The following is a 115343-nucleotide window of genomic DNA, read 5'->3' on the forward strand; positions in this document are numbered from 1 at the left end:
TGCCGGAGGCGCCGGGGATGCCACCGGAGACACGGAAGAGAAGGAGAACGACAAGTGACCCCGACACATCTCCTGTGGATCTTCGCCGGTGTGGCCGGTGCGATAATCGGCGTCTCGCTGCTGGTTGTGCTGTGGCGTGCGGTGACCACCCGCAATGACGCCCGGCGCGCCGTGCTCGCCGACATCATCTACGTGACCGTCATCGCCGGCTTCCTGGTGTACACCCTGTTCCAGCGGTCCGCGATCGTCTACGACGTGGTGCTCATCGCCGGGCTCGGTGGCGCGATCAGCACGATCTCCTTCGCCCGCATCCTGACCCGCGGAAGGCGGTGACCGACATGACCGACATGACCGACATGACCGACATGGCAGACATGAACTCATCCCTGACACTCCTGGCCGCCGAGACCGGGCAGATGCGCGAGTACCACGACCTGACCTGGTGGTCAGCGGTGGTGGTGGGGCTACTGGCCCTGGCCGGTGCCCTGTTCATCCTGGTGTCTGCGGTGGCGATGTACCTCGCGCCGGACGCCCTGAGCCAGGTGAACATGCTGGGCCCGGCGATGGGCATGGGCCTGCCGCTGCTCATCATCTCGCACCTGGTCTACTCGTGGACAACTGAGGGGTTCGCCCTCGGTGAGCTCCTGGAGGCGATAGGGGCGATCGGTGCGCTGCTGGTGGTCCAGGCGGTGGGGTCGTATGTGGTGGGACGCGCCCTGCACGCGACCCACTGGGACCACACGGTGCCGCTCTCCGGCGGCGAACGGGAGCCGGAGAAGGACTGAGGCCTCCTCCACCCACGTCACTCTCCCCGTGCACGCAACTCACCCTCACCAGCAGCCGATCTTCCGGATCAGTCGCTGGTGAGGGTGAGTTGCGTATGCGGGGTGTGCGCGTCAGCTGTTCTTGAGCTCCGTGTAGATCTCCTCGACCCGGTCACGGAGGTTCCCGTCGACACGGCCCCAGTAGACCCAGCACTGGCCCTCGACCTGCTCGGAGACACCCTGCATGGCGCGGGCGATGTTGCCGGCCAGGCGCTCGCGCCCGGCATCGTCGAGGACCTCACGGACCAGCTGCCCGGGCTGCATGAAGTCATCGTCGTCGGGGTGCCGGACGTAGGCCCCGCGAGTGAGGTCGCCACCGTAGTTCTCGTCGAACAGGCCCAGGTCATCGGCCGGGCCGGTGGCGGACTCGGCGCCGCGTCCGAAACCGTACTTCGACTGCCCCGGCTCAGCACCCTGCTCGACCGCGCCGGAACCGTCGTCGACGTCATCGACGCCCTCGGGCCGGTCGTAGCGGTTCGGGGAGTAGGTCGGGGTGCCGGCCGCGGGGAACTCGTAGGCGGCCGCGCCGTCCTTGGCGGTGTAGACATTCTGCTCCGTCACGACAGGGCGGTTCACCGGCAGCTGGGTGTAGTTCACACCGAGGCGGTAGCGCTGCGTGTCGGCGTAGGCGAAGGTGCGGGCCATGAGCATCTTGTCCGGCGAGAAGCCGATACCGGGGACGATGTTCGACGGGGCGAAGGCGGCCTGCTCGATCTGGGCGAAGAAGTTCTGCGGGTTCTCGTTGAGGGTGAAGTGCCCCACCGGGATCAGCGGGTAGTCCTTCTGCGACCAGGTCTTCGTCAGGTCGAAGGGGTTCCAGCGGTACCCCTCGGCCTCGTCGAGCGGCATGATCTGCACCTTGACGTCCCAGGTGGGGTAGTCGCCGCGCTCGATGGCCTCGTAAAGGTCGGAGCGGGTGTGGTCGAAGTCGCCGGACCCGACGAGCTTCCCGGCGTCCTCGTCGGTGAAGTAGTCCCAGCCCTGGCGGGTCTTGAAGTGGTACTTCACCCAGAAGCGCTCACCGGAGGCGTTGATCCACTGGTAGGTGTGCGAGCTGAAGCCGTCCATGTGACGGGCATCGGTCGGGATACCGCGGTCACCCATGAGATAGGTGACCTGGTGGGCGGTCTCCGGGCTGCGGGTCCAGAAGTCCCACTGCATGTCCGCGCTGCGCAGGCCGTTGGTCAGACGCTTCTGCGAGCGGATGAAATCGGGGAACTTCATGCCGTCACGCAGGAAGAACACCGGGGTGTTGTTACCGACGAGGTCGTAGTTTCCCTCGCGGGTGTAGAACTTCAGCGAGAAGCCACGGACGTCGCGGACCGTGTCGGGGAAGCCCTGCTCACCGGCGACGGTCGAGAAACGGGCGAGCATCGGGGTGACACGGCCCGGCTGGAACAGGTCGGCCTTCGTATAGGCGGTGACGTCCTCGGTGATTGTCAGTTCACCGAAGGCGCCGGTGCCCTTGGCATGGACGTTGCGCTCCGGGATGCGCTCCCGGTTGAAGTGGGCGTGCTTCTCGATGAGGTGCGTGTCGGTGAGGGAGATGGGCCCCTGCTCGCCGACGGTCACCGAGTGTTCCTCGGTACGCACCGGTGCGCCGTTGACGTTCGTCGAGTGCCCGGCGTAGGGGCAGACACCGCGGGTTGCGATGTCGGCGGATGTGGGGTCTGTGTGGTCTGCAGTCTGGTCGGTCATGACGCCCTCCAGTAGTCGTGTGGATTCCTCTTCCATCTCCCGTTATACGCCGACTATCAGAGGGGTCAATGAATAAACTATTAACAATAGTGGTTCACTTATCGCAGCACGCCGGATCGCACCCCGGGTGCTAAAGTGACACCTGTGCGAGACCATTTTTCCCGACGCCGCGGTTCGGCGGCGTCCGACCGGACCAGCGCCGACGCCGCTGTCACGGACCTGGCCCTCAAGGCCGGTGCCGGTGACCGACAGGCACTTTCCGAGTTCATCGAGGCGACCCACGACGATGTGTGGCGCCTGCTCGCGCATCTCGCGGACACCGACCGTGCCGATGACCTGACCCAGGAGACCTACCTCCGCGTCCTCGGCGCACTCCCCCGGTTCGCCGCCCGCTCCTCGGCCCGCACCTGGATCCTCTCCCTCGCCCGCCGGGTGTGGGTGGACAGCGTCCGTCACGACATGGCCCGTCCCCGCAAGTCCGTCGAGGAGTGGGAGGACGCCGCGGGCCGGTCCCCGTCCCCCGACACCGCCGGAGACCAGGCATGGGCCGAGCTGGTGGACGCCCGGGCGCTGCTCGACAATCTCGCCCCCGACCGTCGGGAGGCACTGACCCTGACCCAGGTGCTCGGCTACTCCTACGCCGAGGCCGCGGACATCTGCGGTGTGCGCGTCGGCACGATCCGTTCCCGCGTCGCCCGGGCCCGTGCCGACCTGCTCGAGGCGCAGAAAGCCGCCGCGATCACCGGCGATGACCGGCAGAACCCCGGCAGCGGATCAGGCCACCTGCGGCTCGCCTGACCGGACCGGCCGGGACGGTCGGCCAGCCCCGCTACCGGTGCAGCGAGCGGTAGAAGACGATGCCGTTGCCCTCATTGTCGTAGACCACGGCGCGGCGCTCATGGGCGTCGTCGTGCGCCTCCTGGACGACCGCACCGCCGTTGGCGTCCACGAGTGCGGCGTCCCGGTCCGGATCATCGGACTTCACGCCGACGACAACCTTGCCCGGGATCGGGTGGTCGATCGGGGTGCACAGCGCAAGGGTGACCTGACCGGCGTCGAGGGCGGCGAAGTGGGAGCCGTCGCGGAACTTCAGCGGGAAACCGAGGACCTCGGTGTAGAAGGTCACCGAAGCGTCGATGTTCTCGGTGGACAGGAAGATGAACTTCAGTTCGCGGGCGGGACCGGTGGATTCGGTCGCGTTGTCGGCCATGGTGTTCTCCTGACTGGTGATGGCGTTACTGACCACTCCGACGCTACTCCGCCGATGGCCTCCACCACCGCGTCAGTGAAGCGACGACTGCCCGTCACACCAGGTCCGGTAGCCGCCCGTGAGGTTGTACACCGGACCGAACCCTTCGCCACGCAGCAGGGATTCCGCGACGTGCCCGCGCTGACCGACCTGACAGAACACCACCAGTGGCCGCTGGGTACCTGCACCGGAAGTCCCGGCACACAGGTCACGCACCTCTGCCAGCCGGTCACGCAGGTCGTCGAGCGGCACATTCACCGCTCCCGACAGTGAACCGCCGGCGAACTCCGCCGGACTGCGCACGTCGAGCAGGACCGCGTCGGGAATGTCACCGATCGAGGACCAGGTGACCAGGTCAGTCCGACCGGTGCGCAGGTTGTCGGCGACGTAGCCGAGCATGTTCACCGGATCCTTCGCGGAGCCGAACTGCGGGGCGTAGGCCAGCTCCAGGTCGAGCAGCTCCGAGGCGCGCCGGCCGGACTGCATGGCGGTGGCGATGATGTCGATGCGCTTGTCCACGCCGTGCCCGCCGACGACCTGGGCGCCGAGGATGCGGTCACGCAGGTCCTCACCGCGGAAGTCACCGGTTCCGACCAGTAGTTTCATCGACAGGGTCGCTGCTCCCGGGTAATAGCCGGCATGGTCCGCGGGGTGGGTGGCGATGGCCTGGTGGGGAACACCGGCGGCGATGAGTCGCTTCTCCGACCACCCGGTGGACGCGACCTGCAGCCCGAAGACACCCATGACGGAGGTGCCGTAGGTGGCTGGCAAGGTCATCTCGTCACCGGCGATGATGTCGGCGACCAGGCGTCCGTCCCGGTTCGCGGTCTGCGCCAGCGGCACGACGACCGGGTCACCGGTGAGGAAGTCGGGGGTGGCGGTGGCATCCCCGACGGCGAAGATGTCGGGATCAGAGGTCCGCCAGGTCCGGTCGACGACCAGGGCACCGTCGGCCAGGACCTCCAGGCCGGCGTCGGCGGCGAACCCGGTGGCCGGGCGGACGCCGGCGGCCGTGATCACCAGGTCCGCGGGCAGGTCCGTGCCGTCGGAGAGCGTCACGGAGTCCTCCCCGACGGCGGTCACGCCGGTACCGGTGAGGACGCGGACGCCGCGGTCGACGAGGCGCTGTTCGACGACTGCGGCGATCTCCGGGTCGAGCGGCCCCATGATCTGCGGACCGTATTCGACGACGGTGACCTTCAGTCCACGGTGGGCGAGGTTCTCGGCGACTTCGATGCCGATGAACCCGCCGCCGACGATGACGCCAGGGACCCCGGGGGCGAGCCCGGCGACGGCGTCGTGGATCCGGTCGGTGTCCTCCACGGTGCGCAGTGACAGGGCGCGTCCGATACCGGGGACGGACAGTTCCACGGGGGACGCCCCGGGCGAGAGCACGAGACGGTCGTAACGGATACGGCGGGTTGCACCGGTGGTCAGGTCGGTGACGTCGAGTGCGTGTGCCTCCCGGTCGATGGCGGTGACCTCGGTGTTGACGTGCACGTCGAGACGGAAACGTTCATGGAGGGACGCCGGGGTCTGCAGCAGCAGCTTCTCGCGCCCCTCGATGACACCGCCGATGTAGTACGGCAGGCCGCAGTTGGCGAAGGAGACGTGTCCGGACTTCTCGAGAACGGTGATCCGGGCGTGTTCGTCACGACGGCGCAGCCGGGTGGCGGTGGACATACCGCCGGCGACGCCGCCGACGATGACGGTGTGGAGTGATTCAGCCATATCCTGACTATACCCCCTGGGGTATACGTCTAGCGGTTCCCCTCGCGATTTCGGACCCCCGCCACCCCCGCGGGTAGGCTGACCTCCATGGCTGAACCGGCGGCACCGAATCCCCACCGCGCACTGCTCGTCCTCTCCTTCGGCGGACCCGAGAAGAACGAGGACGTCATCCCGTTCCTCGAGAACGTGACCCGCGGACGCGGCATCCCCCGTGAGCGCCTCGCCGAGGTGGGCGAGCACTACTTCGCGATGGACGGCAAGAGCCCCATCACCGACCAGAACCGGCACATCATCGCCGACCTGGAGGCACTCATCGCCGAGCGCGTCGCCCCGACGGGCATCGACCTGCCGGTCTACTTCGGCAACCGGAACTGGCACCCCTTCGTCGAGGACACGGTCGCCCAGATGGCCCGCGACGGTATCACCGAAGCCCTCGTCCTCGCGACCTCCGCCTGGGGTGGCTACTCCGGACACGTCCAGTACCTGGAGGACATCGACCGGGCCGAGGAGTCCTGCCGCGACGCGGGCCTCAATCCCCCGGCGATGACCAAGATCCGCCCCTTCCACAACCACCCGCTGTTCGTCTCCACCTTCGCCCGGCTCGTCGACGAGACCCGCGCGGCCATGCCCGCTCACCAGCAGAAGGACGCCAGGCTGCTCTTCGCGGCACACTCCATCCCGGTCAGCGCCGACGAGACCTCCTCGGCGGACACCACCCACCGCTACTCCGGTCAGGTGCTCACCGCGGCCCGCGAGATCCGGGAGCGGTCCGGCTTCGCCGTCGACGGTGCCGAGGGGGCGGACGTGGAACTCGTGTGGCAGTCCCGCTCCGGCCCGCCGCACATCCCGTGGCTCGAGCCGGACATCTGTGACTACCTGGAAGCCACAGTCGCCGGTGAAGGCATGGCGGACTTCTCCGGATCACTCACCGGCGGGACCACCCCCGGCGGCGACCGGCGTCCTGTCCTGCTGTGCCCGGTCGGGTTCATCACCGACCACATGGAGGTCATCTGGGACCTCGACACCGAAGCCCGTGACACCGCCGCCGAACTGGGCGTCCCCCTGGTGCGCGTCCCCACCCCGGGCTTCGAGCCGGAGTTCCCCCGGATGATCCTCGACCTGGTCCACGAGCACTGGCCGGACGTTCCCGGCGAGGACGCCTGACCTCCGGTAGGTCGCAGTACGTCCTGGTACGTCCTGGTACGTCCTAGTACGTCGTGTTGGCGATGTAGAGATCGCACCTCGCACCGGAAGCGACCTTGCGCGCCACACTGCCCAGCACCCGGGACACGCCCTTGATGTTCTTGTTGCCGACCACGATCACGTCGGCGTCCAGTTCCCCGGCCTTGCGCAGCAGGGCCTCGGCCGGTGCGCCCGGGACAGCCGAGACGTCGATGGTCAGGCCGGGGTGCGACTCGCGGAGGATCGCCGCCACCGACTCCGCAACCTGCTCGGAGGCTTTCGCCACGCCTTCGATGAGCTTCCTGAACTCCGCCTTGCTCGTCCGCCCGGAGCTGTGGCTCCGGATAGTACTGAGCGCGTCGGTACTGCTGGTGCTGTAGGCACTGCAGATGTGCAGCACTGCACCGGAGTTCTCGGCGAGCTCCGCAGCCTTCGCCGCCGCCCGGAACGCGGTCTGGCTCGCATCCACCCCGGTCACCACAGTTCTGGTCATAGTCCACCTTCCGGTTCGGACGGTCGGGGCACCGTACCCCGGTCACTCTGCCGTCCAACGCCGTCCAACGCCGTCCAACGCCGTCCGACGCCGTCAGACGGCCATGACCCCGCATTCCACATCCTCGTGATGTGTGATCACAAAACTACCGACGGAGGGATCGGCGCACAACCCCGGTCGTGGATCACACGTCCCGGGACGGCCGTTCGGGCAGACGGAGCCGACCGGGTCCTAGTACGAGGTGTTGGCGATGTAGAGGTCGCACTTCGCTCCGGAGGCGACCTTGCGCGCCACACTGCCCAGCACCCGGGACACGCCCTTGATGTTCTTGTTGCCCACCACGATGACGTCCGCGTTCAACTGCTCCGCCTTGTAGAGCAGCACGTCGGACGGGGTACCGGCCATCGACGAGACCTCGATCGTCAGATCCGGGTGCGACTGGCGCAGGATCTCCGCCACGGATCCTGCGACGCGTTCGGATGCCTCGGCGACCCCGTCGATGAGCTTCTGAAACTCCGCGGAGATCACCCGGTTCGAGTTCTGTGCGCTCTGCGCCTCGCTGAGGGCATCGGAGCTGGCACTGCTGTAGGCGGTGCAGATGTGGAGCACCGCTCCGGAATCGGCGGCAAGCCGGGCAGCCTTCTGCGCGGCCTTGAACGCGGTCTCGCTCGCGTCCACTCCGGTCACGATCATCCTGGTCATGGTTCGCCTTTCGGGGGTCGAGGTCATCGAAGTCACCGCAGCGGACCCCGTGGTGCGGGACCCCGGCTGCCATGATGTGCAGTTCCGAAACTACAAGGGTGCGCATACCCCCGCCAAGCGCTGACGCCGTGTCCCCGGACACAGCTGAGTCAGGCCCCCGGCGGGCCGGCAGCCCGGCGGCGGCCCGGCGGCACAAGGGATCGGATCCCCGCCAACGACCCGAGGGGTTGGTCTGGCAGTGTCAGACCAACCCCTCGGGTCGTACCTGGCCCACGGAGGGCCGGATCCAGGAACTAGACCAGCAGCTCCGCGATCTGGATCGTGTTGAGTGCGGCACCCTTGCGCAGGTTGTCACCGGCGACGACGAGCACCAGGCCCTTGTTGTCGTCCACCGACTGGTCCTGGCGGATGCGTCCGACGAGAGACTCGTCCACACCGGCGGCGGCGAGCGGGGTCGGCACGTCGACGACCTTCACACCCGGCGTCCCCTCGAGCAGTGCCTTCGCCTCGTCAGGGGTGATCGACTCGGCGAACTCGACGTGGACGGTCATGGTGTGGCCGGTGAAGACCGGGACACGCACGCAGGTACCGGCGACGCGCAGGTCCGGGATGTGCAGGATCTTGCGCGACTCATTGCGCAGCTTCTGCTCCTCGTCGGTCTCCAGGGAGCCGTCGTCGACTAGGTTGCCGGCCATCGGCAGCGCATTGAAGGCGATCGGTGCGACGTACGGACCGAAGTCCCCGGCGACCAGGGCGGAGCCGTCGGTGGCGAGCTTCTCCAGGTTGCCCACGTTGTCACGGACCTGCTCGGACAGTGCCTTCACGCCGGCCAGACCGGAACCGGAGACGGCCTGGTAGCTGGAGACGTGCAGGCGGGTCACACCGGCCTTCGCGTGCAGCGCACCGATGACCGGCATGGCGGCCATGGTGGTGCAGTTCGGGTTGGCGATGATGCCCTTGGGCACGTCCCGGGCATCGTCCGGGTTGACCTCGGAGACGATGAGCGGGACCTCGGGGTCCTTGCGCCAGGCCGAGGAGTTGTCGACGACGGTCGCACCGGCCTCGGCGAACCGCGGGGCGTGCTCACGGGAGGTGCCGCCACCGGCGGAGAACAGGGCGATGTCGATGCCCTTGAGCTCCTCGGTAGGGGTCGCGGCGACGTCCTCCACGACGATCTTCTCGCCGCGGAACCCGATCTCGGAACCGGCGGAGCGGGCCGAGGCGAAGAAGCGGACCTTGTCGGCGGGGAAGTTCCGCTCGACGAGGATGGATCGCATGACGCGGCCGACCTGTCCGGTCGCACCGACGACGGCGAGAGTGGTCATGGGTGATGTGCCTTTCTGGGTGTTACCGGCCGGTACCGGCGTAGACGACAGCCTCGGTCTCGCCGCCGAGCTGGAAGCGCTCGTGGAGGGCGGCGACGGCCTTGTCGAGGTCGGTGTCGCGGATGAGGACGGAGATGCGGATCTCGGAGGTGGAGATCAGCTCGATGTTGATGCCGACGTCACGCAGCGCCTCGCAGAAGTCCGCGGTGACGCCCGGGTGGGACTTCATGCCGGCGCCGACGAGGGAGACCTTGCCGATCTGGTCGTCGAAGAGGATCGACCCGAACTTCTGGTCGACCTCCGGCCCCTGGAGGCCCTTGAGCAGCTCGACGGCACGCGGGGCGTCCTCGCGGGGGCAGGTGAAGGTGATGTCGGTGAGGTTGTCGTTCACGGTCGAGATGTTCTGCAGGACCATGTCGATGTTGATCTCGGCGTCCGCCAGGGTGCGGAAGACCCGTGCGGCCTCACCTGGCTTGTCGGGGATGCCGAGGACAGTGACCTTGGCCTCGGAACGGTCATGGGCGACACCGGTCAGGACTGCTTCTTCCACAGGAATATCCTCCACAGAGCCGGACACGATGGTGCCGGTCTCGTTGCTGAATGACGAACGGACGTGAATCGGGACATTGAAGGCGCGGGCGTACTCCACGCACCGGAGCATGAGGATCTTGGCGCCGACGGCGGCCATCTCGAGCATCTCCTCGAAGGAGATGTGGTCGAGCTTCTGAGCGTTCGGCACGATCCGGGGGTCGGCGGTGTAGACGCCGTCGACATCGGAGTAGATCTCGCAGACATCGGCCTTGAGCGCCGCGGCGAGTGCGACGGCGGTGGTGTCCGACCCACCGCGTCCCAGGGTGGTGATGTCCTTGGTCTCCCGGTTCACACCCTGGAAGCCGGCGACGAGGCAGATCTTGCCCTCGTCGAGGGCCTCGCGGACCCGCCCCGGGGTGACGTCCACGATGCGGGCGTTGCCGTGCCGCTCCGTGGTGATGACGCCGGCCTGGGAGCCGGTGAAGGACTGTGCCTCAGCACCGAAGGAGTCGATCGCCATGGCGACCAGGGCGTTGGAGATACGCTCACCGGCGGTGAGGAGCATGTCCATCTCGCGTGCCGGCGGCACCGGGTTGACCTGGTTGGCGAGGTCGAGGAATTCGTCGGTGGTGTCACCCATCGCCGAGCAGACGACGACGACGTCGTTGCCCGCCTTCTTGGTCTCCACGATGCGCTGGGCGACCCGTCGGATGCGCTCGGCGCTCTCCAGGGATGAACCACCGTACTTCTGGACGATCAGGGCCACTGTCGATTACTCCGTCTACTGCTGCGGGTGTGAACTTTCAGACCTGCCCAGCGTACCTGACCAGGTAAGGCTGTGGAAGCACGGGGACCGCCAGACCCTGGCCCGACCCTGGCTAGACCTTCAACGTCACCACGGCGTGCGTCCCCCAGCCGACGGGCAGGTCAGCGACCCCGGTCAGCCCGGCGGTGGAAATCGCCCTGGACAGGTCCCGCCTGGTGGGCAGCGACCGGCCCTCGAGGAGCAGCCGGGTGAGGTCCTCCTCGTAGTCGTGATCCTCGTCACCGGACTCGGCGAGCAGTCGGGTGACCACGACGACCCGCGGGGCGATCCCGGCCGCGGACGCCAGCAGCCCGGCCACCTTCTCCGGAGCGACGAGGGCACAGGGGTCGACGACGAGGACCGCTCCCGCGTGCACGTCCGGGGTGGTCTCCCGGTCCCATGCCACCACAGTCACCCGGTCCCGGCGCGCCTTGTCGACCTCGGCGATGAGCCGGTCGGTACCGGCACCCGTGTCGAGGACGACGACGTACAGGTCATCGTGGTGGCGCAGCAGCTCATCGGCGTAGACCGCGGCGCCGGTGCCTTCCCCGGCGCCGGCCACGGCGACCGACTTCAGGCCGTCTCCCCCGGTCAGCCGCGCGGAGAGCTGCCCGAATCCCTGGGCCAGGGCGGGGGCGACCCACTGGGCGCGGGTGGCCTCGGCATCCGCCAGGTTCTCGACGATGCCCGGGTCCGCGGCACGCAGCTGCTCCCAGGTGGAGCCGGTGGAACCGACATGGACGGGGGCGGCGGAGCGCAGCCCCTCGGTGAGGTGCAGCCAGGACAGCGGACGCAGGGCGTCCGGGCCGGTGAGCCGGGAGACCGGTCCTTCGGGGTCGGAGAGTTCCTGGCCGAGGGAGGTCAGGCCCACGCCGGTGAGCGCGGCAGCGTCCCCGCCGGAGAGTCCGTCATCCTCCGGGGTGATGAGGGTGATCAGCTTGAGCGACTCGAGGTAGCGCAGGAACCGCAGGAGGACGCCGCCCTCGACTCCGACGGCGGGCGCGACGTCAGCGACAGTCGGGATGGCTGCGGTCGTAGACGCACCGGTCGCACCGGATGCTCCGGCAGCCTCCACCGCAGCGTCGACCAGCTCGAAGAGGCGGAGTTCGGCTGCGGTGCGTAGGGCCAGACCGGGGGCGATCTCGGCCATCTCGTAGAGCTCCATGAGCGGGGAGATGCTGGAGGTTCCGGCGGTACCGGCGGTCGCTCCCTCGGCGACGGCGTTGTTGCGTCGCCAGTAGCCGACGATCTCGACGTGCTCACGCGGCACGCCCATCTTCTTGGCAAGGGTGCGGACCGTCTTCAGCCGCCCGGCCTCACCTGCGGCCCAGAGGAACGGCGTCCCCTCCGGGAGCTTCCCGCCGCCGCGGACGTGGGTGAGCAGTTCCTCGGTGAAGTCGCCGCCTTCGTCGCGGACGACCCAGTGCATGTCGAGGTCGGCGGCGCAGTCGATGTCCTGGATGTCGGCGCGGGTCGGGACCTCCACCACGGCGACGACGGGATGGTCGGCCGGGCATTCCTCGAGGCAGCGTCCGATGGCGGGCAGGGCGGTCTCGTCACCGACGAGCAGCAGCCAGTCGGTGTGCGACGGGTGGGCGCCGCAGTTCTTCGGTCCGGCGACGAAGACCTTGTCACCGGCGGACGCCGCAGCGGACCAGCCCTCAGCCAGACCTGCGCCGTGGCGGGCGAAGTCGATGGCGAGCTCGCCGTATTCCCCGGCGTCCGGTGACCAGGTACGCACGGTGTAGGTCCGGAACAGGTCGTTGACCTGCTCGTTCCAGTCGAGTCGACCGTCACCGAGGGACTTCGGGTACGGGCGCTCCCCGGTCTCCGGATCGGGGAGGATCAGCCGGACATCGTCATCGAAACCGTCACTGACCAGAGCAGGCACCGGTTCACCGTCACGGGTGTGGGCGAGCAGGCCGGCCCCACCGAAGGTGACGCGGCGCATCGCCGGGGTGACGTCCTCGACCCTCAGCACCTCCAGTTCACGCAGGGAGATCGGGTAGATGTCGGTGTCACGACTGATGCGGGGCACGGGGGTCCTTTCCACGGAACGGTTCGGGGCAAGGCTAGCATTGGCTTGCCCGGTAGCAGGACTGCATTCCCCGGCTACCGTAGCCACTTCCCCGACGCCCCACTTCCAGAGGACACCCCGCATGCCCCACCCGTTCCGACGCCCCGACCGCAACCACCGCCTCAGTCACCACAGCCGCCACAGTTTCCGTGCCACCACCGCCGTCGCCGCCGCACTCATCCTGACCGCCGGCCTCGCCGCCTGCTCCGACGACAGTTCCGACGGGGACACCACGGGCGGCGGTTCCGGCGACGGCTCCTGGCCGCGCACCGTCTCCTCGCTCGCCGTGGAGAACCACCACCTGGACTGCACCGACCAGATGGACATCTCCACCTGCGCGACCGAGGAGGTGGAGATTCCCGAGCAGCCGCAGCGCATCGTCTCGACCGCCGTGGGACTCACCGGTTCCCTGCTGGCGGTGGACGCCCCGGTGATCGCCACCGGTGGCGCGACAACCGGCTCAACCGCGGACAACGACGAGGGCTTCTTCAACCAGTGGGCCGACGAGGCCCGGGAGAAGGGTGTGGAGAGCCTCTGGCAGCTCAGCCCGGACCTGGAGAAGATCGTCACCGCCGATCCGGACCTCATCCTCGTCGCCGCCAACGGCCAGGACACGGCCGTCCCCGGCCTGGAGAAGATCCAGGCCATCGGTGTGCCGGTCGTGGTCCTCGACTACGTCAACATGGACTGGAAGGATCTCACCACCGAGATCGGCGAGATGACCGGCCGGGAGGCGGACGCCGCGGCCCGCATCGACGAGTACAACGAGCGCGTCTCCGAGGTGAAGGCGAATATCGAGGACCCGGAGCAGCCGGTCAGCCTCGTGCTGCCGAGTGCCGACAAGTCGGGAAACGCCAACTACATGACGGCCGAGTCACCGCAGGGCCGGGTCGCCTCCGACCTCGGCTGGGAGCTCACCGTGCCCGGCGACGATGTCGCGCGCACCGACGGCCCCTTCGCCGGACGCACCGACGTCAGACAGGTCACCGCAGAGAACCAGGACAAGGCCTTCACCGGACACACGGTGCTGGCCGTGGACTCCGGCATCGGCGAGGACCCGGCGGAGTACCTGAAGAACATGCCGATCCTGGCCGACACCTACGCGGTGCAGAATGACCGGGTGTTCGCCATGCCGCCGGAGCTGTTCCGGATGGACTACTACTCGGCGATGAAGATGCTCAACCGGATCGACGAACTCTTCGTGAAGTGACATCATGAGGTGACGGGTGAAGTGACGGGCACCGCCGCTGCGTCACCCCCGTAATTGACCGGCGTGAACTGAGGCGAGGTTTCGTTTACCCTGTCGTGGTAGGTGCCCGGACCCCGGATACCACTGACCCAAGAGTTTTTCGAGAGAAGGATCTTCCATGTCCTCACGCGCACTGTTCCGCCGGTCCCGCGCCGTCGCTGCCGTGGCCGCCGCCACCGCCCTCACCCTCGGTGTCGCCGCCTGCTCCGACGACGACGATGATTCGGACACCGGAACCTCGGCCTCCGCCTCCGCCGACGGGTCGGACTCCGACTCTGATTCCGATGACGCAGAACAGGGCACCTGGCCCCGCACCGTCGACTCCCTCGTGATCGAAAACGGCCAGCCTACCGGTGACACCGAGGAGGTCGAGATCCCCGCTCAGCCGGAGAAGATCGTCTCCACCTCCGTGACTCTCACCGGTACGCTGCTGGCCGTGGACGCCCCGGTCGTCGCCTCCGGTGGCGCCCAGGGCTCCCAGCTCTCCGACGACAAGGGCTTCTTCACCCAGTGGGCCGAGGAGGCTGACGACCAGGGCGTGGAGGCTCTCTGGAAGCTCGAGCCGGACCTGCAGAAGGTCGCCGCCCAGGACCCCGACCTCATTGTCGTCTCTGCCAAGGGCGCGGACACCGCCGCCGAGCAGATCGACGAGTTGAAGAAGATCGGCGTGCCGGTCGTCGTCCTCGACTACTCGGACAAGACCTGGACCGACCTGACCACCGAGGTCGGCGAAATCACCGGTCACGAGTCCGAGGCCGCCGACGCCATCCAGTCCTACGAGGACCGTGTCGCCGAGGTCAAGGAGAACATCGAGGAGCCGGAGCAGCCCGTCAACGTCGTGCTGCCCGCCCAGGAAGGCAACCTCAACTTCATGACCGCCGAGTCCGCCCAGGGCCAGATCATCAAGGATCTGGGCTGGGAACTCTCCGTCCCCGGTGACGACGTCGCGCGCACCGACGGTGACTACGCCGGCCGGACCGACGTCCGCCAGGTCACCGGCGAGAATGCCGACAAGGCACTGGTCGGCAAGACCGTGCTCGGCATCAACGTCGACGGCACCGAGCCGGTCATCGACAAGCTCAAGGCCATCCCGACCCTCGCCAACACCTACGCGGTGACACACGACCGCGTCTTCGAGCTCGGCGCCTCCGCCTTCCGCATCGACTACTTCTCCGCCATGGAGATCCTCGACCAGATCGAGGAGTACTTCGCGAAGTAGTCCCCGGGCACCGGCCGTTTCACCGTCGGGAGGTGAACTCGGATAGCCTGATGCCACGATGATGCACAGCAACGCCCTCGCTGTCGTCTTCGCCCTTCTCTCTGCACTGACCATCGCCTGGGGCACGGTCCTCAGACACCAGATCGCGGAGCAGACCTCCGGCGACCCCGACGACGCCCACGGCTCCCCACTGCTCGCCGCTGTCATGCGGCCGAAGTGGTGGGGAGGAGTTCTGTGCGCCCTGGCCGGCTACGGCCTGCAGATCGTCGCCCTCGGATTCGGCACCCTGCTGGTCGTCCAGCCGATCCTCGTGCTCTCCCTGATGTTCACGCTGCCGCTGTCAGCGAAGTTCGACGGACGCCGCGTCTCGAAATCCGAGATGTTCTGGGCGGGACTGCTGACTGTGGCGGTCGGCGTCCTCGTGATCTGGGGTAAGCCACTGCCCGGCCGGTCGATCCCCGAGCTGGACGACTGGATCATCGCCCTCGGTGCCGGCCTGGTGGTCATCGTGGCGATGTGCTGGTTCGCCGGCCACCGCCCCGCCAACCAGCGGGCCCTGCTGCTCGGCCTGGTCACCGGCATCATCATGGGTTATCTCGCGGTACTGTCGAAGGCCGTCGTCGCGATCTTCACCGCCGACGGGATCCACGGTCTGATCACCTCCTGGGAAGGCTACGGACTGCTGGCGTGCGCGGCGATCGGCACCGGCGTCCAGCAGCTCAGTTTCAACGCAGGGGCGCTGAAGAACTCCCTGCCCGCGATGACCATCGGTGAGCCGATCGTCGCCTTCATTCTGGGCTACACGCTGCTCGCGGAGAAGTTCCAGGTCCACGGGCTCGGCTGGATCGCCATGGCCGCCGCCCTGTGGGTCATGGTCGCCAGTACCGTCGTCCTGTCGCGCAAGAGCGTGGACTGAGCCGGCTCAGATCGCGTAGGCGAAGTCGACCAGCATCTCGGCGGAGACCCAGAAGCCCACCACACACCAGGCCACCCCGACGACCACCGGGATCCCCGCCAGCCACGGCCGGACCACCAACAGCGCGCGCAACCGGGCCAGTGCCCACACCACCAGCGGCAGCAGCAGGAAGAGCACCGGGATCAGCAGCAGCCGGGGACGCGAGTGCATGATGCCGTCGGAACCCAGCGTCATACCGGCGACTGCCACCGCAGGCAGCCACAACTGCCACGGCATCCGGCCGGTCAGCAGCGGCCACAGGGACGCCACACACAGCACGGCGACGAGGATCATCGACCAGGTGGAGATCGCGTAGCCGGGCATGGTGCCGTCGGTGGTCCCGCCCTCACCGACGGTCGTGGTGAGGTCCAGGGAGGACGAGGTGATCCAGTTCCATGTGGCCTGTCCGGCGTCGAAGCCGGAGTGCCAGCCCCGCTCCTGGGCCTCGAAGTAGCCGCCGATCTCCGCGGTACGGCCGTTCGCCCAGCGAATGTACCCGGCGATCCCGAGGACGCCGATGACCGGTGCCGCGCAGGCCCGCACGACCCTCCCGGCGCCCTCCCTCTCCCGCCACCAGCGCCACAACTCCACCGCAGCAGCCACCGCCAGCGTCAGCACCAGTACCACGGCGGTGATCCGCGTCAGCCCGGCGAAGAGGACGAGGACGCCGGCCGTGAGGTAGCGGCGTCGCAACAGCATGGTCACGGCCCACACCGCGAGCGCCGTGTACAGGGACTCCGAGTACGGCATCACGTACACCACCGACATCGGTGCGCCGAGGGCGAGGACGCCGACCGCCAGGGTGAGGACCGCCGCCGTCGCCGGGGAGACTGGTCGCCCGGGGTCACCGCCGGCGACCCGCGGCCAGAGACGGTCGACGGCCAGCCGCCCCAACCCCCAGACCATGGCCACGGACGCCGCCACGGACACGACCGCAGCGGCGGCGACGGTGATCTCGGCACCGGTGAGGATGCGGACCGGCGCAGCGAGGACCTGCACCAGCCAGGGGTAGCCCGGGAAAAACGCCACGGACTGCCATTCAATGGGGTCGCCACCGGGCGTCCCGGCGTCCCCCATGGCGAAGCCGGAGTAGCCGTGACGGGAGATGAGCGTCATCCACCGGGAGTCCCACTGCATCATCACCTCGGTGAGGGTCATGCCGTGGCGGGAGCCCCTGATCTGCATCACCAGCAGCAGGGCGGAGTACATCAGCACGGTGGTGACCAGTGCGACAAGCGGCTCGACCGGGAACCGTCGGTGCCGCTGCGCGGACGGTGGACTCTGGGTGGACATCGCCCACGACGTTAGCGGGGGTGCGGCGCCGCGGTGGCGTTCCCCCCGGATGCGGTGGGGACTATGGGCCGTGTCACACTTCCCGGCGGCTGTGGGTTACACTTGCCGACGTGAACACGTTCCGCGGTCAGCTTCTCCTTCTTAGCCGCGGCGGGGTCAGGGCATAAACCGACCGGCTCCCCGTCGCGGAGTTGAGTCGTGCCGGTCGGTGTTGAGAGTATTTTTCCACCGGAGACGCACCACCGGCGTCGAACCTGCAACAGGAGCACACCATGACCCCCAGCGATTCCTTCATCTCCGCCCCCGCCCGGATCGACACCCCCGCAGGTGAGATCCCGGCCGGGCAGCCCGCCTGGAACAAGCAGCGCCCGTCCCAGATGCCGGTCCACCGCTACCAGCCGCACTTCACCGAGGTCGAGCGCTTCCAGCTGCCGGACCGCACCTGGCCGGACAAGGTCATCGACAAGGCGCCGCAGTGGTGCGCCGTCGACCTGCGCGACGGTAACCAGGCCCTGATCGACCCGATGAGCCCGGAGCGCAAGCGCCGGATGTTCGAGCTGCTGGTCAAGATGGGTTACAAGGAGATCGAGGTCGGATTCCCCTCGGCCTCCCAGACGGACTTCGACTTCGTCCGCGAGATCATCGAGAAGAACATGATCCCCGACGACGTCACCATCCAGGTCCTGGTCCAGGCGCGTGAGCACCTGATCCGCCGGACCTTCGAGGCCTGCGAGGGGGCGAAGAACGTCATCGTGCACTTCTACAACTCCACCTCCATCCTGCAGCGCAAGGTGGTCTTCCGTAAGGACAAGGCCGCCATCAAGCAGCTGGCGACGGACGCCGCGCACCTGATCAAGGAGATCGCGGTCGACTACCCGGACACCAACTGGCGCTGGGAGTACTCCCCGGAGTCCTACACCGGCACCGAGGTCGAGTACGCCAAGGAGGTCTGTGACGAGGTCATCGAGATCATGGACCCGACCCCGGACAACCCCATGATCATCAACCTGCCGTCCACGGTCGAGATGACCACCCCGAACGTCTACGCCGACTCCATCGAGTGGATGCACCGCAACATCTCCCGACGTGACTCGGTGCTGCTGTCCCTGCACCCGCACAACGACCGCGGCACCGGCGTCGCCACCGCCGAGCTGGGCTACATGGCTGGCGCGGACCGCATCGAGGGCTGCCTGTTCGGCAACGGTGAGCGCACCGGCAACGTCGACCTGGTCACCCTGGGCCTGAACATGTTCACCCAGGGTGTGGACCCCCAGATCGACTTCTCCGACATCGAGGAGATCCGCCGCACGGTGGAGTACTGCAACCAGCTGGAGGTCCACGAGCGTGCGCCGTACGGCGGCGACCTGGTCTTCACCGCCTTCTCCGGTTCCCACCAGGACGCCATCAACAAGGGCATGGACTACATGGCCGACGAGGCGCACCCGGGTGCCCACGCCAACGAGATCAGCGACGAAGAGTTCGCCAAGATCATCTGGGAGGTCCCTTACCTGCCCATCGACCCGAAGGACATCGGCCGCAGCTACGAGGCCGTCATCCGCGTGAACTCGCAGTCCGGCAAGGGCGGCGTCGCGTACATCATGAAGACCGACCACGGTCTGGACATGCCGCGCCCGATGCAGGTCGAGTTCTCCGCCGTCGTCCAGGCGGTCACCGACTCCGAGGGTGGCGAGGTGAACTCCAAGGCGATGTGGGACATCTTCTCCGGGGAGTACCTGGACCGCGTCTCCCCGCTGGAGCAGATTTCCGTGACTGTCGACGGCCCCCAGACCGAGGGCTCGGAGACCAAGGTCACCGCCGAGATCGAGTGGAACGGCGAGCACAGGACGATCCAGGGACGCGGCAACGGCCCGCTGGCCGCCTACGCCCAGGCACTGGAGTCGCTCGGCGTGGACTTCGAGGTGCAGGAGTACACCCAGCACGCCCGCACCGCCGGTGACGACGCCGAGGCCGCGGCCTACGTCCTGGCCGAGGTCAACGGCCAGAAGGTGTGGGGTGTCGGCATCGCCGGCTCCATCACCTACGCCTCCCTGAAGGCGATGACTTCCGCGGTCAACCGCGCCTACGCCAACGAGGCCTCGGTCCTGGCCGGCGGCGTGTAGGTCGCAGCACACCGCGTCCTGTAGTGGCGTGGCACCGACGCAGCATTCAGGGAGGCACCGTCCCCACCCGGGGCCGTGCCTTCCTTTTGTGTGCCAGGTCTGAGCCTCTCTGTCGCCGTGTCGCCCCTGCCCTCCCTGTCTGCGCCATCGGATACGGTCCAGCGCCATCCGGTTGTGTCGGTTTTCCGCCGGGATCGACACAGCCGGATGGCGCCACATTCAACCTGATGGCGCAGTGACGGGTGGCACGGCCCTGATCCTCGCCCCTGATCCTCACCCGAATGCTGCGGTGCTTCACCCCGTACCGGACCCGGACAGTATGATGGCTCCATGACTTCCACGGGCCCGGACAACGACAGCGCCGGGAATTCCGGGACCACCGGGGGTTCCGGAACCTCTGCGGCCGGACGCTCCCGGCGTCGGCGTCGCCGCCAGGTCCACCGCCGCGCCGCTCCCCCCTCGCAGGATGTGCAGCAGACCGCGCAGAAGAACCAGCGGACGCAGGGCACCAAGAACTCCGCGCAGGCCGCCGACGACGCCGCCACCGAGACCACCGCGTCCGACCGGAGCAACAACGTCGGCAACGGACGGGCGGACCAGCAGAACCGTCCGACGCGCGTCCCCAAGACCTTCCACGGCGAGATCCCCGACGCCGAGACCGCCCCCTTCGTCGCGCTGACTGTCGCGGCGTCGGGTATCCACCCCACGACCTCGCGACTGGTCGCCGTCGCCGCCGTGCTCTACGACGCCGAGGGCACCCCGGTCAGTTTCACCGGCAACCGCCCGGCCTGCAGCGACGGCAGCGATCTCTCCGGCAGCACCGGCTCAGCGACCGACGCCGGCACGACCGAGCTCACCGGCGTCGTCCAGCAGATCAACCCCGGCGAAGACCCCGGCCCGTGGCACCTCCACGGCTACACCGAGGCCGACCTCGGCCAGGCCCCCGGGTTCGCGACCGTCGCCCCGCTGTTGTTCAACCTGCTCGACGGCCGTACCGTCATCTGCCACGGAACCACACTGACCTGGGGTTTCATTATCCAGGAGTACCGTCGCGCCCAGCGTGCCGCCAACCGGTCGGCCCCGCAGGGCGCCAACCGTGGCCGCCGACGCAACTCCCGGCGTCCCCGCAAGATCGCCGTGCCGGTCCCCGAGCGCATCGTCGACACGATGACCACCGCCCGCCGCCAGTCGGTGCCTGTCATCGACCCGCGGCTGCGCAGTATCGCCGCACACTACCGCGATACCGAAGGCCTGGAACTGGCCACCGACACCCTCCCTGACCTCGGGGCCGTCGCCTCCGACGCGCGCACCGACACCGGCGCCGATGAACTCCTCCTCGCCGATGCACGTATCCTCCTTCCGCTGCACCTCGTGCAGGAGGACCTGGCGGACGCCGGTCGCGGCATCATCCAGTCCGCGGTGCCCGCCGACCTCACCGCCGACCGGTTCGGTCTGCAACGTTCCACCGTCCGGGTGGACGCCACCACGACCCCGCGTCCCTACGCCAACCCCGGTACGCCCGGTGAGGACCGTCGACTCACCGAGGGCATGGAGTTCGTGGTCAGCCCCGATGTCGCCACAGATCCCGACGAGATCATCTCCGCGGGCCTCCGTGCCGGCCTGGTCTACAGCGAGAAGCTGAACCGGACCTCCAGCCTCGTGGTGTGCAACGCCAACCATGAGCTGCGTGGTAAAGCGATGCACGCGCACCGCAAGAACATCCCCCTGTTCACCGACACCGGGTTCTTCGACGCCCTCGAGGACGTGGAGCCCGGGACACCGTCCACCGGTGAGCCGGAGACGCGCCCCGCCACACCCCGCATTCCCGCACCGCAGCGCGGCAGCCAGGGTCGCCCGCGCAAGAAGCAGGGCAACCGCCAGGGCGGACGCCAGAGTGGGAACCAGGGTGGCCGTCAGGGGTCTGCGCAGTCGAACCGTCGTACCCCGATCCGCCAACCGCAGCAGCACGGCGAAGCCCGCGGCAACGACGGTGGAACCGGCCCTGCCTCCGGTTCCGGGAACTCCGCCGCGTCCTCCGGCTCCGGATCCAACGGTTCCTCAGGGAACCGGAACCGTAACCGTAACCGACGACGGTCCTCCGGGAATTCCGGCGGCGGGCAGCAGAAGAAGCAGGGCCAGAAGAAGCAGGGTTCCGGCGGGAGCTCCGGGTCGGGATCGAACCGTTCCGGGGCACGGCGACGGCGTCGTTCCGGGGCGAACCGCCGATCCAACCGGTCCAACCGGTCCAACCAGTCCAACCCGTCCAAGTAGATAAGGTGATCTGATGGGTCTGCGCACCTCATTCGCCGTCCGCGCCGCCGACCTGGCGACCTGGGCGTCCCGCAAGGCCGGCCGTGGCAACGGCGGCATGATCGGCGGTCTCGTCGCCGACTTCATCGACCCGAAGCTGATGGAACAGCTCGGGCAGGGTCGTCCCTGCGCGATCGTCACCGGCACGAACGGCAAGTCGACGACCACCCGGATGCTCGCCGAAGCCGTCCGCGGCATCGGCACCGTATGCACCAACGACGGTGGCGACAACATGGACGCCGGTGTCATCTCCGCACTGCTCGCCGGCCGTGATGCCCAGCGTCTCGTCCTCGAGGTCGATGAACTGCACGTGCCGCACATCGCGACGAAGCTCGACTGCGATGTGCTCGTGCTGCTGAATCTCTCGCGTGACCAGCTCGACCGCGTCGGCGAGATCAACAAGATCGAACGCGTCCTGCGCGAGTACGTGAGTGCGAACCCCGACCTCACCGTCATCGCGAACTGTGACGATGTGCAGGTCACCTCGGTCGCCTGGGACTGCCCGAACGTGGTGTGGGTCTCCGCCGGGGTCGGTTTCACCGGCGACTCGACCAGCTGTCCGCGCACCGGTGGTGCGATCGTGCGCACCGAGAAGGCCGACGGCTCTCCCGACTGGTTCGCGGTGAAGCCACTGGCCGACGGCTCAGAGTTCCGGCGTCCGACCCCGAGCGTGACGGTCGACCCGTCCGGCCTGCACACCCCTGAGGGCGACCGGGATCTGAACCTCACCCTCCCGGGCGACGCCAACCGCGGCAATGCGGCGCAGGCCGTCACCGCCGCCGTCGCCCTCGGTGTCCCCGAGCAGGACGCCGTCGCCGCTGCCGAGCGGGTCGACAATGTCGCCGGACGCTATGCGACGGTGAGCTTCGAGGGGCGCGAGGTGCACCTGCTGCTGGCGAAGAACCCGGCCGGCTGGCAGGAGGCCCTGTCGATGGTGGACCGCACCGCCGACGGCCTGGTCATCTCGGTCAACGGCCAGGTCGCCGACGGTCAGGACCTGTCCTGGCTGTGGGATGTGGTCTTCGAGAACTTCGAGGGGATGAAGGTCGTCTCCTCCGGTGAGCGGTCCGCCGACCTGGCGGTCCGGCTCGGATACGCCGGGGTGGAGCATGACACGGTGCCGGACATGCTGGACGCCCTGCGCGCCTGCCCGCCCGGCCGGGTCGAGGTGCTGGCGAACTACACCGCCTTCCGGGACCTGAACCGCGACCTGAAGAAGGCCGTGCAGAACACCGCGAAGAAGGAGCAGCAGAATGGCTGAGCTGACTATCGGACTGGTCCTGCCGGACGTGCTCGGTACCTACGGCGACGACGGCAACGCCCTGGTCCTGCGGCAGCGGGCGCGGATGCGCGGCTTCGACGCCGGGATCCACCGCATCACGCTCGGGGACGCCGTGCCCGAGGGCCTCGACGTGTACACCGTCGGTGGCGGTGAAGACGTCGCCCAGACCCTCGCCGCCGAGCATCTCATCGCCGACGGCGGCATGACCCGCGCCGTCAATGCGGGACGCCCCGTCCTCGCGATCTGTGCCGGACTGCAGGTCTTCGGCCACAGTTTCCGGGCCTCCGACCGGATGGTCGACGGGCTGGGACTGATCGACGCGACGACCTCGTCACTGCAGACCCGCATGATCGGTGAGTTGAAGTCGGTGCCGGCGAAGCAGGGCATGCGTGCCCCGGGGATGGAAGAGCTCACCGAGCCGCTCACCGGGTTCGCGAACCACCAGGGCGCGACGATCCTCGGCCCGGACGCCCGACCGCTGGGTCATGTCACCCACGGCACCGGCAACACGGACGCCCACGGCGCCCTGACCGCCGGTCTCAGCCCGGAGACCGCGAAGGTCGAGGTCTACCACGAGGGTGCGGTGCAGGGGTCGGTCATCGCGACCTACATGCACGGCCCGGTGCTCGCCCGGAATCCTCAGCTCGCGGACCTGCTGCTGGCCAAGGCGACCGGTGTCGCGCTGGCCGACTTGCCGCCGATGACCGGGGCTTTCGCCGAGCAGTTGACCGGTGAGGTCGCCACTCTGCGCGCTGAGCGGATGAAGGCGTAGCCCACTTCCCGGTACTCACTCCTCGGCGAGTGTGCGGACGACCCCGTCGTCGACGGTGACTGATCTTGCGTCACTGCGCCGCCGCCCGGGAACGTGGACGCCATGGTCACGTTCCAGTCTGGAAAGGTGGACCCCCAGCCGTTCCGGGAAGCCCGGGACAAGCGCCGACGGGTCGATGGCGATGAGCAGCATCCCGGTGGAGGGGCACTCGGATCCGTCAGTGAACGAGGGCGCGTCCAGTGACCAGGTCCCGCCGGCGAGTCCGGCGAGGACCTCGGCGGCCAGACCGATGTTACCGGTCCGGTATCCACCGTCCGGAAGAAGTGCACCAGCCAGGGCAGCGGTGACGTCCCGGGTGGGTGTTCCGGTGCCATCCACCGCCCAACCGTCCGGCAACGGCTCACCGGCGTCCGCCATCGCCTGCACCGAGACCAGTGCAGTCGGACTGACCGCCTGGTCCATGAGGAACGGCCGGTCCCCTGCCGGGGCAGCAAGCGACACCGGGTTCGTCCCGATCACCGGCGCACCGTCATCACCCAGGGCTACTGCGGCCGGGGCGTTCGCCGCAGCCAGTGCGACGTATCCCCGGTCAGCGAGCCTGGCTGTGTAGTCGCCGAGTTCCCCGCAGGTGTAGGAATTCGAGACGGCGAGTATGCCCGCCCCGTGCTCAGCCACCGCATCGAGCAGATCGGGCAGGGCATCGTCCGCGGCACGCTGGACGGTGCCACGGCAGGCGTCGACGCGGACGACCGCGCCCCGACGTTCGACAACCGGGGCCGCGGTGCCGTCGACGGCACCGCGGCGGACCGCGTCCAGATGGTCGGTGAGATGGGATGCTCCGACAGCGGAGCGTCCGCGGAGTTCGGTGCGGACGGTCGCCGCCGCCAGAGAATCAGCGGTGGCGGCGTCCGCACCTGCCCGGACAGCGGCGGCTGCACACAGTCCGTGCAGCTCCTCCGGGGTCAGGTCCATGAGGCCCCCTTTCCCCGGGATGGCCGGGACGTGGTCTGGCAGGCGATGTGATCGATGATGTCACTCCCACGGCGGGTGTCAAGGTGGTGGGAATTCAACATCGCACACCACAGATCGCTGTGATGTGTGATCACAAAACTAGTCCATGTGTGACTCCGGGCACAACGACAGATTTCCGAACATTCTCTGAGCTGGCGAGACAACAGGGCACTTGACCAGATTGTTGAGTGATGAAAACATGACCACATCCTTCCCGGCGGGTGTCACCTCCAGGACGGAGACCTCATGGACATGCTCACCCGCGTCAGCGACTGGATCTGGAATCCCCTCGCCTACGTCGCTCTCGCCGTCGGCGCCTTCTTCACGATCATCACCCGCGGCGTCCAGTTCCGCCGTCTTCCGGACATGATCCGGCAGCTCAAGGAAGGCGAATCGACCGAGGGAGGACTCACCTCCTTCCAGACACTCGCACTCACCATGTCGAGCCGCGTCGGTGTCGGCAGTATCGCCGGCGTCGCCACCGCCATCGCCATGGGCGGCCCTGGTGCACTGTTCTGGATGATCATCACCGGTCTTCTCGGATCAACCTGCGCCTACGCCGAGGCGGTCCTCGCGCAGACCTTCAAACGCCGGATCCACGGTGAAGACCGCGGTGGCATGCCCTACTACATCCGGTACGGACTGCGCGCCCCCGGACTCGCCGCCACCATCGCCTTCACCGCGATGATCGGCTACGGTTTCGTCTTCCCCGGTATCCAGGCCAACAACATCGCGTCCTCGATGGACCAGGCGTTCAGCATCCCGTCCTGGGTCACCGGCACCGTCGTCGCCGGAATCCTCGGGTTCGTCGTGGTCGGCGGGACCAAGCGCATCGTCAACGTCGCGCAGTCCGTCGTCCCCTTCATGGCCATCGGCTACCTGCTCATCGCCGGGATCATCATCTGCGCCAACATCACCGAGGTTCCCGAGGCGATCCGTGTGATCGTCATGTCGGGCATGGGCACCGACCAGCTCTTCGGCGGACTCGTCGGCTTCGCGGTCTCCTGGGGCGTGCGTCGTGCGGTGTTCGCCTCCGCCACCGGCTTCGGTGAGGGCACCTTCTCCGCCGCCGCGGCCCACACGACCCACCCGGGCAAGCAGGGCATCATCCAGGCCTTCAGCATCTACATCGACCTGTTCCTCATCTGCACCGCCACCGCGCTGATGATCGTGGTCACCGGCTCCTACAGCGTCAAGGACCCGGACTCCGGCCAGATGCTCGTCGACGGTGCCCCGGACCTCGTCGCCGGCCCGAACTACGTCCAGCAGGCCATCGACGGAACCTTCAGCGGTTTCGGCAGTATCTTCGTTGCTGTCGCCATCCTTCTGTTCGCCTTCACCTCACAGGTCTTCTTCTACTACGTCGCTACCACGAACCTCATCTTCCTGCTCGGCGAGCAGCACAACCGCATCTTCGAGGGACTCATCAAGCTCGGTGCGGTGACCATCGCCTTCATCGGTTCGGTCATCAGCGCTGATGCCATCTGGGCGGCCGGCGACATCGGCTATGCGCTGCTCGCCTGGCTCAACATGTTCGCCGTCGTACTCCTGACCAAGACGGTCCGCAAAGTCGTCGTGGACTACGAAGATCAGCGCAAGGCGGGGATCGACCCGGTGTTCTTCCCACAGAAGCTCGGGATCAGGGACGCGGACTGGTGGGAGAACGAGTTCATCGAGAAGCACCCCGAGTACGCGGAACAGGCAGCGTCCCACGCCTCGCCTGACGCACCTGCCACCACCTCGACATCCACACCTTCCGGGGACGCTGAACCCCCGCATCCGCACGGGGATGACTCTCCGGAATCCTGAGCCCCGGTATACTCGCCCCATGGCACTGACCCGTCTCGACACCGCGACCCGTGTGGGCGACATGGCTTTCGAGGCGCTGCAGTCCGCGATCACCGACGGCGAGTACGAGGCCGGGGACCGGCTGCAGATCCGCGACCTGGCGGACAAACTGGGTATCAGCGTGATGCCGGTGCGTGAAGCCATCAAGCGTCTCGAGGAGATCGGACTCGTCGAGACGAAGCCCTACCGCGGTGCGATGGTCAAGGAGTTCACGCCCGCCGAGCTGCTCAACATCTACAACGTCCGGCGGCTGCTGGAGACCGAGGCGGCACGACTGGGTGCCGTGGCAGCCTCGGAGAAGGACATCGCGGAGCTCGACCGGCTGTTCGCCGCCATGGAGGAGGCGCTCGACGAGGGGGATGTCGTGCGGTACCTGGATCTCGACGAGGAGATCCTCATGACGGTCTACGACGCCGCGGACAACCCGGTGCTCACCGAATCCATCCTGTCATTGTGGGTCCGTTGCCGCCACTACAAGATCGCCGGCGCCCGCCGGTCCATCAGCGACGGCGTCTCCCCTGAACTGCTGGTCCACCAGCGCAACCTCATCGACGCGGTCCGCCGTGGGGACTCTGCTGCCGCCGCCGAGACGACCTCGACTTCTCTCGATGACGCGCGGGCGCGTATCCGTGCCAGCCTCTCCGACGACGCCTGACGCACTTCCCGCTCGGCCACCGTCTCGCCCAGATTCACTGAACCCGCAGGTCACGCACCGTCAGGAAACTTTTCATTCGCAAGTCTTGTGTGATCTGTGATCACAAATTACTGTGGCGGGTACAACAGCGGCTGCCGTGAGTGCGAAACACCACGGAATCCCCGGTCACTGTCCAGCACACCGCACACAGACCACACTCCCCGAAGGAGGATTTCCGTGGATGACATGACAGGAACGACGGACATGAAGGATGCCGTCATCATCGGCGGCGGACTCGCCGGACTCTCCGCTGCCTGGCGACTGCGCAACTGGGACACGGTGATCCTCGAGGCGTCCCCCCGCACCGGCGGACGCATCCGCTCCGAAAAGCGCGGGGACTTCTTCCTCAACTGGGGCGGCCACGTCTTCTCCGGTCCCGGAAGCTCCACCGACGAGCTTCTCCGGGAGTCCGGCACCCGCTTCGTCGAGGTCCCCGGAAACCTCGCCGCCCTGCACATGAACGGCAAGTTCATCGACAAAGGCCTCGCCCAGACCTACCCGCTGCAGGTCCCCCTCAAGTTCAGGGACCGCATCGGGATGTTCACCTCGGGCGCCAAGGTCAGCAAGGACGTCCTGCGCTACGCCGCGGTCGTCCGCAGGCGTCCCGGTGAGTCCGGCGAAACGCGCCAGCAGCGCATCTACGACTTCGAGAACGACCGCACCTTCGCCGACTACCTCGGCGACATCTCCCCCGAGGCCGAGGCCCTGTTCACCCCGACCGTCACCCGCTCCGCCGGTGACCCCCACCAGATCTCCGCCGGTGCCGGCATCGGCTACTTCAGCCTGGTCTGGAACATCGGCCAGGGACTCAACCGATCCATCGCCGGCGGTCCCTCCACCCTCACCGGCAATCTCGCCGCCGCCCAGGCCGACCGCATCATCACCGAGGCCGACGTGCAGGAACTCACCCAGCACGACGGCTACGTCACCGTCCGCTACCTGCGCGACGGAGTGGAGCACGCGGTGAAGGCCCGCACCGCGGTCATGGCCACGCCTGCCCCGGTCACCCACCGCATCGGTGTGGACCTGCGTCCCTCCCTGCGGGACGCCCTGTCCAAGGTGCAGTACGGGGCCTAAGTCTCGGCCGCCTTCCTCACCGACGAAAAGACCCCGCAGGCGTGGGACGACTGCTACGGCATCGCCACCCCGAAGCGCTCCTTCAACATCGTGCTCAACCAGGGCAATGTCGTCCACGGCCTGTCCGATGAGCGGCGTCCCGGTGGTTCGGTCATGGTCTTCTCCCCCGCCAGCCTCGCAGACCGCCTGCTGCCACTGAGCGACGAGGAGATCACCGAGATGTACCACCGCGACCTCAACGAGGTCCTGCCGGGCTTCTCCGACATCGTCACCGAGACCCACATCCAGCGGTGGCCGCTCGGAGCCCCGTACTGCTTCCCCGGTCGGGCGAAGATCCAGGGCGAGCTCATGGCGCCGGAGGAGCGTGTCTTCCTCGCCGGAGACTACCTCGGCAACCTCTACACCGAGACCGCCATCACCTCGGCGTTCACCGCCGCCCAGCGCGCAGCGAGCATCCTCGCCACCGAGCACCAGTACGACAACACCGCCGCCGTCGGGCTCACCGACGGTGTCGCCCACGGCGAGGACGGCTGGGTCCAGCCCACCATCGACACCGCCGCCCTCGCATCCACCGCGGGCACGTCCACCCCCACCGTCGCTTCCTAGGAGGAACACCATGACCCTGAACAACACCGCCGACCTGCGCGGCGTCCTCACCGCCCTGTCCACCCCCTTCGACGCCGACGAGAACATCGACGTCGACCTGCTCAAGAAGGTCGTCGACCGGTCGATCGACAACGGTGTCGACGGCGTCGTCGCCGGCGGCTCCACCGGCGAGTTCGCGATGATGACCGACGCCGAGCGTGAGCAGCTCGTCGACACCGTCGCCGGACACACCGGGGGTCGCGTCCCGGTCATCGCCCAGACCGGTGCGACAACCACCAGACAGGCCATCCGTTTCTCGAAGGCCGCGGAGAGGTCCGGTGCCGACGTGCTCATGCTGGTCACGCCCTACTACGAGCCGCTGACCCTCACCGAGACCCTCGACTACATCCGCGAGGTGGCCTCCAACGTCGAGCTGCCGGTCATGCTCTACAACATCCCCGGCGCCACCGGCGTGAACCTCGCCGCCGACGACGCCGCTGCCCTGGCAGACGAGTTCGAGAACATCCGCTACATCAAGGACTCCTCCGCCGACTGGGAGCAGGCGCTCCAGCTCATCCACCACCACGGTCACCGGCTGGGCACCTTCATCGGCTGGGACTCCTACATCTACAGCGCCATGGTCGAAGGCGCAGCCGGTGTGATGGCGGGGGCGGCCAACGTGGTGCCGACCGAGATCGTCGAGGTCGTCCGCCTCATCGATGCCGGGAAGCTCGCCGAGGCCCTGGCAGGCTGGAATAAGGTCTACCCGGTGATCGACACGATGATCACCCAGGACTCCTTCATCTCCGCGGTGAAGTCCGGGCTGCGCCACCGGGGCCTTCCGGTGGGCGTCCCGCGTCGCCCCATGGCCGACGTCTCCGCCGAGGCGGACGCCGCCATCGGTGCGGCCGTCGCCCGACTCGCCACCGCCTGACGCCACCGCCTGACGCCACCGCCTGACGCCACTGCCTGACCGATCACCACCCGAGAACCGACAGGAGCTTTCCCATGACTGACGTCCTCCGTTCCGATTCCCCGCTCATCGGCACCGCCGACCTGCCCCCGCTGACGCACTTCATCGACGGGACGTTCCGGGACGCTGCGTCCTCCGACACCGCCACCGTGGTCAACCCCGCGACCGGCGAGGTCCTCGCCGAGGTCGCGCGTGGCACCGTCGACGAGGTCGACACCGCAGTCGCCGCCGCGTCCGCCGCGCTCCCGACCTGGCGCGAGACCACGCCGAAGGAGCGTGCGGATCTGCTCAACCGCATGGCCGACATCGTCGAGGAGAACGCCGACCTGCTGTCCCGGCTGGAGTCCGCCAACGGCGGTAAGCCGAAGGCGGTCGCCGATGACGACATCGCCGGGACCGTCGACATCCTCCGCTTCTCCGCCGGAGCCGCGCGCGCCTACACCGAGCTCGGCGCCGGCGACTACGTCACCGACCACACCTCTTTCATCCTGCGTGAGCCGCTGGGTGTGATCGGTGCGGTCGTGCCGTGGAACTACCCGCTGCTCATGGGCGCGTGGAAGTTCGCCCCGATCCTCGCCGCCGGAAACACCCTGGTGCTCAAGCCGTCGGAGCATACACCGCTGAGCATGCTCAAGTTCATCGAGCTCGTCGCCGATGTCCTGCCCGCCGGTGTCTTCAATGTCGTCACCGGGCGTGGGTCCGTGGTCGGTAACCGTCTCGCCGAGCACCCGGATGTCGCGATGATCGCGCTGACCGGCAGCGTGGGCAGCGGCCAGTCGGTCGCCACCGCTGCCGGCGACTCACTCAAGCGCGTCCACCTGGAGCTCGGCGGCAAGGCGCCGCTGGTCATCTTCGAGGACGCCGACCTGGCCGCCGCTGCGGAAGCGATCCGCGAAGCGGGCTACTGGAACTCCGGTCAGGAATGCGGTGCGGGGACCCGCGTCCTGGTCCACGAGTCCGTGGCGTCTGAGTTCGTCGACCTGCTGGTGGAGCAGGTCTCCACCTTCGTCATCGGCGATCCCGCTGCCGGTGAGTCCGTGGAGATCGGCCCGCTGGTCTCCCAGGGTCACTTCGGCCGCGTCGTCAGCTTCCTCGACCGGGCTGTCTCGGAGGGTGCGACGGCGGCCATCGGTGGTTCAGCGATCGACGGTGACGGGTTCTTCGTCGCGCCGACCGTACTCACCGGCGTGGAGCCGGGGACGGAGGCGGCGTCCGAGGAGATTTTCGGCCCGGTCGTCACCGTCGAGACCTTCTCCGACGAGGACGAGGCGATCCGCCGGGCCAATGGAACGCCGTACGGTCTGTCCGCCTCGGTGTGGACCACCGATGCCGCCCGCTCCATCGACGTCCCGCGGAAGATCGACGCCGGCACCGTGTGGGTGAACTGCCACCTGGTGCTCGCCAATGAGGTCCCGTGGGGTGGGTTCAAGGGCTCCGGCTACGGCCGCGACCTGTCGCTCTACGCGCTGCAGGACTACTCGCGGACCAAGCACGTGCAGATCAACCACGCGCGGAAGAAGTAGGCGGCGACCAGTCACGCCAGCCGCGCCGACCGGTACACAATCATGACGGATTAGCCACGCTGAGTGTCACAGCGGGGCGAATCCGTCACAGTTGCGTACAGGGACCGAGGCCGGAAACCGGTCGCTTCGCACGGGAGGAATTCCCCTCCCGCCGCGTCCTACGAGGCAGGACGCCGCACGACGCGCCACCGTCCGGTGCCCGCCGACTCCGAGACGATGGCACTGTGGCGCACCGGCTCAGGCACGGGCACGAGATCTTCCACGGTGGTGGCGACGGGTCGGGAAGGAAGGCTGAAGCGTTCGCGGAGGTGACGGGTCATGGAGTACCGGTCCCCTTTCAAGCTGTCGGTCGTGTGCGGTCTGCCGGCGCACGGCAGCGTGGATCGCCGCCCGTCAGCACCGGACACCACCGAGTATCGGACACGCCGCTGACACCACCCCTGCGGAAACCCGTGACCTACCGGCACATCCCCTGCCGGTTCACTGGCAGCGGCCCGCAGCACCCCGCAGCGCCCCGGAACATCCCCCTGACCACCGGAAACCGCAGAGTAAATTGATGACAGCCGCATATTATCTTACGTGAATGATGTTAATGTTCTGTGGACAATATGACGGAACGGACAACTACACAGAGAGAATGAGTGAGCGAGCACGAGGACTCTGACATCACTGAACCAGTCGACCGGACCGGCAAGGTCCGCCTATGCCCCGACCACTCGCGCCCCTCCTACAGCCTCTCCACCTGGGTGTCGATGCTCTTCGCCGCGGGCGTCGGCATCGACATGCTCTTCTACCCGGTCACCGACCCCGGTCACCCAGTACATGGTCGCCCCGGTCACCACCCCGGTTCCGTCCTCCGGAGGACGCCGTACCCAGTCGCAGGAGGACTACCTGCGCCTCGAGGTCTTCGACCAGACCGTCACCCGGGGCCACGACCTCAACGGTCTGACGAGGCAGCAGATCGTCGACGATGTCATCGACCGGTACGAGACACACCTCGGGTTCCTCACGGAATCGGCATCCACCGACACCCGGTCCAGGCTCACTTCCCCGGTCACGCCGGTCGCCGAACCCTCCCTCATCAAGGATGGGGAGCAGGAGGACGACAGCCGTGTGAAACGCCGAATGCCCGCATCACGCACTCTGAGGTCGTTGCGGAGGTATCTCCAGCAACCTCAGGCTGCGTGATGCGGACATTGCCGGGCCGACCGGGGGGCGAAGGAAAGGACGCCGGGCGTGGGCCGTAACTCGCAGGCGCTACACCCGCCACTCCCCGACCACGAAGGCCTGGGCGACAGGCCCGTCGTGCGACAGGCTCAGCTGCCACACCGCATGACCTGCCCCGTCTGCCCCGCCGAACCGCGCGGTCAGCGCCCCGTTCACCCGGGCCTCCAGTACAGGAGCCAGCCGGATGTACGGCCGACCCCAGCGGTCCTTGACCACCTCGATCTGCGACCAGTCCATCTGGGCACCGGGAATCTCGTCCCCGGCGTCGGCCAGCGTCCAGGCCTTGTAGAAGGCCTCCTTCGCCGCCCACCGGGCAGCGAGGTGCTGTCCGATGTTCCCACTGGTCTTCGCCAACCGGGCGCACTCACGTCGCTCCGCACCGGTGAAGGACAGCGCGAACTTCGAGCCCGGCAGGTCCAGCTGTTCGGTGAACGCGGGGATGTCGACCACGTCGACGCCCACACCCAGCACGAATCCACGTGGCACCGGATCCGCCGGCTCCACCCGACCTCGCGCGGACACGGGCCCCGCGCCGTTCACCGGGTCACTCACCGGAACAGACCGTCCTCACCGGCGCGGGTCGCCGGGTCGAGCAGCATGGCCGGCTCAGCCTCGTCGATGTCGACACCGTCAGCGAAGCGACGGTGCCCGATCTCCTCGAACAGGGCACGGTGGCCCAGCATGCCGGCCTCGCGGCGGCGGACACCGGCGCGCAGGCGCTCGGAAGCCTTCGCCTCCCAGGCCGCCGCGGCGTCCTCACCCAGCTGGGACGCCACGGCGACGCGGAACGCCTCGGGGTGGACCAGTGCGAGCAGCGCGGAGACGTGACCGAAGCCCAGGGAGGTCAGCAGACCCGCCTTCACCGTGCGCTGCAGCTGCAGCGGCTCACGCAGCCACACCAGATCCGGGGAGGACGCCATCTCCGGGTCCACGCAGTCCAGCGAGCGGTTCGCCGGGATCCGCGAGGTCCGGAACATGTCGCCCAGGCCGGCCATCTGGAAGACGGCGGCACCGCCCTTGGCGTGACCGGTCAGGGTCTTCTGCGACACGACGTACAGCGGGTTACCCGCGGTACGGCCCAGCACGGACGCCAGGCGGGTGTGCAGCTTCGACTCGTTCGGGTCGTTGGCGTTGGTGGAGGTGTCGTGCTTGGAGACGACGGTGATGTCATCGGCGGACACACCCAGCTTCGCCAGGTCGCGGGCCAGGCGGGAATTCTTCCCGCCACGGCCGGCGGCCAGCGCACCCTGTCCCGGGGCCGGGATGGAGGTGTGGGCACCGTCGGCGTAGGACGCCGCGAACCCGACCACGGACTGGACCGGCAGGCCCAGCTTCGCGGCCACGGAACCACGGGCCAGCAGGATCGTGCCACCACCCTGTGCCTCGACGAAGCCACCACGGCGACGGTCGTTGGCGCGGGAGTAGAAGCGCTCGTTGAGGCCCTTGGCGGCCATCTTGTCGGAGTCCGCGGTCGCGTTCATGTTCGCGAAGCCGGTGATGGACTCCACCGACATGTCGTCGGTCGCACCGGCGACCACGAAGTCGGCCTTGCCGAGCTGGATCTTGTCGGCACCCTCTTCGACGGAGACCGCGGCGGTCGCACAGGCACCGACCGGGTGGATCATCGCACCGTAGCCGCCCACGTAGGACTGCATGGTGTGCGCGGCGACGACGTTCGGCAGCGTCTCCTGCAGGATGTCGGACGGGATGTCCTCCTCCAGGAAGCGGTCGACGAAGAGCTTGCGCATCGAGGTCATGCCACCGAAACCGGTGCCCTGCGTCATGGCGACGTCGGACGGGTGCACGGCCTGCAGGATCTCGGCCGGGCTGAAGCCGGCGGAGAGGTAGGCGTCCACCGCGGTGACGAGGTTCCAGATCGCGATGCGGTCCACGGCCTCGATCATGGACGCCGGGATGCCCCAGCGTGCCGGATCGAAGTCGGTCGGGAACTGGCCGCCGACCTTACGGGCCAGGGTGGCCCGTCGTGGTACGCGGGTCCGGGCGCCCGGCAGACGGGTGACGGACCACTCGCCGGTCTCCTCGTCGTGGTTGGCACGCGTGAAGGTCGGGTCGGAGTCCACGAAGGACGCGGCGTCCTCGGCGGAGTCCACGGTGAAGGTGACCTCGTGGTCGAGGAAGATCTCGACCTCCTGCGGGGTGTGCAGGTCCTCGAGGGCCCCGTTCTCACCGTCGTCGACGAAGGTGCGGACACCGGCGCGGGCGGCGACCTCGTCGCGGTAGCGCGTGTAGATCTCCTCCTCGGGCACGATGTTGCCGTCGACGTCGTACCAGCCGGCGACCGGGGTATCCATCCAGGTCAGCAGGCCGGTCATCCAGGCGAGTTCCAGCACACCGGCGGCGGACAGGTCCACGGACCCGTCAGCCTGGATGCCCAGCTCGGCCTCGGCACGGGTACGTCCCGAGCCCCAGGCGCTGACCTCACCGAGGCCCACGACGACGACCATGTCCTCGAGGTCGGTGGTGACGTCACCCCACGGTGCGGCACCGAAGTCAGAGCCGACCGGCTGGGCGACACGCACCGGAGAGGGCAGGGCGTTGACCGTGACCGGGGCCTCGGCGTCCTCCTCGACCGCGGCGGCGGTGGCGAAGGCACCGTCGGCGACAGCCTGTTCACGCAGTTCGGTGAGGTTGATCTTGTCGAGCCCACCGGTCAGGTCGGCGTCGACCGGGCCGCCCAGGGCCTCGGCCCGGACCGACTCAGAGCAGAGCTTCAGTAGCTCGCCGGAGATTTCGGCGGGGCTCCACACGTGGACGCCCGCCTCGACGGCGGCGTCGACCAGCGGGTCGTTGCCGCCCATGAGGCCGGTACCGGCGACCCAGCCGATCCGCGGGTGGGCGATGGTGACACGCCCGCCCCTGCCACCCCAGGGCTCGTTGGACCACTTGTTGCAGACGGCGTCGAAGGCGGCCTTGACCTCGCCGTAGGCACCGTCGCCACCGAAGGTGCCGCGGTTCGGCGAACCCGGCAGGACGACGTGCAGGCGGTGGGCCAGGTCGGCCTCGTGGCCGATGCGGGACAGGGCGGTGAAGGACCGCTCGACACTCCACAGCAGCAGTCGGGTCTGGATCTCGGCGTTTCCGCCGGCGTCCTCCACGGTGCCGGAGACGGACGGGGCGGCGAACGGCAGGAAGAGGTCAGGGACCAGGGCGGGCTTGATGAGCTTCTGGTCGGAGCCGACGGTCTCGGTCTGCTCGGTGCCGATCCACTCCACCAGCGCGTCGATGTCGCGGTAGGAGGAGAGGTTGGCCGGCACCAGCCAGATCTTGGCGGACGCCGAGGCGTGCTCGCGGTAGAGCTTCTTGACGAACTCCAGGCGGGCGGAGTTGATGCGGGACGCGGTCATGATGACCGTCGCACCCTCGGCCAGCAGGTCGCCGACCACACCGCCGGCGATGGATGCCGGGGTGACACCGGTGACCACGGCGACCTGCCCCTCGAAGGCACCCGGCTCGGTGGATCGGGCGTCCTCGGCGATGGACCGGAAGCGGGCGGCCAGCGCGGTGTCACCGGCGGCCTCGGCGTGGGCGGCACGGAAACCGGCGTGCACGGCGACGGTCTCGCCGGTGCCCACGAAGGACACGGACTCGGCGAGTTCCTCACCGTTGGCCAGGCGGGCGACGTCCTCACGGGCGGTCGCCCAGCGGTCGTCGATGAGCAGGGTCCGGCGGGCATCGAAGGACGGCGCCACGGACGCGGGCCAGTTCGCGCCGAGCTCGGCGGAGACGGCCTCGAGGACGGCGGCGGTCTCGGCACCCTCCTCGTCGGACAGGGCGGCGGACTCGGGGACGTCGAGGTCCAGGGCGGCGAGGATGTGGCGGGCCGTGGTGGCCAGCACACCCGTCTCACCGGTGACACCTTCGGCGAAGGCGTCGAGGGCGGCGGAGTCCACGGTGCCGCCACCGCCGGCACCACCGGCGGCCGGGATGGCCACCGGGATACCGTGGGCGGCACCTGCCTGGGCGACGGCCTCGTCGATGATCGCGTTGACGTCGTTCATGGTGGTGGCAGAGGTCGCCAGGGTGGCGAGGTCACCACCACGGGAGGACGCACCCTCGCGGGACCCCAGCAGGATCTGCGCGGTGGTGTGGTCGACCCAGCCCGGACCGAGCTCCCAGGTGCCGGTGACCCGGTCGGCGATGGCCGAGGCCTTGGCACCGGCGGCACCGAAGAGCTTGCGCAGGCGGTCCTTGACGGCCTCACCCAGCACCGGCCCGAACGCGGAGTAGTTGTGGGCTGCGGCGTCGACGGTGACGGACAGGGTGTCCACGTCGGCCTCGGCAGCGCCCTCGACGGCGGACAGTCCCAGCTCAGCGGAGATGTCCATGAGCAGCTGGTTCAGACGCGAGGAGACACCGTTGGTCAGCGTACCGGTGGTGTCGGCGCCGCCGATCTGCTCCGGACGCAGCTTGTTGGCGTAGGCCAGCAGCGTCTTGATGGCGTCGGACGCCTTGTACGGCAGGTCGGCGGGACGCTCCACGGCACCGGCCGGGGCGGCCGGGGCGGTGCGCAGCTCGGCGGACTCGGTGACCGGGGCCGGCATGGACTCGGGCACGGATTCCGACGGGGCCTTGGCGGACGCCTCGGCGTGGGAGAGCACCGGGTCGCCGACCGGCACGGAGGTGGGCACAGCGTCCTCGTCCTCGTACACGGGACTGTCGATGGTCTGCTGGTCGGTGTGGTAGACGAGCTTCTCGTCGCGCTGGACGTTGCGCACGGCGACGTCGGCGGCGGAGAAACGCGGAAGCTTGAGGGTCTTGGTGGCCAGGTTCGCCAGGGTCGGCGAGGCACCGAGACCGACCTCGACGACCTCGTCGATGTCGAGACGGTCCGGGGCGAAGAGCAGGTCCTGGGTCTCGATCCAGCGGACCGGGGAGGCGAACTGCCAGCACAGCAGCTCGATGAACAGGGTGCGGGCGGTCTCCGCCTCGGCGGCGTCGTCGACGGTCGCGGCAGCCCAGTCGTCGAGCAGTGCCTGGGCGGGCTCGGAGGGGACGACGTCCAGGATGGAGCGGACGAAGTCCTCGGTGAGCTCGAACGGGCGGGCGACGAGGTTCGGGATATAGCGGCCGACGAGGATCTCGTGGTTGATGCGGGCGGGAAGCAGGCCGTCGAGCTTCTCCCGGAAGTCCGGCACACCGGGGTGCAGGACGCGGGAGTGGAAGGGCACGTCGATGCCCGGGACCATCATGAAGGAGCCCTTGCCGCCGTGCTCGGCGGTGCGCTTCGCGGCGTCCTTCTCGAGGGCGGCGAGACCGGCGACCGTCCCGGCGATGGAGTACTGCTCACCGGCGAGGTTGAAGTTCACGATCTCGAGGAACTCTCCCGAGGCCTCTGCCACACCGTTGACGTACTCGACGACATGCTCGTCGTCGACACCGAACTGGTTGGGGCGCAGGGCACCCATCCGGTAGTTCGAGCGACCGTGCTCGTCGCGCGGGATGAGGTGGTGCATGGTCGAACCGCGGTGGAAGACCACCTCGAGGACGGTCTCCAGGTCGATGGTGCCGGCGTAGGCGGACAGCGCGGTGTACTCACCGAGGGAATGTCCGGCGTAGAAGGCGTCGGCGACCAGGGCGTCCGCCTCGCGCAGGCGGGCGGTCTGTGCCAGGGCCAGGGTCGCCAGGGCGACCTGGGTGAACTGGGTGAGGTACAGGACGCCGTCCGGGTGGTGGTAGGTCACGCCCTTGGCGGTGAGCTCGGTCGGGTTGTCGCGTACGACGGTGAGGATGGAGAAGCCCAGTGCCTCACGGGTGTGCTTGTCCGCGCGCTCCCAGACAGCGGCGGTGGCCTTGGAGGCGGCACGCTCGTCGAGTCCCATGCCCTTGGCCTGGATACCCTGGCCGGGGTACACGTAGGCGATGGTCGGGGCGGCGGTGACCGCGGTGCCCTGGGAGACGAGCTCGTCGTTGATGCGGCAGGTGACGTCGAGCAGCAGTCCGCCACCGGCGACACGTCCGACGCGCTCGACCTGGATGTCCACCGGGTCGCCCAGCTGGACCAGGCCGAACATGCGGTAGGTCCAGCCGAGGATGGTGTGGCCGGAACCGGCCGCGGAGGCGGCGTGCTGGGCGGTGGCCGAGAGCCACATACCGTGGACCAGCGGTGCCTGCAGGCCGGCGACGCGGGCGGCGACGTGGCTGGTGTGGATCGGGTTGAAGTCACCGGAAACCCAGGCGAACGGAGTCATCTCGGCCGGGGCGTTGACCCGGGTGCGCAGCAGGGTGGAGCGCGGGGTGTCGGTGATCTCACGGTCGATGCCGCCGGCGGGGGCCGGATCGGCGGGCGGGGTGGTGCCGAAGGCGCGACCACGGATGGCGAAGCGCTCGGTCTGCCTGCCGAGCAGCTCACCGGCGGCGTCGAACATGTGGTGGTGCACGGTGACGACGCGGCCGGAGGAGGACTCCTCGATGCCGGCGGCCCAGCTGGTGACGGTGATCTCGCCGGTGGGGATCTCGTCGGCCGGGACCTCCAGGGCCACGGAGTGGTCCAGGTGGACGGCGTTGAGCAGACCCTCGATGACCGGGTAATCGTCGACCAGAGCAGAGCCCAGGGCGGCGTAGATGGCCGGCCAGCAGGTGCCGAGCAGGGCGTCCGGCACGATGGTGGCGCGCTCGTCGGAGCGGGAGCCGGAACCGGTCTCGGACAGGTCGGGAAGGCCTGCGCCGGTCACACCGGCGTGCTGGGAGCCGAGGCTGTCGGTGAGGTGGAAGGTGTAGTTGAACTTGCCGAAGGGGGTCTCGGCGGAATCGGAACCCTCGATCTTGGCGGGCATCCGGTCGATGACGTCGCCGGTGACGGAGGTGTTGCCCACACCGGCGGTGCCGGCGAGCAGGCCGTACATGGTCTCCGGGAGCTTCTCCTCGTCGACGACGGGCAGGGCGCCGGAGGCGACCGCGTCGGAGAGGATCAGCGGGACCGGCAGGCGGCGCACGGCGTGGACCCTGCCCTCGCCCTCGCCGGCGGGTGTGCCGTCCCAGAAGGTGTCGAGGTGCAGGTCGACGGTGACCTTCACCGGGCCGCCGTTACTGCCGTCGTCGGTGACGATCAGCTCGTACTTCTCCTCGTCGATGACATGGGCCGGGTTGTCCATGAGGTGGCCGGTCCAGGAGATGTACGGGGTGGCCTTGAGGAAGGACGCCACGTCGGCGGCGTCGGAGGTCCGGGACCACGCGGTGGCGACCTCGGCTTCATCGGCGTTGTCCAGGGAGTGACGGCCGGCGGGGGCGGAGTCGCCACCGGCGACGCGCTCACGGCAGGCGTCCTCGAAGCGGCCGAGGATGGACGCGACGGGCTCGTCGACGGTGGTGATACCGGAGACGGACACCGGGCCCGGGATGATGCGGACCTGGTCGGCGGTGTAGCGCTCGTCCTGGGCCTGCCAGAGGCAGTCCTTGCCCCACCAGGCGAGGAGGTCCTCGTCGATGGCGGGGACGAAGCCGACGGGCTTCGGGAACTTACGGCACAGCACGAGGAACCAGGCGGTGTCCAGCGGGGTCAGGGTGTCCTTCTCGGCCGCCGGGTAGGCGGCGACGAGGGTCTCGATGGCCTTCGCCGGCTCCGCGGCGTCCTGCTCGGTCGGGAAGAGGGTGACGACCTCGCCGTGGTCGGCGTCGGACAGGCGGGCCTCGACACGCTGCAGCAGGAGGTGGAAGCGGGACAGCCAGGACGGGTCGACCCACGGGAAGGACAGCTCGGCGAAACGACGGACGACCTCGGCGTAGGTCATCTCCTCCAGCTCACCGAAGTAGGGCTTGGCGGTCTTGTTCAGCGCGGCGATGATCTCGTCGCGGCGGTCGTTGACGGCCTCGAGGTTGGAGCCGATCTCCTGGATCAGGCGCATGCACTTCGCGGCGGAGTTGTCGACCTCGTGGATGTCCGCACGCAGGTGGGACAGGCCGGAGGTCGCGCCACCGGCGGAGTGGCCCGGGGCGATCCAGCCGCCGTTGGGGGCGGTCAGGGCGGAGCCGGTCTCGTCGGCGACACCGGGGGTGTCGACGAGGAGCTGCTTGATCTCCGGGGTGGTCTTGGCCTCCTTGGCGGTCATCGCCGCGGTGCCGACCATGATGCCGTCGACCGGCATGGCGGGCAGGCCGAGGGCGGTGGCCCAGGAACCGGTGAGGTAATCGGCTGCCCGCTCCGGGGTGCCGATGCCGCCGCCGACACAGAGGACGACGTTCGGCTGACGACGGATCTCAGCGTAGGTGGCGGTGAGCAGGTCGTCCAGGTTCTCCCAGGAGTGGTGACCACCGGCGTGGCCGTCCTCGACCTGGAGGATGATGCTGGTGCCGGTCTCCTCGAGCTGGCGGGCGATGCCCAGGCCGGCGCGGATCTGGGCGACGGTGCCCGGCTTCAGGGCGATGTGGGAGAAGCCGGAGTTACGCAGTGCACCGATGACCTCGGGGGCCTCGTCGGGCTCGGGGATGCCGGCGGAGATGACGACGCCGTCGAACGGTGCGCCGGACTCACGGGCCTTGGAGACCACGCGCTGGGTGCCGAAGTGGAGGTTCCACAGGTAGCGGTCCATGAACATGGCGTTGAACTGGACGGCGCGGCCCGGGTCGAGCAGACCCTTGAGCTTGGTGAGGTTACCGTCGAAGACCTCGGCGGTGACCTGTCCGCCACCGGCCATCTCGGCCCAGTAGCCGGCGTTCGCGGCGGCGGCGACGATCTCCGGGTCGACGGTGGTCGGCGTCATGCCGGCCAGCAGGATCGGGGAACGGCCGGTCAGGCGGGAGAACTTCGTCTCAACGGTGCGGCCGGTCGGCAGGTCGAGCAGGCGCGGGGCGAAGCCCGACCAGTCCACGGTGCGGGCGGGGTCCTCGCCGGGGGCGGCGAGCTCGTCGACGGCGGCCAGGGTGCCGGCGGGCACGAGGCCGGCGCCGGAGCCCTCGACGAGGTCGGCGGAGAGCTTGGAGACGGTCTCACCGGGGCCGAGGTCCAGGAACCAGGTGGTGCCGGAGGCCAGGGCGTCGACGATGCCGTCGACCCAGTCGACGTGGTCGGTGAGCACGGCGCGGGCCAGCTTCTCGGCGGCGCCGTCGGTGTTGAGACCGCAGGCGTCGGCCCAGGCGACGGTCTGGGCCACGGCAGGCTCCATCATGTCGTGGTGGAAGGGCACGGTGACGTCGAGGTACTCGCAGACCGGGGAGAGCGGGGCACCGCCGCGGGTCTTCGCGGCAAGCTCGGCGGCGTCACGGTCGGCGACGACGGCGATGGTCTTCTCGACCACGCCGAGGTCCTCCGGGGCACCGGAGAGGATGAAGCGGCGGTGGCCGTTGCGGATGGCGACCCGGACACCGGTCTCGGCACCGCCGGCTGCCTCGGCGACCTCGGCGAGGACGGCGTCGAGGGTGGCGCGGTCGAGGCCGCGGACCGAGAGCATCGGGGTGGCTTCACCGGCGGAGACACCGAGGGAGCGGGTCAGGCGGGACGCGGCGGCACCGATGAGTCGTGCGACGGCGACGACGTGGGCGGAGTCGCCGGCGCGGCCGTCGACGAGTGCGGCACCGAGGACGCCCTGGGAGTGGCCAAGGACGGAGGCCCGGTCAGCGGCGACGGCGGCGGTGGCGTCGTAGCCGGCGGCCTTCAGCGCGGCGAGCTGGCCGAACTGGGCGACGGTGATGCCCGGGACGGACAGGGCGGCGGAGACCGAACCCTTGGCACCGGTCAGGCGCTCGAGGGTCAGGGCACCGGCGGTGGCTGCGGTGACCTGCGCGGCGACCGGTGCGATGAGAGCTGCGGAGTCGTCGAGTACGCCGCGGACGGCGTCACCCAGGGACGGGTCCTCGGCGAGGTCGGTGAGCCCGGCGCGCCAGGCGGTGGCCTGTCCGCCGAACAGGAGGGTGGCCCGGTCGGCGCCCGCATCGGCGGAGCTCAGTCGGGAGAAGAAGCTGGTGTGGGTCATGATGTCCTTTGCGTAGGAGTCGGTGACGGGAAGTGTCGCTGGCTGTGGGGCTGGTACCGGACCCGTCACAGAGGCCCGTTGGAGTGGTACTTGAACCGGTTGAGGTCGCGGTGCTTGGTGCGCAGGGCACGCAGGGCGACGGCGATGGTGTCGCGGGTGTCGATCGGCTGGACGATGCCGTCGAGTTCACCCATCTCCACGGAGAAGTTCGGGTTGATGTTCTTCGCGGCGTACTCGTCGGAGAGCTGCTTGGCCACGGCGGCCTGCTCCCCCTCCGGGGCGGCCCTGATGTCACGGCGGTTGAGGATCTGGACCGCACCGTCGGCACCCATCACGGCGATCTCGGCCTTGGGCCAGGCGTAGGCGTAGTCCGCGCCGATGCCCTTGGAACCCATGACGATGTACGCTCCGCCGTACGCCTTTCGCGTGATGATGGTGATCATCGGGACGGTGGCGTTGCCGTAGGCGTAGATGACCTTGGCGCCACGGCGGATGATGCCGGCGCGCTCCTGCTCGGCGCCGGGCAGGTAGCCGGGCACGTCGACGAGGGTGATCACGGGCAGGCCGAAGGCGTCGCAGCAGCGCACGAAGCGGGCGGTCTTCTCGGAGGACTCGACGTCCAGGGTGCCGGCGTTGTGCATCGGCTGGTCGGCGACGATGCCGACGGGGCGTCCCTCGATGCAGGCGAAGCCGATGACCATGGACTTCGCCCAGTGCTCCTGGACCTCGACGAACTCGCCGTGGTCGACAATGGCCTCGATGACCTCGACGACGTCGTAGGGCATGCGGGGGTCGTCGGGGATGATGTCGCCGACGCCCATCGCGGCCTCGATGTCTTCGGGGGACGGCTGGTAGGAGTAGTTCGCCTGCTCGTCGTTGCAGTTCTGCGGGAGGTAGTCCATCAGGCTGCGGGCGTAGTCGATGGCGTCCTCCTCGTCGTCGGCGAGGTAGTGGGCCACGCCGGAGACCGAGTTGTGCATCTGGGCGCCACCGAGGTCGTCGAGGCTGATGACCTCACCGGTGACGGCCTTGACCACGTCGGGGCCGGTGACGAACATGTGGGCGTTCTCCTTCGTCATGATGACGAAGTCGGTCATGGCCGGGGAGTACACCGCACCGCCGGCGCACGGGCCGAGGATGACGGAGATCTGCGGGATGAATCCCGAGGCCTGGCAGGACGCCCGGAAGATCCGGCCGTACATGGCCAGACCACCCACACCCTCCTGGATGCGGGCTCCGCCGGAGTCGAGCAGCGCGAAGCAGGGAACGCCCTGCTGGACGGCGCGCTCGATGAGGTCGGTGATCTTCTGACCCTCGACCTTGCCGAGCGTGCCGCCGCGGATGGAGAAGTCCTGGGAGTAGACGGCTACGGGGCGACCGCCGACGGTGCCGAAACCGGTGGCGACGGCGGCGCCGAGGAAACCCTGGGCCGGGTCGCCGCCGAAGAAGCGACCGTGCTCGACAAAGGATCCCTCGTCGCAGAGCATCTCGATGCGCTCGCGGGCGGTCAGCTTGCCCTTGGCGTGCTGGAAGTTCTTCGCCTTCTCGTCGGCGGCGGCGGCCAGGGCCGCGTAGTCGACGACGGCTTTCTCGGTGCTGGATGCGGTGGTCATCTACGCCTCCTCGGTGTTCTCGGTGGTGGCATCTGCGGCGGCAGCGGCGTCACCCTCAGCGACGTCGATGTGCAGCAGCGGGGTGCCGGCCGGGACGTTCTGCCCGATCTCGACGTCGAAGGAGGTGAGCACACCGGACGCCGGGGCGTGGATGTACTTCTCCATCTTCATGGCCTCCAGGACGATGATGACGTCACCCTCGTTGACCTGGGAGCCGACTTCGGCACCGAGGCGGACGACGATGGCCTGCATCGGGGCCAGCAGGGCACCTTCGGCGTTGAGGCCTTCACCGGCGTCCGGTGCGGCGTCCTCATTCTTCTTGCGCCGTCGGGAGCCACGCAGCGGCTGAACGCGGCGGCGGGCGTTGCTGCCGATCTCGCCGAGGGAGTCGCCGATGTTGCCGAGTCCGGACTGCATCATCGAGCCGAGACCGGCGAGGGACGCGAGGCCCTCCGGCAGGGTGATCTTGTGGCGGCGGCCGTCGATCTGGGCGGTGAAGGTGCGCAGTGCGTCGGCGATGGCGTGGCCGACACCGTCCTCGTCGTCACCGGACTTCGCCTCGCCGTCCCTGCCCCCCTTCCTGCCGAGCTTGACCCACTCCCCGTCGGTGAGCTCCGGGAGGAATTTCGTCTCCAGCCAGCGGGTACGGACCTGCAGGTCACCGTGCTCGTTGGTACCGTCGAAGTCCGGGTGGGCCATGATGAGGTCCAGCAGCGGGGTGACGGTGGCGATGCCCTTGATCTCCAGCTCGTCGAGGGCGCGGCGGGCACGCTCGATGGCACGGGTGCGGGTCGGGCCGGTGACGATGAGCTTGGCGATCATCGAGTCGAACTCCGGGGAAACCTTGTCGCCGAGGCGGACGCCGGTCTCGATGCGGATGCCGTGGCCGGCGGGCCAGGTCAGTTCCTTGATCTTGCCGGCGGCCGGGGCGAGGTCGTTGGCCGGGTCCTCGGAGGTCAGGCGCAGCTCGATGGAGTGTCCACGGACCTCGGGGACCTCGGGGACGGTGCCGCCGTCGGCGATGATGAACTGGGCCTCGACGAGGTCGAGCCCGGTGACCTCCTCGGAGACGGTGTGCTCGACCTGGAGGCGCGGGTTGACCTCGAGGAAGTGGAGGTTGCCCTCGTCGGTGAGCATGAACTCACAGGTGCCGAGGCCGACGTATCCGGTGTGGTCGAACAGGGCCCTGGACCACGTGGTCAGGGTCTCGACGGCTCCCTCGGGCATGAAGGGGGCCGGGGCCTCCTCGATGACCTTCTGGTTGCGGCGCTGCACGGAGCAGTCGCGGGTGGTGACGACGGCGAAGTTGCCGTGGACGTCCCGCATGCACTGGGTCTCGATGTGGCGACCCGAGGTGATGAACTTCTCGATGAAGAATTTGCCGAGGTCACCGCCGACCATGGCGTGTCCGGCGGCGAAGTTCTTCACGTCCTGCTCGTCACGCATGACCTCGATGCCGCGTCCGCCACCTCCGTCGGAGCGCTTGAGGACGATCGGGAAACCGTGTTCGGCGATGAAGGCGTCCACCTCGGCCATGTCGGAGACCGGGTCGACGGTGCCGGGCACCGGCTCGACACCGGCGGCGATGGCGACACGGCGGGCACTGATCTTGTCACCGAGCTGGCTGATCGTGTCGGCGGCCGGGCCGAGCCAGGTCAGACCGGCGTCGGTGATGGCCTGCGCCGCTTCAGGGACCTCGGAGAGGAAGCCGTAGCCGGGGTGGACCGCGTCGGCACCGGAGCGCTTGGCGATGTCGATGATCTTGTTGACGTCGAGGTAGGTCTCCTGGAGGGTGGTGCCCTCCAGTGCGTAGGCCTCGTCGGCCAGGATGACGGCCGGGGATTCGATGTCCTGGTCGGAGTACACGGCCACGGAGTGCAGGCCGAGGTCACGGGCGGTCCGGACGACACGGGCGGCGATTTCGCCGCGGTTCGCCACGAGAATACTGGACGGCATCGGGCTCCTTTCGGGGAGGCGTCTGATCGGTAGGGATCAATCGGTGTGGATCATCTGCGCGGGACCGGTTCCCGCGCGAACGAGGACACACGCTATGCCTGCCGTCTGGCACCCCGGGTGAGTCATACCTTCGTTATAACAATTTCCACCCCCGCCTTCCGCCGTCCGGATACCCGTCCGGCCTTGACGATCGGCCCCTGTTCTTCCAGTAGGGAACGGGTTTCTTCGGGAAACGGAATCCGCACTCCACGACGTGACCCCCCACCCCCGATTACAAGTGGTCATACCACATGAATGTGATACGCGTCACTGTATCGTGACATGTTTAAAAACATACGGATGAACGAGTGTTCACACACCGTGCCCATACATGCACCACCGAGCGAGTGCCAGGTGAAGTTGACCATCGTGTTCGTGTCCGTGAGCATGCCCTTCGCGCCACCGGCGGAGATGATCCGTTCCGCCGTCGGGCAGATGCGCTTCTCGATCAGCTCGCCGTCGCCGCCGGCCGGCCGGTGCAGCTCAGCCCGACCGGACGCGGCGTCCCACCGGAAACTGCCACGGGTGTCGCTGACGCCGTAGCCGACCATCATCGTCGAGGCGATGTCCGCGCCCATGCCGGGCATGGACGTCCGGATGACCGTGTGCGCGTGGTTGACGTCGTCCGCACGCTCGACGTCGGCGACCTCGGTGCGGGTACGCAGCTCGGCCGGTCCGGTCGCCCCGGCGCGGGCGATGTAGGTGACGTCCACCGAAGTGCTTGCCGTCGGTGCAGGAAAGCGCCATCTCGCCGCGCAGTTCCCGTCGCGCGAAGTCCCGGTCGAGGCGACGGGGAAGTGGGTGTTGAAGATCTCCTTCGTCGGTTCCAGGGACATGCCCTGGTAGACCAGCGATCCGCCGCCGAGACCGGTGGAACGCATCGCCGTCATCGTCACAGAGACGACAGCCTCGAGAATGCCGACGTAGGGATCGACGGCGAGGTGCCTTCCCGAACAACTGTGGAGCGGGGCCGGAGGATCCGAGCGGACTGTCCTGGGCTGCGGCCCTGCCGGCCCGTCCGCGACCCGGGCAGCGATACCGCCCGAGATGCTGAGGGTTCTCCTGTGCAGGGGTGGAGGTGACCCTCAAGTTCATGTCACTGCAGAATCTTTACATATTCAAACAGTCATTTTCTACCGCAGACGCAGCACCGACGCGATCATCGGCAGCTGTGCCGCGACCCGGGCCCACCCACCGATCTTCATCGCGGTGGACTTGCGGTCATCGGCCTGCCAGTCGATCGCCATCTTCACGTTGCCGGGCAGGACGCCGACCAGGAAGACGGCGGCAGGCTTCGCAGCCTTCGCCCGGGTCTTCGGGTTCGCGATCGCGGCGGCCAGACCGAACTCGACCAGTGCACTCCCCCACGTCCAGAGCTTCGCCTCACCGGGCAGCTGTTCCGGGATGAGCATGTCGTAGAACCGGCGTGCCCCGAAATGGAGGACGCCGGCACCGCCGAAGACGGTGGTCCACACGGCTGCGCGTGCGACGTCGGTTCTGCTGTTCGCGTTCTCGTCTGTGCCCATGTCCTCAGTCATACCGTCCACGAGACCACGGCCAGCGGCGTTCCCGGGGAAATGTCGCGGATCTCACCCATTCCCGCGCGGTGCGGGACCAGCAGATCGGCGGTGTCGTCGAGCAGTACCGCAGCCAGTGCGTTGTCGACCGGCATCATCGCGTCCACGACGGTGACCTGCAGGCGTCCTGCGGCGGGACTGTCCCGGTCGACCATGAGGTTCACCGCCCAGGTCGGACGGGGAAGGCTGGTGAGGACGGCGTCCGCCCCACCGTCGAAGGCGAAAGGGGTGTGGGCGGGGATGCGGTACGGCGTGCCGTCGACGGTGAGCTCGATGTCCGCGAGTGGGGTGTGGATCCGGTCCATCCCGGGCAGCGGGGAGAACGGGCCCTCCTCGTTGAGGGACGCCACGCTCAGCCGCCACCATCCGTCGACCGGGAAGAAGCGGCTGTAGTACGCGGCGGACTCGTCCGGGGAGATCAGCTCCACGGTGGTGCCGCGGCCGTTGGCCCAGGGCTGTGCGGTCAGGTCACTGGTGCGGCGCAGGGTGCGCCATGTGGTGGTTCCGGTGGTGGTCACGTGGTTCAGTCTGCCCGTGTTGCGGCTGGTTCGCAGCGCGGGCGAGGCGGGGACGCCCAGGCGTCACCCCAGCGGTGTGCGGCCCTCGAAGGCGCGGGAGAGCGTCAGCTCGTCGACGAACTCGAGGTCACCGCCCATCGGGATGCCCGAGGCCAGCCGGGAGACCGTCAGCCCGGGGAAGTCCTTGAGCAGGCGTCCCAGGTAGGACGCCGTGGCCTCACCCTCCGTGTTCGGGTCCGTGGCGATGATGACCTCGGTGATGTCCGGGGCGTCCGGCAGGGTACCGTCGGCGGCCGGGACGTCGTCGACACGGCCACCGATGCGCTGCACCAGGGCGGTGACGTTGAGTTCCTTCGGCCCCACACCGTTGAGCGGATCGAGTGCCCCACCGAGGACGTGGTAGCGCCCCTTGTACTCACCGGTGCGCTCGATGACCTGGATGTCCTTGGACTCCTCGACGACGCAGACGAGCGTGGCGTCCCGCGAGGAGTCCGCGCAGATGCGGCAGACGTCCTCGGAGGAGATGTTGTGGCAGATGCGGCAGAAGTGTACGCCCTGCTGCAGGCGCGTCAGGGCGCCTGCGAGACGCTCAACGTCCGTCGATTCCGCCTGCAGCAGGTGGAAGGCGATGCGCTGCGCACTTTTCGGGCCCACCCCGGGCAGCCGGGAGAACTCGTCGATGACGTCCTGGAGTGGACCTTCGAACAACTCAGTGGCTCCTGAACTCTAGAGACCGAAGCCGCCGAGGCCCTGCGACAACGGGCCCATCTTCTCCTGGGACAGCTGCTGGAGGTTGTCGTTGGCGGCCTGGAAGGCACCGATGACGAGGTCCTGGAGGGTCTCGACGTCGTCGGGGTCGACGACCTGCGGGTCGATGTTCACGGACTGGACCTCGCCGGCACCGCTGATGGTGACCTTGACGAGGCCGTTGCCGGCGGCGCCCTCGACGGTGGAGGCGACGATCTCGGCCTGCGCCTCCTGGAGCTTCTGCTGCATCTGCTGGGCCTGGGCCATGATCTGGTTCATGTCGGGCTGGGGCACGGTGGGTCCTTTCGGGACGGTGGTGAAGGTCGTGAGTGTTCAGGTTTACCGGGGACTGAGTCTACCGGGTGCGCTCAGCCCCGAGGTGCTGCTCCAGCAGCGCCCCGGCGATCTCGAGGGCGGACCGGTGGTCGAGGTTCCCCGAGTTCGGGTCGTCAAGCTGGGCGAGAGCTTCCTCGGCTTCGGCCCGGTGATCATAGGGCACCTGATTCGCGGCACCCTGACCGGAGACGCCGGGAGCCGCCGAGCGGGGGCCGTTCGGCCCGTTCTGATGTCCACCGTAACCGTCGTCCCAGGGTTCGCCGGGCTCCTCCGGCAGCGGGACGCCGTTGAAGCCGTTGTCCGCCGCAGTCGCCGCTGCGGACAGCCGGTTGCTGTTGCGCGCCATGCGGGCACGCCAGCCGGTGAGTTCCTCGACGTTGCTGCTGTTGCCGCCGGTCGCAGGTGCACGATCCTGGGCGGGAGCAGGAGCGGGCGCCTGGGCCGGAACCTGCTGCACCACGGGAACGGACGTCGGGTCCTCGTCCTGGGCCTTGGCCCGGGCCAGGGCGATCGACACAGGATCCTTCGGGTCCGTGGCCGGAGCAGGTTCGGACACCGAATCATTGACCTCCTGGTTCACCCTGTCATCGGAGGTACGCGGTGCGTACCCCTCATGCAAGGGTGAACCGTCGGTGACCCTTTCAGGAGCTGATGCGGGAACCGGCTCAGACCCGGCGTCAGGCGCAGAGACAGGCCCGGGCCGGGAGGCTGATGCGGGCGCGTCGGGGTGCTCAGGGGCCGGTTCCGGCTCGGAAGCTGGCGGCTGGTCAGGCTCCGGATTCCCGGTGCCGTCCGCCTCAGCTTTTCCCGGCGGCGCTCCGACCACTGCATGCACGCTCACCGGTGTGCCGGTCACCTGCTCTGCGGCCGAGGCATAGGCGGCGGCGTGGGTCGGGTTGTTGATGAAGGACGCCAGGGCGCCGGTGTGGTGGTGGAGCACCACACCCGGGGTGCCGTCGGAGGATGGTTCACCGGCGGTCGGGACCGCGTCACGGGCGGCGATCCATGCACTGAGGTCGACTGCGCGGAGTGCTTCGAGGACCTCCGGCCAGCGGGACACCACATCGGGGGTTGCCGAGGACTCCACTGCGGACGCCTCGGGCCGGGATTCCGCCTGGGGCTCAGGAGCCGGCTCCGGTTCGGGAGCAGGCTCCGGAACAGGCTCGGGCTCCGGGGTCGGCTCAGGTGCGGGCCCGGGCTCCGGAGCAGGTTCGGGGGGCAGCTCAGGAGTGGGGGCTGCAGCAGCCGGTTCGGTGGACCGACGTCGGTTGCGGCGCATGATCTCGCGGGCACGCTCGGCCTCGGACATCGTGTCTTCCTGCCCCGACTCCTCTGCAGGCGCCGGGGCAGACTGTGCGGGTTCAGCGGGCTGTGCAGCCTCAGCAGGTGCGGCCGGTTCAACGGGCACGGCAGGTTCATCTACCTGGGCCGGTGCTGATGTCTCAGGCTCAGGTTCGGCCACGGAGGTGGACCCGGCGACCGGGGTCGGAGTCTGTGTCGGCGCCTGGGCCGGAGTCTCGGCCGGAGTCTCGGCCGGAGTCTCGGCCGGAGTCTCGGCCGGAGTCTCGGCCGGCGCCTCAACGGTTGCCGCCTGTTCAGTCGCAGGTGCAGCAGCCTGACGCTGCGACTTGCGCACGTAGCGGGTCGTCCCGGCGACGCCCGGGGCGTCCTCCGGGGCACCCGGTGCAGCACTGGCAGCGCCTGAGGCCCGACCGGCACCTGCCCTCGGCGTGACCTGCCCGGATTCCAGAGCCTCGACGCGTTGTGCGAGTGCCTCCACCGTCATTCCGGCGGCAGGAAGAGCCATCCGGGCGCAGAGGATCTCCAGCAGCAGCCGCGGTGAGGTGGCGCCACGCATCTGCATCAGACCCTCGTTGACCAGTGCGGCACACCGGGTCAGCGTCGCCGTCCCCAGTTCACCGGCCTGGCGGGCGAGCACATCACGTTCATCGACCGGGGCGTCCACCAGGCCGGTGTCGAAGGCGTCCGGCACGGACTGGACGACCAGCAGATCGCGGAAACGGTCGAGCAGGTCGGTGGCGAACCGGCGCGGATCATGCCCCGCGTCGATCACGTCACTGATCACCGAGAAGAGTCCGGCCTGGTCGGCGACGGACAGGGCGTCCACCGCGCGGTCGATGAGGGTCGAATCGGTGACGCCGAGCAGCGCGACCGCCCGCCTGTAGGTCACGCCCTCCGGTCCGGCACCGGCGAGCAGCTGGTCGAGGATCGACAGCGAGTCACGCGGTGAACCACCACCGGCCCGGATGACCAGCGGGTACACGGCGTCCTCGACGGCGACGCCCTCGTCGGTGCAGACCTTCGACAGCAGGCCACGCATGGCCGGCGGGGTGAGCAGGCGGAAGGGATAGTTGTGCGTCCGCGACCGGATCGTCTGGAGCAGCTTCTCCGGCTCGGTCGTCGCGAAGATGAAGATGAGGTGCTCCGGCGGCTCCTCCACGATCTTCAGCAGGGCGTTGAAGCCCGCCGAGGAGATCATGTGCGCCTCATCGATGATGAAGACGCGGTAGCGGGACTCCGCCGGGGCGTAGAACGCACGGTCGCGCAGTTCGCGCATGTCGTCGACACCGTTGTGCGTCGCGGCGTCGAGCTCGGTGACGTCGAGGGTGCCCGGACCACCGGGTGCGAGGGCGACGCAGGAGTCGCACACGCCGCAGGGGGTCGACGTCGGCCCCTCCACGCAGTTCAGGGAGCGGGCGAGAATACGCGCCGAGGAGGTCTTGCCGCAGCCGCGCGGCCCGGAGAACAGGTACGCGTGGTTGATCCTGCCGCTGTCCAGCGAGGTGCACAGCGGTTCGGTCACATGTTCCTGCCCGACGACCTCGGCAAAGGTCGCCGGCCGGTACTTCCTGTAGAGAGCCACGGGGACCAGAGTACAAGGACGCCCGACGCGTTGAACGGGCAACCGTCGGGCACCCTGCCGGGCGCCCGCCGACCGGCTACCGCCAGACGTCGTTGAGGTCGGTGCCGCTGTCCGTCAGCTGCTGCTGTACCGCCCCCAGTCCCTGCGAGGTGGCCACGGAGAACTCCTCGTCCGTGAGCATCACCAGCTGGGCCACCACCGTCATCCGCCCTGGATGGGTCCAGTCGTGGGAGGTGCCACCACCGTGGCGTCCCCCGAAATCGACCTCGTGGACATGCGGGACGCCGTCCTCCCAGAGGAACGGCGGGATGAGCAGACCGTGCTTCGCCGTCATCGTCTCGTCGACGTGCCAACCCAGGTCGGGTAGCAGCAGGCCCGGCTGCGGGGAACGCTGGTGCGGATCCTGGGCGATCATCGTCGCCGCCGCGGTCACCAGATCGGCCGCGGCCCGGGAATGGCGGGTCGTGACAGTGACGAACTCGACGCGCAGGTCAGCACCGTCCTCGGTGACGAGACCGGGTTCGATGCGGGCGGCGTCGAGCGTCATGGCGACGGTCTCGGCCGGGGCGGTCGGGTCCTCCGGGTCACCGGGCCCGCCGATGCTCACGTCGGCGACGGTGAACTCAGGGAAACCCTGCACCACCCGGCGCGTGGTCGTCGTCGGATCGCCGGGGAGCAGGTCAGAGGCCCAGTAGGTCGTCTCCTTGAGATTCACGCGCGCCTACTCCGCGGTGACGCCGGCGGCTTCTGCAGCTTCTGCGGCTTCGATCGCGGCGAGGAGCATGCAGGTCGCCACACCGTCCATCGCCACCTCGATCTCCTCCTGCGGCGGCAGGGACGGGGCGAGGCGGATGTTGCGGTTGTTCGGGTGCGTCCTTCAGCGGGAAGGCCGAGCCGGCGCCGGTCAGCGCGATACCCGCCTCCTTGGCCAGTTCCACGGTGCGCTTCGCGGTGCCGTCGAGCAGGTCGACCGAGATGAAGTAGCCGCCCTCCGGGTGGGTCCACTCGGCGATGTCCAGGCCACCGAGGCGCTTCTCGAGGATCTCGGTGACGGCGCGGAACTTCGGGCCGAGGATGCCGGAGTGCTTGCGCATGACCGAGCGCACGCCCTCGGCGTTGCCGAAGTAGCGGACGTGGGCGAGCTGGTTGATCTTGTTCGGGCCGATGCCGCGGATGGACGCGTACTTCCGGTACCAGTCCAGGTTCTCCTTCGAGGAGTTGAAGAAGGCGACACCGGCACCGGCGAGGGTGATCTTCGAGGTCGAGGACATGGCCCAGAAACGGTTCGGGTTGCCCTGCTCGGCGGCGATACCGACGATGTCCAGGATCTCCGGGAACTCGTCGGTGAGGGTGTGCACGGCGTAGGCGTTGTCCCAGATGATGCGGAAATCGGGGGCTGCGGTCTCCATCGACGCCAGTGCCTCGGCGACCTCACGGGAGACGGTGGCGCCGGTCGGGTTGGAGAACACCGGCACAACCCACATGCCCTTGACCTGGGGGTCCTTGACGAGCTCGCGGATGGCGTCCACGTCGGGGCCGTCCTCGTTCATCGGGACGGTGACCATCTCGTAGCCGAAGGTCTCGGTGATGGAGAAGTGACGGTCGTAACCGGGGACCGGGCAGATCCACTTGATCTTGTCCTCGGCTGACCAGGGGCGCTCGGAATCGTTGTTGCCGAAGCTGTGCGACCAGGAGATGAGGTCGAACATGATGTTCAGGCTGGATGCGTCGCCGGCGACGAGGAGGTCAGCGGGGACGCCGAGAACCTCGGCCCACAGTTCGCGGATCTCACGGATACCGTCGCCACCGCCGTAGTTGCGCGCATCGGTGCCGTCGGCGAGGGTGTGGTCGCCCTCGCCGGGCAGTGCGAGCAGTGACTCTCCGATGTCCAGCTGCTCGGAGGAGGGCTTGCCGCGGGTGAGGTTCAGGCTCAGGTTGCGGGCCTTCAGCTCCCCGTAGGACGCGGTGACCTCGTCCTTGAGCGCGAGCAGTCGGTCGGTGTTGGCTTCGGTCAGCTTCATAGTCCCGCAGGACCTCCTCGACGGTTACGGAACAGGGGGTGGTTCCGTCGGCATATTTCCGTCGCAAGTCTAATGCGCTGCGTCCCGCCGTGTCAGTACCGGCTCCGTCACATGGTCAGGGCACCCTGTCCCCGACTGAGCACTCCCCTGAACCCTTCCCCGCCAAGTCCCCCTTCCCGGAAAATAGAACGGACCTCACGCACCCGCCAGAGCCCGCTTACCCTTGCTGCATTCCTGCCCTGGGGGAGTTCGCAGGATTCACGCCACGTGAGATCCGTCGACCATGGTAGCCCAGGATCCGACTGGTGCCAAAGCACGGGGTGGACCTTGTGCGCGGCCGGAGGCTTCCCGACCCCTTTCCGCCGCACGACCAGCAATTTTGTGACATGCGAACCCCGTGTGTATATTTGTCGGCGGAGGATTCGACTAGCGGCCTATGTCACACGCCTGGAACGCGTGAGGGAGTTACATCCCACAGGGGTTCAAATCCCCTATCCTCCGCCACAGGAACCCCCGGTGTCTTCGGACCCCGGGGGTTTCGTCATCAAGTGTGCCCAGATCGACCCCGGTGACGTACGATCAGTCCGGATAAACCCCGGCCCTTTCTCCCCGACATCTCCGAGAAGGACACCACCCGTACATGGACCATCGCGCATCCGGGCAGCACCGGCGACACGGCGCACCCCGCGTAGCCAGGGGTTCCCGGCACCGTCGGCAGACTGTCGCGCCGCGCATGATGACCAGCTCGCTTCTCGTCGCCGCCGGTGTCGGTGTCGCCACCCTGTCCGGCGTGACGCTGGCGTCCCTGTCCGGGGCGTCCTCCGGATCCTCGGGGAATGTCGTGGTCTTCGGAGACTCCTACTACTCCTCCCCTGATGAGGCCGCCCTGACGCGGTCGTGCGCCCAGTCGGACGCGAACTGGCCGCGACTCGCCGCGGCGGACACCGGCGCCACCGTCCACGACTTCAGCTGTGGTGGGGTGACCTCGGAGACGATGCTCGAGCGGGTCGACGAGGCACTGGCCTCCGGTGATCTCGGCGCGGAGACCGGGACGGTCTTCCTCTCGATCGGCGGCAATGACTTCGCCCACCAGGGCGTGGTCCGCGGCATGAAGATCGACAACCTGGACGGACGCCGCGAGACCGTCCTGACGAACGTGGACACCGCCGTGACGAAGATCCGGGACGCCGCCCCGGACGCGAAGATCGTCTTCTCCAGCTACCTCCCGGCGACGGTCGGGCCCTACGTGTGCCGCACCGACGGCTCGGACGAAGGCGTCCCTCTGCCGGTGTACGACCAGCAGCTCGATGAGGTCGAGGAGTACATCAGCGAGACGATGGCGATCGCCGCGGAGAAGTACGGCGCGGAATTCGTGGACGTCCGTACCGCTGCCGCAGGAAATTCGACGTGCAGCCCGGTCGGCGAACGCTACCTCTCGGGTGAGGAGGGTGCGACAGACGTCCTCATGGCGTGGCACCCCACCGCCGCCGGCTCCCGGTTCATGGCGGACCTGTTCATCCCGGAGATCGTGCGGTAGCCCGAGGTAGCTCCAGGCAGCCCCGGGCGCTTTCTGCCGTCAGGCCTGCGGGAACGCCGCGTCCAGCTCGGCGAGCCAGGCCCGCGCATTACCGTCCGAGGGCGCGCGCCAGTCACCACGCGGCGACAGGGAGCCTGCCGGGGAGACCTTCGGCCCGTTGGGGATCGCGGTGCGCTTGAACTGCGCGAACCCGAAGAAGCGCTGCAGGAATGAGCGCTCCCAGGTCACGATCGTGGCCAGGTCGTAGGTGTACCGGTCCTCGTCGGGGAAACCGGCCGGCCATTCGCCGACCTCGGCGTCCTTCCAGGCGTGCCAGGCGAGGAAGGCGATCTTGGAGGGACGCAGTCCCGCGAGAATGTGCCAGAGTGTGAAGTCGTGCAGGGCGTAGGGACCGATGGCGGACTCGGTGGACTGCACCTTGCCGTCGGCACCTGGTGGGACGAGTTCAGGGCTGATCTCGGTGTCGAGGACGGACTGCAGGACCTCTACCGTCGCGGCGTCCACCCCTTCGCGCTCGGCGATGACCCAACGGATGAGGTGCTGCATGAGCGTCTTCGGCACACCACTGTTCACGCCGTAGTGGCTCATCTGGTCGCCGACGCCGTAGGTGCACCAGCCCAGTGCGATCTCGGAGAGGTCGCCGGTGCCGACGACGATGCCACCGTGGTGGTTGGCCAGGCGGAAGAGGTAGTCCGTACGCAGGCCCGCCTGGACATTCTCGAAGGTGACGTCGTAGACCGGCTCACCGTCGCCGAAGGGGTGGTGCATCTTCTTCAGCATCTCGGTGGCTGCGGGGACGATGTCGATGGTCTCGATGGACGCGCCGATCGCCTCGGCGAGCTTCACGGCATTGGACTTCGTGTGGTCGCTCGTCGCGAAACCGGGCATGGTGTAGGCGAGGATGTCGGAGCGCGGACGCCCGGCGCGGTCCATCGCACGGGCGACGACCAGCAGCGCGTGGGTGGAATCCAGCCCACCGGAGACGCCGATGACCGGCTTCGGGTTGCCGATGGCGGAGAGCCGCTGGGCCAGGCCGGCGACCTGGATGTTGAAGGCCTCATAGCAGTCCTGGGCCAACCGGGCAGGATCACCGGGGACGAACGGGAAGCGGGCGAGATCGCGACGCAGTCCGATCTCATACTGCGGCGGGTCGAGGGTGAACTCGACGGTGCGGTAATCCCGTTCCCCCAGATCAGCGAGGGTGCGACGGTTGTCGTCGAAGGTGCCCTGGCGCAGCCGGGCCTGCCGGATGCTGTCGAGATCAACGTCGGCGACTGAGTAGCGCATCCCGTCGGGGAAACGCTCCGTCTCCTTCAGAAGGACGCCACGCTCATGGATCATGGTCAGCCCGTCCCAGGCGACGTCGTTGGTGGATTCGCCCTGGCCGGCGGCGGCGTAGACGTAGGCGGCCTGACACCGCAGGGACGCCGAGGACGCCAGCAGGTGGCGGTCATCTGCACGGCGCTGGGTGATGGGACTGCCGGAGAGGTTGAGAAGGACGCTCGCGCCGGCGAGTGCGGCCCGGGCACCCGGCGGGACGGGTACCCACATGTCCTCGCAGATCTCCGTGTGCACGGTCAATCCGGGTACATCGACGGCCTCGAACAGCAGATCGGTGCCGAAGAGTGCCCGGTTGTCGCCGATGCGGATGGTGGCGTCCTGGATATCATCACCGGGGGCGTACCAGCGGCGTTCGTAGAACTCGCGGTAGGTCGGCAGGTTGGACTTGGGGACGACGCCGAGGATCTCGCCGCGGTGGATGACGACCGCGCAGTTGTAGAGGCGGTTGCCGTGCTGCAGGGGTGCGCCGACGACAAGGACGGGCATGAGGTCGAAACTCGCGGCGACGAGGGTTTCGACGGCGTCGGCGACGGCCTCGAGCAGGACGTCCTGGAGGACGAGGTCGTCGATGGCGTAGCCGGTGAGGCTGAGCTCGGGGAACACGGCGACGGCGACGTGGTCGCCGTGCAGTTCGCGGGCGGCGTCGAGGATGGTCCGTGCGTTGGTCGCGGGGTCGGCGACGGAGACCGGGACGGTGACGGCGGCGACGCGGGCGAAGCCGTGGGCGTAGGCCCCGGCGGTGGGCTGATCAGGCTGATCGGACATGCTCACCAGTGTGCCAGGCGGGTGGCGGTGAGGTACGGCGGGTGGCTGGTCCGGTGTCCTGGACAGCATGTCCGCATCACGCAGCCTGAGGTCGTTCAGCCTCCTCCGCCACCGACCTCACGGTGCGTGATGCCGACATCACTGACATCGCAGATCATCAAGAATCGGGAATACGCGGCCACCACCACAAGTTGTGCCTGGAATGAGCACAATCGGAATCATCGGCTCCGGCCTTATCGGAGCAACAGTCGCACGTCTCGCCGTCCAGGGTGGCCACCAGGTCGTCCTGTCCAACTCCCGCGAACCCCGCACCCTGCTGCCGTTGGTCGCGGCACTCGGACCGAACGCCCGCGCCGCCACCCCGGTCGAGGCAGCGGAAGCGGGCGACATCGTGGTCGTCAGCGTCCCGCTCGGCGCCCTCGCCGACATCCCCGTTGAACCGCTGGCAGGCAAGACGGTCATCGACACCTCCAACTACTACTGGCAGCGCGACGGCCACATCGATGCACTCGACAACCGCGAGGTCACCACCTCGAAGTACCTCCAGGACCGCCTGCCGAGCTCCCCCGTCGTCAAGGCCTTCAACAACATCAACTTCGCCCACCTCGGCCGTCTCGCCCGCCCTTCCGGGGATCCGGAGCGCACCTCCCTGATCATCGCCGGCGACAACGAGGACGCCAAGACCGAGGTCACGACCTTCCTCGACACGCTGGGCTACAACACCCTCGACGCCGGTCCCCTGTCCGAGGGTCGCCGCTTCGACAACGGCCAGCCCGCCTACGGCCGCCCGTACCTCACCCCGGACGCGAACCCCACCGACATCCTGTCGATGGGACCGGGCCGTCCCGCCGCCGACGAAGAGCTCCGGGACGCACTGGCCGCCGCCGAGCTGCCTGCCTGACCAGGCATCACCGGAGATCCGCACCGGACGCCCGGGGAGGGCGAACAAGGGTAGCCTTACGCCATGTATCTCGGCGTCCTCCCCTCCAGTCCGTGGCAGCACCAGCGCATCTGGCCCGCCTCCCCCGACTTCACCGCGCATTCCATGGAGCCGGCGCTCTACACCCGCCTCGCCCGTACCTGCGACCGGGCGGGGATCGACGTCCTCTTCCTGCCGGACAAGCAGGTCGCGAACGCCTCCCCGCCGGACCCGACCGTCGCCGACTCCTGGTTCGACCCGCTCACGATATTCGCCTACCTCGCCGCCGTCACCGACCGCATCGGACTGGTCCCCACCCTGTCCACCACCTGGTTCGAGCCCTACCCCCTGGCCCGCCAGATCCTCAGCCTCGACCACCTCTCCGGCGGCCGCGCCGGCTGGAACGCCGTCTCCTCCCACCCTGGCCTGGAGGACGCCAACTTCGGACACCGTCCGGTACTGACCCGCGAGCAGATGAAGGCCCGGCATGCCGAGGCCGTTTCCCTGGTCAAGGACCTGTGGACCAGTTGGGACTCCGACGCCGTCACCCACGACGCCGCCACCGGGCAGTGGTTCCGGCCCGGATCGGTGCATCCGGTCGACCACCACGGTAGGTTCTTCGACGTCACGGGGCCTCTGACGCTCTGCCGGTCCCCGCAGGATTCGCCGGTGCTGTTCATGGCCGGGGCGTCCGAGAACTTCCTGCACACCGCGGCGAAGGATGCCGACGTCGTCTTCACCGCGCGCAACGATGTCGACGCCGCCCGCACCATGGCGCTGACCCTGGCGTCCTTCTCCGAAGAGGAAGGACGCGGCGACGGGGCTCCCCGCCTGATGCCCGGATTCTTCGTCTCCGCCAGCAGCTTTCCGGAGTACGGGACGGATGCACAGTCATGGGTTCCGGGAATGCACTTCCATTCTCCGGCAGGGCCGGAACCTGCCACCGGTGCCGAGGTCGCCGCCGAGATGGTGCGGATCGTGGAGGAGACGGGGATCGACGGCTTCATCGTCATGCCCCGGCAGATCCCCGAGGACATCACCTTCCTCTGCGACGAGGTCGTCCCGGCCCTGGTGGAACTCGGTGCGCGGCCGGAGCCGTCAGGCAACCCGGAAGCAGCACCGTCGACCCTGCGCGCCAACCTCGGGTTCGTCTGAGTCCGCTCCCCCACCACCGGTTCCGCAGACTTCAGTACCGCGCCACCGCCCGCACCGGTGCCCCGTCGCCGCCGGCGATGCTCAGCGGCAGTGCGGTGAACTCCACGGTCCGCGGCAGGCCGGTGAGTCCGCGCAGGTTCTCGATGATCAGCCGGTCCGCCCCGAGCACCTGCACCCCGGCCTCCACCAGCGCGGACGCTGCGTCCTCGGTCAACACCGGATGGCGCGGGTAGTCGTCGGTCCCCCAGAACCGGTCCCATCCGGTGGCGAGCAGCACGATCCTGGGCAGTCCGTCCGAGGTGCCCGGCCCTGACGTGGACCCTGCCGCTGCCTGTCCTGCCCGACCGGACCACGCATCCACCAGCATCTCCGCGTCGATCCGCTCCCCCGGCGCGAGATCCGGAAGGTGGACGACTGCGGCGTCCCCCGTGAGTTCCTCCGGCGCCACCTGATCGACGGTGCGTCCCCTGCGGTCCATGGCCGCGAGCGTACCGCCGGTGTCAGGCCGGGACACCGCCGAGTGTGCACCGACAGATCCAAACATCCGTGCCACCGTCCGGTCTGTTTGTCGGCGCAAACTCGGGGGATGCACGTCAGGCCAGACGTCAAGGAGCGCAGACCGCCACAGGCGCCTACAGCACGCGGTGTCGCCCGATCGGCAGCACCAGCGGCGTACCCGAGACCGGATCAGGGATGATCCGGGAGTTCAGACCGAAGACCTTCTCCACCAGATCCTCGGTGAATACCTCTTCGGGCTCACCCTGTGCCTCCACTCCCCCGTCGGCGATCATGACGATCCGGTCGCAGTAGCGTGCCGCGAGGTTGAGGTCGTGCAGCACCATGACGATGGTGATGCCACTGTCCGCGTTGAGGTCGGTGAGCAGGTCCAGCACCTCGACCTGGTGGGCCACATCGAGGTAGGTCGTCGGCTCGTCGAGCAGCAGCAGGTCGGTCTGCTGCGCCAGTGCCATCGCGATCCACACCCGCTGCCGCTGTCCACCGGACAGTTCGTCCACCGCCCGGTCCGCCAGCTCCGCGGTTCCGGTGGTGTCCAGGGCGAAGGCCACCGCCTCATCGTCGGCCGACGACCAGCGGGACATGATGCCCTGGTGCGGGTGGCGTCCGCGTCCGACGAGGTCGGCGACGGTGATGCCCTCCGGGGCGATCGGAGACTGCGGCAGGAGGCCGAGCGTCCTCGCCAGCTCCTTCGCCGGCATGGAGTGCACGTCCTTCCCGTCGAGCAGGACCGTTCCCGTCGTCGGCTTGAGCAGGCGGGACATGGACTTGAGCAGCGTGGACTTGCCGCACGCGTTCGCACCGAGGATGCCGGTGATCTTCCCGGGCAGGACCGACAGGTCGATGCCGTGGATGACGGCATGGTCGCCGTAGCCCAGCGACAGCCCTTCCACGGACAGTGAATGGGATTCGGTCACAGCGAGCCTCCGGAACGGTTGGTGCGGATGATGAGGTAGATCAGGTACGGGGCGCCGAGCACGCCGGTCACCACGCCGACCGGGTAGCGGGTGTCGAAGAGCCACTGTCCGGCGAAGTCACCGACGAGCACGAGCAGGGCGCCGACGAACGCGGCGGGGATCAGCAGCGAGGTCCCCGGTCCCACCAGGCGTCCGGCGATCGGGCCGGCGAGGAAGGCGACGAAGGCGATCGGGCCGGCCGCGGCGGTCGCGAAGGCGATGAGTCCGACCGCCAGGACGGTCACGATCAGGCGCGTCCGGGTGACGTTGACGCCCAGGGCGGCGGCGGTGTCGTCGCCGAGCTGGGTGGCCGACAGGTCGCGCGACCGGGTGAGCAGCAGTGGAGCGAGGACCACGAAGGCGACTGCGACGGGGATGACGTTGTTCCAGTCCGCCCCGTTGAGGCTGCCGGTGAGCCACCGCATCGCCTCCTGCGTGTCCCACGACTGCGCCCGGGCGAGCTGCCAGTTCGTCAGCGACGACAGGATCGCGGACACACCGATGCCTATGAGGATCAGTCGGGTGCCGGCCACCCCGCCCTTCCAGGACAGCAGGAAGATCGTCACGGCCACGGCCAGTGCGGCGAGGATGGCGAAGACGGAGGTGGCGGTGCTGGACCAGTGCAGCGTGAGGATGGAGAACACCGCCGCCGCCGAAGCACCTGAACTGATGCCGATGATGTCCGGGCTGGCCAGCGGGTTGCGCAGCATGGTCTGGAAGACCACGCCGCCGAGTCCGAAGCACAGGCCGCAGATCAGTGCCAGGCAGGCGCGCGGCAGGCGGAGGCGTCCGACGGTGAAGGACGCCCCGGACACTTTCTCGCCGATGATGACGCGCCACACATCCGAGAACGGGTAGAAGGTATGACCGAAGAGCAGGGAGGCGACCCAGAATCCGATCACGAGAACGCCGAGGATGCCGACGACGGTCCACCAACGACGGGCACGGGCCTTGCGCTGCGTGATGACGGCGTTGAGAGTGGTGGGGATCGTCACAGCGCACGCACCTTCTGCCGGCGGACGATGGCGATGAACACGGGTGCTCCGATGATGGCGGTGAGAATGCCGACCTGGAGTTCCTCCGGGCGGGCCAGGATGCGGCCCAGGATGTCTGCGCCGGTGAGCAGCACTGCGCCGGCGACGGCGGAGAACGGGATCAGCCAGCGATGGTCGACGCCGATGAGCAGGCGGCAGGCGTGCGGGACGACGAGTCCGACGAAGCCGATGGGGCCGGTCACGGCGGTCGCCGCACCACAGAGCACCACGGCTCCCAGGGCGGCGGTCGCCCGGGTGACCCACACGCGCTCACCGAGCCCGGCGGCGAGTTCGTCGCCGAGGGCCAGCGAATTCAGGCCGCGGGCGGAGAGGAGGCACAGCAGGAAGCCGACCACGAGGAAGGGCAGGGCCAGGCGGATCGAGTCCCAGGTTCCGCCACCGACGCCACCGATCTCCCAGCTCTTGGTGAGGTCGACGATGTCGGTGCGGGTCAGCGTCACCGCACTGATGAAGGAGGTCAGCGCGGCAGCGGTCGCGGAACCCGCCAGGGCCAGTTTCAGTGGTGTGGTGCCGCCGTGACCGAGGGAGCCGATGACGTAGACGAAGACGGCGGTGACCGCCGAACCGGCCAGCGCCAGCCAGATGTACTGGCTGGCGCTGGACAGTCCGAGGTAGGCGATACCGAGGACCACGGCGAGCGCGGCACCGGTGTTGATGCCGAGGATGCCTGGGTCGGCCAGCGGGTTGCGGGTCACGCCCTGCATCACCGCGCCGGAGATACCGAGGGCGGCACCGGCGATGACCGCGAGCAGCGTCCGGGGAATGCGCTTGGCGACCACACCTTCCGCGAAGGTGTCCCGGTTGCCGAGGTAGGCGGACCAGATGTCGCCCAGGCCGACATGTCTGGAGCCGATGGCAGTGGACAGGGCGATGACGGCGACGAGGACGCCGACCGCCACGATGAGCCAGGTGGTCCGCATCACCGTGGAGCGACGCAGCCGTTCGGCTGTTGTTTCTGCTGTGGTTGTCTCTGCAGCGGTTGCCTCTGCAGTGGTGACGGCGTCCGTCATGGTGTCGTGCTGTGCCTTACCCTGTACGTCCTACCTGGCCTTGGCTGCGGCCTCGTCGAGCACCTTGAGGTAGTCGTCGAGGATGTAGGAGATGGCGAGCGGGGTCGGGTTGGCGGCGGTGCCGAGGGCGTCGTCACCGAGCAGAACCACGGCGCCGTTCCTGATCGCCGGGATCTGGCCGAGCACCGGGTCATCCTGCAGGGTCTTCAGCATTTCCTCGTCACCGTAGGTGACGATGATCTCGACGTCGTCGAAGACATCGGACTGCTCGGCGGAAAGGGTACCGGCGAACTCGTCGTTCTCGTCGGACCACTTCTGGATGGAGTCCGGGGTGGCCATGCCGAGGTCCTCGAAGAACTGCGGACGGGCGTCGTGGGCGGAGTAGAAGCTGACCTGGCTGAGGTCGGTGGGGTCGACGTGGGTGAGGAACATGGTCTTCCTGCCCGCGACCGCCGGGTATTCGGCGGCCTTGTCGGAGATCTCGGTCTCGAGGTCGGAGATGAGCTGCGTGCCCTCGTCCTCAAGACCCAGGGCCTTGGACTCGATCTCGATGTTCTCGCGCCAGGTGGTACCCCAGGCGACCTGGTCCTTCGGGAAGGGCACGGTCGGGGCGATCTCGGAGAGGCGGTCGTAGTCCTCCTCGGTCAGCCCGGAGTAGCCGGCGAGGATGACGTCGGGCCGGGTGTCCGCGACAGCCTCGAAGTCCACGCCGTCGGTCTCGTCGAAGAGCACCGGGGCGTCCTCGCCGGTGGCGCCGAGCTCGTCGAGCTTGTCCTGGACCCACGGGAGGACTTCGGAGCCGCCGAAGTTGGCCTCGGCCATACCGACGGGGACGACGCCGAGGGCCAGCGGGACCTCCTGGTTGGACCAGTTCACGGTGGCGACACGCTCCGGGGTACCGTCGATCTCGGTGGTACCGAAGGCGTGCTCGATGGTGATCTCACCGCCGTCGGAACCGTCATCGGAGGAACAGGCGGCCAGGGAGAGGCCGAGGACGGCGGCCGAGGCCAGGGCCAGCGGACGGATGAACCGCTTGAGCCGGGATGTGGGGGACATGGGTGACCTTTCAGGCAGGAGCTCTTGAAACCTGCCCTAACGTAGTGCAGCCTTGCCTGTGGGTCAATCACGCAAGAATGACATTCGCTTGCGTAAAATGGACAATCTACTGGTCTCCCCCGTGAAACTGCCCCGGCGTCGTCCCTGTGACCCGCCGGAACGCCGTGGTGAACGAACTCGCGGAGCCGTATCCCACGGCCGCAGCAACCTCGGCGACCCCCAGGCCCTGTCCGAGCATCGTCGCTGCGTAATGCACCCGCGCCGCGGTGATCCACCGGGCGAAGCCCATACCGGTCTCCGACTCGAAGGCGCGTGTCACGGTGCGGGTACTGACCCCCAGTTCCCTGGCCCAGGCTTTGAGGGTGCGGGTATCTGCAGGGTTCTTCTGCACCGATTCAACGATTGGTGCGACAAGCGGCGCAGTCGGCACGCGGAGCACCAGCCCGTTGTCGCTGGGCGTGAGGACATCGAAGATCATCTGCTCGGTCGTCCGGTGCGCCTCATTGTCGAGCTCCTCGGTGACGAGCCGCTCGAGCAGCAGCCGCAGCAGATCCGTGAGGTCCACCGCCACCGGGTGGGATGCCAGCGGCATGGTGTCCGCACCGAAGTGCACGGCGAGCTGCCGAGAACCGGCGGGGGTGCTGCCGGAGTGCGGGGTCCCCGCGGGAATCCACAGCCCGACGGTGCGCGTCACGGTCCAGACACGTTGCCCGATGACCGCGTGCCCCACCCCGCACTCGTTCCAGATCAGCTCATGGGTGGGGTGCGAGTGGTCCCTCCACCACGTCTCCCGGACGTGCTCTTCCTGATTACCGAAGGCCCGGACGGGGAAGCGGAGCGCACCGGCCGGGTACATGGGCAGGTGCCTGGTGTCCACGGAAGTCACGGCGTCCACCCTATCGGAATCACCGTCCCGACTCCGGACGGACAGCATCCGGGAATGAGGCCAGGTTTACCATTGCTCTTTACGGTGGTTACTCACTAATATGCTTCCTCATGCGTATCCCCACATTCAGCACCGGACGTCCTGCCGGACGCCGCCTCCGGACCACGGCCCTCGCCCTGACCGTCACGGCAGCACTGGCGGGATCCCTCGCTGCCTGCTCCGACGATGATTCAGACTCGTCAGACTCCTCCGCGACCGCAGCCCAGTCCGGCGCGGTCGAGGTGACCCACACGATGGGCACCACCGAGGTCCCCGCTGACCCGGGGAAGATCATCAGCTTCTCCCCCGCCTTCACCGACGCCTTCTCCGCACTGGGCCGGCCGGTGGATGTGGAGTACCGCACTGACTTCTACGGTGAGCCTGGTCCGTGGGAGAACGGTGATTCCGGTGAGACCGTCACCTACCCGATGACCGGAACCCCGGACGTGGAGAAGGTCGCCGAAGCCGATCCGGACGTCATCTTCGCCGGATACCTGCCGGATCAGGCGACGTACGACCGTTACAACCAGATCGCCCCGACCATTGCCACCGTCGGTTCCTCGCCGATGTCCGATGACTGGCGTGAGGCCACCACCGTCGCCGGTGACGTCCTCGGTAAGAGTGACGAAGCCGAGAGCCTCATCGCGGACGCTGATCAGGCCTTCGCCGATGCGAAGGAGAACCACCCGACACTTGACGGTGCAACCGGCACCTTCGGCCAGATCAGTGAACAGGGCCTGGCCGTGGTCACCGGAGATTCCGACCCGGCCAATGTCTTCCTCACCGACCTCGGCATCGTGATCCCCGAGGAGATCAAGGCCGCCAGCCGGGACGGGAGCCGTGCCTTCATCTCCGAGGAGAACACCGACCTGCTCAACACCGATCTGCTGTACATGTGGCCGGTCGGGGTCGAGGCAAAGGACGTCCCCACCACGGTGAAGGGCTGGGACCAGCTCACCCCGGTGAAGAACGGCACTGCCTTCCTCGCCGACACGGACGCCGCGATGGCCATCAGCACCCCGACCATCCTGTCGGTGGTCTGGGAACTCGAGCAGCTGGAGGACACCTTCACCGCCCTCGACGAGGCCGCCGAGTAGCACCGGACAACCACCCTCCCACCGCCGGTAGAATCGACTCCATGATCTCCAGACGCCGGTCGGTGGGCCGCCCTTCCAGAACTTCACTGGATGCCCTGCAGGACGCCGCCCTGGCCCTCGGCCTCGACAGTTTCACCCTCGCCGCCGTGGCAAAGGAGGTCGGTGTCGCCGAAGCGACGGTCTACAACTACGTCGACAGTCGCGACGAGCTGTACCGCGGTACCTGCGACCGGTTGTTCGCCGGTGTCGATCTGGAGCCGGCACCTGACACGGACTCGGGCACATGGATGGACTACATGGACGCAGTCAGTGCCCGGGTCGTCCCGCTCGCCACCGCCCACCCGGGGTTCGCCGAATACCTGTTCTACGGCCCCTTCGGTCCGGAGACACGGCGCATCTACTCGACCATGGTGGCGGAGGTCATGCGGCGACGGCCGGAGCTGGATGCCAATGCCGCGTACTTCGTGGCGTCCCGGACCTTCATGAGTTCACTGACCACGGCACCCTTCCCCCATCTGCACGACGCCGGCACCTGGCTGCGTCACTCACTGATGCGGGGGATGGAGCAGCAGATCGAGGCCGGAAACCTGCCGCACATGGACGGCGACTGGAGCGATGTCCTGGACCACGACGGGACGCCGGGCACGTAAAGGGTACGGCAGGGGTCCCCATGGATGTGACAGTCCGCGATCCGGGCCCGGCGCGCCGGTCGATCCGTTAGCGTGAACGCCATGGCCACCACTTCCCCTGAGCTGCCCACCCTGACCTTCACCGACGAGCCGGTGCGCATCGCGCACGTCCGACTGAACCGTCCGGAGAAACTGAACTCCCTGACCCTGGGCGTCCTCGATGAACTCATCGCGATCGCCGGGACGATCCGCGCCGACCGCAGCGTCCGCGCCGTGGTCATCGCCGGTGAGGGACGCTCCTTCTGCGCCGGCCTTGACTTCGCGTCCGCCATGAAGAAGCCGCAGGCCCTGGCGGCGAGTTTCGTGCCGCGGCCGTGGCGGGGCACCAACCAGTTCCAGGAGGCGTGCTGGGCGTTCCGCCGTCTGCCGGTGCCGGTCATCGCCGCGGTGCACGGCCACTGCTTCGGCGGCGGACTGCAGCTGGCGATGGCCGCGGACTGGCGGTTCACCACCGCCGACGCACAGTGGTCGATCCTCGAGTCCAAGTGGGGCCTGATCCCGGACATGTCCGGGCTGCAGTCCCTGTCCCAGCAGCTGCGGGCGGACATCCTCAAGCGGCTGACCATGACCGGCGAGATCGTCGACGGGGGCAAGGCCGTGGAGTTCGGCCTGGCCAGCGAGGTGGTCGACGGTGAGAGCTCAACGCAGGACGCCGTGGTGGACGCAGCGGTCGAACTCGCCGCGCAGATCGCCACCCGATCCCCCGACGCCACCGCCTACGGCAAGAAGCTCGTCGACGAGACGTGGACCCGCGGGGCACGCGCCACCTTCGCCCTCGAGCGGATCCGTCAGTTCCGGTTGCTCGTGGCGTCCAACACGAAGGTCGCCCAGAAGGCCGCGGCGAAGAAGATCACCCCGGTCTTCACCCGCCGCAACGTGCGGTAACTACTCCGCTGCCCACTGCACCGGGTCGTGGGAGAGCAGTGCCGGATCGGCGAGTGCGGCGTCCCCGATGGAGGCGTCGATCCAGGCCCGTGCCGCGGAGGCCTTCTCCGCGTAGGTCTCCCCCGGCAGCTGACGCAGCGTCACCGCACCGTCCCGTTTCGCCAGGCGCTGACCGGTCGGCCCCAGCACCAGCGGGACGTGCACGTACTCCACCTCCGGCAGTTCCAGCAGATGGGCGAGATAGGCCTGCCGCGGTGCGGAACTGAGCAGGTCGTCACCGCGGACGACCTGGTCGATGCCGGCCAGCGTGTCATCGACGACGACGGCGAGGTTGTAGGCGAAACCGGTGTCCTGCGCACCACCGCGGCGCAGCACCATGTCGTCGACGTCCCCGGTGTACCGGCCGTCGACCGCCTCGTCAGAGAACACCTCAGGCACCGACCATTCGGTGACCTGCGCGCGCAGCCGAAGCGCCGGAACGCGCCCCACCGCCGCCAGTTCCTCCCGCTTCTGTTCACGCTGAACCTCGGTGAGATCCCGGCAGGTTCCCGGGTAACGGCCCGGCACGGCGTGGGGCGCACGGGCTGCCTCGGCGATGTCCCTGCGCGAGCAGTAGCACTCGTAGACCAGGCCGTCCTCGACGAGCCGGTCGAGGGCGACCTCGTAGCGTTCCAGGGTGTCCGACTGCCGGGCGAGCGCTCCGTCCCAGGTCAGTCCCACCGACTCCAGGTCCTCCAGCTGCCGGTCGGCGGAGAGCTCCGAGGAACGGGCGGCGTCGATGTCGTCGATGCGCAGCCGGAATCCGCGTCCGGTGGAGCGTGCCCACGCTTCGGCGAGTACCGCCGTCCGCAGGTTTCCGAGGTGCAGGTCTCCGCTGGGACTGGGCGCGTAGCGGCCGTTGCCGTGGGTCATAACTCACAGGGTAACCGCAGGGTCTCCGGCGTAGCCTGGGTGGTGTTCCCACACCACCACACCACGACCGTCATACCGGGAGGTACAGACATGACCGACAGGAAGCCGTCCGACGGTTCCCAGGACTTCAACGGGCTGTTCGACATGATCCGCGGACTGCGCGAGGACTTCGCTGCCAGGCGTCCCCGCCTGGAGATCACGAAGGACGCCGAGGACCGTGACATCCGTGCCGCCGTGCTCAGCGTCCTCGCCGCCACACCGTCGACCGGAGCGGGGGTGATCCGGGCGATCACCGAGCGGTCCACCGACGACCGGGAGCCGGCCGCCGCCGAGGTCTACCCCACCCTCCAGCTGCTCGTCGACGAGGGCCTGGCCACCGTCGCCGATGATGAAGGACGCCGCACCTTCACCCTCACCGAGGCGGGACAGGACGAAGCCTCCGCCACCGGAGACGAGGACACGGACGCCGATGACTGGGCCGGATTCTTCGCCCCGTTCCGCAGTTTCGCGGAGAACACACCGTTCGCCGGGAGCTTCGCCGGAGCCCGCGGTGACCTGCCGAAGGCCGGGGTGAAGCTCAGCCAGGCGGTGCACCAGACCGTCGTCGGAGGTGACGGACAGCAGGTCGAGAAGGTCACCGCACTACTCGACGAGACCCGCCGGAAGATCTACGGCATCCTCGCTGAGGAGTCCACCGAAGAGACACCCGAAAACACCGGGGAGTGAGCACACCCCGCCCCGGCGGTCACCGGCTCCGGGCCCGCTACCGGCGCATCATGGCCTTCGGGCTGTCCGTGATGCTGCAGGTCTGGTGGTTCGACCTGGTGCTGCCCCGGATCGGCCTGCGGGCCTGGAGCCGGAAAGGCCAGACGAAACGGTTGACCGGGACCGCCATGCGGTTCCGTCGGCTGGCGACCGACCTCGGTGGCCTGATGATCAAGGTCGGGCAGTTCATGTCCACCCGCATCGACATGCTCCCACCACAGGTCACGGATGAACTCGCCGCCCTGCAGGACAATGTCCCCGCTGTCGGATTCGCCGAGGTCCGCGCCCAGGCCGAGACTGACCTGGGGATGCCGTTGTCGCGCGCCTTCGCGACCTTCACCGGGGAGCCGATCGCCGCAGCCTCGCTGGGGCAGGCCTACCGGGCGCGACTCACCCCCGCCCTCGCCACTGAAGCGGGGTACACCGATGTCGTGGTGAAGGTGCAGCGCCCCGGAATCGCCGAGGTCGTGGAGGTGGATCTGGCCGCGCTGCGGAAGATCGCCGGCTGGTTGGCGAAGGTTCCGTTCATCGCCGGACGCGCCGACGTGCCCGCACTCATCGAGGAGTTCGCGGACACCAGCCACGAAGAGATCGACTACCTTCACGAAGCTGCGGAGGCGGCGTCCTTCCGGAAGGAGTTCGGAGACGCCCCGGGCGACGGTCCGCGGACCCGCGCGCCGCAGATCGTGTGGGAGCGCAGCACCCGCCGCGTCCTGACACTGCAGGACGTCACCGCGGTGAAGATCAGTGACGTCGCCACATTGCGCGGTCTCGGGATCGACCCCTCTGACGTGGCCGTGCGGCTGGCCGAGGAGATGTTCACGCAGCTGTTCACGACCGGACATTTCCACGCCGACCCGCACCCGGGGAACATCTTCGTCACGCCGGGGCTGAAGCGTAGCGAGTTCACGCTCACCTTCATCGACTTCGGGATGACCGGGCACATCGATGACACGCTGCGGGACGGGCTGCGGTCGTTGGTCATCGCCGTGGGGCTGCGCGACGGCCCCGGGATGGTCACCGCTATGCAGTCACTGGGCGTGCTGCTCGACGGGGCGGACACCGACACGCTCGCCGAGGCGATGACCGAGCTCTTCGACCGCTTCGGCGGGATGGCCGTGACCGATCTGCAGCACGTGGCCCCGAGGGAGTTCGAGGAGTTCGCGCACCGGTTCCGCGACGTGATCCGGTCGATGCCCTTCCAGCTGCCGGAGAACTTCCTGCTCATCATGCGTGCGGTGTCGATGCTGTCGGGGCTGTGTTCCACGCTCGACCCGGAGTTCAACATCTGGGAGTCGGTGACGCCCTTCGCAACGCAGCTGATCCGGGAACAGGCCGGCGCGTCGGCATCGGAGATCGCCCGGCGTGCCGTCTCCTCCGCGGCGGCGACGGCGAAGACCGTGGTCGCCCTTCCCGGACGCCTCGACCATGTGATCGGGGTGGTCGAGAGCGGCGACCTGTCGGTGAAGACGCCGCAGGTCGAGCACCAGCTCAAGCGGCTGGAGCGGGCGGCGGTGCGGGTGGTCGCGGCGATCATCTTCGTCGGTCTGGTGGTCGGCGGGGCCGTGCTGCGCGGGTCAGCGGGCGCCGGGGACTCGTGGAGTACCGCGGCGAACGTGGTCGGCATCGTGATGATGGGTCTGTCGGTGCCGCCGCTGCTCTACGCGGTCTTCGGTGGTCGCCGGGTCAGCTGAGCACGCTGACCGCATCCCCGACACGGAGGACGCCACCGGTTCCGGAATTGCTGCCGACCTCACCGGAACCCGTGGCATCCGTGGGCAGCAGGAGGACGCCGAGTGTCGGTTCGGTCTGGCCGACCTCCTTGGTCAGCACCTTGAGCAGGTTCGCGTCGCGGACGCCGGTGTCCGGGTTCGCGGTGACCGCCATGCAGCGCACGATGGTCTTCTGCGCGGTGAACCGGACCTCGCCCACGGTGAGGTCGGTGTTGTCCGCCGCCCAGTCCAGCTCGGTCCAGGCAGGAACCCCGTCGATGACGACGTTGGACCGGAACCGGCGGTCGTCGAGAGGCACCTCTCCGTTCGCGGCACCGTGCGCGGCACCGTTCGCCTGCTCCAGCTCCCTCACCGACTCCTCCGAGTGCAGGGAGACGAAGCCACGCGGCCGGTCCTGGAACCGGGCGCTCTCCCCGTCACCGACGAGTTCCAGGGGAAGTCTGCCCGTACGCCTGAGCCTTTTCGCGTCCGGACCTGCGAGGATCCAGTCGGCCAAGGCATCACAGATCTCGCGGCGTCCTTCCTGGTCAAGCCCTGCGGAGACCAGGACCGCATCATTGTCCGTGCGGTCACGGAAGCTCAGCGTCCTCCCGTCGAAGTCGACGCGCAGCCGGGCAAGAGTCGGGAAATCCTGCAGGCACAGTCCCTTCGCCTTCGGCCAGTAGTCCAGACCGTCCTTCTCCTCCGGTGTGGCGGAGTCCGCGAACCGGACGGCGAGGACGCGGTCCCCGGCGATCCGGCCGTCCGGCTGGACCGTCAGAGACTTACACGGTTGCGGAGTGAACCCCTTGACGGGGTAGCGGTAGAGCGCTGCAACGTTGCCGACCTTGCTGACCTTGCTGACCTTGCTGACCTGGGCATCCTGGGCATCCTGGGCATCCTGGGCATCCTGGGACATGACGGTTAATCTACCTTGATCAGCAGCTTGCCGAAGTTCTTCCCCTCGAGCAGACCGATGAAGGCCTCCGGAGCGTTATCCAGGCCCTCGACGATGTCCTCCTTGTGGACGATGGTGCCGTCGGCGACCTTCGGGCCGATCTCGTCGAGGAACTCGTCGTAGTGCTCGGCGAACTCCGTCTGGATGAACCCACGGACCAGCACACTCTGCGTGAGGATCGTGTTCATCGTGGCGGGCAGCCGGTCATGGTCTCCCAGGCCACCGGTGTTGTAGTCGGCGACGAGCCCACACACCGGCACCCGCGAATACAGGTTGAGCAGCGGACGCACCGCGTCCCACACCGGACCGCTGACGTTCTCGTAGTAGACGTCCACCCCGTCCGGACAGGCGGTCCTGAGGTTCCGGTAGAAGTCCGGGTCACGATGGTCGACGGCGGCGTCGAAGCCGATACCCTCACTGACCCAGGCGCACTTCTTCTCACCACCGGCGATGCCCACGGCGCGGGCCCCGGCGAGCTTGGCCAGCTGGCCGACCATCGACCCGACCGGTCCGGACGCCGCGGCAACCGCCACGGTCTCCCCCTCCTGCGGCTTGCCGATGAACTTCATACCGGCCCAGGCGGTGAATCCGGGCATACCGAGGACGCCGAGTGCGGTGGTCTCCGGTGCACCGGAGGTCCGCACCTTGCGGACGGTGTGGACCTTGGCCGCGGGGATGACGGCGGCGTCCACCCAGCCGGTGCGCCAGAGCACCCGGTCACCTTCGGTGAAGTCCGGGTTCTTCGAGGCGACGACCTCGCTGACGGTCTCGCCCTCCATGATGCCGTCGACGGGAACAGGTGCGGCGTAGGACTTCGCGTCACTCATCCGGCCGCGCATGTACGGATCGAGAGAGAGGTAGTGGACCTTGACCTCGATGTCACCGTCAGCGAGTTCGGGAAGCTCGACGTTCTCTGTGCGGAAATGCTCCGGGCCGGGTGCCGCTTCCGGACGGGATGCGAGGACGATCTGGCGTGCGGTGCGGGTGGTCATGCTGTACCTGGTGCTCCTTGACGAGGGGGTGATTGTCCTCCCCGAGGGTAGCTACGGTACCCGCGCTCAGGCCGAGAGCCCGTAGGTCGGGTGGTGCAGGGTGGGTTCAGCGGACCTGTCCACCCTGAGGCACTCGACCTGGCACCAGAGAGGCGCCGGCAACGACTCGACCGGGTGGTCCGACGGCCCGGAAACAACCTCCCGGGTCGTAGCCGGCGCGGTCAGGTCCGGGGGCCCTCGCCGGATAGACTGGTCAACCATGACTGACTCTGCGTCCGAGCCTGCCTCGAAGCCGGCGCCCGAACAGACCTCCCCGGCGGCCTTCCCCACCGACACCACCTTCGATCTCGGCACCAGGATCGGCGAGGTGGACGGTGCCCCGGTCCACGGCCGCACCGGCGTGATCCACACCCCCCACGGCGACATCCACACTCCCGCCTTCATCCCGGTCGCCACGAAGGCCACGGTCAAGACGCTGACCCCGGAGCAGGTCCGCTCCACCGGCGCAGAGGCGATCCTGTCGAACGCATACCACCTCTACCTGCAGCCCGGCGAGGACATCGTCGACACCGCCGGCGGCTTGGCCGAGTTCGAGAACTGGCACGGCCCGACCTACACCGACTCCGGCGGATTCCAGGTCATGAGCCTGGGTGTGGGCTTCAAGAAGGTGCTGGCGATGGACGTCGCCAACCTCACCGACGCCGATATCCGCGCCGCGAAGAAGGAGCGGATGGCGCAGGTCGACGAGGACGGTGTGGACTTCAAGTCCGTCATCGACGGCTCCATGCACCGCTTCACCCCGGAGAAGTCGATGCAGATCCAGCACGGTCTCGGCGCGGACATCATGTTCGCCTTCGACGAGCTGACCACGCTGGTCGACACCCGCCGCTACCAGGAGGAGTCCGTCGAGCGGACGCACCGTTGGGCCCGTCGCTGTCTCGTCGAGCACGACCGGCTCACCACCGAGCGGACGCACCGCCCGCTGCAGTCACTGTGGGGTGTGGTGCAGGGCGCGCAGTATGAGGACCTGCGGCGCAAGGCCACCCGCGGTCTCGTGGAGCTGTCCGCAGAGGCGGAGAAGGAAGGACGCCGCGGCTTCGGCGGCTTCGGTATCGGTGGCGCGCTGGAGAAGGAGAACCTCGGCACCATCACCGGCTGGGTGTGTGATGAGCTTCCCGATGACAAGCCCCGCCACATGCTGGGGATCTCCGAGCCGGATGACCTGTTCACCTGTATCGCCGCCGGTGCGGACACCTTCGACTGTGTCGCCCCGACCCGGTTGGCCCGCCGTGGTGGTGTCTACACCCTGGACGGTCGACTGAACCTCATGGCGTCCCGTCACAAGCGGGATTTCATCCCGATCGACGCGGAGACCGGCGGCTACGTCAACGAGCACTACACCCGCGCGTACATCCACCACCTCCTCAAAGCGAAGGAGTTCCTCGCGGGGACACTGTGCACCCTGCACAACATCAACTTCATGATGACGCTGACGCGCAACATCCGGACCGCCATCGAGGAGGGACGCTTCACCGAGTACCGCGACGAGTTCCTCGGCCGCTACTATGCGGACAAGGCTCCGGAACTGCGCGGGAGGTAGCGCAGGGCGCAGCTATCCCTGCGCCCCACCGATCCGGGTGTGCACCTCCGTCCGCGACGAGTACATCGCCCAGACCTGATCGGCAACGTCGCCGGGGTCGATCGCGTCCGGACCTGCATCCGGGGTGCCCTTGACTGTCCCGTCGACGACGATCTCACCGGCGTACACGCCCTGACCACGCAACCGCGCGGCGAGCAGTCCGACGAGCTTCGTCTTGGCGGCGCACTCCAGGGCCACGCCGTCGCCGCCGAAGGAGACCGCGTAGGCGTCCTTCCGGTCGTCCCGGAGGCCGAGGGCACCGTTGACGACGAGCACCGCCCCGCGCTGGGATTTCAGGTCGTCGAGTGTGGCCTGCACCGTGCTGACCAGGCCGGACACGCCGATATCGAAGACCCGGCCGACGGTGTCCGGGTCATCGGAGAGCACGTCCCCGACGATGACGGAGCGGTAGGCGGTGAACACGACCGCGGACACCGGCCCGTGCCGGGCCTGTACCTCACGGACCGTGTCACTGATGGACGCCGGGTCGGAGGCGTCCCCGACGAAGGCATGGGCCTCGGTACCGGCGTCCCCGAGTTCGGCGACGCCGGTACCGAGGCGTTCGGTGTTGCGTCCGACCAGCGCCACCTTCCAGCCTTCGCGGCCGAAACGGTGGGCGATGGACCGGGAATTGCCGGGTCCGTACCCGACGATGAGGAGAAGAGACATGAGGCTGCACTCCTGGGGTGTGGTGGGGCCGGATGGTGGGCACCCGGCCCGGAATGTGTGGTACACCCCACACTACGCCCGCGTCAGGCGTCCACCCGGTCCTTCACCGGCTCATCATCCATCTTCTCGATCGCACCGGAGGCGTAGGCCTTCTCCAGCTTCTCGCCCTCCACGTCGAACGTGGGGAGAATCCGATCCAACCACTTCGGCATGTACCAGGTGGCACGCCCGGTGATGAACATCAGCGCAGGCACCAGCGTCATCCGGATGAAAAAGGCGTCGAAGAGTACGCCGGCACCGAGGGCGAAACCGAAGACCTTGATGAACGGCAGCGGCTGGGCGATGAAGGAGGCGAACACGGCGATCATGATCAGCGCGGCCGCAGTCACCACACGTGCACCCATGCCGAATCCCCGGACCACGGAATCCTCGACGGCGTTGAAATTCCCGGCTGATCCGTCAGCCACTGCCTGGTGAGAGTGCTTGGTCCACCTCTCCCTCATCCGGGACAGAATGAACACTTCATAATCCATGGCCAGCCCGAAGGTCACGCCGATGAGGAAGATCGGCATGAAGCTGATCAGCGGGCCCGGCGAGTCGATGAGGCCCCATAGGCCCTCCTGCCAGAACAGCACCGTCACGCCGAAGGCCGCGCCGATGGAGAGCAGGAACCCGGCCGCCGCGACCAGCGGCACCATCAGCGAGCGGAACACCATCAGCAGCAGCACCAGTGCCAGACCCACGACCAGCCCCAGGTAGACCGGCTTCGCGTCCTCCAGCCGGTCGGTGACGTCCTGCTGGATCGGAGTGAACCCGGTGATACCCATGTCCACCCCGGTCTCCGCCTCGATCCGGGACTGCTCACTGCGCAACTGGCCGATGAGCTGCACCGTCTGTTCGTCGATCGGCCCGGTCGTGGGCGTCACCAGGATCTGCGCGGTCGTACCGTCCTCCGACGCGCTGATGAGCTGCGAGTGCTCCACACCGACATTGTTGCCCAACTGGTCCTTGATCACCACGAAGGACGCCTGGGCCGGGTCAATTCCACCGTCCACCAGCGGTTTCAGCGACTCTGCCGCCGGGTCGACGTTCTCGGCGTCCACGATGACGAGCAGCGGGGAGTTCCGCCCCGCACCGAAGCCGTCCTCGATGAGTTCGGCGGACTTACGCTGTGTCGTCGACTCCGGCGAGGTCATGTCCGAGGGCAGCGAGAGCTGCAGGTTCTTCGCCGGCAGGGTCAGCAGCACCAGGACCGCGATGACGATGACCACGAACAGGCCCGGGGCACGGTGGATCAGCATCACCCAGCGGGTGCCCAATGTCGGCGCATACGGATTGCGGGCCTTGCGCGCGTCACCCGAGGTCCCACCGAACCGTCCGGACAGTCGGGCGAGAACATCCGGCTTCCGACGCTTCCCGTGGCGTCCCCGTGCCGGGGAGCTGTCCGGGATGTCACCGCGACCGAAGGCGGCGTCCTTCCGGAAGACGCGGTCCCCGGCGAAGCCCAGCAGTGCGGGAAGCAGCGTCAACGCGACGAGCACGGCGATGAGCACGATGGCCGCGGCGGCGAAGCCCATGTAGGTGAGGAACTCGATGTTCGCCAGGGCCAGACCGACGAGAGCGACGACGACCGTCAGCCCGGCGAAGACCACCGCGGAACCGGCCGTACCGACCGCCAGACCCACGGCGTCCGGCCTCGATCTGCCGTGACGCAGTTCGTCCCGGAAACGGCTCATGATGAACAGGGCGTAGTCGATACCGACGGCAAGTCCGATCATGATGCCGAGCACCGGGGTGATGGGATGTTGTTCAGCTGCACGAAGGCCGTCGCACCGGTGATGCCCAGCGCTCCCAGGCCCACACCGATGAGCGCGGTGATCAGCGGCAGGCCCGCGGCCAGCATCGACCCGAAGGTGAAGACCAGGACGATGAAGGCGACGATGACGCCGATGACCTCACTGATCGGCTCGATCTCGATGGGGTCGCCGAAGCCGGCGCCACCGGCCTCCGCCTGCAGCCCGGCGTCGCGGGCGATCTGCAGTGCGTCGTTCACCGCGTCCTTGTCAGCGGTGGTGACGTCCGCGGGCAGGTCGACGTCGAAGGAGAAACTGGTGGTGCCGGTCGTTCCGTCGGCACTGACCAGGGCGACATTCGCGGCGTCCGCCTCGGCGACCTGCTGCGACAGCCCCATCTCCGTCTCCGAGGAGATGAGCAGGTCGGTCTGGGCGTCGTTCGCGGTGACCGGGTCGGTGAGTTCCTCGCGGGCCTCATCGGTCAACGCGGAGACGTTGTCGCGGACCGCGTCGACGGACTCCTCCACTGCGGCAGCGACCTCCGGGTCGGTGAGCGTCTTCCCCTCGGGGGCCTGGTAGACGAGGGTGACCCCGGCGTCCTCCATCGGATTCTTGGTGCCGGGGAACTTGTCCATCAGCATCTCGGTGGCGTGCTGGGAAGGCACGTCGTCGATCGAGAAAAGGTCGTTGTACCCCTTCTGGAACGCCGTGGAAAGACCACCGACCACCACGAGGACGCCGAGCCAGACCACGAGAACGGACTTCCGGTGGAGGAAGGACCAGCGGCCGAGGCGGAAGAGGAAGGTAGCCATGGCCGACCATCCTAGGCGACATGGCTGGGAAGGCTGAGGAAGACCCGGAAAGATCCCGGACCGGCTACTCGGCCCCGGAGGTCACGACCGTTCCGCCCTTCACCGGGTCCGGCCCGCCGGCCGGGGAGGCCCGGGCGAGGGCGGCGGCGAACATCCGGCCGCGGGCGGCGTTGCCCTCGGCGTTGTAGTGCACGTCGTCACCGTCGAGGAACCAGTCCATGTGGTCGGCGACCTCGGAGGCCCAGTCCCACACGACGGCGTTGGGGTAGTCCTTCATGGTGTTCTCGAGGATCTCATTGAATTTCTGCATGTTGGCGTCGGCGTAGTAGCCGTCGTCGATGCGGGTCTTCGCGGTGGACCACATGACGCGCTGACCGTCGAGCTGGTCCATCATCATGCGGACGCGGGTCTCTTCGTCGTAGTTCGCGCCGGCGGCGACGTTCGCGGCGTCGTTCACACCGGTGCCGATGACCCAGCAGGTGCCCTCGGGCTGGTCGTAGGTCAGCAGTTCCGCGACGGAATCGACCGCTGACGGGTAGTCCTCGAAGCCCTCGGTGGTGTTGCGTCCACCGAAGACACTGGTCTCGACCTCAGGCGCGCCGTGCTCGATGTACTGGTTCTCGCCGACGTCGTCAGGGTCGGGCAGCATCTCCGGGTTGAAGATCCCGAGCGAGGTCGAATCACCGACGTGGATGACCTTGGTGCAGGCCATCTGGCTGACGCCGTCGGCCGCAGCCTCGGCGGCGTCGGCCCCGTCGGCGGTGACGGGGCCGTCGTTCTCGACCTCCATGGCCTGGCCGCCGGTGCCGTCGGTGGACGCGCCGGACGCACCGCCGTCCGGGTCGGCGAGGACGGCGGGTGTACCGATGACGATGACGGCGGAGAGCACCACACCGGAGCCGGCCCCGGCGTAGCGCTGGATCCGGCCACGGCGCTTCACCGGGACGGCCTTGTCGAGCTTCCACTCGGCCCACCAGTCCTTCACCGGACCGACCACGCCGTGGCGGCGGACCGGGTCCTCGAAGTACCTCCAGCTCAGGGCGGAGAGCACCACGGAGATACCGGCGGTGAGCACGAGGGAGAGCAGCAGCCTGTCCTGGACCCAGCCGGCCGGGAGGAAGGCGATGACGGGCATGTGCCAGAGGTAGATGCCGTAGGACCGCTCGCCGAGCCACCGCATCGGCAGGCAACCGAAGACGGCCGACCACACACCGGTGGGGCGCAGCACCGCGAGGATCGCGCACACCGCGGCGACGCTGAGCAGGGCGATGCCACCCTGGTAGAGGAACATGTCGTCCTGGTCGACGAGGATGACCATCGCGAGGATGCCGGCGACACCGACCAGTCCGAGGACCGCGGCGGCGGGCCCGTTGGGCTGCGTCGACTTCCCGGCGGACCGACGGGACGCCAGCCAGACGGCCAGGGCGGCGCCGAGCAGCAGTCCGCCGGCACGGGTGTCGGTGCCCTCGTAGGCACGGGTGTTGTCCGCACCGTCGGTGGCGAGCCACCACATCAGCCCGAAGGACGCCGCAGCGAGGACGACCGTCGCCCAGGCCACCAGCGTGCGGCGGCTGCGCAGCAGGAACAGCAGCCCGAGCAGGATCAGCGGCCAGACCAGGTAGAACTGCTCCTCCACCGACAGGGACCACATGTGGTCCAACGGCCCCGGACCGCCGAAGTTGTCGAAGTAGGACGCCTCGGAGAAGATCGTGTGCCAGTTGTTGACGTAGAAGAACGTCGAAAGCCCTTCACCGGCCCGGTCGGTCAGTGCGCCGCGGTCGAGGGCGACGGTGAGCAGGAGGACGGCGATGACCGTGACGATCATCGCGGGGGCCAGGCGCCGGAAGCGGCGGAGCCAGAAGGTCTTCAGGCCGAGGTTGCCGCGCCGGCCCCAGGATCGCATGAGGTTGGCGGTGATGAGATAGCCGGAGAGGGTGAAGAAGACACCCACTCCGAGCAGTCCGCCGGGGACGCCGCCGACACCCAGGTGGAAGAGAATCACCACGGTGACCGCGAGTGTGCGCAGTCCGTCCAACCCCGGGACATACGTCGTCCCCTTGTCCACCGGCTTCGGCACTGTGCCCTGACCTTCTTTCTGCTGTGGTCCACCCTTGTTCCGCCGGAGACAACCGTAGCAACGGGGTCGGACAACTCCGCATCACAGCGAGGTGAGAGCCGTACACTCCGCAGAATGCCCGTTTCTGACCACCCCTCCCCACCCCCGTGGCAGGTGACATGACAGAACCCCGGCACCGGGGATCCGGTACCGGGGTTCTTTTTCCGGCGGTGGCGGAGGGATTTGAACCCCCGGTTGCTATTACACAACACTCGCTTTCGAGGCGAGCACCTTCGGCCGCTCGGACACGCCACCGTGGAACAGGGTAACGCACCGGGGTCGGTAACGGAAATTACTCTCCGGCCAGCTTGTCCAGGCCGCTACGGACGGCGCCCTTGGCCTTGTCGCCCTTGTCACCCTTGGCGACCTTGTCGATCGCGCTGTCGGCGGCGCCCTCGATCTTGTCGCGGTTGTCGGAGACGGCGCCCTTGGCCTTGTCCGCGTACTTCTTCAGGTCATCGATGCCCATGGTGGTTCCCTTCGGAGAGTCGGTGGTCCGGGGGTGGAGGCCCGGCCGGTGTGGCCGACAATACACACTCCGGCCCGGTCACCGTCGGGAACTGAAGAACTCCCGGACCAGATCCTCACATTCGTCGGGCAGCACTCCACCACGGACCTCCAGTTCGTGCAGCGGGGATTCGCGGGCCACGTCGAACACCGAGCCGCAGGCCCCGGTCCGCGGCTCCCACGCCCCGAAGACCACGGTGCGCACCCGGGCACCGACCATCGCCCCGGCACACATGGCGCAGGGTTCCAGGGTGACCACGAGAGTGCAGTCGGTCAGCCGCCAGGCGTCCCCGTGGGTGACCGCGGCGGCCCGCAGGGCGAGGACCTCGGCGTGCGCGGTGGGGTCGGCGTCCGCCTCCCGACGGTTCGTCGCCACGGCGAGCTCGGTGCCGTCGGGAGCGTAGACCACCGCACCGACCGGCACATCACCGTCCGGGGTGGACGCCGCGACCTCCAGTGCCCTGGCCATCCGTGCGCGGTCACGCACCGTGGTCGCGGGGTCCGGCAGTCCGTCGCCGATCAGGGGACTATTCGTCGCCGACAAGGTCAGCGAGCTCCTCGTCGAAGAGGTCGGCGAGCTCGTCCCCGAAGCCCAGGTCTCCGGCAATGGAGAGCAGCTGGTCGGAGGCGTAGATCTCGGCGTCGTCGAAGAGGACGGAGAGGGACTGCTCACCGACGCCGAGGTCGGTGAGGATGCCGAAGTCACCCTCGGGCCAGGGGGCGTCGGGGTCGTCGGCCTCCTCGATCTCCTCGTCGGTGGGGGCGTCGAGACCGAGCTCGTCGAGGATGTCCGCGGCGAGCCGCACCCCGTCGACCTCGGGATCGTCCTCGTCCTCAAGGGCGACGGTCGAGTCACCGAGCAGCAGTCGGGCGCCGCCCGGGGCGGGGCGCACCAGGGCAGCCCAGTCATCGTCGACGGAGACCAGTCCCAGCAGGACACCCTCCGCACGCATGTCCCGCAGCCGACGGACCAGCGGGGCCAGACCGTCGGGAACGGACCGTTGCACCACGCGCAGATTCCAGACCCCGTCGGTGAGGTGTGCTGCGACGACGAAACCACTCATGGGCGCTACGGTAGTCGGCTTTGTGCCACACTTGGTAGGTGACTTCTCCGAATCCCGACCTGACCACCGCACATGTCGACGGACAGCCTGCTGCCCACCCCCGTTCCCCCGGACGGTCCGGTCCGGTGTGCGTGCTCGGAACGGGTCTGATCGGCGGCAGTCTGCTGCGTGATCTTGCGGCTGCGGGAACCCCCGCCTTCGGGTGGAACCGGTCGACCGCGACGGTCGAGGCGGCATCCTCCGACGGTTTCGACGTCTCCGGCGATCTCGTCGCCACATTGACCCGCGCCGAGCGGGAGGACGCCCTCATCGTGCTCGGTGTCCCGGTCCCCGCACTGCCGGCGATGCTCGAGGCGGTGGCCACCCATGCCCCGTCCTGCGGGCTCACCGATGTGACCTCGGTGAAGGGTGAGGTGCTGCAGCTGGTCGAGGACCACGGCCTGTCCCGACGGTTCGTCGGTGGCCACCCGATGGCCGGCACCGCGGACTCCGGCTGGGACGCGACCCAGGAGGGGCTGTTCCACGGGGCGGTGTGGGTGGTGACGACCGACGGCGCACCGGCGGACGGCACCCCCGAGGACGCCGACTGGCTGCAGGTCTGGTGCCGGGTCGTGGACATGGCGGTGCAGGTCGGTTCGGTGGTCGTGCCGGCCCGCGCCCGGAAGCATGACAGGGCCGTCGCCCGCATCTCCCACCTCACCCATGTCCTCGCCGAAGCGCTCGCGGTGACCGCGGACCAGGGCGGGGCGCTGGCGCTGTCCCTGGCGGCGTCGAGTTTCCGTGACGCCACCCGGGTCGCCGGTACCGAACCGGGCCTGGTCCGGGCGATGTGCGAGAACAACCGGGAGGCCCTGGTCACCGCGCTCGACGAGGCGATGGAGCTGCTGGCCGAGGCGCGGGAGAATCTGGCGGACCCGGAACGGGACATCTCCGGCCTCGTCGACGCCGGTCATGACGCCCGGCTGCGCTACGAGGCGCGGGCCGGGCGGGTGAAGGGCGGGCCGACGGACCGGCCGTACATCCAGCTGCGTCCCGGCGCCGCCGGCTGGCTGGACCAGCTGCACTACGCCGAGAGCATCGGCGCGCAGATCGGGCTGCTGGAGGTCTGACCGGCGACCCGGCGTCCCGCTATGTCTCGGCGGGAGGGACGGAGTCCGGGACCTGGCACTCCGCCACACCACCCTCGCTGCCGAGGTCGGTGATCACCGGGGCGAGCGCCTCGGCCAGAGCGGCGGAGGCCTCCCGGGCGGTGGCGTCGGTGGCGTCACCGGGCACGATCGTGAAGGCGACGGGGACCTGGTGGTCGGCTTCGCCGACGAGCCCGAACTCGCGGAACAGGTAGGTGCCGTCGTTCTCGTCACCCCAGCCGCCCTTGAACCGGGCGCCCGGCAGCTGACCGAGACCGTCCCGGTGCTCGTCGACGACATGCCCCATCTGGTCGAGGATCTGCTCCGCGCCGGGGAGGCAGGCCATGCGGTTGGCGAAGATGACCTGGTTGTCGAGGGTCCAGTAGATGTCACCGAAGCCCTCGTAGTCCTCCCGGTCACGGTCCCCCTCGGCGTCGGTGGGGTCACCGGCCTGCCGGAAGACGCCGTCGACGGCGGCCGAGGACTCCTCCTCGGTGCCGAGGGACTCCCAGAGCCGCAGGGCGGCGTCATTGTCCGACCGGGTCAGCGCGAGAGTGAGGTCGTCGGCGAGGACGGTGGGGTCCTGCCCTGCGTCCAGCGCGTTCTGGACGGCGGCGAAGGCGATCGGGACCTTGACCGTGGACCAGGCGTGCAGATCACCGGACTCACCGGCGTGGACCACGCCGCCCCCGGCCCGCAGACTGATGCCCACCTGGGCATCGAAACGTTCGCTGATGTCGTTGACGACAGCCTCGATGCGGCGGGTCGCATCCTCGGCCTGCTCCTGCGCGGTCGGGCGGGACGCCTCGGTCGCCGCGCTCTCCAGGGCAGACTGTTCCCGGTCTGCCGAGCTCTCGGAGGAGGACCCGGAATTCAGGGCCGTGACGACGACAGTGACGCTGAGAATCAGCAGCAGGATGGCGCCGAGGGTCCACAGACCCGCGGTGCCTCCCCGGCTCTGCCCGTCTCTTCCGTCTTCGTTCCAATCAACCACCCCACGACCATAGAGCATCAACCTGTGGATGGGCGCAGGAGACGGAACGGGCTGTTCAGCAGGTCGATTCCACGCCGTGGGCGCTGCCGAGGGTGCCGCCGAGCTGGTCGACGATCTCACTGAGGGCCGCGGAACCGGCCTCGTAACTGCCGTCCGGGGAGGTCACGGCGACAGCCACCGGGACCAGGGTGCCTTCGGCACCGGGCACCAGCCCGAACTGGCGGACCTGGTAGCTGCCGGAGGCGTCGGGGCCCCAGCCACCCTTGTAGCGCGCATCGGGGATCCGGCCGAGACCGTAGTCCTGCCCGGCGGAGATCTGCCCCATGGCGTTGAGCACCGGCTGCGCCCCGGTGAGGCAGGAGAGTCCGTCGGCGAACCGCACCTGGTCGGTGGTGGACCACAGGGTCTGACCGAAGGAGGTGAACCCGTCGCGAACAACCCGGGTCTGCACGGTGGTGGATTCGTCACCGCCGTCACGCAGCACCTCCTCGACCTTCGTACCGGCGGTGGCGGGGTCCCCGAGGGAATCCCAGAGTGCCTGGGCGGCGTCATTGTCGGACGCGGTGATCGCGGAGGTGACGTTGCTCTGGACTGTCGCGGCGTCCGACAGGGAGCTGCCGTCGTCGACGGCGCGCAGTGCGGCGACGGCGACCGGGACCTTGCTCGTCGACCAGGCGGCGGTGGTCTCCAGGTCACCGGCGGTGACGACCGTGCCGTTGTCGAGGTAGGCCAGCGAGTAGGGGACGTCGACGTCCACCTCCGCGCCGTCGGCGGAACCGGTGGCCGGTGCGGCAGTGGTGGACGTGGCGGGACCGGTGGGGTCCGGCGCTCCGTCGTCGGTGACGGTGACGACGGTCTGCCCGGCGTCGGCGTCCTCATCGTCGACGGTGCCGATGACGCAGCCGCTGAGTGTGACGGTGATGAGGAGTGCGGTGACGACCGCGGGGACGACCGCGGGGATGAGCGGTGCGGGACGCCGGTCAGGCGATGTAGACATGGGCGTCGTTGCCTCCGGTGCAGTGGATGTAGCTCCCCTGGTCCGAGCAGCTCATCGTGTAGGTCCGGCCGGTGGTCGGGCTGGATGCGGTGACGGTCTGGTCGGTCTTCCGGTCGACGCGGTAGGCCTCGACATAGGCGTTGCGCACGTTCTCGGCGAAGCCCGGGGTGGTCGGGCCGGACAGCCAGATGGAGTTGAAGTTTCCGGTGGGCTCACCGTTCGACGCCGCCGCATTCACCGGGGTGACGCCACCGGGCAGGTCGGCGCTGGTGGGCCGGGCCTGGGAGGCGGTGGTGCTCGGGGCGGAGTCATCGCTGTTCCCGGTGCCCCCGGTGTCCCCGGCGTCCGGCGGCACGACAACCGTGGTGGTCGCCGGGGAGGACGCACCGTTGTCGGAGTCGTCCGAGCCGAAGAGGTTGTTCCACTGGGTGGCCAGCAGGACGCCGAGGGCGATGACCAGCAGGATCACCACGATGACCAGGGCGATCTTCGTGCCGTCACCGCCACCGTTGCCCTGCTGGTCCTGTCGGTACTGCGGCCCCTGCGGCCCCTGGGGCCCCTGGGGTTGCTGCGGGTCCGGCAGATACCCCTGAGGCTGGTTCTGGCCCTGCTGACCCTGCGGGCCCCACTGGCCGGACTGGAAGGGATTGTGCTGGTAGCCGCCGGCGCCGGCTGCCCCCGCAGCACCTGCCGCACCGGCCTGTCCCGGGGTCACCGGAGGGAAGATGCGGGTGGCGTCATCCTCGCCGCCACCGGAACCACCCGGTACGCCACTCCCGGATCCTTCCGGGGGTGTGTAACCCCAGCCCTGGGTCATTGTGTTTCCTTCCGTACATTTTCCTGAGTCAGGCTTCAGTGTATGCCAGCGTGCGTCACTGCATCATCATGTACTCCTCGGCGGACACCGGCTCCTCATCGGAGGCGTCCGGCACGCTGGCCGGGACCTGGCATTCGGCCGTGCCACCGTTGTCCGCCGCAACCTCGAGCACCGGCCCCAGCGCCTCAGCCAGGGCCTGTGCAGCCTCCCGGGCGGTGGAGTCCAGACCGTCATCGGGGACCACGGCGATGGCGACAGGGACCTGACGGTCCTTCTCCCCCACCAGTCCGAACTCACGCAGCACATAGGTTCCGTCGTTCTCCGGACCCCACCCGCCCTTGAAGCGGGCACCGGGCAGCACACCGAGGCCCATCCGGTGGACCGCGATGACCTGCCCCATTTCGTCGAGGACCGGTTCCGACCCGTCCAGGCAGGCCATGCGGTCGGCGAAGGTCACCTGGTCGTCGAGGGTCCAGTGGATGTCACCGAAACCGGTGTAGTCCGGCTCGCTCTCCGCGGCGACCGCGTCGGTGGGGTCCCCGGTCTCCTTGAGGACCTCCGTCAGCGCGGCCGACCCCTGCTGCCAACTGCCGAGGCTGGTGAACAGGCGCATCGCGGCGTCATTGTCGGACATGGTCATCGCGGCGGTGATGTCGTCGGCGATGTACCCGGTGGTGCCGTTGTCCTCGGCGTGCTGCTGTGCGGCGATCGCCACCGGGACCTTCGTCGTCGACCAGGCGCGGACCTCCTGCAGCTCACCGGCGTGCAGCACCTCACCGTCGGACTTCAGGCTCACACCGAGGGACGCGTCGTAGCTCCGGGAGACCTCCTCGACGATCCGGTCGATCTCGTCGGGGACCCGCTCGGAGTCCAGGGTGTCCAGGGTGTCCCGGCTGTCAGTCTGCGCGTCCTGCGCGTCCTGCGCGTCCTGCGCCTCCTGCTCCTCCGTGCCGCCGTCGTCCCTGCCGGTGACGATGAGGACGGTGACGACCACGGCGAGTATCACGAGGAGTACCGGGCCGATGATCCACCGGCCGGGGCGTCGCGTCCTCTGATCAGGTCGGGTATCGGTCATGGGAGTGACTGTAGATCACGGACCTGACGGGCCAGGAGTCGGAGAGTCAGGACCACGGCCAGGATTCCTTCACCGGCGCCCCGTCGTTCTGCCGCCAGCTGTTGGCCGTCACCGCGGCATCGGCGACATTGGCCATCGCCCGACATCCTGCCCCGCGCAGCCCGGCGTCCGTACAGGACCCAGTCATCCGGGACGCCAACTGCCGGTCCAGCGCCGGACGTACCCCACGCGGGATGTCCTCACCGGTGGCGTCGGCGACGCGCAGCAGGTCATAGCCCAGGTCGTGGGTGAGGCAGGCCGGGGTGAAAGACGCCGGCAGCGGAACCGGGGAGGAGCAGTCCCCCTCCGGATCCGAGGGGACACCGTCGACGACCACCGGCTGATACCCCAGTTCCCCGGTGATCTCCTCAGGCAGGGCCGCGATCCAGGCCTCCGCGTCAGTCACAGCGGACACGTCGTCCTCATCACCGTCGACACCCACCACGGCGAGGTCCTGCGCGGCCGCGACGGCGGACCCGGGCAGCGCCGGCGCAGTGTCCGCGGCGTCAGCAGCATCCCTGACGACTGCAGTGTCCGCGCTGTTCTCGACCCGTGCCGCGTCCACCGGTACGGCCGCCGCCGCCGCCGACCCGCCGAGGGCGAGCACCAGCGTCGCGGCGATGCGGGAGGTGAGGAGGTAGCGGGGACGGGTCAGCAGGGTGCGGGTAGAGAGGCGTGTCATGACCGTGAACGCTATGGAGCGCCGTCCACCGCCCGGATCCCTCACGGCAGTGATCTTCCCCGCCACCCGAATCACCCTGGAGAGGGATGCCCTGTCCCACGTCGCGCTCTAGTGTCGGAAACCATGAGCCCCACCCTGCATCGTCCCCGGTTCACCCGTCAGCGGTCCACCCGACCGTTGTCCACCTTGCGGACGAACCCGCAGGTGCGGCAGTACGGCGCCCCGGCGCTGGTGGTCCTGTTCGCGGGCATTCTCTTCGCCGTCGCCTGGCCCACCTTCCATCTCACCCACTCCCTGCACGCGGCGATCGTGCCGCTGCTCGCCGCCGCCGGAACACTGCCGGTGATCACCGCCGTGCGCTGGCCGGTGGTGTCCTGGTCGGTCGTCGCGGCCGCCTGCCTGATCAGCCGTCCGCTGCACGACAACCCCGACTTCGCCCTGGGCTGGCCGGTCGCCTTCCACCTCGCCCTGGCGTTCACCCTGGCGGTCGTCGTCCTGCGCGGGCCGGCCCGTGACGTGGCCTTCGCCGTCACCGGCACCGCCCTGCTGATGCTGACCAACCCGACCGAGGTCATCGTCGGCTGGCTCGTCGGCGCACTGGTGTGGTCCGTGTTCTTCCTGCTGCTGCGCTGGCTGCTCGCCTCCCGACGCCAGGTGAAGACGGAGACCACCCGCGCGACCGAGCAGTCCCAGCTGCGGGTGATGGCCGAGGAGCGCAACCGGCTGGTCCGTGACCTGCATGACGTGGTCGCCCACCAGATGTCGATGATCGTGGTGCAGTCACAGTCCGCGCCCTACCGGCTCCAGGACGTCACCCCGGCAGTCCACGCCGAGTTCGACTCCATCGCCGGTACCGCCCGTGAGGCTCTCAACCAGGTCCGCGAACTGCTCGGGGTGCTGCGCTCGGACGCCGAATCCGGGGCCACCACCCCGGTCGGCGCCGACCAGATCGAACCGGTGCTCACCACCGCCCGGCGCGCCGGCATGGACCTCACCTGGACCCTCGACAATTCCGTCGACTCCCTCGACGACACGGTCGGGGTGGTGCTGCAGCGCGTCCTGCAGGAATCCCTGTCGAACGCCTCCCGCCACGCGCCGGGCGGGAAGGTCCTGGTCAACCTGACTGTCACAGAGAAGGACGGACGCCGCGACGCGGACCTGACCGTCGACAACGGTCCGGCCGCTCCCGGGGAGATCGTCCCCCCGGAACACAGTGGCGGGGCGGGGATCCCGGGAATGGCCGCCCGGGTGCAGGCAGTCGGCGGATCGTTCACCGCCCTGCCCGCCGCCGACGGCGGGTTCAGCGTCCGTGCCGTTGTCCCGGTCTCCCGGTGAGCACGGGTGAACGACAGGTAGGTTCGGTGTCCATGGGAGATATCACCGTCACCGTCGTCGACGACCAGGCCATGGTCCGGCAGGGTTTCGCCGCCCTGCTCGGTGCCCAGCCGGACATCACCGTCGTGGGGGACGCCGCCGACGGTGCCCAGGCTGTCGAGCAGGTCACCCGGCTACACCCGGACGTGGTGTTCATGGATGTCCGGATGCCGGTGATGGACGGCCTGGAGGCCGCCCGCCGCATCCTGTCCGCCGGGCTGGACCCGGCACCGAAGATCGTCATGCTCACCACCTTCGACCTCGACGACTATGTCTTCGAGGCACTGCAGATGGGCTGTTCCGGATTCCTGCTTAAAGACGCCCCGGCCGACGAACTCCTCCGGGCTGTCCGCCTCGCCGTGACCGGGGAAGCGCTGCTCGCCCCGTCGGTGACGAAACGCCTCATCGAGGACGCCGTGGCGAAGCGTCCCGCCGGACGCACCCGACCCGGTGACGGGAACACCGCCGGGCAGGCGGCGCTGCGGGCGCTGAAGACGCTGACACCCCGCGAGCACGAGATCCTGGAACAGATCGCCACCGGCCGGTCCAACCAGGAGATCGCCGAGACCCTGTTCATCTCCGAGGAGACGGTGAAGACGCACGTGCGCAAGGTGCTGCAGAAGCTGTCCCTGCGTGACCGGGTGCAGGCCGTGGTCTTCGCCTACGAGAACGGCGTGGCCTGAGGCCCCTCCCTCTGGCCCCTCCCTCTGAAGGGTGAGCCACGAATCCCCCGTCACGGGGATCCGGCCGGTGACCTGAGCTCCGTACGTTGCGGGTCATGGCCACACCGACAGTCCCCCGCCCCGCGACAACCCCGTCCGCATCCTCCCACCCGCCGCGCCTGTCACGGGCCCGCCGCACCGTCGCCGGACTGTCGCTGCTGCTCCTCGTCCTGTTCGCCGGTTTTCCCCCACGGGCTCGCCGGAGCAGCGCTGTGGTGGTCTCTGGACTCCGGCCCGTTCGCCCGGTCCCCGCGCGACATACTCACCGAGGCGTCCCCGGTCGGGGCGGTCCGTGTCTTCGGTGACTACCCCGGGACCGACGCCACCAGCGCCGCCCGCGACACTGTCGACGCCCTGGAGGACGCCGGCGGCTTCGACCGGAGCTATCTCAGCATCGACCTGCCGACCGGCTCGGGGTGGGTCGACCCGGACCAGGTCGAGGCCATGGAGGACTGGGCCGACGGCGACATCGCCTCGGTGTCCGTGCGCTACTCCGCCGCCCCCTCCGCCGCGGTCCTGCTGCTGCAGCGCGACCTCGCCGAAGACTCGGCCGAAGCACTGATCAGGGAGGTCGCGGACCGGGTCGCCGCCTATCCTGCGGACGACCGGCCGCAGATCATCGTCCACGGCCAGAGTCTCGGGGCGACCGTCGGCACCGACATCCTCGCCGCCGACCCAGCCCTGGAGGACGCCGTCTCCGTCGCCCTGTGGCAGGGCCTTCCCGGTGGCGCCGATGATCCCGCGCCGGCTGACCGGTGCACCGTCTCCGAACTCAACGACGGTGACCCGGTCGGGAAACTCTCCCTGTCACTGCTCGCCGACCCGGTGGAGACCGTGAAGGTGCTGACCGACCTCCCCGGCTCCGAGCAGGGGCCGGTCGGTTCGGGGCACAGCTACGGTGGTGTCCTCCCGCCGGCGGAATGCATCAACTGATATCAGGCGAGGTCAGCTGACCACACCGACGGTCTCGGCGTCGTCCGTCATCCCTGCGACGGCCTCCTCACCCTGCACCCCGGCGAGCGTCCGCAGTCCCTCGGTCACCAGCTTCGACCAGGTGCCGACGGTCTGGCAGGCCTCCGGGGTCTGCGGGTAGCGCACGCGCAGCCGCATACCGTCACTGTTGAGGACGAACCAGGCCATCACCCCGTCGGTGCGGATCCACGCCGACACGTGCTGGGGCTGCGCCTCCGCCGGCAGCTGCACCGGGAGACGACGGTTGTCCAGCCACGACAGGGCGAACATCCCCGGAGTCGGCGGCATTCCGCCCCACGGACGCAGCAGTGGCTCCAGTGGGTGTGCACCCAGACTGATGGCGTCGGAGACCGCGGCGTCGCACTCCAACGGATCGGCCGAATCGCACTCCAGGACAGAGTTGGTGATGAACCAGCCGACCGAGTCCGCCCACTTCCGCCGATCCCCCTCCGGACCACGCCGGGAGTGCACCGGGAACACCGCGCGCAACGACCCGGCGTCCATCCGGTGGTTCACCCCGACCAGCACGCTGACCGCCAGGGGAAGCAGCCGGACGCCGGCGTCCTGCGCGGCCCGTTCCAGTGCGGCGACACCGTCGGTGTCCAGCACGTCGATGACCTCCACCACCTCGTCGCGGGGTGCGGAGACGTCACCGAGCGACAGCGGGAACCGCGGCATCAGCCCGTCCCCGTCCGCCATGATCCGGGCCCAGCGGTTCCGGACCTCCGTCGGGGCGGTCGGACGCAGCTCCAGGTCACGGGTGTGGTCGGCGAAGGACGGCACCGACTCCGGCATTTCCGGAGCGCCACCCTCGACGAGATCCACCCCTTCGTGCTCGCCGACCCCGAGAAAGGCGAGCATGTCGCGGGCCAGGACCAGCAGGGACCAGGCGTCCCCGTGGCTGTGGTCGAGACCGATGACGGCGGTGCGGGTGCCGTCAGCGTGGGTGGTGACGGTCAGCCGGTACGACGGGGTACCGAAGGGATCGCAGGCCACGTCGAAAAGCCCCCGCAGGACGCCCCGCGGGTCGGCGATGCCGTCACCGACCCGACGCCACTGGCCACCGGTGATGACGATGTCATGCGTCCTGATCAACCGTGGTGACCCGGGTGGAGCTGTCCTGGAGGCGGCGTCCTCCCGGAGAACCGTGCGTAGTGTCCCGTGCCGGTCGATGACCCTGCGCCAGGCGTCCCCGAGCCTCCCGAGCCCGACCGGCGGGACGGCGAAGGCCACCGCCAGCCAGGAGCCGGGCCGCGACCCGGCCCCGGCGTGCTTCGCCTGGTCGAAGGAGGCCGCGTGGCCGTCCGGGTGCGCGCCGGGCGCGGGGGCCACTGTGGTCTCGAACACGTGAACCTGTCCTGCAGAAATGTCCATACGGGCTACAGTTGTGAGTCTCATACCCCGCAATCTAGGCACGGGGGATTACAGCGGTATTTCCGGAAAGGGACAAACCATGAGCGCCAGTACGGGTGGCCCGACAGTCTCGACTGCTCCGACGGGAACTGTCGAAGCGGACGCCACTGCGGGGTACATCGAGGGTCTGGCGTACGACGCCTGGGGTCCCGCCTCCGGCATCCCGGTGGTCCAGCTGCACGGTCTGACCTCCAGCCGCGCCCGGGACGTGGTGCTCCACCTCGACCTCACCGCCGGTCAGGATGACCTGCGGGTGCTGCGGTATGACGCCCGGGGCCACGGCCACTCGCTCGGCGCCCGGATCCCCGCGCTGTACCACTGGACGTCCCTGGCGCGTGACCTGGGACGAATGATGCACTTCTTCGACGAGACCGACGACGACGGCACCACGGTCACCCCACCGGTCGCGGCCGTGGGCCAGTCGATGGGTGCGGCGACGATCCTCACCGCCGCAGCCTCGGACCCGGCGACCGCCCGTGAGCGGTTCTCCTGCCTGGTGCTCGGTATCCCGCCGACGGCCTGGGAACTGCGCGGCAACCGGGCCGGGATCTACGAGGCGAACGCCCGCTTCGTCGAGGAACACGGACTGGCAGCATTCGCGGAGACGACCCGTGCCGAGCCGGTGCCGCCCACCCGCGGTGCTGATGTGCCCTTCACCTGGCCGGATATCGACCAGTCACTGCTTCCCTCGGTGTACCGGGGTGCGGCCGGTAATGATCTGCCGCCCCGGGAAAGGATCGCCGAGCTGGGGAAGACCGGGATCCCGGTGTTCATCCTCGGCTGGGTGGAGGACAAGGGGCATCCGCTGGAGGTTCTCCATGAGCTGGCGGAGCTGCTGCCGACCGCGCAGACGACCATTGCGCACACCCCGGAGGACGTGGCGGCGTGGCCGGACCTGATCGGGGAGTTCATCCGCAGGCATGCGTGAGGTGTCCGGGCTTCTCTGCCTGGCCGAGCCGACGGCGTACACAATCATCACGGATCGGGCCTGTCGGTACAACGCAAGGACCTGAAACGTGATGATCGTGTACAGGCGCCCGGTTCACCCGACAAGGACACGTCTGGACATATGACGAAGGCCCCGCGACCGGACACTCTCCGGCGGCGGGGCCACTGTGGTGCGCCCGGATGCGACCCGGCCGGGTGGTTCCCACGAGCTTGACCACCCTGTCGGGTCGTTCCCGGAACCCGTACCTCCCCGGGTGGCATCTGACTCCGCTCAGCGGCATCCCTTCCTGTCGCCTCGACCATTCCGGACGACGTAGACAGCTGCCACCACGCAGAACGGGATGCCACCTCACCAGAACCCCACCCGAGATATCCGACGCCGGTTGCGACACTTCTTCACAGTCACGCGGCGCCGCGTCGTTCCCCGTATTCGCGCCCCCCTGCACCCTGCCCTTGTCCGGGAGCAGTGCCCTCATCCGGAAGTAGTGGCGGGAGGTCGGAAAACCCCGGTCCGGGTGACCTGCCGACACTATGTCCGTGCGTGACGTAGGCCCACCATCAACCCCGGTCCGTCCGACAAGGACATGTCTAGACATATGAAGAAGGCCCCGCGACCGGACACTGTCCGGCGGCGGGGCCACTGTGGTGCGCCCGGAGGGATTCGAACCCCCAACCTTCTGATCCGTAGTCAGATGCTCTATCCGTTGAGCTACGGGCGCTTACCTGCGCTGCCGATCTCCCGGCAACGAAGAGACAGCCTACACAGCTGCGGTAGATTCCACAAAAGGCCAGGCCATGGTTGTTAAACCGGCCGGCACCCGGGCGTCGCGCCAGCCATCCCACCGGCCACCGCCGCCAGGCATCACCTCCGCCGTCACACCCGACGCCGGCCCGCCGTCAGTTGATCTTCCCGACCAACTTCAACGGGAGGATCCGTAGCAGCGGCCCCATGACCCGCCAGGGCCAGCCGGGGACGTACGCCTTCCGCCTGCGCTCCTCGATCGCCGCGAGCATGGACTTCACGCCCTTCTCCGTGGAGACCATCAGCGGCGGACGCTCCACCTTCCCGTCGTCCCCCTCCTTGCGCGTGGTCATCTCGGACTCGATGTAGCCGGGCAGGATCACGGTGACGTCGATCGGCGTCTTCGCCTGCAGGAGTTCGCTCTGCAGCCCCTCCCCCAGGTTCGCCACGAAAGCCTTCGTGGCACCGTAGGTGGCCATCGCCTTCCGGCTGCCGCGGACCGCCGAGACCGAGGACACGAGCACGAGGTGCCCGGCATTGCGCTCCCGGAAGACCTCCATCGCCGCCTCAGCCTGTGCCAGCGCACCGAGGACATTGGTCTGTGCGGTCTCCCGGTTGGCGTCCGGCTCCCCGGACCCGATCTCACGGCCCTTGCCCAGGCCGGCGTTGGCGACGATCCGGCCGAGCCCGCCGGCGTCGGCGTCCGCGGTACGGAACACCTCCCGCACGGCGTCCCCGTCGTTGACGTCCAGGGCGTAGGTGCGCACCGTGACAGAGGGGTGGGACGCGGTGATCTCGGTCGCCAGCTCATCAAGGCGGTCGGTACGCCGGGCACAGAGCGCGAGATCGCGGCCGAGGGCGGCGGACTGTCGGGCGAGTTCGGCACCGAGGCCGGAGCTCGCACCGGTGATCAGGGTGGTGAAGGAAACAGTGTCAGTCACAGCAGCGAACCTAACAAAAGAATCCCGTCCCGGCGGTCGTTTGCACGACCCCGGAACGGGATTCAAGAAAAGCGTGCGCCCGGAGGGATTCGAACCCCCAACCTTCTGATCCGTAGTCAGATGCTCTATCCGTTGAGCTACGGGCGCCCGCTGTTTCCAGCGACTTCAGTTTTCCCCGGCACACCACCAGACGGAGTACGTCACACGATCCCGGGGTACACCACACACCCCGTATAACGGGACCGAGTCCATGTTGTCCGGAACTCACCACAAGATCCGGACGGCTTCTGACGCATCCTCACGAAAGCCGTGGGAAGCTGAAGTGGCGGAGACGAGAGGATTTGAACCTCCGGTCCTCTGTTAGGAAGACAACTCATTAGCAGTGAGTCCCATTCGGCCGCTCTGGCACGTCTCCACACCGTCGCTCGCGCGACGGCTCCCGTCACACTACATCAGCCCCCGCGGCACGACAAACCTGCACCGAGACTAGGCTGTTCCCCATGATCAGGCCTGCACTTTCCGCCCTCCCGTCCTATGCCCAGGGTTCCGATGACCCCCAGGGCCTGAAGCTCTCGAGCAACGAGATCACCCAGGGGCCGCTGCCCGGTGTCATCGAGGCCGCGGCCCATGCCCTGGCGGCCTCCAACCGCTACCCGGACATGGCCGCCACCGGGCTGCGCACCGCCATCGCGCAGTGGCACGGCATCGATTCCTCACTCCCCATCACCGCCGAGAACGTCGCCGTCGGTGCCGGCTCTTCCGCGCTGATCCAGCAGGCCGTCCTGGCGTGCTGCCGCGGTGGCGACGGGATCGACGGCAGCGCCCCCGACGAGGTCGTCTACCCGTGGCGCAGCTTCGAGGCCTACCCCATCTTCGCGCAGGTCGCCGGTGCCACCGCCGTGGAGGTTCCGCTGACCCCGGAACTGCGCAACGACCTGCCTGCACTTGCCGCAGCGGTCACCGGGCGCACCCGGCTGATCATCGTCTGCAACCCGAACAACCCGACCGCCACGACCGTCACCCGCAACGAACTCGAGGACTTCCTCGACGCCGTACCGCAGGACGTCCAGGTGCTCCTCGACGAGGCGTACTTCGAGTACGTCCGCAACGAGAAGTCCCCCGACGGTCTGTCACTGCTGGCCACCTACCCGAATCTCGCGGTGGCCCGCACGTTCTCCAAGGCCTACGGCCTGGCGGGCCTGCGTGTCGGCTACGTCATCGGACGCCCGGAGTTCATCGACGCCCTGAACAAGGTCTGCATCCCGTTCAGCAACAACGCGGTCGCCCAGGCCGCCGCGATCGCCAGCATCGACGCCCGGCGCGAGCTGCTGGCCCGCACCGACGAGACGGTGGTCCAGCGCCGTCGCGTCCTCAACCGGCTGCCGGAGTCGCTGCAGGGCCCGGCGGAGGCGAACTTCGTGTGGCTGCCGCTGGGCGACCGGTCCCGCGAGTTCGCCGACGCAATGGCCGAGCGGCACATCGTCGTCCGGTGCTTCGACGGTGACGGGGTGCGCATCACGATCACCGACGAAGCCGAGACGGATTCGCTGCTCACCGCGCTGGACGTGGTGGGTATCGACGACTTCGCACGGTAGAAACACCGGCGTAACCCGCGGGGCGGAGACTGCGGACATGAACACGCTGAACTCCTCACCCTTCTCCCCGCTGTTCGCGACCCGTCCCGCCGCCACCCCTGCCATCCATGATCTCGACGGTTTCAACACTGCTCCCGCCGACCAGCTGACCACGCTGCTGACGTTCATGACCGCCTGCCAGGAGCTTGCCCGCACCATCGTGGTGGGACGCCCCTATCTCCGTACCGGTGACGTCTTCACCGCGGCGTCCCGCTCCCTGCGTACGCTGCCGACGCCCCTGATCAAGGGGATCGTCGACGTCCACCGCCCGGTCGACCGCGTCCCGCTGATCGAGGACGCCGCCTCTGCCGGCACGCTCACCGGGGAACAGGTCAGCGACCTGCGTGAGGCCGCGCTGGGCTATGCGGCGGTGCAGGGACACCTCTACATCGCGGACCCGGCGGTGTGGGGTTCGGCGGAGGCTGTGGCGATGATCCCGGAGACCGTCCCGGACGCCGCACGACCGGTCACGGAGGTCTACGACCAGATGCTCGCCGACGTGGACGCCAGGACGCTCCTGCCACCGGCGAAGGCCTGGGAGGTCACCGTGGACCACCTGGAGGAGTCCAACCGGCTGAAGCTGGTGACCCTGCTCGGCACAGAAGACTGACAGGGGGCACTACCGTCCCCGTACCGGCTCAGTACCCGGCGCCCTCGAGGGTGCCGGGGATGTAGCCTGCCGCCGGATCGGTGACCACGCAGGTCACCGTACGGTCACCGGCCGCCCAACTCTCCTTGGAGGGGGCATAGGTGATGACGTCGAAGAGAGAGGAGTCGAAGGGGTACCCGATGTAGTCCTCGAAGGCCTCACCGGTGCACACCGCGGCGGTGAACTGCGACATCCGGGCGCCGGGGAAGAGCACCTGGTTGTCGAGGTCCTCCTGGGCGTAGACCTCGCCGACATGGGGGTCGTCGCAGTCGACGGTGACCACACCGGTGGTGGACGACGGAACAGTGCCGTCGATGCCCTCCGGGACTTCGGGGCCCGTCGCGGCGTCCGTGGCCGTCTCCCCGGCATCGTCCTCAGTGGTGTCGGAGCCCTCAGCTTCCTCGTCCGCCGGAGAATCAGCCTCGGCATCCTCGGCGTCGCCGTCCGCCTCAGACTCCCCGGGGGCCACCTCCCCGGCGGCCGCACCGAGATCGGCGACGCAGTCGCCCACTGACAGCCCCAGGGTCGCCGGATCGACGTCCGTCTCCGGGGCAGCGGTGGAGGCGTCCGCGTCCTCCGGGGTGGAACTGTCGTCGGAGGTGCAGGCGGTCAGCGTCAGGCCCGCCGCGGTCACCACAGCTGTGGCGGACAGCAGCGCCCGGGCGCCCGAGGAGGTCTTTCGCATGAGGGTGATAGTACCGACCCTCAGGGCTTCCACCACTGACGGGTGGGGACGCTGATGTAGCCCTCGTCGTCCGGCTTCACACCGAGCACCTGGTGCAGCTGGATCCTGTTGTGCTCGAAATGCCACTCGGAACCGGCCATGTACAGGCCGAACAGTCGGGCGGTCGGTTCACCGACGAGGTCCACGGCGTCCTCCCAGTTGGTGGCGAGCAGCTCGCACCAGTCGTGGAGGGTGCGCTGGTAGTTGGGACGCAGGTCCTCCTCGTGGACGACGTCGAAGCCGGCGTCCTGCATGATCGTGATGATCCTGCCGGAGCCGGTGAGCTCACCGTCGGGGAAGATGTACCGGTCGATGAACTGGCCGGTCTTCGTCTTCACGTTGTTGGGCCGGGTGATGCAGTGGTTGAGCATACGTCCGCCGGGACGCAGCTTCGAGAACAGGAACTCGAAGTAGGCCTCGTAGTTCGGCACACCGATGTGCTCGAGGATGCCGATCGCGCTCACCGCGTCGAACTTCGTCTCGGGGACGTCGCGGTAGTCGATGCAGCGCACCTCCGCGAGATCCTGGAGACCCTCCTCCTCGATCTTCGCCTTGCCCCACTCGTACTGCTCCTGGGACAGGGTCACACCGACGGCCTTCACACCGTGGCGTGCGGCGTAGCGGACCATGCCGCCCCAGCCGCAACCGACGTCGAGCAGCCGCTCGCCGGGCTTGAGCCCCAGCTTGTCGAACACCAGGCGGTGCTTGTTGTCCTGGGCGGCGGTGAGTGGCGCGTTCGCGTCCGCCCCCTTGGCCCAGTTCTCCGGGTTCCAGTCACCGGCCGGGCCGGGGATGTTGTCCAGGCCCTCGTCCTCGGGGTAGTAGGCGCAGGTGTAGGCCATCGAGTCGCCGAGGAAGAGCTCGTAGAAGTCGTTGCCGACGTCGTAGTGACGGCTGACGACCTCCTTGTCACGCTCCTTGGAGTGCCGGGACAGGCCCTCGAGCAGCGCGCGCTTCCAGCCGGGCAGGGTCTCCTGGACCGGGGCAGGCTGGAACCGGAAGACCTTGAGGCGCTTCAGGGTGCGCAGGATCTCGACCATCTCGGACGCCGAGGGGCGGTGGAACTGGTCGTAGAGGTGCTGCAGGTGGTCGAAGACCGCGATCGGGTGCCCGGGGTGCTCACCGGAGATCTTCAGACCACCGGTGATGTAGGCCCGCGCCAGGCCCAGGTCACCGGGGGCGGTGACGACATAGGCCAGGGCGTCCGGGGAGGTGATCTCCAGGCGCAGGTCAGCGTCCTCCGGACCGGCTGTGGAACCGTCGAAGGCGGTGACATGGAAGGGCATCGGCGGGGCGATGACCTTCTCGACGATCTGCCCCACGGTCAGTGGGGTGAAAGCGGCGCGGCTGCTGCTCATCTACGGCTCCTTGTCTTCCGGTGTCTTCCGGTGTCTTCTGGTGTCTTCCGGTGTCTTCCGGTGTCTTCTTGTCTTTTCTAGATGCTGGTGACGGTCTTCTCGTACAGCCCGGGGAAGCGTCCGTCCGGGTCGTACACCGCCTTGAGCTTCTGCGGCAGATCTCCGCCGTACAGGGCAGCGAACTCGTCCTCGGAGTAGAACGCCTCGGAGTACAGCGACTTGTGGCCGCCGAGACCGGCGACGACGCGCTCGATCTCCCGGTTGAAGGCACCGGGGCCGGCGTCGGCACCCATGAGGTCGGCGGGGACCGAGGACCAGAAGCCGACGTTGACCCAGGTATCCCCCGGGGTCAGCGGGTACAGCGGCCAGGGGCTGGTCGCCGCACCGTCGGTGTCGAGCACCTCGGTGCGCCCTGCCAGGGATCCGACGCCGTCGGCCAGCCGGATAGGGCACAGCCACACCGGTTCGATCTCGCAGTGGGTGAAGAACCAGGTGAGGTACTCCGGCAGGTTGTCCGGGGTGACCTCGATGTCCTGGACGACACGCTCACGCGGTGGTCGGCCGTTGCGGGCCTCGATCCGGTCGGCGAGGTCGTACTTACGGTCCCAGCCGATGATCTTCCAGTAGAAGCTGGAACGCAGCAGATCACGCGGCCACAGGGTGCGGATCGTGGGGTTCTGGGTGCCGAAGGCACGGTTGCACCAGAACCAGTCGATGTCCCAGCGCCAGAGGTAGTCCCGGATCGTCAGGCGGTCATAGGAGATGCCCGTCGGGTGCTGCAGGGAGCGGTAGTAGATCCTGCCGTGGGTGTAGTCGCTGACCGGGCCCGGCTCGTCGGTCTGCCGGCCGAGGGTCAGGTAGGCCTCGTCGAGGGAGAAGACCACTCCGTCGAGGTAGTCGACCTGCTGGCCCTCGTACTCCCTGGTCTCGCTGATCTCGGCGAGTGACGCGGAAACGGACTCCACGTCATCGAAGCGGACGTGCCGCAGCTCGACGTAGGCGGGCACCTTCTCGCAGGTGATCTTCAACCGGACCGAGTAGCCGAGCGAACCGTAGGAGTTCGGGAAGCCACGGTAGAGGTCGGCGTTCTGCGTCGGCGAGCAGGTGACCACCTCGCCGGTGCCGGTGAGCACGTCCATCTCCAGGACGGCCTCGTGCGGCAGACCGTTGCGGAAACTGGTGGACTCCACTCCCATGCCGGTGACCGCGCCGCCGAGGGTGATGGTCTTCAGCTGCGGGACGACGGTCGGCACCAGGCCGAACGGCAGGAGGGTGTCCACCAGATCCTCGTAGGTGCACATGCCCTGGACGTCGGCGGTGTTGTTCACCGGATCGACGGCGATGACGGAGTGCAGCCCGGAGACGTCGAGGCCGGCCATGTCGCCGCTGCGCCCGCGGAAGAGGTTGGAGGTCTTCTTCGCCAGGCGGACGCGCTGACCGGCGGGCACGGCGGCGAAGCTGTCGGTGAGACGCTGGACGGCCTGTGCGTGCTCGAACCATCCGACCGGGGCGAGATCGCGCTGGTCGAGGCCATTTCCGATGTGGATGTGATCGGTCAGTTTACCGGCGATGCTGACTGCGGCGTCCTTCAGGCTCATGGAGAACCACTTTAGCCCTCCGGCGGGTGAGTCGCCGGTGAACCCCGGCACTGCAGCCGTCCCACCACCTACTCTGGGGGTCATGGTCGACCTCCCCTTCGCCGCAGGACGCCGCGACCTCGCCGACGCCCTGGCGTCCCGCGGCTGCGCGGTGGTCCAGGCCCCGCCCGGCACCGGCAAGACGACGCTGGCCCCGCAGTATGTGCTGGACCATGTGCGCGGCGCCGGGTTGGACGGTCGGGTCATCGTCACCCAGCCCCGCCGGGTGGCCGCACGATCCTCGGCCTCCCGCATCGCGGAACTGCGGGGAAGCCGGCTCGGTGACGAGATCGGCTACACCGTCCGTGGCGACCGGCAGGTGTCCGCGCACACCGACATTGAGACGGTGACGCCGGGCGTGCTGTTGCGCCGACTGCTCGACGACCCTGACCTGGACGGGGTCGCAGCGGTGGTCATCGACGAGATCCATGAGCGCCATCTCGAATCCGACCTGGTCTTCGGCATGCTCGCCCAGCTGCGGGAGTTGCGGGATGACCTGGTACTCGTCGCCATGTCCGCCACTCTCGACGCCGCCCGCTTCGCCACCCTGCTCGGCGGGGAGGAGGGGCCGGCACCTCTGGTGGACGTTCCCTCCCCTATCCACCCGCTGGACATCCGGTACGCCTCCGCCGCCGAGTCCATGGTCAACCGCGACCGACGTCACCGCTCGGCGGTCGAGGATCTGGTCACCGCCACCGTGCGCCGCGCACTGACGGAGACGGGTTCCGGCGATGTGCTCGCCTTCGTGCCCACCGTCCGTGGCACCGAGACGGTCGCCGCAGCGCTGTCCCGGGACGGGGTACCTGCCCATGCCCTCCACGGTCGGTTGAGCACCACCGAACAGGCGGGGATTGTCAGCGGGCACAGTGCTGACGCCGCTCGCCGCGTCATCGTCGCCACCGATGTGGCCGAATCCTCGCTGACGGTGCCCGGTGTGCGCGTGGTGGTGGACACCTGCCTGTCCCGCGTCTCCCGGCGCGACACCACCCGCGGCATGTCCGTGCTGGTCACCGAGACCGCCTCCCAGGCGTCGATGACCCAGCGTGCCGGGCGTGCCGGGCGTGAGGGCCCGGGCACGGTGTACCGCTGTCTCACCGCCGAGCAGTACGCCAAGGCCCCGGCCGCGTCCCCGCCTGCGGTGTTGACCAGTGATCTCACCGCCGCGATGCTCGATGTGGCGTGCTGGGGGTCACCCCGTGGCGCGGACCTGCCGCTGCCCGATGCCTTCCCCACCGCGGCGGCCGATGCCGCGGAGGATGCGCTGCGTGGCATCGGCGCAGTGGATTCCTCCGGCGAGGCCACCCGGGAAGGACGCCGCCTCGCCCGTATCCCCACCGATCCCCGGCTGGCCCGCGGTGGGTTGGTCGCCACAGCACGGGTGGACGCCGCCACGGTCGCCAAAGTCCTGGCCGTCCTCGACGGCGGTGTCGGGTCCCCCGACGACCTGCCGAGAAACCTCCCGTCGGCGAAGGATCCGGTGGTGTCCCGCTTCCGGCAGATCCTGCAGGACGCCGCGTCGTCCAGCTCGGGGAACGCCCACCCTGATCTCCGCGGCGCTGATGCCGTTGCCTACACCCTGGCCTGCGCCTTCCCCGGACTCATCGCCCACCGTGTCGCGTCCTCCGGCAACCGCTGGCTCACGGTTTCAGGGACGGGTGCGGTGTGGCGGGACGGTGCCGGTAGTGGTGCAGCGAGCACAGAATGGATCGCCGTAGCGGACATCGCCCGGGCGTCCACCCACTCCACCGACGGCACCGGTGCGGAGATCCGTGCTGCCGTCCCCCTGTCCGAGGACCTGGCCTTCGATGCCGCCGCCCCACTGCTGCGCGACGGGATGACCTGTACCTGGACACCCGGTGGCCCGACCGGGAAACTCAGTGCCCGCCGCGTGCGGGGTCTGGGAGCGGTGGAGTTGGCGTCCTCCCCGGTGTCGGTGAAGGATGTCAGCGCATCCGCGCGCGAGGACGCGGTGCGCGCCGGGCTGGCATCCCACGGGTTGGGCGCTCTGGAGTGGTCGAAGAACGCCGACGAACTGCGCCGACGGATCCAGTACCTGCATGACCAGGGCGTGGACGGGTATCCGGATGTGGCGGATGCCTCGCACGCCTACCGGCTGCTCGAATGTGTGGTGCCGGACCTGGTCACAGGACGGCGTCCTGATCTGGCGGGGCTGCTGCGCGGGCTGATCCCGTGGAACCACCCGATCGACGATGCCGCGCCGACATCCCTGGAACTTCCGGCGGGACGCACCGTGCATCTGCACTACCCTGAGGTCGACACGGGCGGTCCGGTGGTGGTGGCGACGAAGCTGCAGGACTGCTTTGGACTGCAGGCCTCCCCCGAGGTCGCCGGTCGCCGGATCCAGTTCCAGCTGCTCTCCCCCGCGCAGCGTCCCCTCGCGGTCACCGATGACCTGGCAAGTTTCTGGGCCGGGCCGTACCTGCAGGTCCGTTCAGAGATGCGCGGGCGGTATCCGAAGCACCCCTGGCCGGAGAAGCCCTGATCCCCGTCGCGCCCGGGCCGCGGTGGGAGCTACTTCCTGCTGCCGGTGAGCTTGCCGACGATCCAGAGGAAGATCACCGCGCCGAACAGACAGGTGAGGAAGCTGAAGATCCAGCCGCCACCGGAGACGTCCACGCCGAAGAGAGTGAGCAGCCAGCCACCGAGGGAAACCACCGATGACACCGACGATGATGTTGAGCACCAGGCCCATCTCACTGTCACGGCCCATGATCTTGGAACCGATCCAGCCGGCGAGGCCGCCGATGATGACCCAGCCGACGAAGCCGAGGGCGGGGGTGGAGCCGGCGGCGAGGATGATTGTTGAAGTGTCCATGCCCCCTTCTTACATTGCTTCTGACCTGTGTGAAAGCCCCTTGTGGAAGTGAACGGGTTGCAGTTGCCCACAGGCTCCTGGGCTCTTGCTGTCGGAGTGACGGACCGATGCTGGACGATCGGGTACGGTTCCGGTCACCTCGTCGAGGGGACGGGGCGGAAGGTACGGAGGGGGAACTATGACACTGACAGCCCTGTCAGAAGATGCGGTAGAGAACTGGCAACCCCCGATCCCGGCACGGGGATTCCTGGGCGTGATCGTCACCATGGCAGTCAACGGCAGTCAACGGCAGTCAACGGCAGTCAACACTGCCTTGGTCCGTGTCGGCGCCAGAACCCTGATCCCGGTGAACAGGAGTTGGGGTGGGCGCACCTGGACATTCTGGCCGTCAGGCCACCGGCTACACATTCGGAACGGGACTTCATCCAGCTCATGGCTCTTCATCGCCTGGGACGGGACAATGACAGCAGAGCACACGGAAGGATGCGGATGACCATGACGACCAGTTTCCCGAGGCCTGGCCTCGAAAGCCTGGATGCCAGTGGACTCCGGGTCCGCCGGGCAGCCGCCAAGGCAGCTGTCTCCGCGGGCACCGGAACCGGCGACATCCTCCCCGGGTGGATCTACGGGTTGGCAGGCAAGCCGGTTCCGGAGGGCGCCACCGATGAAGTGCAGCGCAACCCGGACCGTGACGGCTACGACTGGACCTGACCGGCACCCTTCCGGTTCTTCTCCACCGCGGTCGTTCCCCAGGCCAGGACGCCTGCCCCGATGATCCCGGTGAGCATGCTGAGGTACATCCCGTTGCCCACGGCGTCCACCCCGAACAACGTGATGATCCAGCCACCGATGACTGCGCCGACCAGCCCGGCGAGCGCCGCGGTCACATAGGCCCGGCGCGTCTGGTCCTCCGGAGTCTCTTTGCGGGATACCGCGACGAGCATCACCGCGAGCACTCCGACGGTGAGCCCGATGAGAATCCAGGCGACGAAACTGAGGGGTGGGGCAGAACCTAGTGCGAGCACTGTTGTTTCCATGCCCTCATTAGTAGTCGAGTTCGGCTGTGTTCACCGTGGGTTTCGTGAGGAACCGGCAGGAACCGGCAGGAACAGGCAGGAACAGGCCGGAACGGGTATGAACTTGTACCGAAACCTGCATGAAACGCGGCGGTGCAATACTCTGACCGGTCAGAGGTGGTCAGTCGGACGCTATACGGCCCGGACGGGACAGACGTCCCGCCCGGGCGCCCGGACCCAGGTGTCCCGACCACCGCGAGTCACCAGGAGATCCACCCGTGACGACCGCACACACAACTGCACAGACTGCACAGACTTCACCCACCGCACATACCGCGACGCTGACCGTCAACGGAGTGACTCTCCGGACAGACGTCACCGGCACCGGCCCCACCGGCAGCACCGTTCACACCAACGCCCTGGACACCCTGCGCGACCACGGCCTCACCGGCTGCAAGGAGGGCTGCGCCGAAGGCGAGTGCGGTGCCTGCGCCGTCATGGTCGCCCGACCCGACGGCCGCCCCGGTTCCACCACCGGCGAGCACACCCGCTGGGTGCCGGTGAACGCCTGCCTGATCCCCGCGGCCGCCCTCGACGGCCAGGAGATCATCACCGCCGAAGGACTGGGAACCACCACCGACCTGCACCCGGTGCAGGAGGAGATGGCCCGCGCCGGCGGTTCACAGTGCGGTTACTGCACGCCCGGCTTCATCTGCTCGATGGCCGCCGAGTACTACCGCCCGGAGTCTGAACGACCCTTCGACCTGCACTCCCTGTCCGGCAACCTGTGCCGCTGCACCGGCTACCGCCCCATCCGGGACGCTGCACTCGCGCTCGGCACCCCGGACACCGCACCGGACATGGGCGCCGCACACCACGCCGCCGTACCCGTCGATCCCGTCGCCGCCCGACGCGACCGGCCGGCCCCGGCGCCGGCTCACACGGACCTGACCTCGGTCACGCCGACGGGCGCCAGTGCCCGCTTCCGGCGTCCGGCCTGCCTGGACGAGGCGGTCCGGATACTCCGCGACGAGCCGGGGGCGACCGTCGTCGCCGGGTCCACCGACCACGGCGTCCTCGTGAACATCCGCGGTGACCGTCCGGAGAACGTGCTGGCCGTGGACCGGCTGCCGGAGCTGCGCGGCATCACCTGGGCCGACGACCACCTGGAGATCGGCGCGGCACAGACCCTCACCGAGATCGAGCGGTCGGTGGGCCACGCCGTGCCGCTGCTCGGGAAGCTGCTGCCGCAGTTCGCGTCGCGCCTGATCCGCAACAGCGCCACACTCGGCGGCAACCTCGGTACCGGGTCCCCCATCGGCGACACTCCCCCGGCGTTGCTCGCCCTGGAGGCGTCTCTGGTGCTCGCCTCCGCCGACGGCGAACGGGAGGTGCCGCTCACGGACTACTTCACCGGTTACCGGCAGTCGGTGCGCCGGGCTGACGAGCTCATCGCCGCGATCCGGATCCCGACACCGCTGGCTCCCCTGACGGCGTTCCACAAGATCGCGAAACGTCGTTTCGACGACATCTCCTCGGTCGCCGTCGGCTACGCGGTCACGGTCACCGACGGTATGGTGACCAAGGCCCGGATCGGGTTGGGCGGTGTCGCCGCGACCCCGCTGCGCGCCTACGCCACCGAGAAACTGCTGGAAGGCAGCCCGTGGACCGCGGAGACGGTCGCCGCGGCCGCCGCGGTGCTGCGCGCCGAGGGCACCCCGATGTCGGACCACCGTGCCAGTTCCGCGTACCGTTCGGCGATGCTCGGGACGTCACTGGAACGCTTCTTCGCCGAGTCCCCGTCGGCCGGCCAGTCAGTGGAGGCAGTCCGATGAGCCGGCTGTCGCAGCGTCCCGCCGACCCGGTGGTCGGCGAATCCCATGCCCACGAGTCCGCCGCCGGGCACGTCACCGGCACTGCCCTGTACACTGATGACCTGGTCAACCGCTATCCCGGCATCCTCCACGCGTATCCGGTGCAGTCGCCGCACGCCCATGCCCGCGTCCTCGATCTGCGGGTGGACGCCGCCTACGCGATCCCCGGCGTGGTGCGCGTCCTCACCTCGGCCGATGTGCCCGGGGTGAACGACGCCGGCACGAAGCACGATGAACCGCTGTTCCCCGACGCCGACGGCGGAGAGGTCATGTTCGTCGGCCATGCCGTGTGCTGGGTCCTCGGCGAGACCCTCGAGGCCGCCCGACTCGGTGCCACGGCAGTCGAGGTCGACTACGAGGAGCTGCCCGCCGTACTGACTCTCACCGACGCGATCATCCGGGAGAGTTTCCACGGCGCACAGCCGACCATGTTGCGTGGGGACGCCGCCTCCGCCCTGGCGACCGCGGCGACCGACCCCGGGCAGAACACCATGTCCGGCACCTTCGAGTTCTCCGGCCAGGAGCATTTCTACCTGGAGACCCAGGCGTCCATCGCGCAGATCGACGAGGCCGGGCAGGTGTTCATCCAGTGCTCCACCCAGCACCCGAGTGAGACCCAGGACATCGTCAGCCATGTCCTCGGCGTCCCCGCGCACGAGATCACCGTGCAGTCACTGCGGATGGGCGGTGGCTTCGGCGGCAAGGAGATGCAGCCGCACGGCTACGCCGCCGTCGCTGCGATCGGCGCCACGCTCACCGGACGCCCGGTGCGGGTGCGGCTGACCCGTACCCAGGACATGACGATGACCGGCAAGCGCCACGGCTTCCACTCCGCCTGGACCGTCGGGTACACCGACGAGGGCCTGCTCACCGCCCTGGACGTCACACTCACCGCCGACGGAGGATGGTCACTGGACCTGTCCGAACCGGTGCTGGCCCGGGCAATGTGCCACGTCGACAACGCCTACTGGATCCCCGACATCGCCGTGCACGGGCGGATCGCGCAGTGTCACCGCACCTCGCAGACCGCCTTCCGCGGGTTCGGCGGGCCGCAGGGCATGATCGTCATCGAGGACATCCTCGGACGCATCGCCCAGACCCTGGGCATCCCCGCCCGCGAGATCCGGCGGCGCAACTTCTACTCCGGGGACCAGCGCACCCCCTACGACATGCCGGTGCGTCACCCCGACCGGTTGGACGCCGCCTGGTCCCAGGTCATCGACCATGCCGAGGTGGAGCGCCGCGAGACGGAGATCGAGATGTTCAACGCCACGCACCCCGACCGGCGGCGTGCCCTGGCGATGACGCCGGTGAAGTTCGGCATCTCCTTCAACCTCACCGCCTTCAACCAGGGTGGTGCGCTGGTGCTGGTCTACAAGGACGGCTCCGTGCTCATCAACCACGGCGGTACAGAGATGGGGCAGGGCCTGCACACGAAGATGATGCAGGTCGCGGCGACGACTCTCGGTGTGCCGCTGTCGACGGTGCGCCTGGCGCCGACCCGGACCGACAAGGTGCCGAACACTTCGGCGACGGCGGCGAGTTCCGGCTCGGATCTCAACGGCGGGGCGGTGAAGGACGCCTGTGAGCAGATCATCGACCGGTTGCGGGTCGTCGCGGCGTCCCGTCTCGGTGTACCGCCGGCGGATGTGCGGTTTTCGCGCGGTATCGTCACCGCACTCGGCACCGACGGATCACTGACCTGGGAAGACCTCGTGAACACCGCGTACTTCCAGCGGGTGCAGCTCTCGGCGTCCGGGTTCTACCGCACCGAGGGCCTGCACTGGGACGCGTCGGTGATGCAGGGCGAGCCGTTCAAGTACTTCGCCTACGGTGTCGCCGCCGCGGAGGTCGAGGTCAGCCGGTTCGACGGCTCCTATGAACTGCGCCGGGTGGACATCGTCCACGATGTCGGAGACTCCCTGTCCCCGCTGATCGACCTCGGCCAGATCGAGGGCGGGTTCATCCAGGGCACGGGCTGGCTGACGCTGGAGGACCTGCGCTGGGATGACGGCAACCATGACGGCGACCGCGGGTCCGGACGCCTCACCACGGCCGGGGCGTCCACCTACAAGATCCCCTCACTGTCGGAGCTGCCTCCGGAGTTCCACGTGGAACTGCTGGACAAGGCGCACGAGGAGGGCGCGGTGTACGGCTCGAAAGCCGTCGGCGAGCCGCCGTTCATGCTGGCGTTCTCGGTGCGTGAGGCGCTGCGCCAGGCCGTCGCGGCATTCGGGTCCGGCGGTACCGGCGGGAACGTCGTCGTTGATCTGCCCTCCCCGGCCACGCCCGAAGCGGTGTACTGGGCGGTGGAGCAGGTGCGGGCCACTTCCGCTGATTCGGCTGCGGTCCCGTCATGAGCTGGATCGCGGACGCCGCGGACCTGCGCGCCCGCCGGATCCCGTCGGTACTGGTGACGCTGGTCGCCCGGCGCGGCCACGCACCCCGGGAGGCCGGGGCCAAGATGCTCGTCACCGCGTCCGAGGTCCTCGGATCCGTCGGCGGCGGCAACCTGGAGGCAGGGGCTGTCGACCGTGCGCGCGAGATCCTCGCTGCTGCCTCGGCAGGCGAGACGGCCGACCCGGAGTTCCTCGACTTCGCACTCAATGACCGTGTCCCCTACGACCACGGCCGCCAGTGCTGCGGCGGAGAGGTGACCGTGCTGCTCGAGCATCTGCCGGTGGTGCCGACCGTTGCCGTCTTCGGCTGTGGCCACGTCGGCCTGGAGCTGGCCCGGATCCTGTCGCGGCAGGACGCCGAGCTCTGGTTCTGCGATTCCCGACCCGACCGGGTCCAAGCGGTCGCCGACGAAGTCGCCGCCGCAGCGTCAGTCTGTCCGGCGACGGTGCACACGGTGCACTCGATGCTCCCCGAATCGGTGGTCGAGGACCTGCCGGCGGGCACGCACGTGCTGGTGATGACCCACGACCACGGCGAGGACCTGCACCTGTGCGAGGCACTGTTGACGCGCCTGCGTGAGACCGACGACCTCGGGCCGGTCGGCATGATCGGATCCTCGGTGAAGTGGACACGGTTCCGGAAGAAGCTGGCGGACGCCGGATTCAGCCCGGACGAGATCGACCGGATCACCTGCCCGATCGGCCTTCCTGACCTCGGAGGACGCCACCCCGCGACCATCGCGGTGAGTGTCTCCGCCCAGCTGCTCCGGCGCCTGTAGCCGGACCAGTCAGTGCTCTGCGTTCTGCGACGGTGATTCGTGGGGCAGTGGCGTACATGGCGTACATGGCGTACACGGCGTACACGGCGTACACGGCGTACACAATCGTCACGGATCCAGGGATTCGGTACAACACAGAGGCCGAAAACGTGACGATCGTGTACGCGTGACAGGAGTTGCAGCTGGCCTACAGCTGCTCTGCCAGCCAGCTCTCCAGAACCTTCGCGTGGGTGTGGTCGGTGTCCTTACCGGCGAAGAGCAGGAGAACGTCGCCCTCAGCCAAGGCGTCCTTGAGCTGGGTGAGGGCATCGTCCAGTTCCCCGTCCCTGTACCGCTCATCGAGTTCAGCCCGGTACGCGTCCCCGAACTGCTCCCAATTCAGGGCATCGGCGTGGAACTCCCTGCGCAGCTCCGCCGAAGGGGTGAGCTCCTTCGGCCAGCCGGTCAGCGGCAGATCGGTCTTCTTCACGCCGCGCGGCCACAACCGGTCCACGAGGAAGGTCGCGGCGTCCCCGGCGCCCTCGTCCCTCACGTCGTAGGCGCGGGCGATACTCAGTGTTCCCATGCTTCCGAGGCTACGCCCGGGTCAGGGACTCCTCAGGGGTGTCCGGTGCGAAGGTGCTCACCGGCCGGGTCCCGCTGAGCAGCCCCGGCAGGCCGCCACGTTCCCGGCTGAAGAGCACCGCAGCTACCCCGACCAGCAGGAAGAGCAGATCGGCCGGAGCGGCCAATCCCAGCAGTTGCAGTCCGCCGATACCGGCCAGGAACCGCAGGACGCGCCGCATCCACGCCGGCAGACTGCGGCGTCCTGCCACCGGCCCGAACCTGATCTCGACCGCATGGTCACCGATGGTCCGCCCGGTGACCAGCACCACCAGCGCGGAAACCACCAGGGGAACGAGGAGGCTGACCTGCTCGGTGAGGTTCGCGTCCACGGTATCGACGTTCCTGCCGTCCACCACGATCTGCCAGATGTTCACCATCGCCGCGGAGCCGAAGGTCAGCAGTGCAACGACCAGGAGGTCGCACGCTGCGCCGACGGTCCGACGCCTGCGACTGACCTGCTCGCCCACTGTCGGGACGCCGGTATCGCCGGAGGTCGCGTCCTCCCCCGAATCAGCCCCGGAGCGGCGGACCAGCCGGCCGTGCAGCCAGGCGACGACAGCGGCCAGCACTGCGCCGATGACGGCGCCGGAGGTGTTCGCCAGCAGGTCATCGACGTCGAAGAAGCGGTAGGCACAGGAGTAGATCCCCCACACGCCGGTGTACTGCGTCGTCTCGATGAACAGGGAGACGGCGAATCCTGCCACCGCCGACCACAGGATTCCGCGTCCCCACAGCAGGCGCAGGAACAGCCCCAGCGGGACGAAGAAGACGACGTTGAGCGCGACCTGCAGCACCGCCGGATTGGTGAGCAGCGCGCGGGTCGATGAGGTGTTGTAGGCACGGATGTCGTCGACGAACTGCAGCGGCCTGGTCTGCGCTCCCCGGCACACGATGTCCGTGGGGTCCGGCAGCGGCAGCAGCGTGTAGGTCCACAGCGCCATGGCGTAGACGAGGAATCCCACCCAGAGCAGGGTGCGCGAGACGGTCAGCCGACCGTCCCGGCGGTAGTTGAGCCAGACGAAGGGGACGAACAGGACGACGGCCAGCGCGAGGCCGACGGCCACCGCGACGGCCCCGGAGATGACATCATTTTCCATCGGGACGCAGTGTACCGGCGGCACGGCACCGGGTCAGCGACCCGTTCAGTACCCGTCAACCACGGCCAGCGCGTGCAGTTCGTCGGAGACCCGGTCGGCCAGGTCACGGTCGGTCCACATCGCGCGGACGACGGTCTCTGCGTCCCCCTCGGGAAGGGAGGGCACCATGCACCGGGAGCGCAGGTGGGTCAGCACCGCGTGCTGGCGGCGGGCGAACGGGAGCTCCGGGATGAGGCCCCAGGCGCTGCGGTAGACGTCGTAGCCGTCGAGGACTTCGCCGGTGAACAGCATCACCGGGTCGGAGATGTGCTCACGGGTGTAGTTCGGTTCCTCGGTGCCGTCGATGACGGCGAGCTGGTCGTCATCGAGGAAACTGACCCACATCGAGGTCTCGGCGCCGGCCTGGCGGACCGGTGCGGCGGCGATGTAGCCGCGTGGGCTGACGTGGGCGGTGAAGGCGGTCCTGACATCGCGGACGCAGGCCCGGACGAACGGGACCGTCTGTGAGACGCCGTGTTCCCGCAGCTTGACCTGCATCACCCCCGGCGAGGCATTTGATCCGACGGCGACGACCGGGCGCCGTCCGCCGTCGAGGCCGACTTCGGCGAGGGCGAGGTCCCCGGGGAACCAGCCTTCCGAGGTCAGGGTGCCGGACCGGGTGGGCCAGCGTCCCGGATAGAGCCATGGGGTGACCGTGAGGTCGACACCCATGCAGGACTCGCGTGGTGAAGACATGATGTCTCCGAGGCTACGCTTCCACCCGGGGGTGAGCCACGGTCACACGGCGATCACGCGGTCCGGAATCTCCCCAGCAGCCGCGCGGTCTCCTCGGCGATGACGCGCACCACCTCACCTGCCGGAGCCTGTTGGCGGACCAGGCCGACGGACTGCCCGGCGTGCAGTTTCAGCTCCTCGGCGAACTCCCCACCGGACGCGCGCGCGGCGATCAGTTCCTCGTCGGTGACGGTGGGGTCACTGTTGTAGCGGTCGACGAAGGCGTTGCGCACCGTGCGTGTGGGCCACCGGGCGATGTCCCAGTCCTGTTGTTCGGCCCGGTCGTAGACACCGGTGAGGACAGTCGTACCACTGCCCGCCTTCACGGCGGCCGCCTTGAGCTCCTCCGAACCCTGGGATTCCGGGGACGCCAGCAACGCGGTACCGATCCACGCCCCGTCCGCCCCGGCCGCGAGAACGGCGGCGACCCCGCGCCCGGTGGCGATACCGCCGGCGACGACCACCGGGACGCCAGGCGCCTGGACGGCGAGGTAGTCGAGGATCTCCTGCATCAACGGCATGGTGCCGAGGCGTCCGGTATGCCCACCGCCGTCGGTGCCCTGGACGCAGAGGACGTCGACATCGGCCGCCAGTGCCTGACGGACCTGCAGCATGTCGTTGACCGGGGCCACGACGCTGATCCCTGCGGCATGGGCGGCGGGCACCCAGGGGCCGGGGTCACCGAAGCCGAGGGAGAGCACGGTCGGGTTGGCCGCCAGTGCCGCCTCGAACTGGGCGGAGACGCCGTTGTTCTCCGCCGCCTGCGCATCGATCGCCCAGATCATCAGGCCGATCCCGAAGCTTCCGCCTGTCCCCGCGACCTCCGCCTCCGTGGCGATCCACTCCGCGGAGGTACGTGCGCCGACCCCGATCATGCCGAGCCCGCCGGCGGCGCTGACCGCGGCAGCGAGGCGTCCTCCTGCCCTTCCCGCCATGGGGGCTCCGACCAGTGGAAGGTCAATCCCCCAGAGTCTGGTCAGGCGTCCGCCGAGGGCGTCGGACGTGCTCGCGTTCATGTGCTGGTCGGGCTGCTGGTAGCCGTCGCGGTAGACCACAGGTGGCCTCCCCTTCCGGAGTTCTCATTCGGAAACTGTCGTCAGTTTTCGGTCGTGTGTCCCGCAGTCTACAGAGGCAGGTTCACCGCGTACTGTATGCTCCCATGGACATGACCGTGAAGAACGCGAAAGACGTCAGCACCGCTCCCCTCGTGGCCCTGGGCCTCATCGGCGGCTGGGTGACCGCCCGGGAGACCGGCATCCGCCCGCTGGGCACCGTCCCGATGATCGCCGCCCTGGGCTGGGCGAACCGCACCTGGATCGCCAAGGGTGGCGCCCCGGTGGCGGTCGGCCTGACCGGCACCTTCCTCGGCGCCTTCGGCGTCTCCCACCCGCTCGCCAAGAAGATGGGTGCCTGGCCGTCCGTCATCACAGTCACCGCCGTCGCCGCCGGTGCGGCGCACTTCCTGTCGGACGCCAAGAAGTAGTCAGGTCCCTCGTCAGGGCCGTCAGGCCACCGCGGTGTACCAGGCGCCGACGGTGTTCTCCGCCAGCTCCCGCAACTCTGCGGTGTGCGGTTCCGGGTCCCCTGTGAAGCACACCGGATCGACCGCCGTATCCCACCCGTAGCCGGTGGTGATGGCGGTCATCGCCTTTTGTGCGCCGGTGGTGTCGTAGCCACCACGGATCCAGTACCCGGCGGGGACGTTGTGCGCGGTGTAGCTCTCATCGTTCGTCACCTCCATATAGGTCGAGTCGAAGTAGTGCTTCAGTGCACCGGAGATGTACCCGAAGTTGGCGGTGGTCCCGAAAAGCAGGGCGGACGCCCCGAGCAGTTCGGCGGTGTCCGGTTCCAGGGCGTTGCGTTCCCGGACCTCCAGCTGGAGTTCCTCGGGCAGGGTGCTGTTGACCTCGGCAGCGGCCCCCTCTGCGGCGTGGCGCACGGTGTCGGTGATGGCGCGGAGCTTGTCGGTGGGGCTGTGGTGGACGACGAGTAGATAGGGCATACCCCCATCATGCCCGTCATCGTGCACACCGCCCCCAGAAAAGTAGTTAGTCTCGGAATATGAGTAGATTCCAGTCACCCCGCACCAACGGCCCCCTGATCCTCCCGTTCAACGGGAAGGCCCCACGCATCCACTCCTCCGCCTACATCGCCCCGAATGCGGTGATCGTCGGTGACGTGGAGATCGCCGAGGACGCCTCCGTCTTCTACGGCGTGGTGGTCCGCGCCGATGTCGGGACGATCCGGATCGGCGCGCGGTCCAATATCCAGGACAACTCCGTCATCCACACCGAGGAGGACAGCCCGACCGTCATCGGTGAGGACGTCACCGTCGGTCACCAGGCACTCGTCCACGCCTGCACCGTCGGCGACGGCACGCTGGTCGGCATGCAGTCCTCACTGCTGAGCCGCTCGGTCATCGGCGCCGGCTGCATCATCGGCGGTGGTGCCGTCGTCCTGGAGGACCAGGAGGTCCCGGACGGCTCGCTGGCCGCCGGGCTGCCGGCGAAGGTGCGTCGGGAGCTGTCCGCCGAAGAGAGGGAGCACCTCATCACCCACGCCGCCGGATACATCGACCTGGCGAAGGCACAGTCGCTACCGGATGACGCACTGAGTCTCGACGAAGTGCGGTTCAACTGAGGATTGAAGAGTCTCCAGGAGTGATCAACAGAAGGAAATAGGAAAAGGTCCGCACAACGAAGTGTGGACCTTTTCAGTGTCTCATGCCATGCCCTGAGACCGGGCGAGTGTGGTCGATCAGTGCGGCGCCTTGCCGATGTCGACGCCCAGGAAGTTCCCGACAGCGTCGAGGATGCGGAAGACGAAGAGGCCGAGATCCTGGATGATGTCGACGCCGGAACCGAGGATGGAACCCATGGTGTGTCCTTTCGGAGAGTCCT

Annotated in this window: 94 protein-coding genes, 5 tRNA genes, 1 other RNA gene and 5 pseudogenes (1 of these 105 running past the window's edge); 44 read left to right on the forward strand and 61 right to left on the reverse strand. The window is 68.5% G+C overall.

The window, feature by feature from the left end:
• The 3 genes in view from ACZ9GM_RS10225 to ACZ9GM_RS10235 are tightly spaced (at most 5 nt apart) and all read left to right on the forward strand, a layout consistent with a single transcriptional unit that may run on beyond the window.
• Positions 1-58, forward strand: the 3' end of a protein-coding gene (locus ACZ9GM_RS10225) for a Na+/H+ antiporter subunit E (protein ID WP_476037771.1). Its footprint begins 1067 nt before the window's first position; only the last 58 of its 1125 coding nucleotides appear in the window; its start codon lies off the left edge, out of view; it ends in the stop codon at positions 56-58.
• Entirely contained in the window at positions 55-333 is a 279-nt protein-coding gene (locus tag ACZ9GM_RS10230) for a monovalent cation/H+ antiporter complex subunit F (RefSeq protein WP_291474708.1), read from the forward strand. The genes ACZ9GM_RS10225 and ACZ9GM_RS10230 overlap by 4 nt, the downstream gene beginning before the upstream one ends.
• Positions 334-338: 5 nt before the next feature.
• Positions 339-785, forward strand: coding sequence for a Na+/H+ antiporter subunit G (locus ACZ9GM_RS10235; protein WP_476037772.1), 447 nt, complete (start codon positions 339-341; stop codon positions 783-785).
• A 111-nt stretch (positions 786-896) separates the two neighbouring features.
• On the opposite strand, the gene ACZ9GM_RS10240 is transcribed toward ACZ9GM_RS10235, so the two are convergent.
• A complete protein-coding gene (locus ACZ9GM_RS10240; protein ID WP_476037773.1) occupies positions 897-2522 on the reverse strand; it encodes a catalase in 1626 nt (541 codons plus the stop codon).
• Positions 2523-2666: 144 nt separating this feature from the next.
• Between ACZ9GM_RS10240 and ACZ9GM_RS10245 the strand changes: the two genes are divergently transcribed.
• Entirely contained in the window at positions 2667-3320 is a 654-nt protein-coding gene (locus tag ACZ9GM_RS10245) for an RNA polymerase sigma factor (protein ID WP_291474706.1), read from the forward strand.
• Positions 3321-3351: 31 nt separating this feature from the next.
• On the opposite strand, the gene ACZ9GM_RS10250 is transcribed toward ACZ9GM_RS10245, so the two are convergent.
• Entirely contained in the window at positions 3352-3732 is a 381-nt protein-coding gene (locus ACZ9GM_RS10250) for a VOC family protein (RefSeq protein ID WP_476037774.1), read from the reverse strand.
• Positions 3733-3804: 72 nt separating this feature from the next.
• Entirely contained in the window at positions 3805-5502 is a 1698-nt protein-coding gene (locus tag ACZ9GM_RS10255; protein ID WP_476037775.1) for an FAD-dependent oxidoreductase, read from the reverse strand.
• Positions 5503-5589: 87 nt separating this feature from the next.
• On the opposite strand from ACZ9GM_RS10255, the gene ACZ9GM_RS10260 reads away from it, so the two are divergent.
• The gene (locus ACZ9GM_RS10260; protein WP_476037776.1) at positions 5590-6666 is read left to right on the forward strand and encodes a ferrochelatase; all 1077 of its coding nucleotides are present in this window, start codon (positions 5590-5592) and stop codon (positions 6664-6666) included.
• 43 nt (positions 6667-6709) lie between these two features.
• Here ACZ9GM_RS10260 and ACZ9GM_RS10265 read toward each other — a convergent pair whose 3' ends face one another.
• Together ACZ9GM_RS10265 and ACZ9GM_RS10270 are read right to left on the reverse strand one after the other, a co-directional pair.
• Complete coding sequence (locus tag ACZ9GM_RS10265) at positions 6710-7177, reverse strand: universal stress protein (RefSeq protein WP_476037777.1); 468 nt, start codon at positions 7175-7177, stop codon at positions 6710-6712.
• Between the two features lie 231 nt (positions 7178-7408).
• Positions 7409-7879 (reverse strand): universal stress protein, encoded by a 471-nt coding sequence (locus tag ACZ9GM_RS10270; protein ID WP_476037778.1) that lies wholly within the window; start codon positions 7877-7879, stop codon positions 7409-7411.
• On the opposite strand from ACZ9GM_RS10270, the gene ACZ9GM_RS10275 reads away from it, so the two are divergent.
• Positions 7878-8003 (forward strand): hypothetical protein, encoded by a 126-nt coding sequence (locus tag ACZ9GM_RS10275; protein ID WP_291474699.1) that lies wholly within the window; start codon positions 7878-7880, stop codon positions 8001-8003. The two genes, ACZ9GM_RS10270 and ACZ9GM_RS10275, sit on opposite strands and share 2 nt — an antisense overlap.
• A 169-nt stretch (positions 8004-8172) precedes the next feature.
• Here ACZ9GM_RS10275 and ACZ9GM_RS10280 read toward each other — a convergent pair whose 3' ends face one another.
• The 3 genes from ACZ9GM_RS10280 to ACZ9GM_RS10290 all read right to left on the reverse strand — a co-directional run bounded on the left by ACZ9GM_RS10280 (position 8173) and on the right by ACZ9GM_RS10290 (position 12578).
• On the reverse strand, positions 8173-9204 hold the full coding sequence (locus tag ACZ9GM_RS10280) for an aspartate-semialdehyde dehydrogenase (protein ID WP_291474697.1): 1032 nt from the start codon (positions 9202-9204) through the stop codon (positions 8173-8175).
• 22 nt (positions 9205-9226) lie between these two features.
• Complete coding sequence (locus tag ACZ9GM_RS10285; protein ID WP_291474696.1) at positions 9227-10501, reverse strand: aspartate kinase; 1275 nt, start codon at positions 10499-10501, stop codon at positions 9227-9229.
• 112 nt (positions 10502-10613) lie between these two features.
• Positions 10614-12578, reverse strand: coding sequence for a siderophore-interacting protein (locus ACZ9GM_RS10290; protein ID WP_476037779.1), 1965 nt, complete (start codon positions 12576-12578; stop codon positions 10614-10616).
• A gap of 121 nt (positions 12579-12699) precedes the next feature.
• Here ACZ9GM_RS10290 and fepB (ACZ9GM_RS10295) point away from each other — a divergent pair, with 121 nt between their 5' ends.
• From fepB (ACZ9GM_RS10295) to ACZ9GM_RS10305, 3 genes are all read left to right on the forward strand, one after another.
• Positions 12700-13827, forward strand: a complete 1128-nt coding sequence (gene fepB / locus ACZ9GM_RS10295; protein WP_476037780.1) for a Fe2+-enterobactin ABC transporter substrate-binding protein — start codon at positions 12700-12702, stop codon at positions 13825-13827.
• Between the two features lie 157 nt (positions 13828-13984).
• On the forward strand, positions 13985-15085 hold the full coding sequence (fepB, locus tag ACZ9GM_RS10300) for a Fe2+-enterobactin ABC transporter substrate-binding protein (protein ID WP_476037781.1): 1101 nt from the start codon (positions 13985-13987) through the stop codon (positions 15083-15085).
• Between the two features lie 61 nt (positions 15086-15146).
• Positions 15147-16001 (forward strand): DMT family transporter, encoded by an 855-nt coding sequence (locus tag ACZ9GM_RS10305; protein WP_476038344.1) that lies wholly within the window; start codon positions 15147-15149, stop codon positions 15999-16001.
• Positions 16002-16007: 6 nt separating this feature from the next.
• Here ACZ9GM_RS10305 and ACZ9GM_RS10310 read toward each other — a convergent pair whose 3' ends face one another.
• On the reverse strand, positions 16008-17333 hold the full coding sequence (locus tag ACZ9GM_RS10310; protein WP_476037782.1) for a hypothetical protein: 1326 nt from the start codon (positions 17331-17333) through the stop codon (positions 16008-16010).
• 272 nt (positions 17334-17605) lie between these two features.
• Here ACZ9GM_RS10310 and leuA point away from each other — a divergent pair, with 272 nt between their 5' ends.
• From leuA to ACZ9GM_RS10330, 4 genes are all read left to right on the forward strand, one after another.
• Positions 17606-19453: a 2-isopropylmalate synthase gene (leuA, locus tag ACZ9GM_RS10315; RefSeq protein WP_476037783.1), complete on the forward strand. Its 1848-nt coding sequence runs from the start codon at positions 17606-17608 to the stop codon at positions 19451-19453.
• A 330-nt stretch (positions 19454-19783) separates the two neighbouring features.
• Complete coding sequence (locus ACZ9GM_RS10320) at positions 19784-21724, forward strand: DNA polymerase III subunit epsilon (protein ID WP_476037784.1); 1941 nt, start codon at positions 19784-19786, stop codon at positions 21722-21724.
• 13 nt (positions 21725-21737) lie between these two features.
• Positions 21738-23024, forward strand: a complete 1287-nt coding sequence (locus ACZ9GM_RS10325) for a Mur ligase family protein (RefSeq protein ID WP_291474688.1) — start codon at positions 21738-21740, stop codon at positions 23022-23024.
• Positions 23017-23817, forward strand: coding sequence for a type 1 glutamine amidotransferase (locus ACZ9GM_RS10330; protein ID WP_476037785.1), 801 nt, complete (start codon positions 23017-23019; stop codon positions 23815-23817). The genes ACZ9GM_RS10325 and ACZ9GM_RS10330 overlap by 8 nt, the downstream gene beginning before the upstream one ends.
• Positions 23818-23832: 15 nt before the next feature.
• Here the strand turns inward: ACZ9GM_RS10330 and ACZ9GM_RS10335 are convergent, their stop codons facing one another.
• A complete protein-coding gene (locus ACZ9GM_RS10335) occupies positions 23833-24789 on the reverse strand; it encodes an Ldh family oxidoreductase (RefSeq protein WP_291474685.1) in 957 nt (318 codons plus the stop codon).
• A 285-nt stretch (positions 24790-25074) separates the two neighbouring features.
• Between ACZ9GM_RS10335 and ACZ9GM_RS10340 the strand changes: the two genes are divergently transcribed.
• From ACZ9GM_RS10340 to ACZ9GM_RS10360, 5 genes and pseudogenes are all read left to right on the forward strand, one after another.
• Entirely contained in the window at positions 25075-26637 is a 1563-nt protein-coding gene (locus ACZ9GM_RS10340; RefSeq protein WP_291474683.1) for an alanine/glycine:cation symporter family protein, read from the forward strand.
• A 19-nt stretch (positions 26638-26656) separates the two neighbouring features.
• Entirely contained in the window at positions 26657-27331 is a 675-nt protein-coding gene (locus ACZ9GM_RS10345) for a GntR family transcriptional regulator (RefSeq protein WP_291474681.1), read from the forward strand.
• Between the two features lie 243 nt (positions 27332-27574).
• Positions 27575-29053, forward strand: a pseudogene (locus ACZ9GM_RS10350) (protoporphyrinogen/coproporphyrinogen oxidase).
• Positions 29054-29063: 10 nt separating this feature from the next.
• Positions 29064-29966: a dihydrodipicolinate synthase family protein gene (locus ACZ9GM_RS10355; protein WP_476037786.1), complete on the forward strand. Its 903-nt coding sequence runs from the start codon at positions 29064-29066 to the stop codon at positions 29964-29966.
• A 74-nt stretch (positions 29967-30040) separates the two neighbouring features.
• Complete coding sequence (locus ACZ9GM_RS10360; RefSeq protein WP_291474680.1) at positions 30041-31528, forward strand: aldehyde dehydrogenase family protein; 1488 nt, start codon at positions 30041-30043, stop codon at positions 31526-31528.
• A 158-nt stretch (positions 31529-31686) separates the two neighbouring features.
• On the opposite strand, the gene ACZ9GM_RS10365 is transcribed toward ACZ9GM_RS10360, so the two are convergent.
• Positions 31687-31848, reverse strand: a complete 162-nt coding sequence (locus ACZ9GM_RS10365; RefSeq protein WP_291474679.1) for a hypothetical protein — start codon at positions 31846-31848, stop codon at positions 31687-31689.
• Positions 31849-32169: 321 nt separating this feature from the next.
• Between ACZ9GM_RS10365 and ACZ9GM_RS10370 the strand changes: the two are divergent.
• Both ACZ9GM_RS10370 and ACZ9GM_RS10375 read left to right on the forward strand, forming a co-directional pair.
• Positions 32170-32292, forward strand: a pseudogene (locus ACZ9GM_RS10370) (hypothetical protein); the annotation flags it as partial.
• 58 nt (positions 32293-32350) lie between these two features.
• Positions 32351-32716, forward strand: coding sequence for a hypothetical protein (locus ACZ9GM_RS10375; RefSeq protein ID WP_291474678.1), 366 nt, complete (start codon positions 32351-32353; stop codon positions 32714-32716).
• Between the two features lie 69 nt (positions 32717-32785).
• Here the strand turns inward: ACZ9GM_RS10375 and ACZ9GM_RS10380 are convergent, their stop codons facing one another.
• The 13 genes and pseudogenes from ACZ9GM_RS10380 to ffs all read right to left on the reverse strand — a co-directional run bounded on the left by ACZ9GM_RS10380 (position 32786) and on the right by ffs (position 54652).
• Complete coding sequence (locus ACZ9GM_RS10380; RefSeq protein ID WP_291474677.1) at positions 32786-33307, reverse strand: holo-ACP synthase; 522 nt, start codon at positions 33305-33307, stop codon at positions 32786-32788.
• Entirely contained in the window at positions 33304-42681 is a 9378-nt protein-coding gene (locus tag ACZ9GM_RS10385; RefSeq protein ID WP_476037787.1) for a fatty acid synthase subunit beta domain-containing protein, read from the reverse strand. Before ACZ9GM_RS10385 ends, ACZ9GM_RS10380 begins: the two co-directional genes overlap by 4 nt.
• 65 nt (positions 42682-42746) lie before the next feature.
• The gene (locus ACZ9GM_RS10390) at positions 42747-44294 is read right to left on the reverse strand and encodes an acyl-CoA carboxylase subunit beta (protein ID WP_291474675.1); all 1548 of its coding nucleotides are present in this window, start codon (positions 44292-44294) and stop codon (positions 42747-42749) included.
• Positions 44295-46250, reverse strand: a complete 1956-nt coding sequence (locus tag ACZ9GM_RS10395) for an acetyl/propionyl/methylcrotonyl-CoA carboxylase subunit alpha (RefSeq protein WP_291474674.1) — start codon at positions 46248-46250, stop codon at positions 44295-44297. It abuts the gene before it with no gap.
• Positions 46251-46531: 281 nt separating this feature from the next.
• Complete coding sequence (locus ACZ9GM_RS10400) at positions 46532-47170, reverse strand: hypothetical protein (protein ID WP_291474673.1); 639 nt, start codon at positions 47168-47170, stop codon at positions 46532-46534.
• A 252-nt stretch (positions 47171-47422) separates the two neighbouring features.
• On the reverse strand, positions 47423-47827 hold the full coding sequence (locus ACZ9GM_RS10405; protein WP_291474672.1) for a hypothetical protein: 405 nt from the start codon (positions 47825-47827) through the stop codon (positions 47423-47425).
• The gene (locus ACZ9GM_RS10410; protein ID WP_291474671.1) at positions 47824-48384 is read right to left on the reverse strand and encodes a HutD family protein; all 561 of its coding nucleotides are present in this window, start codon (positions 48382-48384) and stop codon (positions 47824-47826) included. The genes ACZ9GM_RS10405 and ACZ9GM_RS10410 overlap by 4 nt, the downstream gene beginning before the upstream one ends.
• A gap of 63 nt (positions 48385-48447) precedes the next feature.
• A complete protein-coding gene (recR, locus tag ACZ9GM_RS10415; protein WP_291474670.1) occupies positions 48448-49092 on the reverse strand; it encodes a recombination mediator RecR in 645 nt (214 codons plus the stop codon).
• An 18-nt stretch (positions 49093-49110) separates the two neighbouring features.
• Complete coding sequence (locus ACZ9GM_RS10420; RefSeq protein WP_291474669.1) at positions 49111-49425, reverse strand: YbaB/EbfC family nucleoid-associated protein; 315 nt, start codon at positions 49423-49425, stop codon at positions 49111-49113.
• A gap of 61 nt (positions 49426-49486) precedes the next feature.
• On the reverse strand, positions 49487-52351 hold the full coding sequence (locus tag ACZ9GM_RS10425) for a DNA polymerase III subunit gamma and tau (RefSeq protein ID WP_476037788.1): 2865 nt from the start codon (positions 52349-52351) through the stop codon (positions 49487-49489).
• 76 nt (positions 52352-52427) lie between these two features.
• On the reverse strand, positions 52428-53066 hold the full coding sequence (locus ACZ9GM_RS10430; protein ID WP_291474667.1) for a hypothetical protein: 639 nt from the start codon (positions 53064-53066) through the stop codon (positions 52428-52430).
• A 6-nt stretch (positions 53067-53072) separates the two neighbouring features.
• Positions 53073-54372 (reverse strand): annotated as a pseudogene (locus ACZ9GM_RS10435) (aspartate aminotransferase type Ic).
• 183 nt (positions 54373-54555) lie between these two features.
• Positions 54556-54652: signal recognition particle sRNA small type (gene ffs, locus ACZ9GM_RS10440), an RNA gene on the reverse strand.
• A 135-nt stretch (positions 54653-54787) separates the two neighbouring features.
• Between ffs and ACZ9GM_RS10445 the strand changes: the two genes are divergently transcribed.
• Positions 54788-54876, forward strand: a tRNA-Ser gene (locus ACZ9GM_RS10445).
• A gap of 229 nt (positions 54877-55105) precedes the next feature.
• The gene (locus tag ACZ9GM_RS10450) at positions 55106-55909 is read left to right on the forward strand and encodes an SGNH/GDSL hydrolase family protein (protein ID WP_476037789.1); all 804 of its coding nucleotides are present in this window, start codon (positions 55106-55108) and stop codon (positions 55907-55909) included.
• Positions 55910-55948: 39 nt separating this feature from the next.
• On the opposite strand, the gene ACZ9GM_RS10455 is transcribed toward ACZ9GM_RS10450, so the two are convergent.
• Positions 55949-58015, reverse strand: a complete 2067-nt coding sequence (locus tag ACZ9GM_RS10455; protein WP_291474664.1) for an NAD(+) synthase — start codon at positions 58013-58015, stop codon at positions 55949-55951.
• Between the two features lie 202 nt (positions 58016-58217).
• Between ACZ9GM_RS10455 and ACZ9GM_RS10460 the strand changes: the two genes are divergently transcribed.
• On the forward strand, positions 58218-58916 hold the full coding sequence (locus tag ACZ9GM_RS10460; RefSeq protein WP_476037790.1) for an NADPH-dependent F420 reductase: 699 nt from the start codon (positions 58218-58220) through the stop codon (positions 58914-58916).
• Positions 58917-58979: 63 nt separating this feature from the next.
• On the forward strand, positions 58980-60089 hold the full coding sequence (locus ACZ9GM_RS10465) for an LLM class flavin-dependent oxidoreductase (protein WP_476037791.1): 1110 nt from the start codon (positions 58980-58982) through the stop codon (positions 60087-60089).
• Between the two features lie 31 nt (positions 60090-60120).
• Here the strand turns inward: ACZ9GM_RS10465 and ACZ9GM_RS10470 are convergent, their stop codons facing one another.
• The 6 genes from ACZ9GM_RS10470 to ACZ9GM_RS10495 all read right to left on the reverse strand — a co-directional run bounded on the left by ACZ9GM_RS10470 (position 60121) and on the right by ACZ9GM_RS10495 (position 65568).
• The gene (locus ACZ9GM_RS10470; RefSeq protein ID WP_476037792.1) at positions 60121-60567 is read right to left on the reverse strand and encodes a cyclase family protein; all 447 of its coding nucleotides are present in this window, start codon (positions 60565-60567) and stop codon (positions 60121-60123) included.
• 154 nt (positions 60568-60721) lie between these two features.
• On the reverse strand, positions 60722-61522 hold the full coding sequence (locus ACZ9GM_RS10475) for an ABC transporter ATP-binding protein (RefSeq protein ID WP_291474660.1): 801 nt from the start codon (positions 61520-61522) through the stop codon (positions 60722-60724).
• On the reverse strand, positions 61519-62550 hold the full coding sequence (locus ACZ9GM_RS10480; protein WP_476038345.1) for a FecCD family ABC transporter permease: 1032 nt from the start codon (positions 62548-62550) through the stop codon (positions 61519-61521). Before ACZ9GM_RS10480 ends, ACZ9GM_RS10475 begins: the two co-directional genes overlap by 4 nt.
• A gap of 2 nt (positions 62551-62552) precedes the next feature.
• Positions 62553-63626, reverse strand: coding sequence for a FecCD family ABC transporter permease (locus ACZ9GM_RS10485; RefSeq protein ID WP_476037793.1), 1074 nt, complete (start codon positions 63624-63626; stop codon positions 62553-62555).
• A gap of 30 nt (positions 63627-63656) precedes the next feature.
• Positions 63657-64682 (reverse strand): iron-siderophore ABC transporter substrate-binding protein, encoded by a 1026-nt coding sequence (locus tag ACZ9GM_RS10490; RefSeq protein ID WP_291474658.1) that lies wholly within the window; start codon positions 64680-64682, stop codon positions 63657-63659.
• A gap of 106 nt (positions 64683-64788) precedes the next feature.
• Positions 64789-65568 (reverse strand): helix-turn-helix domain-containing protein, encoded by a 780-nt coding sequence (locus tag ACZ9GM_RS10495; RefSeq protein ID WP_291474657.1) that lies wholly within the window; start codon positions 65566-65568, stop codon positions 64789-64791.
• A gap of 110 nt (positions 65569-65678) precedes the next feature.
• On the opposite strand from ACZ9GM_RS10495, the gene ACZ9GM_RS10500 reads away from it, so the two are divergent.
• The 3 genes from ACZ9GM_RS10500 (at position 65679) to ACZ9GM_RS10510 (ending at position 68278) form a co-directional block, all read left to right on the forward strand.
• Positions 65679-66704: an ABC transporter substrate-binding protein gene (locus tag ACZ9GM_RS10500; protein ID WP_476037794.1), complete on the forward strand. Its 1026-nt coding sequence runs from the start codon at positions 65679-65681 to the stop codon at positions 66702-66704.
• Between the two features lie 41 nt (positions 66705-66745).
• The gene (locus ACZ9GM_RS10505) at positions 66746-67354 is read left to right on the forward strand and encodes a TetR/AcrR family transcriptional regulator (protein WP_291474655.1); all 609 of its coding nucleotides are present in this window, start codon (positions 66746-66748) and stop codon (positions 67352-67354) included.
• Positions 67355-67435: 81 nt separating this feature from the next.
• Positions 67436-68278: a crotonase/enoyl-CoA hydratase family protein gene (locus ACZ9GM_RS10510; protein ID WP_291474654.1), complete on the forward strand. Its 843-nt coding sequence runs from the start codon at positions 67436-67438 to the stop codon at positions 68276-68278.
• Here ACZ9GM_RS10510 and gluQRS read toward each other — a convergent pair whose 3' ends face one another.
• Positions 68279-69190, reverse strand: coding sequence for a tRNA glutamyl-Q(34) synthetase GluQRS (gene gluQRS, locus ACZ9GM_RS10515; RefSeq protein ID WP_291474653.1), 912 nt, complete (start codon positions 69188-69190; stop codon positions 68279-68281). It abuts the gene before it with no gap.
• Positions 69191-69280: 90 nt separating this feature from the next.
• On the opposite strand from gluQRS, the gene ACZ9GM_RS10520 reads away from it, so the two are divergent.
• Positions 69281-69916: a PadR family transcriptional regulator gene (locus ACZ9GM_RS10520; RefSeq protein ID WP_291474652.1), complete on the forward strand. Its 636-nt coding sequence runs from the start codon at positions 69281-69283 to the stop codon at positions 69914-69916.
• Entirely contained in the window at positions 69913-71649 is a 1737-nt protein-coding gene (locus ACZ9GM_RS10525; RefSeq protein WP_476037795.1) for an ABC1 kinase family protein, read from the forward strand. The genes ACZ9GM_RS10520 and ACZ9GM_RS10525 overlap by 4 nt, the downstream gene beginning before the upstream one ends.
• Here ACZ9GM_RS10525 and ACZ9GM_RS10530 read toward each other — a convergent pair.
• Together ACZ9GM_RS10530 and ACZ9GM_RS10535 are read right to left on the reverse strand one after the other, a co-directional pair.
• The gene (locus tag ACZ9GM_RS10530; protein ID WP_476037796.1) at positions 71642-72586 is read right to left on the reverse strand and encodes an MOSC domain-containing protein; all 945 of its coding nucleotides are present in this window, start codon (positions 72584-72586) and stop codon (positions 71642-71644) included. The two genes, ACZ9GM_RS10525 and ACZ9GM_RS10530, sit on opposite strands and share 8 nt — an antisense overlap.
• Positions 72587-72591: 5 nt before the next feature.
• Positions 72592-73617: an NADP-dependent oxidoreductase gene (locus ACZ9GM_RS10535; RefSeq protein WP_291474649.1), complete on the reverse strand. Its 1026-nt coding sequence runs from the start codon at positions 73615-73617 to the stop codon at positions 72592-72594.
• 259 nt (positions 73618-73876) lie between these two features.
• Here ACZ9GM_RS10535 and tgt point away from each other — a divergent pair, with 259 nt between their 5' ends.
• Positions 73877-75217: a tRNA guanosine(34) transglycosylase Tgt gene (gene tgt / locus ACZ9GM_RS10540; protein WP_291474648.1), complete on the forward strand. Its 1341-nt coding sequence runs from the start codon at positions 73877-73879 to the stop codon at positions 75215-75217.
• A gap of 12 nt (positions 75218-75229) precedes the next feature.
• On the opposite strand, the gene ACZ9GM_RS10545 is transcribed toward tgt, so the two are convergent.
• The 7 genes and pseudogenes from ACZ9GM_RS10545 to ACZ9GM_RS10575 form a co-directional block, all read right to left on the reverse strand.
• Complete coding sequence (locus ACZ9GM_RS10545; RefSeq protein WP_291474647.1) at positions 75230-75925, reverse strand: SDR family oxidoreductase; 696 nt, start codon at positions 75923-75925, stop codon at positions 75230-75232.
• Between the two features lie 83 nt (positions 75926-76008).
• Positions 76009-78530 (reverse strand): annotated as a pseudogene (locus ACZ9GM_RS10550) (MMPL family transporter).
• 64 nt (positions 78531-78594) lie between these two features.
• Positions 78595-80607, reverse strand: coding sequence for an acyltransferase family protein (locus ACZ9GM_RS10555; protein WP_476037797.1), 2013 nt, complete (start codon positions 80605-80607; stop codon positions 78595-78597).
• Positions 80608-80814: 207 nt separating this feature from the next.
• A tRNA-Ser gene (locus tag ACZ9GM_RS10560) sits at positions 80815-80901 on the reverse strand.
• Positions 80902-80938: 37 nt separating this feature from the next.
• Entirely contained in the window at positions 80939-81115 is a 177-nt protein-coding gene (locus tag ACZ9GM_RS10565) for a hypothetical protein (protein WP_291474644.1), read from the reverse strand.
• A 78-nt stretch (positions 81116-81193) separates the two neighbouring features.
• Positions 81194-81622, reverse strand: a complete 429-nt coding sequence (locus ACZ9GM_RS10570) for a nucleoside deaminase (RefSeq protein WP_476038346.1) — start codon at positions 81620-81622, stop codon at positions 81194-81196.
• A gap of 58 nt (positions 81623-81680) precedes the next feature.
• Entirely contained in the window at positions 81681-82217 is a 537-nt protein-coding gene (locus ACZ9GM_RS10575; protein WP_476037798.1) for a tRNA adenosine deaminase-associated protein, read from the reverse strand.
• Positions 82218-82342: 125 nt separating this feature from the next.
• Between ACZ9GM_RS10575 and ACZ9GM_RS10580 the strand changes: the two genes are divergently transcribed.
• Positions 82343-83326 carry a prephenate dehydrogenase gene (locus ACZ9GM_RS10580; protein WP_476038347.1) on the forward strand — a complete coding sequence of 328 codons (984 nt, stop codon included), beginning with the start codon at positions 82343-82345 and terminating at the stop codon, positions 83324-83326.
• A 19-nt stretch (positions 83327-83345) separates the two neighbouring features.
• Here the strand turns inward: ACZ9GM_RS10580 and ACZ9GM_RS10585 are convergent, their stop codons facing one another.
• Genes ACZ9GM_RS10585 through ACZ9GM_RS10605 form a run of 5 tightly spaced genes read right to left on the reverse strand, consistent with a single transcriptional unit; the run spans position 83346 to position 87948 of the window.
• Positions 83346-84338 (reverse strand): hypothetical protein, encoded by a 993-nt coding sequence (locus ACZ9GM_RS10585; RefSeq protein WP_291474642.1) that lies wholly within the window; start codon positions 84336-84338, stop codon positions 83346-83348.
• Positions 84339-84393: 55 nt separating this feature from the next.
• The gene (locus ACZ9GM_RS10590; RefSeq protein WP_476037799.1) at positions 84394-85335 is read right to left on the reverse strand and encodes a serine hydrolase; all 942 of its coding nucleotides are present in this window, start codon (positions 85333-85335) and stop codon (positions 84394-84396) included.
• Entirely contained in the window at positions 85319-86152 is an 834-nt protein-coding gene (locus ACZ9GM_RS10595) for a hypothetical protein (protein WP_476037800.1), read from the reverse strand. The genes ACZ9GM_RS10590 and ACZ9GM_RS10595 overlap by 17 nt, the downstream gene beginning before the upstream one ends.
• A 55-nt stretch (positions 86153-86207) precedes the next feature.
• Positions 86208-87227, reverse strand: coding sequence for a serine hydrolase (locus tag ACZ9GM_RS10600; protein WP_476037801.1), 1020 nt, complete (start codon positions 87225-87227; stop codon positions 86208-86210).
• Positions 87228-87273: 46 nt separating this feature from the next.
• On the reverse strand, positions 87274-87948 hold the full coding sequence (locus ACZ9GM_RS10605; RefSeq protein WP_476037802.1) for a hypothetical protein: 675 nt from the start codon (positions 87946-87948) through the stop codon (positions 87274-87276).
• A gap of 123 nt (positions 87949-88071) precedes the next feature.
• Here ACZ9GM_RS10605 and ACZ9GM_RS10610 point away from each other — a divergent pair, with 123 nt between their 5' ends.
• The 3 genes from ACZ9GM_RS10610 to ACZ9GM_RS10620 all read left to right on the forward strand — a co-directional run bounded on the left by ACZ9GM_RS10610 (position 88072) and on the right by ACZ9GM_RS10620 (position 90977).
• Positions 88072-89283 (forward strand): sensor histidine kinase, encoded by a 1212-nt coding sequence (locus ACZ9GM_RS10610; protein ID WP_476037803.1) that lies wholly within the window; start codon positions 88072-88074, stop codon positions 89281-89283.
• A gap of 32 nt (positions 89284-89315) precedes the next feature.
• Entirely contained in the window at positions 89316-90005 is a 690-nt protein-coding gene (locus ACZ9GM_RS10615) for a response regulator (protein WP_476037804.1), read from the forward strand.
• A gap of 393 nt (positions 90006-90398) precedes the next feature.
• On the forward strand, positions 90399-90977 hold the full coding sequence (locus ACZ9GM_RS10620; protein ID WP_476038348.1) for an alpha/beta-hydrolase family protein: 579 nt from the start codon (positions 90399-90401) through the stop codon (positions 90975-90977).
• Between the two features lie 12 nt (positions 90978-90989).
• Here ACZ9GM_RS10620 and ACZ9GM_RS10625 read toward each other — a convergent pair whose 3' ends face one another.
• Positions 90990-92363 carry a condensation domain-containing protein gene (locus ACZ9GM_RS10625; protein ID WP_291474415.1) on the reverse strand — a complete coding sequence of 458 codons (1374 nt, stop codon included), beginning with the start codon at positions 92361-92363 and terminating at the stop codon, positions 90990-90992.
• Positions 92364-92469: 106 nt separating this feature from the next.
• Between ACZ9GM_RS10625 and ACZ9GM_RS10630 the strand changes: the two genes are divergently transcribed.
• Complete coding sequence (locus ACZ9GM_RS10630) at positions 92470-93357, forward strand: alpha/beta fold hydrolase (protein ID WP_291474416.1); 888 nt, start codon at positions 92470-92472, stop codon at positions 93355-93357.
• Between the two features lie 663 nt (positions 93358-94020).
• Here ACZ9GM_RS10630 and ACZ9GM_RS10635 read toward each other — a convergent pair.
• The 4 genes from ACZ9GM_RS10635 to ACZ9GM_RS10650 form a co-directional block, all read right to left on the reverse strand.
• Positions 94021-94096, reverse strand: a tRNA-Arg gene (locus ACZ9GM_RS10635).
• A 178-nt stretch (positions 94097-94274) separates the two neighbouring features.
• Positions 94275-95060 (reverse strand): SDR family oxidoreductase, encoded by a 786-nt coding sequence (locus ACZ9GM_RS10640; protein WP_291474417.1) that lies wholly within the window; start codon positions 95058-95060, stop codon positions 94275-94277.
• A gap of 74 nt (positions 95061-95134) precedes the next feature.
• Positions 95135-95207: transfer RNA gene (locus ACZ9GM_RS10645), tRNA-Arg, on the reverse strand.
• 176 nt (positions 95208-95383) lie between these two features.
• Positions 95384-95475 (reverse strand) — tRNA-Ser (locus tag ACZ9GM_RS10650).
• Between the two features lie 85 nt (positions 95476-95560).
• Here ACZ9GM_RS10650 and ACZ9GM_RS10655 point away from each other — a divergent pair.
• Entirely contained in the window at positions 95561-96655 is a 1095-nt protein-coding gene (locus tag ACZ9GM_RS10655; RefSeq protein ID WP_291474418.1) for a histidinol-phosphate transaminase, read from the forward strand.
• Between the two features lie 37 nt (positions 96656-96692).
• Entirely contained in the window at positions 96693-97304 is a 612-nt protein-coding gene (locus ACZ9GM_RS10660; protein ID WP_291474419.1) for a hypothetical protein, read from the forward strand.
• A 28-nt stretch (positions 97305-97332) separates the two neighbouring features.
• On the opposite strand, the gene ACZ9GM_RS10665 is transcribed toward ACZ9GM_RS10660, so the two are convergent.
• From ACZ9GM_RS10665 to ACZ9GM_RS10675, 3 genes are all read right to left on the reverse strand, one after another.
• Entirely contained in the window at positions 97333-98028 is a 696-nt protein-coding gene (locus ACZ9GM_RS10665) for a septum formation family protein (RefSeq protein ID WP_291474420.1), read from the reverse strand.
• Between the two features lie 20 nt (positions 98029-98048).
• Positions 98049-99425, reverse strand: coding sequence for a class I SAM-dependent methyltransferase (locus tag ACZ9GM_RS10670; RefSeq protein WP_291474421.1), 1377 nt, complete (start codon positions 99423-99425; stop codon positions 98049-98051).
• 77 nt (positions 99426-99502) lie between these two features.
• Positions 99503-101023: an FAD-binding oxidoreductase gene (locus ACZ9GM_RS10675; protein WP_291474422.1), complete on the reverse strand. Its 1521-nt coding sequence runs from the start codon at positions 101021-101023 to the stop codon at positions 99503-99505.
• Between the two features lie 82 nt (positions 101024-101105).
• Between ACZ9GM_RS10675 and ACZ9GM_RS10680 the strand changes: the two genes are divergently transcribed.
• Positions 101106-103565, forward strand: a complete 2460-nt coding sequence (locus tag ACZ9GM_RS10680; protein ID WP_476037805.1) for an ATP-dependent RNA helicase — start codon at positions 101106-101108, stop codon at positions 103563-103565.
• 29 nt (positions 103566-103594) lie between these two features.
• Here the strand turns inward: ACZ9GM_RS10680 and ACZ9GM_RS10685 are convergent.
• Positions 103595-103898, reverse strand: a pseudogene (locus tag ACZ9GM_RS10685) (GlsB/YeaQ/YmgE family stress response membrane protein).
• A 495-nt stretch (positions 103899-104393) separates the two neighbouring features.
• On the opposite strand from ACZ9GM_RS10685, the gene ACZ9GM_RS10690 reads away from it, so the two are divergent.
• Positions 104394-104609, forward strand: a complete 216-nt coding sequence (locus tag ACZ9GM_RS10690; RefSeq protein WP_476037806.1) for a hypothetical protein — start codon at positions 104394-104396, stop codon at positions 104607-104609.
• Here ACZ9GM_RS10690 and ACZ9GM_RS10695 read toward each other — a convergent pair.
• Positions 104594-104935, reverse strand: a complete 342-nt coding sequence (locus tag ACZ9GM_RS10695; RefSeq protein ID WP_291474425.1) for a GlsB/YeaQ/YmgE family stress response membrane protein — start codon at positions 104933-104935, stop codon at positions 104594-104596. The two genes, ACZ9GM_RS10690 and ACZ9GM_RS10695, sit on opposite strands and share 16 nt — an antisense overlap.
• A gap of 335 nt (positions 104936-105270) precedes the next feature.
• On the opposite strand from ACZ9GM_RS10695, the gene ACZ9GM_RS10700 reads away from it, so the two are divergent.
• Genes ACZ9GM_RS10700 through xdhC form a run of 3 tightly spaced genes read left to right on the forward strand, consistent with a single transcriptional unit; the run spans position 105271 to position 109966 of the window.
• Positions 105271-106749 carry a xanthine dehydrogenase small subunit gene (locus tag ACZ9GM_RS10700; protein WP_476037807.1) on the forward strand — a complete coding sequence of 493 codons (1479 nt, stop codon included), beginning with the start codon at positions 105271-105273 and terminating at the stop codon, positions 106747-106749.
• Positions 106746-109148, forward strand: coding sequence for a xanthine dehydrogenase molybdopterin binding subunit (gene xdhB / locus ACZ9GM_RS10705; protein WP_476037808.1), 2403 nt, complete (start codon positions 106746-106748; stop codon positions 109146-109148). The genes ACZ9GM_RS10700 and xdhB overlap by 4 nt, the downstream gene beginning before the upstream one ends.
• A complete protein-coding gene (gene xdhC / locus ACZ9GM_RS10710; protein WP_476037809.1) occupies positions 109145-109966 on the forward strand; it encodes a xanthine dehydrogenase accessory protein XdhC in 822 nt (273 codons plus the stop codon). Before xdhB ends, xdhC begins: the two co-directional genes overlap by 4 nt.
• A 187-nt stretch (positions 109967-110153) precedes the next feature.
• Here xdhC and ACZ9GM_RS10715 read toward each other — a convergent pair whose 3' ends face one another.
• The 4 genes from ACZ9GM_RS10715 to ACZ9GM_RS10730 are packed head-to-tail and all read right to left on the reverse strand — an operon-like array spanning position 110154 to position 113459.
• A complete protein-coding gene (locus ACZ9GM_RS10715) occupies positions 110154-110531 on the reverse strand; it encodes a DUF488 domain-containing protein (protein ID WP_291474429.1) in 378 nt (125 codons plus the stop codon).
• A 10-nt stretch (positions 110532-110541) separates the two neighbouring features.
• The gene (locus tag ACZ9GM_RS10720) at positions 110542-111669 is read right to left on the reverse strand and encodes a VanZ family protein (RefSeq protein WP_476037810.1); all 1128 of its coding nucleotides are present in this window, start codon (positions 111667-111669) and stop codon (positions 110542-110544) included.
• Between the two features lie 45 nt (positions 111670-111714).
• Entirely contained in the window at positions 111715-112404 is a 690-nt protein-coding gene (locus ACZ9GM_RS10725) for a hypothetical protein (protein ID WP_291474431.1), read from the reverse strand.
• A gap of 53 nt (positions 112405-112457) precedes the next feature.
• Complete coding sequence (locus ACZ9GM_RS10730) at positions 112458-113459, reverse strand: NAD(P)H-dependent flavin oxidoreductase (protein ID WP_291474549.1); 1002 nt, start codon at positions 113457-113459, stop codon at positions 112458-112460.
• Positions 113460-113602: 143 nt separating this feature from the next.
• Here ACZ9GM_RS10730 and ACZ9GM_RS10735 point away from each other — a divergent pair, with 143 nt between their 5' ends.
• Complete coding sequence (locus ACZ9GM_RS10735) at positions 113603-113926, forward strand: hypothetical protein (protein WP_291474432.1); 324 nt, start codon at positions 113603-113605, stop codon at positions 113924-113926.
• A 21-nt stretch (positions 113927-113947) separates the two neighbouring features.
• On the opposite strand, the gene ACZ9GM_RS10740 is transcribed toward ACZ9GM_RS10735, so the two are convergent.
• A complete protein-coding gene (locus ACZ9GM_RS10740; protein WP_476037811.1) occupies positions 113948-114445 on the reverse strand; it encodes a flavodoxin family protein in 498 nt (165 codons plus the stop codon).
• 59 nt (positions 114446-114504) lie between these two features.
• Between ACZ9GM_RS10740 and ACZ9GM_RS10745 the strand changes: the two genes are divergently transcribed.
• Entirely contained in the window at positions 114505-115083 is a 579-nt protein-coding gene (locus tag ACZ9GM_RS10745; RefSeq protein ID WP_291474434.1) for a gamma carbonic anhydrase family protein, read from the forward strand.
• Positions 115084-115343 lie beyond the last annotated feature (260 nt).

Source organism: Corynebacterium sp. UD i78 (assembly GCF_056280545.1).

Bases quoted from the DNA above. Each gene is read 5' to 3' on its own strand.
- ACZ9GM_RS10535 (WP_291474649.1), bottom strand. From the start codon at position 73,617: ATGACCACCCGCACCGCACGCCAGATCGTCCTCGCATCCCGTCCGGAA.
- ACZ9GM_RS10465 (WP_476037791.1), top strand. From the start codon at position 58,980: ATGTATCTCGGCGTCCTCCCCTCCAGTCCGTGGCAGCACCAGCGCATC.
- ACZ9GM_RS10680 (WP_476037805.1), top strand. From the start codon at position 101,106: ATGGTCGACCTCCCCTTCGCCGCAGGACGCCGCGACCTCGCCGACGCC.
- ACZ9GM_RS10310 (WP_476037782.1), bottom strand. From the start codon at position 17,333: ATGTCCACCCAGAGTCCACCGTCCGCGCAGCGGCACCGACGGTTCCCG.
- ACZ9GM_RS10400 (WP_291474673.1), bottom strand. From the start codon at position 47,170: ATGCGTTCCACCGGTCTCGGCGGCGGATCGCTGGTCTACCAGGGCATG.
- ACZ9GM_RS10330 (WP_476037785.1), top strand. From the start codon at position 23,017: ATGGCTGAGCTGACTATCGGACTGGTCCTGCCGGACGTGCTCGGTACC.
- ACZ9GM_RS10695 (WP_291474425.1), bottom strand. From the start codon at position 104,935: ATGGAAACAACAGTGCTCGCACTAGGTTCTGCCCCACCCCTCAGTTTC.
- ACZ9GM_RS10530 (WP_476037796.1), bottom strand. From the start codon at position 72,586: ATGTCCCAGGATGCCCAGGATGCCCAGGATGCCCAGGATGCCCAGGTC.
- ACZ9GM_RS10570 (WP_476038346.1), bottom strand. From the start codon at position 81,622: ATGGCCAGGGCACTGGAGGTCGCGGCGTCCACCCCGGACGGTGATGTG.
- ACZ9GM_RS10320 (WP_476037784.1), top strand. From the start codon at position 19,784: ATGACTTCCACGGGCCCGGACAACGACAGCGCCGGGAATTCCGGGACC.
- ACZ9GM_RS10545 (WP_291474647.1), bottom strand. From the start codon at position 75,925: ATGTCTCTTCTCCTCATCGTCGGGTACGGACCCGGCAATTCCCGGTCC.
- ACZ9GM_RS10665 (WP_291474420.1), bottom strand. From the start codon at position 98,028: ATGCGAAAGACCTCCTCGGGCGCCCGGGCGCTGCTGTCCGCCACAGCT.
- ACZ9GM_RS10405 (WP_291474672.1), bottom strand. From the start codon at position 47,827: ATGACTGAGGACATGGGCACAGACGAGAACGCGAACAGCAGAACCGAC.
- ACZ9GM_RS10675 (WP_291474422.1), bottom strand. From the start codon at position 101,023: ATGAGCCTGAAGGACGCCGCAGTCAGCATCGCCGGTAAACTGACCGAT.
- ACZ9GM_RS10450 (WP_476037789.1), top strand. From the start codon at position 55,106: ATGATGACCAGCTCGCTTCTCGTCGCCGCCGGTGTCGGTGTCGCCACC.
- ACZ9GM_RS10725 (WP_291474431.1), bottom strand. From the start codon at position 112,404: ATGTCTTCACCACGCGAGTCCTGCATGGGTGTCGACCTCACGGTCACC.
- ACZ9GM_RS10240 (WP_476037773.1), bottom strand. From the start codon at position 2,522: ATGACCGACCAGACTGCAGACCACACAGACCCCACATCCGCCGACATC.
- ACZ9GM_RS10740 (WP_476037811.1), bottom strand. From the start codon at position 114,445: ATGCCCTATCTACTCGTCGTCCACCACAGCCCCACCGACAAGCTCCGC.
- xdhC (WP_476037809.1), top strand. From the start codon at position 109,145: ATGAGCTGGATCGCGGACGCCGCGGACCTGCGCGCCCGCCGGATCCCG.
- ACZ9GM_RS10340 (WP_291474683.1), top strand. From the start codon at position 25,075: ATGGACATGCTCACCCGCGTCAGCGACTGGATCTGGAATCCCCTCGCC.
- ACZ9GM_RS10745 (WP_291474434.1), top strand. From the start codon at position 114,505: ATGAGTAGATTCCAGTCACCCCGCACCAACGGCCCCCTGATCCTCCCG.
- ACZ9GM_RS10455 (WP_291474664.1), bottom strand. From the start codon at position 58,015: ATGTCCGATCAGCCTGATCAGCCCACCGCCGGGGCCTACGCCCACGGC.
- ACZ9GM_RS10610 (WP_476037803.1), top strand. From the start codon at position 88,072: ATGAGCCCCACCCTGCATCGTCCCCGGTTCACCCGTCAGCGGTCCACC.
- ACZ9GM_RS10275 (WP_291474699.1), top strand. From the start codon at position 7,878: ATGGTTCGCCTTTCGGGGGTCGAGGTCATCGAAGTCACCGCAGCGGAC.
- ACZ9GM_RS10385 (WP_476037787.1), bottom strand. From the start codon at position 42,681: ATGACCCACACCAGCTTCTTCTCCCGACTGAGCTCCGCCGATGCGGGC.
- ACZ9GM_RS10670 (WP_291474421.1), bottom strand. From the start codon at position 99,425: ATGAGCAGCAGCCGCGCCGCTTTCACCCCACTGACCGTGGGGCAGATC.
- ACZ9GM_RS10735 (WP_291474432.1), top strand. From the start codon at position 113,603: ATGGACATGACCGTGAAGAACGCGAAAGACGTCAGCACCGCTCCCCTC.
- ACZ9GM_RS10565 (WP_291474644.1), bottom strand. From the start codon at position 81,115: ATGGGCATCGATGACCTGAAGAAGTACGCGGACAAGGCCAAGGGCGCC.
- ACZ9GM_RS10600 (WP_476037801.1), bottom strand. From the start codon at position 87,227: ATGACCGATACCCGACCTGATCAGAGGACGCGACGCCCCGGCCGGTGG.
- ACZ9GM_RS10335 (WP_291474685.1), bottom strand. From the start codon at position 24,789: ATGGACCTGACCCCGGAGGAGCTGCACGGACTGTGTGCAGCCGCCGCT.
- ACZ9GM_RS10605 (WP_476037802.1), bottom strand. From the start codon at position 87,948: ATGACACGCCTCTCTACCCGCACCCTGCTGACCCGTCCCCGCTACCTC.
- ACZ9GM_RS10590 (WP_476037799.1), bottom strand. From the start codon at position 85,335: ATGTCTACATCGCCTGACCGGCGTCCCGCACCGCTCATCCCCGCGGTC.
- ACZ9GM_RS10250 (WP_476037774.1), bottom strand. From the start codon at position 3,732: ATGGCCGACAACGCGACCGAATCCACCGGTCCCGCCCGCGAACTGAAG.
- ACZ9GM_RS10490 (WP_291474658.1), bottom strand. From the start codon at position 64,682: ATGTCCCCCACATCCCGGCTCAAGCGGTTCATCCGTCCGCTGGCCCTG.
- ACZ9GM_RS10500 (WP_476037794.1), top strand. From the start codon at position 65,679: ATGCGTATCCCCACATTCAGCACCGGACGTCCTGCCGGACGCCGCCTC.
- ACZ9GM_RS10255 (WP_476037775.1), bottom strand. From the start codon at position 5,502: ATGGCTGAATCACTCCACACCGTCATCGTCGGCGGCGTCGCCGGCGGT.
- ACZ9GM_RS10460 (WP_476037790.1), top strand. From the start codon at position 58,218: ATGAGCACAATCGGAATCATCGGCTCCGGCCTTATCGGAGCAACAGTC.
- fepB (WP_476037781.1), top strand. From the start codon at position 13,985: ATGTCCTCACGCGCACTGTTCCGCCGGTCCCGCGCCGTCGCTGCCGTG.
- xdhB (WP_476037808.1), top strand. From the start codon at position 106,746: ATGAGCCGGCTGTCGCAGCGTCCCGCCGACCCGGTGGTCGGCGAATCC.
- ACZ9GM_RS10265 (WP_476037777.1), bottom strand. From the start codon at position 7,177: ATGACCAGAACTGTGGTGACCGGGGTGGATGCGAGCCAGACCGCGTTC.
- ACZ9GM_RS10485 (WP_476037793.1), bottom strand. From the start codon at position 63,626: ATGACGGACGCCGTCACCACTGCAGAGGCAACCGCTGCAGAGACAACC.
- ACZ9GM_RS10720 (WP_476037810.1), bottom strand. From the start codon at position 111,669: ATGGAAAATGATGTCATCTCCGGGGCCGTCGCGGTGGCCGTCGGCCTC.
- ACZ9GM_RS10715 (WP_291474429.1), bottom strand. From the start codon at position 110,531: ATGGGAACACTGAGTATCGCCCGCGCCTACGACGTGAGGGACGAGGGC.
- ACZ9GM_RS10305 (WP_476038344.1), top strand. From the start codon at position 15,147: ATGCACAGCAACGCCCTCGCTGTCGTCTTCGCCCTTCTCTCTGCACTG.
- ACZ9GM_RS10730 (WP_291474549.1), bottom strand. From the start codon at position 113,459: ATGAACGCGAGCACGTCCGACGCCCTCGGCGGACGCCTGACCAGACTC.
- tgt (WP_291474648.1), top strand. From the start codon at position 73,877: ATGACTGACTCTGCGTCCGAGCCTGCCTCGAAGCCGGCGCCCGAACAG.
- ACZ9GM_RS10260 (WP_476037776.1), top strand. From the start codon at position 5,590: ATGGCTGAACCGGCGGCACCGAATCCCCACCGCGCACTGCTCGTCCTC.
- ACZ9GM_RS10520 (WP_291474652.1), top strand. From the start codon at position 69,281: ATGACCGACAGGAAGCCGTCCGACGGTTCCCAGGACTTCAACGGGCTG.
- ACZ9GM_RS10375 (WP_291474678.1), top strand. From the start codon at position 32,351: ATGGTCGCCCCGGTCACCACCCCGGTTCCGTCCTCCGGAGGACGCCGT.
- ACZ9GM_RS10360 (WP_291474680.1), top strand. From the start codon at position 30,041: ATGACTGACGTCCTCCGTTCCGATTCCCCGCTCATCGGCACCGCCGAC.
- ACZ9GM_RS10690 (WP_476037806.1), top strand. From the start codon at position 104,394: ATGACGACCAGTTTCCCGAGGCCTGGCCTCGAAAGCCTGGATGCCAGT.
- ACZ9GM_RS10390 (WP_291474675.1), bottom strand. From the start codon at position 44,294: ATGACCACCGCATCCAGCACCGAGAAAGCCGTCGTCGACTACGCGGCC.
- ACZ9GM_RS10345 (WP_291474681.1), top strand. From the start codon at position 26,657: ATGGCACTGACCCGTCTCGACACCGCGACCCGTGTGGGCGACATGGCT.
- ACZ9GM_RS10505 (WP_291474655.1), top strand. From the start codon at position 66,746: ATGATCTCCAGACGCCGGTCGGTGGGCCGCCCTTCCAGAACTTCACTG.
- ACZ9GM_RS10655 (WP_291474418.1), top strand. From the start codon at position 95,561: ATGATCAGGCCTGCACTTTCCGCCCTCCCGTCCTATGCCCAGGGTTCC.
- ACZ9GM_RS10630 (WP_291474416.1), top strand. From the start codon at position 92,470: ATGAGCGCCAGTACGGGTGGCCCGACAGTCTCGACTGCTCCGACGGGA.
- ACZ9GM_RS10510 (WP_291474654.1), top strand. From the start codon at position 67,436: ATGGCCACCACTTCCCCTGAGCTGCCCACCCTGACCTTCACCGACGAG.
- ACZ9GM_RS10615 (WP_476037804.1), top strand. From the start codon at position 89,316: ATGGGAGATATCACCGTCACCGTCGTCGACGACCAGGCCATGGTCCGG.
- ACZ9GM_RS10660 (WP_291474419.1), top strand. From the start codon at position 96,693: ATGAACACGCTGAACTCCTCACCCTTCTCCCCGCTGTTCGCGACCCGT.
- ACZ9GM_RS10395 (WP_291474674.1), bottom strand. From the start codon at position 46,250: ATGCCGTCCAGTATTCTCGTGGCGAACCGCGGCGAAATCGCCGCCCGT.
- ACZ9GM_RS10595 (WP_476037800.1), bottom strand. From the start codon at position 86,152: ATGACCCAGGGCTGGGGTTACACACCCCCGGAAGGATCCGGGAGTGGC.
- leuA (WP_476037783.1), top strand. From the start codon at position 17,606: ATGACCCCCAGCGATTCCTTCATCTCCGCCCCCGCCCGGATCGACACC.
- ACZ9GM_RS10325 (WP_291474688.1), top strand. From the start codon at position 21,738: ATGGGTCTGCGCACCTCATTCGCCGTCCGCGCCGCCGACCTGGCGACC.
- ACZ9GM_RS10355 (WP_476037786.1), top strand. From the start codon at position 29,064: ATGACCCTGAACAACACCGCCGACCTGCGCGGCGTCCTCACCGCCCTG.
- gluQRS (WP_291474653.1), bottom strand. From the start codon at position 69,190: ATGACCCACGGCAACGGCCGCTACGCGCCCAGTCCCAGCGGAGACCTG.
- ACZ9GM_RS10270 (WP_476037778.1), bottom strand. From the start codon at position 7,879: ATGACCAGGATGATCGTGACCGGAGTGGACGCGAGCGAGACCGCGTTC.
- ACZ9GM_RS10365 (WP_291474679.1), bottom strand. From the start codon at position 31,848: ATGACCCGTCACCTCCGCGAACGCTTCAGCCTTCCTTCCCGACCCGTC.
- ACZ9GM_RS10235 (WP_476037772.1), top strand. From the start codon at position 339: ATGACCGACATGACCGACATGACCGACATGGCAGACATGAACTCATCC.
- ACZ9GM_RS10470 (WP_476037792.1), bottom strand. From the start codon at position 60,567: ATGGACCGCAGGGGACGCACCGTCGATCAGGTGGCGCCGGAGGAACTC.
- ACZ9GM_RS10280 (WP_291474697.1), bottom strand. From the start codon at position 9,204: ATGACCACTCTCGCCGTCGTCGGTGCGACCGGACAGGTCGGCCGCGTC.
- fepB (WP_476037780.1), top strand. From the start codon at position 12,700: ATGCCCCACCCGTTCCGACGCCCCGACCGCAACCACCGCCTCAGTCAC.
- ACZ9GM_RS10575 (WP_476037798.1), bottom strand. From the start codon at position 82,217: ATGAGTGGTTTCGTCGTCGCAGCACACCTCACCGACGGGGTCTGGAAT.